General features: G+C 59.6%; 93 protein-coding genes and 1 tRNA gene (1 of these 94 cut by a window edge). 35 read left to right on the forward strand and 59 right to left on the reverse strand.

Annotated features, from left to right (window positions below):
* The 3 genes from ACN0SY_RS00790 to ACN0SY_RS00800 form a co-directional block, all read left to right on the forward strand.
* A protein-coding gene (locus ACN0SY_RS00790) for an AMP-binding protein (protein ID WP_417683855.1) crosses the window boundary here: on the forward strand, positions 1-965 show its 3' portion. 664 nt of this gene lie to the left of the window's left edge; the window shows 965 of its 1,629 coding nt (coding positions 665-1,629); its start codon lies beyond the left edge, outside the window; the stop codon is at positions 963-965.
* 146 nt (positions 966-1,111) lie between these two features.
* Complete coding sequence (locus ACN0SY_RS00795; RefSeq protein ID WP_417683856.1) at positions 1,112-2,296, forward strand: hypothetical protein; 1,185 nt, start codon at positions 1,112-1,114, stop codon at positions 2,294-2,296.
* A gap of 75 nt (positions 2,297-2,371) precedes the next feature.
* Positions 2,372-3,034: a DsbA family oxidoreductase gene (locus tag ACN0SY_RS00800; RefSeq protein ID WP_417683857.1), complete on the forward strand. Its 663-nt coding sequence runs from the start codon at positions 2,372-2,374 to the stop codon at positions 3,032-3,034.
* Between the two features lie 113 nt (positions 3,035-3,147).
* Here ACN0SY_RS00800 and eno read toward each other — a convergent pair whose 3' ends face one another.
* Together eno and kdsA are read right to left on the reverse strand one after the other, a co-directional pair.
* The gene (gene eno, locus ACN0SY_RS00805; RefSeq protein WP_417683858.1) at positions 3,148-4,422 is read right to left on the reverse strand and encodes a phosphopyruvate hydratase; all 1,275 of its coding nucleotides are present in this window, start codon (positions 4,420-4,422) and stop codon (positions 3,148-3,150) included.
* Between the two features lie 150 nt (positions 4,423-4,572).
* A complete protein-coding gene (gene kdsA, locus ACN0SY_RS00810; RefSeq protein WP_417683859.1) occupies positions 4,573-5,415 on the reverse strand; it encodes a 3-deoxy-8-phosphooctulonate synthase in 843 nt (280 codons plus the stop codon).
* A gap of 327 nt (positions 5,416-5,742) precedes the next feature.
* On the opposite strand from kdsA, the gene galU reads away from it, so the two are divergent.
* From galU to ACN0SY_RS00825, 3 genes are all read left to right on the forward strand, one after another.
* Positions 5,743-6,639 carry a UTP--glucose-1-phosphate uridylyltransferase GalU gene (gene galU / locus ACN0SY_RS00815; RefSeq protein ID WP_417683860.1) on the forward strand — a complete coding sequence of 299 codons (897 nt, stop codon included), beginning with the start codon at positions 5,743-5,745 and terminating at the stop codon, positions 6,637-6,639.
* 122 nt (positions 6,640-6,761) lie between these two features.
* Positions 6,762-8,066: a nucleotide sugar dehydrogenase gene (locus tag ACN0SY_RS00820; RefSeq protein WP_417683861.1), complete on the forward strand. Its 1,305-nt coding sequence runs from the start codon at positions 6,762-6,764 to the stop codon at positions 8,064-8,066.
* A 115-nt stretch (positions 8,067-8,181) separates the two neighbouring features.
* On the forward strand, positions 8,182-8,610 hold the full coding sequence (locus tag ACN0SY_RS00825; RefSeq protein WP_417683862.1) for a DUF4864 domain-containing protein: 429 nt from the start codon (positions 8,182-8,184) through the stop codon (positions 8,608-8,610).
* A gap of 20 nt (positions 8,611-8,630) precedes the next feature.
* On the opposite strand, the gene tgt is transcribed toward ACN0SY_RS00825, so the two are convergent.
* The 5 genes from tgt to coaD all read right to left on the reverse strand — a co-directional run bounded on the left by tgt (position 8,631) and on the right by coaD (position 12,681).
* The gene (gene tgt / locus ACN0SY_RS00830) at positions 8,631-9,776 is read right to left on the reverse strand and encodes a tRNA guanosine(34) transglycosylase Tgt (protein WP_417683863.1); all 1,146 of its coding nucleotides are present in this window, start codon (positions 9,774-9,776) and stop codon (positions 8,631-8,633) included.
* A 5-nt stretch (positions 9,777-9,781) separates the two neighbouring features.
* Positions 9,782-10,879 carry a tRNA preQ1(34) S-adenosylmethionine ribosyltransferase-isomerase QueA gene (gene queA / locus ACN0SY_RS00835; protein ID WP_417683864.1) on the reverse strand — a complete coding sequence of 366 codons (1,098 nt, stop codon included), beginning with the start codon at positions 10,877-10,879 and terminating at the stop codon, positions 9,782-9,784.
* A 189-nt stretch (positions 10,880-11,068) separates the two neighbouring features.
* On the reverse strand, positions 11,069-11,542 hold the full coding sequence (locus tag ACN0SY_RS00840) for a peptidylprolyl isomerase (protein ID WP_417683865.1): 474 nt from the start codon (positions 11,540-11,542) through the stop codon (positions 11,069-11,071).
* A gap of 52 nt (positions 11,543-11,594) precedes the next feature.
* Complete coding sequence (locus tag ACN0SY_RS00845) at positions 11,595-12,116, reverse strand: peptidylprolyl isomerase (RefSeq protein WP_417685831.1); 522 nt, start codon at positions 12,114-12,116, stop codon at positions 11,595-11,597.
* 58 nt (positions 12,117-12,174) lie between these two features.
* Entirely contained in the window at positions 12,175-12,681 is a 507-nt protein-coding gene (gene coaD, locus ACN0SY_RS00850; protein WP_417683866.1) for a pantetheine-phosphate adenylyltransferase, read from the reverse strand.
* A gap of 170 nt (positions 12,682-12,851) precedes the next feature.
* On the opposite strand from coaD, the gene ACN0SY_RS00855 reads away from it, so the two are divergent.
* Positions 12,852-13,253 (forward strand): hypothetical protein, encoded by a 402-nt coding sequence (locus tag ACN0SY_RS00855; RefSeq protein ID WP_417683867.1) that lies wholly within the window; start codon positions 12,852-12,854, stop codon positions 13,251-13,253.
* 115 nt (positions 13,254-13,368) lie between these two features.
* Here the strand turns inward: ACN0SY_RS00855 and gyrA are convergent, their stop codons facing one another.
* Positions 13,369-16,101, reverse strand: a complete 2,733-nt coding sequence (gene gyrA, locus ACN0SY_RS00860; RefSeq protein ID WP_417685833.1) for a DNA gyrase subunit A — start codon at positions 16,099-16,101, stop codon at positions 13,369-13,371.
* 300 nt (positions 16,102-16,401) lie between these two features.
* Here gyrA and ACN0SY_RS00865 point away from each other — a divergent pair, with 300 nt between their 5' ends.
* The gene (locus tag ACN0SY_RS00865) at positions 16,402-17,034 is read left to right on the forward strand and encodes a MarC family protein (RefSeq protein WP_417683868.1); all 633 of its coding nucleotides are present in this window, start codon (positions 16,402-16,404) and stop codon (positions 17,032-17,034) included.
* 29 nt (positions 17,035-17,063) lie between these two features.
* Here ACN0SY_RS00865 and ACN0SY_RS00870 read toward each other — a convergent pair whose 3' ends face one another.
* Positions 17,064-17,450, reverse strand: coding sequence for a hypothetical protein (locus tag ACN0SY_RS00870; RefSeq protein WP_417685835.1), 387 nt, complete (start codon positions 17,448-17,450; stop codon positions 17,064-17,066).
* Positions 17,451-17,529: 79 nt separating this feature from the next.
* Positions 17,530-17,901: a winged helix-turn-helix transcriptional regulator gene (locus ACN0SY_RS00875; protein WP_417683869.1), complete on the reverse strand. Its 372-nt coding sequence runs from the start codon at positions 17,899-17,901 to the stop codon at positions 17,530-17,532.
* Positions 17,902-18,018: 117 nt separating this feature from the next.
* On the opposite strand from ACN0SY_RS00875, the gene ACN0SY_RS00880 reads away from it, so the two are divergent.
* Positions 18,019-19,035 carry a zinc-binding alcohol dehydrogenase family protein gene (locus tag ACN0SY_RS00880; RefSeq protein ID WP_417683870.1) on the forward strand — a complete coding sequence of 339 codons (1,017 nt, stop codon included), beginning with the start codon at positions 18,019-18,021 and terminating at the stop codon, positions 19,033-19,035.
* Positions 19,036-19,126: 91 nt separating this feature from the next.
* Here ACN0SY_RS00880 and guaA read toward each other — a convergent pair whose 3' ends face one another.
* Positions 19,127-20,686, reverse strand: coding sequence for a glutamine-hydrolyzing GMP synthase (gene guaA, locus ACN0SY_RS00885; RefSeq protein WP_417683871.1), 1,560 nt, complete (start codon positions 20,684-20,686; stop codon positions 19,127-19,129).
* 272 nt (positions 20,687-20,958) lie between these two features.
* Between guaA and ACN0SY_RS00890 the strand changes: the two genes are divergently transcribed.
* Positions 20,959-22,008 carry a tetratricopeptide repeat protein gene (locus tag ACN0SY_RS00890; protein WP_417683872.1) on the forward strand — a complete coding sequence of 350 codons (1,050 nt, stop codon included), beginning with the start codon at positions 20,959-20,961 and terminating at the stop codon, positions 22,006-22,008.
* Between the two features lie 4 nt (positions 22,009-22,012).
* Here the strand turns inward: ACN0SY_RS00890 and ACN0SY_RS00895 are convergent, their stop codons facing one another.
* Together ACN0SY_RS00895 and guaB are read right to left on the reverse strand one after the other, a co-directional pair.
* On the reverse strand, positions 22,013-23,305 hold the full coding sequence (locus ACN0SY_RS00895) for an RsmB/NOP family class I SAM-dependent RNA methyltransferase (protein ID WP_417683873.1): 1,293 nt from the start codon (positions 23,303-23,305) through the stop codon (positions 22,013-22,015).
* A gap of 27 nt (positions 23,306-23,332) precedes the next feature.
* Positions 23,333-24,835, reverse strand: a complete 1,503-nt coding sequence (gene guaB, locus ACN0SY_RS00900) for an IMP dehydrogenase (RefSeq protein ID WP_417683874.1) — start codon at positions 24,833-24,835, stop codon at positions 23,333-23,335.
* A 262-nt stretch (positions 24,836-25,097) separates the two neighbouring features.
* Between guaB and ACN0SY_RS00905 the strand changes: the two genes are divergently transcribed.
* A complete protein-coding gene (locus ACN0SY_RS00905) occupies positions 25,098-25,745 on the forward strand; it encodes a PEBP family protein (protein WP_417683875.1) in 648 nt (215 codons plus the stop codon).
* A 28-nt stretch (positions 25,746-25,773) separates the two neighbouring features.
* Here ACN0SY_RS00905 and ACN0SY_RS00910 read toward each other — a convergent pair whose 3' ends face one another.
* Together ACN0SY_RS00910 and ACN0SY_RS00915 are read right to left on the reverse strand one after the other, a co-directional pair.
* Positions 25,774-26,493, reverse strand: a complete 720-nt coding sequence (locus ACN0SY_RS00910; RefSeq protein WP_417683876.1) for an RlmE family RNA methyltransferase — start codon at positions 26,491-26,493, stop codon at positions 25,774-25,776.
* The gene (locus tag ACN0SY_RS00915) at positions 26,490-28,262 is read right to left on the reverse strand and encodes a Ppx/GppA phosphatase family protein (protein WP_417683877.1); all 1,773 of its coding nucleotides are present in this window, start codon (positions 28,260-28,262) and stop codon (positions 26,490-26,492) included. Before ACN0SY_RS00915 ends, ACN0SY_RS00910 begins: the two co-directional genes overlap by 4 nt.
* A gap of 353 nt (positions 28,263-28,615) precedes the next feature.
* On the opposite strand from ACN0SY_RS00915, the gene ACN0SY_RS00920 reads away from it, so the two are divergent.
* Positions 28,616-28,689, forward strand: a tRNA-Gln gene (locus ACN0SY_RS00920).
* A 556-nt stretch (positions 28,690-29,245) separates the two neighbouring features.
* Complete coding sequence (locus tag ACN0SY_RS00925) at positions 29,246-29,896, forward strand: response regulator (protein ID WP_417683878.1); 651 nt, start codon at positions 29,246-29,248, stop codon at positions 29,894-29,896.
* Here the strand turns inward: ACN0SY_RS00925 and ACN0SY_RS00930 are convergent.
* Positions 29,893-31,659: an ATP-binding protein gene (locus tag ACN0SY_RS00930; RefSeq protein ID WP_417683879.1), complete on the reverse strand. Its 1,767-nt coding sequence runs from the start codon at positions 31,657-31,659 to the stop codon at positions 29,893-29,895. The genes ACN0SY_RS00925 and ACN0SY_RS00930 overlap by 4 nt on opposite strands.
* Positions 31,649-32,980 carry an MFS transporter gene (locus ACN0SY_RS00935; RefSeq protein ID WP_417683880.1) on the reverse strand — a complete coding sequence of 444 codons (1,332 nt, stop codon included), beginning with the start codon at positions 32,978-32,980 and terminating at the stop codon, positions 31,649-31,651. The genes ACN0SY_RS00930 and ACN0SY_RS00935 overlap by 11 nt, the downstream gene beginning before the upstream one ends.
* A gap of 403 nt (positions 32,981-33,383) precedes the next feature.
* Between ACN0SY_RS00935 and ACN0SY_RS00940 the strand changes: the two genes are divergently transcribed.
* The 3 genes from ACN0SY_RS00940 to ACN0SY_RS00950 all read left to right on the forward strand — a co-directional run bounded on the left by ACN0SY_RS00940 (position 33,384) and on the right by ACN0SY_RS00950 (position 46,515).
* Entirely contained in the window at positions 33,384-43,316 is a 9,933-nt protein-coding gene (locus ACN0SY_RS00940; protein WP_417683881.1) for a tandem-95 repeat protein, read from the forward strand.
* Between the two features lie 115 nt (positions 43,317-43,431).
* Positions 43,432-45,180 (forward strand): type I secretion system permease/ATPase, encoded by a 1,749-nt coding sequence (locus ACN0SY_RS00945; protein ID WP_417683882.1) that lies wholly within the window; start codon positions 43,432-43,434, stop codon positions 45,178-45,180.
* Positions 45,181-45,231: 51 nt separating this feature from the next.
* Complete coding sequence (locus ACN0SY_RS00950) at positions 45,232-46,515, forward strand: HlyD family type I secretion periplasmic adaptor subunit (RefSeq protein ID WP_417683883.1); 1,284 nt, start codon at positions 45,232-45,234, stop codon at positions 46,513-46,515.
* A gap of 78 nt (positions 46,516-46,593) precedes the next feature.
* On the opposite strand, the gene ACN0SY_RS00955 is transcribed toward ACN0SY_RS00950, so the two are convergent.
* The 6 genes from ACN0SY_RS00955 to ACN0SY_RS00980 all read right to left on the reverse strand — a co-directional run bounded on the left by ACN0SY_RS00955 (position 46,594) and on the right by ACN0SY_RS00980 (position 52,213).
* Positions 46,594-47,127, reverse strand: coding sequence for an NADPH-dependent FMN reductase (locus tag ACN0SY_RS00955; protein ID WP_417683884.1), 534 nt, complete (start codon positions 47,125-47,127; stop codon positions 46,594-46,596).
* 16 nt (positions 47,128-47,143) lie between these two features.
* A complete protein-coding gene (locus tag ACN0SY_RS00960) occupies positions 47,144-48,460 on the reverse strand; it encodes a TRAP transporter large permease (RefSeq protein ID WP_417683885.1) in 1,317 nt (438 codons plus the stop codon).
* On the reverse strand, positions 48,457-49,029 hold the full coding sequence (locus tag ACN0SY_RS00965) for a TRAP transporter small permease (protein ID WP_417683886.1): 573 nt from the start codon (positions 49,027-49,029) through the stop codon (positions 48,457-48,459). Before ACN0SY_RS00965 ends, ACN0SY_RS00960 begins: the two co-directional genes overlap by 4 nt.
* 15 nt (positions 49,030-49,044) lie before the next feature.
* Positions 49,045-50,118 (reverse strand): C4-dicarboxylate TRAP transporter substrate-binding protein, encoded by a 1,074-nt coding sequence (locus tag ACN0SY_RS00970; protein ID WP_417683887.1) that lies wholly within the window; start codon positions 50,116-50,118, stop codon positions 49,045-49,047.
* A gap of 126 nt (positions 50,119-50,244) precedes the next feature.
* Positions 50,245-51,387, reverse strand: a complete 1,143-nt coding sequence (locus tag ACN0SY_RS00975; RefSeq protein WP_417683888.1) for a CaiB/BaiF CoA transferase family protein — start codon at positions 51,385-51,387, stop codon at positions 50,245-50,247.
* A gap of 10 nt (positions 51,388-51,397) precedes the next feature.
* Positions 51,398-52,213: a citryl-CoA lyase gene (locus tag ACN0SY_RS00980; protein WP_417683889.1), complete on the reverse strand. Its 816-nt coding sequence runs from the start codon at positions 52,211-52,213 to the stop codon at positions 51,398-51,400.
* A 207-nt stretch (positions 52,214-52,420) separates the two neighbouring features.
* Between ACN0SY_RS00980 and ACN0SY_RS00985 the strand changes: the two genes are divergently transcribed.
* The 4 genes from ACN0SY_RS00985 (at position 52,421) to ACN0SY_RS01000 (ending at position 56,150) form a co-directional block, all read left to right on the forward strand.
* Positions 52,421-53,299 carry an IclR family transcriptional regulator domain-containing protein gene (locus ACN0SY_RS00985; RefSeq protein WP_417683890.1) on the forward strand — a complete coding sequence of 293 codons (879 nt, stop codon included), beginning with the start codon at positions 52,421-52,423 and terminating at the stop codon, positions 53,297-53,299.
* A 27-nt stretch (positions 53,300-53,326) separates the two neighbouring features.
* A complete protein-coding gene (locus ACN0SY_RS00990; protein WP_417683891.1) occupies positions 53,327-54,838 on the forward strand; it encodes an amidohydrolase family protein in 1,512 nt (503 codons plus the stop codon).
* 83 nt (positions 54,839-54,921) lie between these two features.
* Positions 54,922-55,782, forward strand: a complete 861-nt coding sequence (locus tag ACN0SY_RS00995; protein ID WP_417683892.1) for an extradiol ring-cleavage dioxygenase — start codon at positions 54,922-54,924, stop codon at positions 55,780-55,782.
* Positions 55,779-56,150 (forward strand): hypothetical protein, encoded by a 372-nt coding sequence (locus ACN0SY_RS01000; protein WP_417683893.1) that lies wholly within the window; start codon positions 55,779-55,781, stop codon positions 56,148-56,150. The genes ACN0SY_RS00995 and ACN0SY_RS01000 overlap by 4 nt, the downstream gene beginning before the upstream one ends.
* 52 nt (positions 56,151-56,202) lie before the next feature.
* Here the strand turns inward: ACN0SY_RS01000 and ACN0SY_RS01005 are convergent, their stop codons facing one another.
* The 6 genes from ACN0SY_RS01005 to ACN0SY_RS01030 form a co-directional block, all read right to left on the reverse strand.
* A complete protein-coding gene (locus ACN0SY_RS01005; protein WP_417683894.1) occupies positions 56,203-57,798 on the reverse strand; it encodes an MBL fold metallo-hydrolase in 1,596 nt (531 codons plus the stop codon).
* A 252-nt stretch (positions 57,799-58,050) separates the two neighbouring features.
* Positions 58,051-58,995: an ABC transporter substrate-binding protein gene (locus tag ACN0SY_RS01010; protein ID WP_417683895.1), complete on the reverse strand. Its 945-nt coding sequence runs from the start codon at positions 58,993-58,995 to the stop codon at positions 58,051-58,053.
* A 64-nt stretch (positions 58,996-59,059) separates the two neighbouring features.
* Positions 59,060-60,064 (reverse strand): ABC transporter permease, encoded by a 1,005-nt coding sequence (locus ACN0SY_RS01015; RefSeq protein ID WP_417683896.1) that lies wholly within the window; start codon positions 60,062-60,064, stop codon positions 59,060-59,062.
* Positions 60,061-61,587 carry a sugar ABC transporter ATP-binding protein gene (locus tag ACN0SY_RS01020; protein ID WP_417683897.1) on the reverse strand — a complete coding sequence of 509 codons (1,527 nt, stop codon included), beginning with the start codon at positions 61,585-61,587 and terminating at the stop codon, positions 60,061-60,063. The genes ACN0SY_RS01015 and ACN0SY_RS01020 overlap by 4 nt, the downstream gene beginning before the upstream one ends.
* A gap of 32 nt (positions 61,588-61,619) precedes the next feature.
* Positions 61,620-62,369 (reverse strand): SDR family oxidoreductase, encoded by a 750-nt coding sequence (locus ACN0SY_RS01025; RefSeq protein WP_417683898.1) that lies wholly within the window; start codon positions 62,367-62,369, stop codon positions 61,620-61,622.
* A 40-nt stretch (positions 62,370-62,409) separates the two neighbouring features.
* A complete protein-coding gene (locus ACN0SY_RS01030) occupies positions 62,410-63,936 on the reverse strand; it encodes a UxaA family hydrolase (protein WP_417683899.1) in 1,527 nt (508 codons plus the stop codon).
* A gap of 132 nt (positions 63,937-64,068) precedes the next feature.
* Between ACN0SY_RS01030 and ACN0SY_RS01035 the strand changes: the two genes are divergently transcribed.
* Genes ACN0SY_RS01035 through ACN0SY_RS01050 form a run of 4 tightly spaced genes read left to right on the forward strand, consistent with a single transcriptional unit; the run spans position 64,069 to position 67,154 of the window.
* Positions 64,069-64,782: a GntR family transcriptional regulator gene (locus tag ACN0SY_RS01035; protein ID WP_417683900.1), complete on the forward strand. Its 714-nt coding sequence runs from the start codon at positions 64,069-64,071 to the stop codon at positions 64,780-64,782.
* Positions 64,783-64,840: 58 nt separating this feature from the next.
* Positions 64,841-65,896, forward strand: a complete 1,056-nt coding sequence (locus tag ACN0SY_RS01040) for an aldo/keto reductase (RefSeq protein WP_417683901.1) — start codon at positions 64,841-64,843, stop codon at positions 65,894-65,896.
* Positions 65,881-66,312, forward strand: coding sequence for an RbsD/FucU family protein (locus ACN0SY_RS01045; RefSeq protein ID WP_417683902.1), 432 nt, complete (start codon positions 65,881-65,883; stop codon positions 66,310-66,312). Before ACN0SY_RS01040 ends, ACN0SY_RS01045 begins: the two co-directional genes overlap by 16 nt.
* The gene (locus ACN0SY_RS01050) at positions 66,309-67,154 is read left to right on the forward strand and encodes an amidohydrolase family protein (protein WP_417683903.1); all 846 of its coding nucleotides are present in this window, start codon (positions 66,309-66,311) and stop codon (positions 67,152-67,154) included. Before ACN0SY_RS01045 ends, ACN0SY_RS01050 begins: the two co-directional genes overlap by 4 nt.
* A 9-nt stretch (positions 67,155-67,163) precedes the next feature.
* On the opposite strand, the gene ACN0SY_RS01055 is transcribed toward ACN0SY_RS01050, so the two are convergent.
* A complete protein-coding gene (locus ACN0SY_RS01055) occupies positions 67,164-67,862 on the reverse strand; it encodes a GntR family transcriptional regulator (RefSeq protein ID WP_417683904.1) in 699 nt (232 codons plus the stop codon).
* A gap of 278 nt (positions 67,863-68,140) precedes the next feature.
* Here ACN0SY_RS01055 and tcuA point away from each other — a divergent pair, with 278 nt between their 5' ends.
* Both tcuA and tcuB read left to right on the forward strand, forming a co-directional pair.
* The gene (gene tcuA / locus ACN0SY_RS01060; RefSeq protein WP_417683905.1) at positions 68,141-69,535 is read left to right on the forward strand and encodes an FAD-dependent tricarballylate dehydrogenase TcuA; all 1,395 of its coding nucleotides are present in this window, start codon (positions 68,141-68,143) and stop codon (positions 69,533-69,535) included.
* The gene (gene tcuB, locus ACN0SY_RS01065; RefSeq protein ID WP_417683906.1) at positions 69,522-70,652 is read left to right on the forward strand and encodes a tricarballylate utilization 4Fe-4S protein TcuB; all 1,131 of its coding nucleotides are present in this window, start codon (positions 69,522-69,524) and stop codon (positions 70,650-70,652) included. The genes tcuA and tcuB overlap by 14 nt, the downstream gene beginning before the upstream one ends.
* A gap of 80 nt (positions 70,653-70,732) precedes the next feature.
* On the opposite strand, the gene ACN0SY_RS01070 is transcribed toward tcuB, so the two are convergent.
* From ACN0SY_RS01070 to ACN0SY_RS01090, 5 genes are all read right to left on the reverse strand, one after another.
* Positions 70,733-71,455, reverse strand: a complete 723-nt coding sequence (locus tag ACN0SY_RS01070) for an SDR family oxidoreductase (protein ID WP_417683907.1) — start codon at positions 71,453-71,455, stop codon at positions 70,733-70,735.
* Positions 71,456-71,523: 68 nt separating this feature from the next.
* Positions 71,524-72,981, reverse strand: coding sequence for an aldehyde dehydrogenase family protein (locus ACN0SY_RS01075; protein ID WP_417683908.1), 1,458 nt, complete (start codon positions 72,979-72,981; stop codon positions 71,524-71,526).
* Positions 72,982-73,002: 21 nt separating this feature from the next.
* Positions 73,003-75,537 (reverse strand): ATP-binding cassette domain-containing protein, encoded by a 2,535-nt coding sequence (locus tag ACN0SY_RS01080; RefSeq protein WP_417683909.1) that lies wholly within the window; start codon positions 75,535-75,537, stop codon positions 73,003-73,005.
* Complete coding sequence (locus ACN0SY_RS01085; RefSeq protein ID WP_417683910.1) at positions 75,537-76,412, reverse strand: branched-chain amino acid ABC transporter permease; 876 nt, start codon at positions 76,410-76,412, stop codon at positions 75,537-75,539. Before ACN0SY_RS01085 ends, ACN0SY_RS01080 begins: the two co-directional genes overlap by 1 nt.
* Before the next feature lie 90 nt (positions 76,413-76,502).
* Positions 76,503-77,768 (reverse strand): ABC transporter substrate-binding protein, encoded by a 1,266-nt coding sequence (locus ACN0SY_RS01090; protein WP_417683911.1) that lies wholly within the window; start codon positions 77,766-77,768, stop codon positions 76,503-76,505.
* A gap of 186 nt (positions 77,769-77,954) precedes the next feature.
* On the opposite strand from ACN0SY_RS01090, the gene ACN0SY_RS01095 reads away from it, so the two are divergent.
* Positions 77,955-78,932, forward strand: coding sequence for a LysR substrate-binding domain-containing protein (locus ACN0SY_RS01095; RefSeq protein ID WP_417683912.1), 978 nt, complete (start codon positions 77,955-77,957; stop codon positions 78,930-78,932).
* 90 nt (positions 78,933-79,022) lie between these two features.
* Here ACN0SY_RS01095 and ACN0SY_RS01100 read toward each other — a convergent pair whose 3' ends face one another.
* Genes ACN0SY_RS01100 through ACN0SY_RS01110 form a run of 3 tightly spaced genes read right to left on the reverse strand, consistent with a single transcriptional unit; the run spans position 79,023 to position 83,004 of the window.
* Complete coding sequence (locus tag ACN0SY_RS01100) at positions 79,023-79,391, reverse strand: cupin domain-containing protein (protein ID WP_417683913.1); 369 nt, start codon at positions 79,389-79,391, stop codon at positions 79,023-79,025.
* A gap of 28 nt (positions 79,392-79,419) precedes the next feature.
* The gene (locus ACN0SY_RS01105; protein WP_417683914.1) at positions 79,420-81,210 is read right to left on the reverse strand and encodes a thiamine pyrophosphate-binding protein; all 1,791 of its coding nucleotides are present in this window, start codon (positions 81,208-81,210) and stop codon (positions 79,420-79,422) included.
* A 9-nt stretch (positions 81,211-81,219) separates the two neighbouring features.
* Positions 81,220-83,004 carry an FAD-dependent oxidoreductase gene (locus tag ACN0SY_RS01110; protein WP_417683915.1) on the reverse strand — a complete coding sequence of 595 codons (1,785 nt, stop codon included), beginning with the start codon at positions 83,002-83,004 and terminating at the stop codon, positions 81,220-81,222.
* A gap of 410 nt (positions 83,005-83,414) precedes the next feature.
* Here ACN0SY_RS01110 and galE point away from each other — a divergent pair, with 410 nt between their 5' ends.
* Complete coding sequence (gene galE / locus ACN0SY_RS01115) at positions 83,415-84,437, forward strand: UDP-glucose 4-epimerase GalE (RefSeq protein ID WP_417683916.1); 1,023 nt, start codon at positions 83,415-83,417, stop codon at positions 84,435-84,437.
* A 21-nt stretch (positions 84,438-84,458) separates the two neighbouring features.
* On the opposite strand, the gene ACN0SY_RS01120 is transcribed toward galE, so the two are convergent.
* The gene (locus ACN0SY_RS01120; RefSeq protein ID WP_417683917.1) at positions 84,459-85,211 is read right to left on the reverse strand and encodes a TSUP family transporter; all 753 of its coding nucleotides are present in this window, start codon (positions 85,209-85,211) and stop codon (positions 84,459-84,461) included.
* Between the two features lie 255 nt (positions 85,212-85,466).
* Between ACN0SY_RS01120 and znuA the strand changes: the two genes are divergently transcribed.
* Complete coding sequence (znuA, locus tag ACN0SY_RS01125; protein WP_417683918.1) at positions 85,467-86,543, forward strand: zinc ABC transporter substrate-binding protein ZnuA; 1,077 nt, start codon at positions 85,467-85,469, stop codon at positions 86,541-86,543.
* A 75-nt stretch (positions 86,544-86,618) separates the two neighbouring features.
* On the opposite strand, the gene ACN0SY_RS01130 is transcribed toward znuA, so the two are convergent.
* Positions 86,619-88,586, reverse strand: coding sequence for a L,D-transpeptidase family protein (locus ACN0SY_RS01130; protein WP_417683919.1), 1,968 nt, complete (start codon positions 88,584-88,586; stop codon positions 86,619-86,621).
* Between the two features lie 401 nt (positions 88,587-88,987).
* Positions 88,988-89,548 (reverse strand): single-stranded DNA-binding protein, encoded by a 561-nt coding sequence (locus tag ACN0SY_RS01135; RefSeq protein WP_417683920.1) that lies wholly within the window; start codon positions 89,546-89,548, stop codon positions 88,988-88,990.
* Between the two features lie 467 nt (positions 89,549-90,015).
* Between ACN0SY_RS01135 and uvrA the strand changes: the two genes are divergently transcribed.
* From uvrA to ACN0SY_RS01150, 3 genes are all read left to right on the forward strand, one after another.
* Positions 90,016-92,970 carry an excinuclease ABC subunit UvrA gene (gene uvrA / locus ACN0SY_RS01140; protein ID WP_417683921.1) on the forward strand — a complete coding sequence of 985 codons (2,955 nt, stop codon included), beginning with the start codon at positions 90,016-90,018 and terminating at the stop codon, positions 92,968-92,970.
* 219 nt (positions 92,971-93,189) lie between these two features.
* Complete coding sequence (locus tag ACN0SY_RS01145) at positions 93,190-93,339, forward strand: DUF1127 domain-containing protein (protein ID WP_417683922.1); 150 nt, start codon at positions 93,190-93,192, stop codon at positions 93,337-93,339.
* Positions 93,340-93,739: 400 nt separating this feature from the next.
* On the forward strand, positions 93,740-93,889 hold the full coding sequence (locus ACN0SY_RS01150; protein ID WP_417683923.1) for a DUF1127 domain-containing protein: 150 nt from the start codon (positions 93,740-93,742) through the stop codon (positions 93,887-93,889).
* Between the two features lie 141 nt (positions 93,890-94,030).
* Here the strand turns inward: ACN0SY_RS01150 and ACN0SY_RS01155 are convergent, their stop codons facing one another.
* The gene (locus ACN0SY_RS01155; protein ID WP_417683924.1) at positions 94,031-94,660 is read right to left on the reverse strand and encodes a hypothetical protein; all 630 of its coding nucleotides are present in this window, start codon (positions 94,658-94,660) and stop codon (positions 94,031-94,033) included.
* Positions 94,661-94,871: 211 nt separating this feature from the next.
* Here ACN0SY_RS01155 and trmFO point away from each other — a divergent pair, with 211 nt between their 5' ends.
* Entirely contained in the window at positions 94,872-96,290 is a 1,419-nt protein-coding gene (trmFO, locus tag ACN0SY_RS01160) for a methylenetetrahydrofolate--tRNA-(uracil(54)-C(5))-methyltransferase (FADH(2)-oxidizing) TrmFO (protein WP_417683925.1), read from the forward strand.
* A gap of 36 nt (positions 96,291-96,326) precedes the next feature.
* On the opposite strand, the gene ACN0SY_RS01165 is transcribed toward trmFO, so the two are convergent.
* The 5 genes from ACN0SY_RS01165 to yajC all read right to left on the reverse strand — a co-directional run bounded on the left by ACN0SY_RS01165 (position 96,327) and on the right by yajC (position 100,593).
* A complete protein-coding gene (locus tag ACN0SY_RS01165; protein WP_417685837.1) occupies positions 96,327-97,178 on the reverse strand; it encodes a phytoene/squalene synthase family protein in 852 nt (283 codons plus the stop codon).
* A 27-nt stretch (positions 97,179-97,205) separates the two neighbouring features.
* Entirely contained in the window at positions 97,206-97,583 is a 378-nt protein-coding gene (locus tag ACN0SY_RS01170) for an Mth938-like domain-containing protein (RefSeq protein WP_417683926.1), read from the reverse strand.
* Between the two features lie 7 nt (positions 97,584-97,590).
* The gene (gene secF, locus ACN0SY_RS01175) at positions 97,591-98,550 is read right to left on the reverse strand and encodes a protein translocase subunit SecF (protein ID WP_417683927.1); all 960 of its coding nucleotides are present in this window, start codon (positions 98,548-98,550) and stop codon (positions 97,591-97,593) included.
* Positions 98,551-98,565: 15 nt separating this feature from the next.
* Positions 98,566-100,176: a protein translocase subunit SecD gene (secD, locus tag ACN0SY_RS01180; protein ID WP_417683928.1), complete on the reverse strand. Its 1,611-nt coding sequence runs from the start codon at positions 100,174-100,176 to the stop codon at positions 98,566-98,568.
* An 81-nt stretch (positions 100,177-100,257) separates the two neighbouring features.
* The gene (yajC, locus tag ACN0SY_RS01185) at positions 100,258-100,593 is read right to left on the reverse strand and encodes a preprotein translocase subunit YajC (protein ID WP_417683929.1); all 336 of its coding nucleotides are present in this window, start codon (positions 100,591-100,593) and stop codon (positions 100,258-100,260) included.
* Between the two features lie 240 nt (positions 100,594-100,833).
* Here yajC and ACN0SY_RS01190 point away from each other — a divergent pair, with 240 nt between their 5' ends.
* Complete coding sequence (locus ACN0SY_RS01190; protein WP_417683930.1) at positions 100,834-101,697, forward strand: ATP-binding protein; 864 nt, start codon at positions 100,834-100,836, stop codon at positions 101,695-101,697.
* Between the two features lie 70 nt (positions 101,698-101,767).
* Here the strand turns inward: ACN0SY_RS01190 and ACN0SY_RS01195 are convergent, their stop codons facing one another.
* The 11 genes from ACN0SY_RS01195 to nagZ form a co-directional block, all read right to left on the reverse strand.
* Positions 101,768-103,168, reverse strand: coding sequence for a peptidoglycan DD-metalloendopeptidase family protein (locus ACN0SY_RS01195; protein ID WP_417683931.1), 1,401 nt, complete (start codon positions 103,166-103,168; stop codon positions 101,768-101,770).
* A 329-nt stretch (positions 103,169-103,497) separates the two neighbouring features.
* Positions 103,498-104,190, reverse strand: coding sequence for a protein-L-isoaspartate(D-aspartate) O-methyltransferase (locus tag ACN0SY_RS01200; protein ID WP_417683932.1), 693 nt, complete (start codon positions 104,188-104,190; stop codon positions 103,498-103,500).
* A 32-nt stretch (positions 104,191-104,222) separates the two neighbouring features.
* Positions 104,223-104,981, reverse strand: coding sequence for a 5'/3'-nucleotidase SurE (gene surE, locus ACN0SY_RS01205; protein ID WP_417683933.1), 759 nt, complete (start codon positions 104,979-104,981; stop codon positions 104,223-104,225).
* Between the two features lies 1 nt (position 104,982).
* On the reverse strand, positions 104,983-106,263 hold the full coding sequence (gene serS, locus ACN0SY_RS01210) for a serine--tRNA ligase (RefSeq protein WP_417683934.1): 1,281 nt from the start codon (positions 106,261-106,263) through the stop codon (positions 104,983-104,985).
* A gap of 66 nt (positions 106,264-106,329) precedes the next feature.
* A complete protein-coding gene (gene tatC / locus ACN0SY_RS01215) occupies positions 106,330-107,124 on the reverse strand; it encodes a twin-arginine translocase subunit TatC (protein WP_417683935.1) in 795 nt (264 codons plus the stop codon).
* The gene (gene tatB / locus ACN0SY_RS01220) at positions 107,121-107,573 is read right to left on the reverse strand and encodes a Sec-independent protein translocase protein TatB (RefSeq protein WP_417683936.1); all 453 of its coding nucleotides are present in this window, start codon (positions 107,571-107,573) and stop codon (positions 107,121-107,123) included. Before tatB ends, tatC begins: the two co-directional genes overlap by 4 nt.
* A 63-nt stretch (positions 107,574-107,636) precedes the next feature.
* Positions 107,637-107,870, reverse strand: a complete 234-nt coding sequence (locus ACN0SY_RS01225; RefSeq protein ID WP_417683937.1) for a twin-arginine translocase TatA/TatE family subunit — start codon at positions 107,868-107,870, stop codon at positions 107,637-107,639.
* Positions 107,871-107,981: 111 nt separating this feature from the next.
* Positions 107,982-109,124, reverse strand: coding sequence for an ABC transporter ATP-binding protein (locus ACN0SY_RS01230; protein WP_417683938.1), 1,143 nt, complete (start codon positions 109,122-109,124; stop codon positions 107,982-107,984).
* Positions 109,125-109,129: 5 nt separating this feature from the next.
* Positions 109,130-109,834, reverse strand: coding sequence for an SMC-Scp complex subunit ScpB (scpB, locus tag ACN0SY_RS01235; RefSeq protein ID WP_417683939.1), 705 nt, complete (start codon positions 109,832-109,834; stop codon positions 109,130-109,132).
* Positions 109,824-110,633, reverse strand: a complete 810-nt coding sequence (locus tag ACN0SY_RS01240) for a segregation and condensation protein A (RefSeq protein ID WP_417683940.1) — start codon at positions 110,631-110,633, stop codon at positions 109,824-109,826. The genes scpB and ACN0SY_RS01240 overlap by 11 nt, the downstream gene beginning before the upstream one ends.
* Positions 110,634-110,676: 43 nt before the next feature.
* Positions 110,677-111,696, reverse strand: a complete 1,020-nt coding sequence (nagZ, locus tag ACN0SY_RS01245; RefSeq protein ID WP_417683941.1) for a beta-N-acetylhexosaminidase — start codon at positions 111,694-111,696, stop codon at positions 110,677-110,679.
* A gap of 187 nt (positions 111,697-111,883) precedes the next feature.
* Between nagZ and ACN0SY_RS01250 the strand changes: the two genes are divergently transcribed.
* Entirely contained in the window at positions 111,884-112,891 is a 1,008-nt protein-coding gene (locus ACN0SY_RS01250) for an alpha/beta hydrolase (protein WP_417683942.1), read from the forward strand.
* An 89-nt stretch (positions 112,892-112,980) separates the two neighbouring features.
* Here ACN0SY_RS01250 and ACN0SY_RS01255 read toward each other — a convergent pair whose 3' ends face one another.
* Positions 112,981-115,281: an SPOR domain-containing protein gene (locus ACN0SY_RS01255; RefSeq protein WP_417683943.1), complete on the reverse strand. Its 2,301-nt coding sequence runs from the start codon at positions 115,279-115,281 to the stop codon at positions 112,981-112,983.
* Positions 115,282-115,343 lie beyond the last annotated feature (62 nt).

Consider the following 115,343-nt stretch of genomic DNA (forward strand, 5'->3'; position numbering starts at 1 on the left):
TCGCGGCAGCGCGGCTTACATTTGAAAAGACCGGCCTCACGGACGGCGCAAAGCTGCTTGTTCCCTATTCGCTGAGCGGGCTGACCGGATTGGGCGCAGGCCTGATGCCCTGGCTGTTGTCGTCCGGCAGCCTCCATCTTCATCACCCCACCTCCCTTGCGCGGCTCGCAAAACATGCAAATGCGGTCGGGGCAGATTTTGTCCTGACGCCCGGTCCGCTTGCTCCCTCGCTGGACAAGGGCTTGTCGAAGAAGGACACGGTAATCGGCGCGGCATGGAGCATTTCGTCGCCGGCACCGAGCCGCTACAAAGCCAGGCACCGCCTCCTCGACATACATATCGCCGACGAGTTCGTGCTTGTCGCCCAGGAGCGCGCCGACGGCGAAAGCCCGGAGGCTGTCCCTCTGGGAAAGTTCAATGGGTCTAACGGGCACGAAAGCGGACCAGCCCTTTTTGAACTTTCTACCGCGACAGAAGGCGATGGGGCTGAAACGACGCTGCTTGTGAAGGGAGCGGCGTCGCCGGAAGCAGTATGGCGGACCGTTCCGGCCGAAAAGTGCTTTAACCGGAATGGCGAGGGCTTCATCGAGACAGGTATTCGCGTCGAACCTGTCGATGGCGGTGTCGCCGGTTTCGGGATCCCGGGCATCTACGCACCGGGCGGCTATGACCTGGAGACGATCGACAGCCTGTTCATGTCCTATCCTGGCCTGCAGGATGCGGCCGCGTTTCTGGTCGAAGATGATATTCTGGGGTCGAGGCTCTACGCGGCTCTCGTTCCGCAAAGTGGCACTGTTCCTGACGCAAAGGCGTTTTTCGCCTATCTCGATGCGGAGGGGGCAGATCTGGCCCACATTCCGTTCCGTGTCCTCATCCTGCAATCCCTGCCACGTGATCTTGATGGCAACGTAGACCGGGAGCGACTGACACTGCGAACCCAACGTCTGTCGGCTCAGGTTGCCTAGTTTGCCTCCCCGTTGTGGTCGCGCCAGGGGACGGGTTCTTTCCGGGCGCGCCCTCTTCGCGGCACCATTCATGCGTGCTTGTGCTCCCAGGATGCTTCCTGCAGCATGGAGCCGAGTTGATCGTTTCACCCCTAGTCAGTTGCGTCATGGATAGCGAAGCTTCATTTCTATGGCATGGGCCTGTCTGGTTCGCCGGGCGCCCCTTCCCCGGGACCGGCCCGAAGATCCCGGGGCTGACCGGCGATGTCGATCTGGTCGAGACGGCACGTGTCGGCCATGCCCTTGACGCCGAATTGCCAGCTGCAATCGTCATCGATCTTGCCAGCATCTCCGAGAGTGGCCTGGAAGCCGATTTCTGGGATATCCTGCAGGCGGGCGTCGCGAGGCTTGAGACGGACGTCCCGATCATCTTCCTCGCGCAGCCAGGTGAAACCATTCCCGAAGGGGTACGTCCGGACGTGATCGTCGATAAACGGATCCCGGACCTGAGCCTTTTCAATCTGGTCTGCGACACGCAAAGGGCTTTGATGCGTTCCGAAGAAGCCCGGATCCGCCGAAAGACTTTCGGTCGGGTTCCGGGATACGGCTCCGCCGCCCATCACCAAGGTACGAGCGGGCTGCTGGTCATCGGAATGGGGGGGCGTTTTCTCGACCTTCAACGCGCGCAGGATCGGAAGGTAACGCTGGTCGGTGCTTTCGATCAGAACATGGGGGAACTGTTCCTGTCCCAGCGCGGGTTCGATGCCGTCATCCTCGATTCAACCTTGGATGCGAGCCTCGAAAATCTTCGGCAGATCCGGATGGATGCGCGTTATGCATCGATGCCTGTATTGGTCATTGCCGACAACACAGTCGACATCCCCACCTATTTCGAGGCAGGTGCAAGCGATGTCCTCATGCTGCCGATGGAGACGCCGGAACTCAAGTTCCGGCTCGCAACCGCCATCAGGACGGGCAAACGCCGCCGCCTCGCCGACAAGACCCTTGCGGAGAGCCACAAGTGGCTCACGCAGCAGCTTGCACGCGGTGGCGTGACGCAAGATCACTACAGCCGATATCTCGAAATGGCCGAGAATGCCCTTGGCCGACGCGGCCTTGCAGTCTGGGAAATGCGGCTTCTGCCGGAGAATTTCGAGACGCCGGCGATGGCGACCATGCTGGCAACCGATCTCTACGGCACAGTTCTTTCGATTGCTGATGCGACGAGCCGGGAAGAAGACCTGGTTTGTTTCGTCCATGACGTCGGTCCGATCGCAGTCCTGAAGAGCGAGCGTGGCAAGCAGCGTCTTCAGGCGCGCATTAACGCAATTCTAGGCCACACGCGGCTTTGAGGACCCATGGTCTGGATTGTTTGACCGGTTGATCCTAGGTTAGGGATTAAGAATGCGGACCAAGAGGCATCAAAAATGAACGCTGTGAACGAACCAATCGCCATTGATGTCGTGTCGGACGTCATGTGCCCCTGGTGTTTCATAGGCAAACGCCGGCTTGAATCTGCGTTGGCACAGGTAACGGATCTGAATGTCACGGTGCGCTGGCACCCCTATCAGCTTGATCCGACCTTGCCCAAGGAAGGCAAGGACCGGCAACGCTATCTGACCGACAAGTTCGGCGCGGACCGTGCAGTCTCGTTCTACGAGACCATCAAGGCCGCCGGCACGGAGGAAGGCATCAACTTCGCCTTCGACAAGATCGAGCTATCGCCGAACACCCTGGATAGCCACAGGCTGATTCTGTGGTCGCGCGCCGATGATCTCCAGGATGAAGTCGTCGAACGCCTTTTCAAGGCTTATTTCATAGACGGCGAAGACCTGACGAAATCTGAAACACTCGTCCGGATCGCGGAAGACGCCGGAATGCAGTCCGACCTTGTCGAACAATTGCTGGAAACGGACAGCGACCTCGACAAGACACGCAAGCAGATCGACCAAGCGCGCGAAATGGGTGTGTCCGGAGTTCCCTGCTTCATCATCGACGGCCGTTTTGCGATTGCAGGTGCGGAAAAGCCGGAAACACTGGCAGCGGCAATTCGCCATGCGGAGGCGACGCGCACGAACGAGCCTGCGTAACAGCAAAGCTGCGCTGCCCGCTGACGTCTTTTCCGGAGCGTCAGACGGAAACAAAAAGCCCCGCATCATTGATGCGGGGCTTTTCTTTTCAACGCTAACGTAGAACCAGCCGATTAGCCCTTCAGGATCGAGCGGCCAGCGAAATAAGCCTGCGGGCCGAGCTCTTCCTCGATACGGATCAACTGGTTGTACTTTGCAAGCCGGTCCGAACGTGCAAGCGAGCCGGTCTTGATCTGACCGCAGTTGGTCGCAACGGCGAGATCTGCGATGGTTGCATCTTCGGTTTCACCAGAGCGGTGCGACATCACGGCGGTGTAGGACGCCTTGTGGGCGGTTTCGACGGCGTCGAGCGTCTCGGACAGTGTGCCGATCTGATTGACCTTGACGAGAATGGAATTCGCAACGCCCTTCTCGATGCCCTGACGCAGGCGCTTGGAGTTGGTCACGAAGAGGTCGTCGCCAACGAGCTGGCACTTGTTGCCAATGAGGTCGGTCGTGATCTTCCAGCCTTCCCAGTCGTCTTCCGCAAGTCCGTCCTCGATCGAAATGATCGGGTAGCGGTTGACGAGGTCTTCCAGATAGCGGGCCATTTCTTCTGGAGAAAGCGTCTTGCCTTCACCTGCAAGCACGTATTTGCCGTCCTTGAAGAACTCGGTCGAAGCGGCGTCGAGTGCAAGGAACATGTCCTCGCCCGGCCTGTAGCCGGCCTTTTCGATCGCCTTCATGACGAAACCAATGGCCGCGTCGGTCGATTCAAGGTTCGGAGCGAAACCACCCTCGTCACCAACATTGGTGTTGTGCCCTGCGTCCTTCAGCGACTTCTTCAGCGTGTGGAACACTTCTGCACCCATGCGGACGGCTTCCTTCAGCGAGGAAGCGCCAACCGGCATGATCATGAACTCCTGGAAGTCGATCGGATTGTCTGCATGTTCACCGCCGTTGATGATGTTCATCATCGGAACCGGCAGCGTGCGTGCGGAGGTGCCGCCGACATAGCGGTAGAGCGGCAGGCCGGAGGACTGGGCCGCGGCGCGCGCGACGGCCAGAGATACACCGAGGATCGCGTTTGCACCAAGACGGGCCTTGTTCTCGGTACCATCCAGCTCGATCATCGCTTCATCGATCTTGAGCTGGTCTTCGGCATCGAGACCACCGATCGTTTCGAAAATCTCGCCATTGACTGCGTCAACCGCCTGTTGCACGCCCTTGCCCAGGAAACGGTCGCCGCCATCGCGAAGCTCGACGGCTTCGTGAGCACCGGTCGACGCTCCGGAAGGGACGGCGGCACGGCCGAAGGAACCGTCTTCGAGGAAGACATCGACTTCAACGGTCGGGTTGCCACGGCTGTCGAGAATTTCCCGGCCGATGACGTCAAGAATAGCGGTCATGTTTCACTCCATAGAACTGCCGGAGACGGCAAATTGTGGTGCCGGGTGTTCCCAGTCCGGCATTCGACCAATCAGGAGAGGCTGACTGATCTTGATTGACTTCCGAGTGCCCCGGAAACGACAGAGGCCGCCATTGGGCGACCTCGAAATTCAGCTGGCGCGATTGCCTTTAACGACGGCATCAATTGCCTGAAGTTCGGACAACAGCGCTCCAAGATCCTTCAATGCGATCATGTTCGGGCCATCGGAAGGTGCGTTGTCCGGGTCCGGGTGGGTCTCGATGAAGAGCCCACCGACGCCGACAGCAACCGCCGCGCGCGCCAAGACCGATACCATGCGACGATCCCCTCCGCTCGACCCGCCAAGTCCGCCTGGCTGCTGCACGGAATGGGTTGCATCAAAGACCACAGGAGCGCCGGTTTCTGCCATGATCGGCAGCGCGCGCATATCGGAGACGAGGGTGTTGTAACCGAAGCTTGCGCCGCGTTCGGTCAGCAACACATTTGCGTTACCGCTTTCGGTCACCTTGGTGACGACATTTTTCATGTCCCAGGGAGCCAGGAACTGGCCCTTCTTGACGTTGACCACAGCGCCTGTCTTGGCGGCAGCAATGAGCAGATCGGTCTGCCGGCAAAGGAATGCCGGGATCTGGAGGATATCGATGACCTCGGCCACCGGCGCACACTGTTCAGGACCGTGGACATCGGTCAGCACCGGCATCCCGAAGGTTTCCTTGATCTCCGCGAATATCGGAAGTGCCTGCGCCATTCCGACGCCACGCTTGCCGGACAGAGAGGTGCGATTGGCCTTGTCATAGGAGGATTTGTAAACAACCGGGATGCCAAGCCCACCGGCGATTTCCTTCACGGCTGCTGCACATTCCAGCGCGTGGTCTCGGCTTTCCATCTGGCAGGGACCTGCGATCAGGCTGAACGGGGCAGCATTGTCGAAGGCAACAGATCCTGCACGGACGACGGAATTGGGTGAAGACATGAGGGTTCCTCGATGAGAGCCGTGGTGAGGTCGGACATCTGTGTCGGGCCGTTGCATACCCTTTCTAAGGCGTCCTCGCAATATTGGGAGTGGCCGAATCTTCGCGACGCAGGGTCTTTGTTTCCCCTTGGTATTTTTGTATATTGCTTAAGCGGTCACGCGTTAGATTGAATCGTGTGGGCGTTAGCTTCCGTTGTCTTCCGGTTGACATATTCAGGAACCTATCTGGCGCGAATGCGTTCAGTTCCAGGCATCTGAATGGACACGTTTCAAATCGGAGTGAGGCTTTCGTGCCGCGTCGAGGTATCAAAAGGGACTTCAAGTTTTATGCCGAAACCAATCCGCAAAGCCGTCCTTCCAGTCGCAGGGTTGGGAACAAGGTTTCTGCCGGCGACAAAAGCCGTTCCCAAGGAAATGCTGACCATCGTTGATCGGCCGATCATCCAGTACGTGGTTGACGAGGCGCGGGCGGCGGGTATCGAGCACATCGTTTTCGTGACCGGGCGCAACAAGACGGTCATTGCCGACCATTTCGACCGGGCCTACGAACTTGAGGAAACCCTCAAGCGGCGGAACAAGGAAGAAGCGCTGAAGCTGCTTGAAACGTTACGCCCGAACGCCGGGTCCACCAGCTTTACCCGCCAGCAGGAACCCCTTGGTCTTGGTCACGCGATCTGGTGCGCGCGAGACATCATCGGCCCGGAACCGTTCGCCATCCTGTTGCCGGACATGATCATCAAGTCACAGACGAGTTGCCTGAAGCAGATGGTCGACCTTTACAACGATACGGGCGCGAACATCATCGCGGTCGAGGAAGTACCGGAAGACCAGACCCATCAATACGGGATCGTGGAACTCGGCGATCGTATCTCCGACCGGGCATCCAAAATCACGGGGATGGTGGAAAAGCCGGCTCCGGGAACCGCCCCGTCAAATCTCATGATCACCGGTCGCTACATCCTGCAGCCTGAAATCTTTGATCTGCTCTCCCGCCATGAGAAGGGAGCTGGCGGTGAAATCCAGCTGACGGACAGCATGCTCGCCCTGATGGAAGATCAGGATTTCGCATCGCTGCGTTTCGAGGGTCGCAGCTATGACTGCGGGTCCAAGGCAGGCTTCCTTAGCGCCAACATTGCCTATGCTCTGGAAGACACGCAGCTTGCCGAGGAGCTGCTGCCGCTCCTGCACGAAATGATCAAGGTTCCTGCGGCTGCCGCAGAATAGAAGCGGGTTCCGGCGGACAGCTTCAAACAACGACTTGCAATGCCTGTCCGGTTCCGACTACGACAACACCGGGCCGCGAAATCGCGGTCCGGTTTTCTTTTGCCGAAGCATCCAGGACCGCCATGTCAGTTTCCCTTCCCAGCAAGCACCGCATCGCCGTTGTCGGATTGGGATATGTCGGGCTTCCGGTTGCCTGTGCCTTCGCGAGAAGCGGGTTCGATGTCGTCGGCTTCGACATAAAGACCGGCCGTCTTACAGATCTTGAACGCGGCGTGGATCCCACGGGATCGGTAACTCCCGATGAGCTGAAGGCCGCCAAGCTCCATTTCACAGGCTCCGCCCCGGAGATGTCCGACTGCAATATTTTCATCGTTGCCGTCCCAACCCCGGTAGACCAAGCCAAGCGTCCGGACCTGACACCCTTCGTCAAGGCCGCTGAGACTGTCGGGTCGGTCATGAAACGCGGCGCCATCGTCGTATTTGAATCGACGGTCTATCCGGGCGCTACCGAAGATGTCGCCCTACCGGCACTGGAAAAGGCTTCAGGACTGCGCTGCGGGAGCGATTTCGAAGTCGGCTACTCACCGGAACGGATCAACCCAGGCGATACGGAACGAAGCTTCTCCGATATCGTGAAGATCGTTTCTGCAAGTTCCGACGAGGCCTGCGACGTCCTTTGCGACCTCTATGGATCCGTCGTGACCGCCGGCATCCACCGAGCTCCCTCCGTCAAGGTCGCTGAGGCTGCGAAGGTGATCGAGAATACCCAGCGTGACCTCAACATTGCTCTGATGAACGAGCTGGCGGTCCTGTTCCACACAATGGGAATAGACACACGGGACGTGCTTGCCGGGTCTTCGACCAAGTGGAACTTTCTGCCATTCCAGCCGGGTCTCGTTGGCGGTCACTGCATCGGCGTCGACCCTTACTACCTGACGCACAAGGCCAACGAAGTTGGTATGACCCCTCAGGTCATTCTGGCCGGACGCGGCACCAACGAGGCGATGCCAGCGTTTATTGCCGGGAAAATCATCCAGGCCTGCGTCAAGCTCGGCCGCAAGATGCCGCCCAGGATCGCAGTGCTCGGAATCACGTACAAGGCGAACGTGCCCGACACCCGGAATTCGAAAGTCGTCGACCTGATACGTGAGCTCGAGGAATTCGGGGCGCAGGTCGTGATTCATGACCCCCTCGCCGACCCGTCCGAGGTTCAGGAGGAATACGGCCTCTCGCTCTCAACGCTTACTCAAGCGAAAGGCGCCGATGTCGTGGTTCTGGCGGTGCCTCATCATGCGTTCTTCGAGGGCGGCGATGCCTGGTCCTTCATCTCGTCGCTGAAGGGGGACGGACGGTGCCTCGTCGCCGACATTCCCGCGCGGCTGGAACGCAATGCGGTGCCAGATGACCTGGTGCTTTGGAGGCTTTGAACCGGCGCCGATGAAATCAAGACCTCTTGAGGTCTTACGAGGTCAGTCCTGCCATCAATCTCTTTAAACGAATCGAGCGTATAGTAACTGCAGTCCAACGACGGGAGCAGTTCAGATGCGGAACGTTTTCTTTGTGTGTCTTTGGGTTACGATCGGAGGAATTCTGGTCGGGTCGCCGCTGAGTGCGTCGGCAACAAGCCCCTCCTCCGCTTTCCAGTCCATCATCAAGAACCAGATGCAGGCGTTCCGATCCGGGAATGCGGACCAGGCGTTTTCCTTTGCAAGCGGTGATCTCAAGCGCCGTTTCCAGACGCCGTCGGTGTTCATGGAAATGGTCAAACAGGGGTACCAGCCCGTTTACCGGCCCAAGTCGGTCACTTTCGGTTCCTTGCGCGATACCAAATCCGGACCGGTTCAGGAAGTCTACGTGGTCGGCCCCAAGGGCAACACCTGGCTTGCTCTCTACAGTTTCGAGCAGCAAGCAGACGGGACCTGGCTGATCTCGGGCTGTTACCTGACAAAGTCTCCGGGCCTGACGGCCTGACAAAGGCTTACAACGGAAACTCAGAGCGCGGCGATATCGCCGCGCGCCCAGTCTTCCTTGGTCTTTGCGTAGAAATCTTCGAAAGCACCTGCCTCAATCGCGTCGCGCATGCCCTTCATCAGGGTCTGATAGTAGGCGATGTTGTTCCAAGTGAGCAGCATGGCAGCGAGACCTTCACCGCAGCGCACAAGATGATGCAGGTAGGCGCGTGAGTAGCCGGAAGTTGCCTGGCACTCGGCCGCTTCATCGAGCGGACGCGGATCTTCGGCGTGGCGAGCGTTCTTCAGGTTGACCTTGCCGTAGCGGGTATAGGCCAGACCGTGCCGTCCGGCGCGGGTTGGCATGACGCAGTCGAACTGGTCGATGCCACGCTTGACGCTTTCCAGAAGATCGTCCGGCGTGCCGACGCCCATGAGATACCGTGGCTTGTCGACAGGCATGACCGGGGTTGTGACCTCGAGCATCCTCAGCATCACTTCCTGAGGCTCGCCGACAGCAAGTCCGCCGACTGAGTAGCCCTCGAAAGGCATCTTCGCCAATTCCTCGGCAGAACGGATCCGCAGGTCCGGAACATCTCCACCCTGCACGATGCCATAGAGGCCCTGCCCCTTGCCCGGACCGCCCATCGCCTCGAACTGGGTGCGAGAGCGTTCAGCCCACCTGAGCGAGAGCTCCATCGCACGCTGAACTTCCTCGCGTGGCGACGGCAGCTTGATGCACTCATCCAGCTGCATCTGGATATCAGACCCAAGCAAACCCTGGATCTCGACGGACCGTTCCGGGGTCAGATGATACTTCTGTCCGTCGATATGGCTCTGGAACCGGACGCCGTCCTCGTCGAGCTTGCGCAGCTGCGCCAGCGACATGACCTGAAAGCCGCCACTGTCGGTAAGGATCGTGTGCGGCCAGTTCATGAACGTGTGCAGGCCGCCTAGGCGGGCGACGCGTTCGGCCCCGGGACGCAGCATCAGGTGATAGGTGTTCCCAAGAACCACGTCGGCACCGGTTGCCTGGACCTGTTCGGGATACATCGCCTTGACCGTTGCCTGCGTGCCGACCGGCATGAAAGCAGGTGTGTTGACAATGCCATGGGGCGTCGTGATTTCACCCCGGCGTGCCATTCCGTCCGTTTTCAACAGCTTGAAGGAAAAAGGGTTGGCGGACATGTCGTTCATCCTTCTGCCTTCGCGGACACCGCAGGAAACAGCAGTGACGCATCGCCATAGCTGTAGAAGCGGTATTCAGAGGCAATTGCATGGGCATAAGCCCGTTTCATGGTCTCAAGGCCGGAAAAGGCCGAAACCAGCATGAAGAGTGTGGAACGCGGAAGATGGAAGTTCGTCATCAGCGCGTCGATTGTGCGGAACCTGTAGCCGGGAGTAATGAAGATGGAGGTCTCTCCACGGAATGGGGCAAGCCCCTCTGGCCCCTGCGAAGCGCTCTCCAGAATCCGCAACGAGGTGGTTCCCACCGACACGACACGATTGCCACGAGCCTTGACGGCACGAAGCGCCGCCACCGTCTCTTCGGAAATCTCGCCCCACTCGGCATGCATCTTGTGCTCGGCGGTGTCGTCTGCCTTGACCGGCAAAAAGGTACCAGCGCCCACATGCAGCGTCACCCGATGTTGCTCGATGCCGCGGTCGGTAAGGCTCTGGAGCAGCTCCGGTGTGAAATGCAGACCTGCAGTTGGAGCGGCAACCGCTCCTTCGCGATCTGCGAATATCGTCTGGTAGTCCGACTTGTCCTGTTCGTCCTCACCGCGCTGAGCCGAAATGTAGGGCGGCAGCGGAATGTGCCCGACATCCATTATGGCTTGGTCAAGCGCGGGTCCCGCAACGTCGAATACCAGAAGCACTTCGCCTGCATCGCCCTTGTCGGCAACCGTCGCATCCAGGACAGCCGACATGCAGGTGTCGTTCTGGATGCCAAAACGCACGCGGTCACCGATGACGAGCTTCTTGGCCGGACGGACGAAGGCCCACCAGCGGTCTTCTCCTGCGCGTAGATGCAAGGTGGCGCCAATGCGCGCAACCGCATCGCCGCGCGTGCGGGTGCCTTCAAGCTGAGCCGGAATGACTTTCGTGTCGTTAAAGACCAAAGCGTCTCTCGGCTCAAGAAATTCTGCCAATTGGCGAACGCCGACATCCGTCAGTTCCGGGTCGGACGCAGGATTGACGACAAGCATTTTTGCCGCGTCGCGCGGGCGTGCAGGACGCAGCGCAATTCGCTCATTTGGCAGCTCGAAGTCAAAAAGGTCGACACGCATCGGATCGGAAAGCTTTCCTGAGAGAGTGGTGGTGGGGATTTAAGCGTACGTGCTGCACCGTCAAGGTGCCGCTATTAGCTCTTGAAACTATCCGGGTCAACTTGAGCAAGCGCCATTGCAGACGTGTCATGAAAACAGCGCGGAACCAAGGGCTCCGCGCTGCTGTAGTCGAAAAAGTGGCTGTGCCAATCAGGCAGCGTCGGCCGCGACCTTTACCGAGACGATATTGTCCGGGTTCTGGACCGGCTCGCCGCGCTTGATCTTGTCGACGTTGTCCATGCCTTCGACGACTTCACCCCAGACAGTGTACTGACCGTCGAGCCAGGGAGCGTCGTTGAAGCAGATGAAGAACTGGCTGTCGCCGGAGTTCGGGTCCATGGCGCGGGCCATGGAGCAGGTGCCACGCACATGCTTTTCCTTGGAGAACTCGGCCTTCAGCTTCTTGCCGGAACCGCCGGTGCCGGTGCCCTGAGGGCAGCCGGTCTGGGCCATGAAGCCATCGATGACGCGGTGGAACACGATGCCGTCGTAGAAACCTTCACGCACCAGTTCCTTGATACGGGCGACGTGGGTCGGCGCAAGGTCAGGCTTCATTTCGATCACAATCGGGCCCTGGCTGGTTTCCATCAGCAGCGTGTTTTCGGCGTCCTTGATCTCTGCCATGTCTTTCTCCGTTGTTCGGGGCACGGCCCCTGATATCTTGGTGTGAATGGGATCAGCCGGCGTCGGCTGCGACCTGCATCTTGATGATACGGTCCGGATTTGCGGGCGGCTCGCCGCGGGCAATGTTGTCGACGAATTCCATGCCGTCGACGACCTCGCCCCAGACGGTGTACTGGCCGTTGAGCCAGTCGCCGTCGGCAAACATGATGAAGAATTGCGAATTGGCGCTATCAGGATTTGCAGCGCGTGCCATCCCGAGGACGCCGCGCTTGAAGGGCGCATTGCTGAACTCTGCCGAAAGGTCGGGTTCTTCGGAACCGCCCATGCCAGTGCCGGTCGGGTCGCCGGTCTGGGCCATGAAGCCGTCAATGACCCGGTGGAAGACGATGCCGTCGTAAAAACCGTCTCGCGTCAGCTTCTTGATGCGGTCGACATGGTTCGGGGCAAGGTCCGGGCGCAGCTTGATGGTAACGCGGCCATCCTTGAGATCGAGGTAGAGCGTGTTCTCCGGGTCCAGTCCCTGAGCACTGGCAAGTGCCGGTGCGACGAGCATGGAGGCGAGAACCACCAACATGGAAAGCAGACGTGACAATTGGAACTCCATTTTGTCGTGAACGCGATAGGCGGTGACTTCAGTCACCGGATTTCACAATTTCGGCGAGGGGTCCGGCGACCGCCTTGGGAACAAACGCTGCTGCGTTTCCGCCCATTTGCGCGATCTGACGGACAAGCGTGGCGGTGATGTGGCGGCTGGTCGGGGATGCCGGCAAAAACACAGTCTGGATCTCCGGCGCCAGGGTGCCGTTCATCCCGGCCATCTGCATCTCGTAGTCCAGATCCGTACCATCGCGCAGCCCGCGGATCAGGTACTGCGCTCCCTCTGCCCGGGCGACCTCAATCACAAGGTTCGAGAAGGCAACCACGCGAATACGTTCATTTTCGACCGCGCCGAATGCGTCACGCGCGGCGGCGTGGATCAGCTCCACACGCTGCTCGAAACTGAAAAGCGGTTTTTTTCCGGGATGAACCCCGATGGCAACAATGACCTCGTCAGCCAGAGCAAGCGTCTGGCGGAGAATGTCAATATGTCCGTTCGTGACCGGGTCGAAAGACCCCGGATAAAGGGCGATGCGTTTCATGGGGTCTTCCATAGCCCGGCAGGCGATAGACGACAACCCGCAAGTCAAAACCTGATGAATGCTTGAGGTGCGAAAATCACAAACTGTGATGCCTGTCACGGTGCAATGGAACCATTTGCATCATTGTGACTTTACTAAGCAACAGGGCAACGGCCCGCAGGGAGCAACAAATGAGTACATATTCTACTTCTCGTTCTGATGTGTTCTTGCAGACTTTTGGCAAGGACGTCTTTTCCAGCCGTGTTCGCGCGTTTACACCTAACGGTCTGGTTCAGATCGCAGGTGTCATGACTGCCGGAGTGGCTGCCGTCGTAATCGCGGCGCTGGTATCTTTCACGCCATTCGGCGGTGAAGGTGCACAGGCAGAACAATCTGTTCTCGACAAGTCCGACCGGGCCGTCAGCGCCTTGCCGAATGATTGCCGAAACCAGGCTTGGGGTGCATGGTCTGCCGACTGTGCTGCTGCGATCGCCGGTACGGGCTCTGTCCGCAAGATCAACTTCGTCACGGTTGAACGCGCACCGGTTGCACCGAACACAACGGTTCTGGCACGGATCCCCGGTAACGGCTAATCGTTAAGATCCCCTCTCGGGTTTACTCCCCCCAGACGGCAAGACAGCGGCTCAGACAAGTGTCTGGCCGCTGCCGTTGTTTTTGGGCCCTGAAATGGCCGGGGTGTTCTTATCTTCAGGCGTCGTCTGACGGCGTACCCGCATCATCGGAACCGTTGTCCTGCGCAGCGTCATCAGCGCCACCTTCGGCAACATCCCCTGCTTCGGGCTCTACGCCTTCTTCGTCTTCCTCATCGACTTCGCTGATACGCTCCACGGCAACGACATTCTCGTCCTTGGCCGTCTTGAAGACAATCACGCCCTGGGTCGCGCGGCCCGCGATGCGGATACCCTCGATCGGGCACCGAATGAGCTGTCCGCCATCAGTGACGAGCATGATCTGATCGCTGTCCTCCACTGGGAACGAGGCGATCAGTGGTCCATTTCGGTCGTTGACCGCCATGGCCGTGATGCCCTTGCCGCCGCGGCCAGTCACGCGATACTCGAACGACGACGTACGTTTTCCGTATCCGTTTTCCGACAGTGTCAGGATGATCTGCTCGGCAGCACTCATTTCTGCGTAGCGTTCCTGTGACAGCCCGCCGTCAATGACGTCGATACCGTCATCCTCTGCCCCGGGTTCGTCCGTTTCACCGCGAAGCGCCCGAGCCATCTTCAGATAGGCAGTACGTTCTTCCGCCTCGACGTCAATGTGATGAAGGATCTGCATGGAGATGACGTGGTCGTCGTCCGCCAGTCGAATCCCGCGCACACCGACGGAGTTGCGGCCCGCAAAGACGCGCACGTCGTTGACCGGGAACCGGATGCACTGCCCTGCCGCGGTGGTCAGCATGACATCATCATGCTCGGAACAGGTGTCGACACCAACGATGCCGTCACCCTCTTCCAGCTTCATCGCGATCTTGCCGTTGCGGTTGATCTGGACGAAGTCGGACAGTTTGTTCCGCCGCACCGTGCCGCGCACGGTGGAGAACATGACATCGAGGTTTGCCCAGCTTTCCTCATCCTCCGGCAGCGGCATGATCGAGGAAATCTTCTCGCCCTGTTCGAGCGGTAGCATGTTGATCAGGGCCTTGCCACGTGAGGTCGGCCCACCAAGCGGAAGCCGCCAGACTTTCATCTTGTAGGCAATGCCGCGAGAGGAGAAGAACAGCACCGGCGTGTGGGTGTTGGCGACGAACAGACGGGTAACGAAATCCTCGTCCTTCGTCGACATGCCCGAGCGTCCCTTGCCGCCCCGCCGCTGCGCCCGATAGGTCGCAAGCGGAACACGCTTGATATAACCCTCGTGCGACACGGTCACGACCATGTCCTCGCGCTGGATCAGATCCTCCTCGTCGAAGTCCGCTCCGCCCTCGACGATCTCGGTCCGGCGCGGCGTTGCGAACTCTTCCTTGATCTCCAGCATCTCGTTGCGAACGATTTCCTGGATCCTTGCACGCGAGCGGAGAATGTCGAGGTAATCGCTGATCTCGGCGCCGATCTTGTTCAGCTCTTCCTCGATCTCGTCGCGGCCCATTGCCGTCAGACGCTGCAGGCGCAGATCAAGAATGGCGCGTGCCTGTTCTTCGGACAGCTTGTAGGTGCCGTCTTCCTGGACTGTGTGGCGCGGGTCATCGATCAGCCGGATCAGCGCCTCGACGTCGTGCGCCGGCCAGTTGCGCTCCATCAGCTGACGCCGGGCCGTCGCCGGATCGGGAGCCGAACGGATCAGCTTGATGACCTCGTCGATGTTCGCGACCGCAATACCCAGACCCACCAAGATATGGGCACGATCCCGGCACTTCCTGAGAAGGTATCTTGTCCTGCGGCCAATGACTTCCTCGCGGAAGTTCACAAAAGCCTTCAACATGTCCGAGAGGTTCATCTGCTCGGGCTTGCCGCCGTTCAGAGCGACCATGTTGCAGCCGAAGGACGTCTGCAGCTGCGAGAACCGATAAAGCTGATTCAACACGACATCTGGAACCGCGTCGCGCTTGAGTTCGATCACGACGCGCATGCCGGAACGGTCGGACTCGTCTCGAATGTCGGAGATGCCCTCGATACGCTTGTCGCGCACCGCCTCGGCGATCTTCTCGATCATCGAGGATTTGTTCACCTGATACGGGATTTCCGAAACGATCAGCGCGAAGCGGTCCTTGCGGATCTCTTCAACGTCGACCTTGCCGCGCATGACAACGGACCCGCGTCCCGTCTCGAAGGCCGAGCGGATACCTGAGCGCCCCAGGATGATGCCTCCGGTCGGGAAATCCGGGCCGGGAACAATTTCCATCAGCTCTTCCAGCGACATCGCCGGGTTTTCCATGATTGCGATGGCGGCGTCGATCACTTCGCCGAGGTTGTGCGGCGGGATGTTCGTGGCCATGCCGACGGCAATACCGCCAGCCCCGTTGACCAGAAGGTTCGGGAACTTGGCCGGCAGGACGACAGGCTCGGATTCGGAGTTGTCGTAGTTCTCCTGGAAATCGACGGTATCCTTGTCGATGTCATCGAGGAGCTTGTGGGCCACCTTCTCAAGACGGCACTCGGTGTAACGCATTGCCGCGGCCGGATCGCCGTCAACGGAACCGAAGTTGCCCTGCCCGTCGATCAGCGGCAGTCGCAGGGAGAAATCCTGCGCCATGCGCACCAGGGCGTCGTAGATCGCGCTGTCGCCGTGCGGGTGATACTTACCCATGACGTCACCGACGACGCGTGCCGACTTGCGGTAGGGCTTGTTCCACTCGTAGCCGTTCTCGTGCATAGAGAACAGAATGCGCCGGTGCACCGGCTTGAGGCCATCGCGGACGTCCGGAAGCGCACGGCTCACGATCACGCTCATGGCGTAATCGAGGTAGCTGCGCTTCATTTCATCGACAATGGAAATCGGCTTAATATCGGATGGCAAACCGCCGCCGGGTGCACTGTTGTCCTGATCAGCCAAGGAATGAACTCATATCTTTGTTATTGCTTCGTCTTTTATATCCGATTCACGCGCGCCGACCAAATGTGCGCACCAATCGCCATGGAATTAAAGGTTATTGATTTCAATGCCTTGCGAGCGTCATGCACAGGCTGAAAAATTGATTTGATGGAAGGCGGTCACGCGGCACGGGTTTACGGGCTACTATCGGGCAAAATCCAATCCTGACCTAGCCTGGAAGCCACCGTGTTCGACTTCATCATCAATGCCTTTGCGACCCTGTTCGTCACAATCGATCCGGTCGGTCTGGCACCCATGTTCCTTGCGGTCACAGCGGGTCTTTCGACACAGGACAGGCGCCGCGTCGCCATGCGGGCGACCATCACGGCGGCCGCAATTCTGATGCTGTTTTTCGTGGCGGGTCAGTCGATCCTCAACATCCTGGGCATTTCGGTTTCCGCGTTCCGCGTCGCAGGCGGCATCCTGCTGTTCCTCATCGCGGTCGAAATGGTCTTCGGCAAGCGGGCAGCGCGCAAGTCGGAGACGGCGGAAAAGGCGGTTGAAGACCATCCGCCCTCTGATTTCCATGAAGTGGCGATCTTTCCCCTGGCGATACCGCTCATTGCTGGCCCTGCCGCCATTTCCGCGATCATCCTGCTGTCCGGCCAGGCGCCGGACACGGTGGCCTATGCCGGCCTGGCGGGTGTGATCCTGATCATCCTGGGCTCCTGCCTGCTGGCATTCCTGCTGGCGGAGCGGATCGAGCGGCTTTTGGGGGATACCGCGCAGCTGGTGATCACGAGATTGCTCGGCGTTCTGTTGGCGGCACTGTCCATCCAGTTCGTTGCGGACGGGATCCGGGCTTTCATTCTGGTCTGACCCTTGCAGGCTCGAGCGGGCGAATGGCGCTATCGGCTTAGGTCAATTTCAAAGAGCTGCGGCGCGAACCCATGGCGGCTATCGCGAGCACGAATGAAAACCGTCGCAATGTCTTGCGGAATTTCAACACCTCTCAAACTGCGCGTGAAAGGCTGTTCCTCGACATGCGGGTGGGTCAGGACGCGTTCTGCGAGCACCCGACCTGCCGGGTCCAGTACCTGCCAAAGATCCGCATAGTGATCCCAGCCTTCGTCGGAATGTTTCAGGGTGACAGTGAAAGTCCACGTCCCGGCGCTGCGCGTCGCTTCTCCGTGTTCGATACGGACATCCGCAGCGCGGGCGACCTGGCCACCCGCATCAAGTCCAGTGGTGGTGGCTACGAGAACTGCGGCGACAGCCAAACCCGATAGTCTCATCACTCTTCGACCGCTCCTGTGAATTCGCTCCTTTGTGCAGCCTTCACCAGACCGATCGTTTTTTAAAATCACAAGGCCGTCAGTCCGCCGCCGCGGTCAGACCAAATTCCTCGGGCCACAGAGCCTTGTTGGCGTCGCCCCATTCCTTCAGCGCCATGATCACGGGTGCCAAACTGTGCCCGAGCCGGGTCAGGTCGTATTCCACCTTCGGCGGTATGACCGGGTAGACGGTACGCGAGATGAGGCCATCGGCTTCCAGTGCCCTCAACTGATTTGTCAGCATCCGCTGGGTTACACTCGGCAGGCGTTTGCGAATCTCGTTGAACCGCATCTTGCCTTCAAGAAGGTGATACAGAATGACGCCCTTCCACTTGCCATCGATCAGGCTCAAGGTCGCTTCGACCGAACATCCGGGGCTGCACTCGAAGGTGGTATGTTTGGTTTTCGTCATTCAGGTATCTTTTTTTACACTAGGTACGTTTTGGCGACCTATGCGTGCTTTATGTGCGTTCTTGCGTCAGGTTACCATATGCGCCAGATAGCCGGACAGCAAATCTTGGAGATCATCATGCTAGCTGTCGGATACCAGAAATCCCTACCCATCGACGACGCGAAAGCTCTCGTCGATATCGAGCTGCCGGAACCGGTGGCGTCTGGCCACGATATTCTCGTCGAGATCAAGGCTGTGTCGGTCAATCCGGTTGATACGAAAGTGCGTATGCGCGCTGAAGCGGAACCGGGCAGCTACAAGGTCCTGGGTTGGGATGCCGCTGGCGTCGTCGTTGCGACAGGCGATCAGGTCACCCGCTTCAAGGCTGGAGATGAGGTCTTCTATGCGGGAGATCTGACGCGCCAGGGAACGAATGCCCAGCTTCATCTGGTGGATGAGCGGATTGTCGGGAAGAAGCCGGCGTCGTTGACATTCGCGGAAGCCGCCGCCCTGCCCCTGACTGCGATCACGGCTTGGGAAACGCTGTTCGACCGGCTCAAGATCTCGAACGATCCGGTTGCAGGCGCCGCGCCTGCCATCGTCATCATCGGCGGCGCCGGTGGGGTTGGCTCGATCGCGGTCCAGCTTGTCCGGCAGCTCACAGATCTGACGGTCATCGCAACGGCATCCCGGCCGGAAACACGCGAATGGGTCGAAAACCTCGGCGCCCATCACGTTGTAGATCACTCCAAGCCGCTTGCCGCTGAAGTCGCAGCCCTTGGCCTAGGCCAACCGGCGTTTGTCTTCTCGACGACCAATACCGAAGCTCACCTGGCCGAGATCGCCGAGCTCATCGCGCCGCAAGGGCGTTTCGCTTTGATTGATGATCCGAAGTCCCTCGACATCAGTGTTCTCAAGCGCAAGAGTATCTCGGTGCATTGGGAGTTCATGTTCACCCGTTCGATGTTCCAGACGACGGATATCGAGGAACAGCACCGCCTTCTAAGCCGGGTGTCCGAGCTCGTCGACGCAGGAACACTGAAGACCACGCTTGGCGACACCTTCGGCAAGATCAACGCGGAAAACCTGCGCAAGGCCCACGCCTTCATCGAAACCGGCAAGGCTCGCGGCAAGGTCGCTCTGGAAGGCTTTTGAGCGCCTAGCGCAATCGATGCGCCGAATGAGCGCAATTGAAAAAGGCGGGGCATTACGCACCCGCCTTTTAATTTCCGGCATGATGCCGGCATCATTCCCACTCGATCGTGCCCGGGGGCTTCGAGGTGATGTCATAGGTGCACCGGTTGATGCCCTTGACCTCGTTGATGATGCGCGTTGCGGTCTCGCCGAGGAATTCATGCGTGAACGGATAATAGTCCGCGGTCATCCCATCGACTGATGTGACGGCGCGCAGCGCACAGGCATAGTCGTAGGTCCGGCCATCGCCCATGACGCCCACGGTGCGAACAGGCAGAATGGCGACGAACGCCTGCCAAATCTCGTCATAAAGGCCATGCTTGCGGATCTGGTCGATATAGACCGCATCGGCCTTGCGCAGGATGTCCAGTTTCTCGCGCGTGATTTCACCCGGGCAGCGGATCGCGAGGCCGGGCCCCGGGAACGGATGACGACCGATGAAGCTCGCCGGCAGGCCAAGTTCATGGCCGAGGGCCCGGACTTCGTCCTTGAACAATTCGCGCAAGGGTTCGACCAGCTTGAGCCCCATCTTCTCCGGCAAGCCGCCGACATTGTGGTGCGACTTGATGGTCACCGAAGGGCCGCCCGAGAAGCTGACGCTCTCGATCACATCCGGATAAAGGGTACCCTGAGCGAGGAACTCTGCGCCATCGATCTGGTTCGCGTATTTCTGGAACACGTCGATGAACAGCTTGCCGATGATCTTGCGCTTGGTTTCCGGGTCAGAAACGCCTTCCAGGTTCGACAGGAACAGCTTGCTCTCATCCGCATGGATCAACGGAATGTTGTAGTGGTCCCGGAACATGGTGACCACTTCCTCCGCCTCGTTCTGGCGCAGGAGGCCATGATCGACGAAGACGCAGGTCAGCTGGTCGCCGATTGCCTCGTGGATGAGGACCGCAGCGACGGAACTGTCGACACCGCCCGAGAGACCGCAAATCACCTTCTTGTCGCCGACCTGCTCGCGGATCTTGCGGATCGCTTCCTCGCGGTAGGCGCCCATCGTCCAGTCGCCGGTGAAACCGGCGTCGCGGATGAAGTTCTCGTAAAGTGTCTTGCCGTTCGGCGTGTGGTGCACTTCCGGGTGGAACTGCACAGCGTAGAACCGGCGGTCGAGATCGGCCGTGATCGCAAAAGGGGCGCCCGGAGACGTACCGTAGACCTCGAAGCCCGGTGCGATTTCGCTGACGTGGTCGCCGTGGGACATCCACACCTGTTCCTTGCCTTCAAGGAACCAGCCGTTCAGAAGGTTGATGCGGCTATCGCCCGCGGTCACATATGCGCGGCCGAACTCAGCGGTGTGGCTTTCACCCGCTTCAACCTTGCCACCCAGATCCTGCATCATGACTTGCTGGCCGTAACAGATGCCAAGGATCGGCACGCCGAGGTCATAGACGGTCTTCGGTGGGCGCGGCGACCCATCGCGAACAACGGAGTCGGGTCCGCCCGAGAAGATCACGGCTTTCGGAGCGTATTCGGCAAGGAAAGCATCCGTGACATTCTGGTAGGGATGGATTTCGCAGTAGACATTCAACTCTCGAAGGCGCCGCGCAATCAGCTGGGTGACCTGAGAACCGAAGTCGATGATTAGAAGGCGATCATGCTGGGTCATGGGCCAAGCTTCTAACGGCATCGGCCCTTAATTTGAAGGCGATTTTGCATCGATCGCGCTGCATTTTTCATCTTCGCGCGACTTTGCTTTGCCTAGGGCTCCCACGGCCTCACAAATTGCAGAAAAATCGACAGGTGATTTCCTGTGGCCGGGGCAATAATGACAAGGACGTGCTTCGCTGTCACACGGTATCATTGAGCTCGATTCGAAGATGCCCGCGCCTTAAGTGGCAACATGGGTGTTTCCCTTCAAGTTCGCGTGCGGAGAGGACAATGCTGCCAGAGGCCCGACAAGCATTTGAACACGCACTTGAATGCGAACGCCGTGGTGATACAGCCGCCGCCCTTGCCTCATATCTGGATGCCCTCGATCACGCGCCCGATGATCTGGAAATTGCGTTCCGCACGGCGACGACGCTGTTGCGCGAGGGCTATCTCGAGGAGGCTGCGTCTCAACTCAGACGCATTGTTTTCGTGGACCCCGACCATGTGCCTGCACGGGCAAATCTAGGCAACTGCCAGCTGCTTTCCGGCGATCTTGAAAACGCCGAAATGAACTTCCGCTCCGTTCTCGAGGCATCACCCGACAATCGGAACGCCCTTTTCGGGCTGGCGAGCGTCTGTCTGAAGCAGGGAAAATATGATGCGGCCCGGGAACCGGCGGAACGACTAATGCAGCTCCTACCGGACAATGCCCCGGTATTGACGCTGTTTGCACAGGCGTGTTCGCGGGACCCGCAGTCCTCGCGCGCAGCCGCTGCCTTTCGCCAAGCATTGGCCATCGACCCAGCTTACCTGCCCGCGATCACGGGTCTGGCCGAGTTGTCGATCAAGCGCAAGAAATTCGATGACGCGGTTCGCTATTCAGACACCGGGCTGAACCTCGAACCCAGCAACGTCGAGCTTATCCGTTTCAAGGCGATTGCTCTGGAAGGCCTTGGCCGGTTTGCCGAGGCACGCGGCGTTCTGGAGAAAGCACTCAGCTTTGCGCCAGCCAATATCCGCGGCAGCGTCCTGGTAACCCTGAGCGCACTTTGCCGGAAAATGGACGAGCCGAAAACTGCGCTCATTCACGCAGAGCAAGCCTGGTCACGAGACCTTGCGTCCAAGGATTTCGGCAACGCGGTCGGTGCTTGCCTGAAAGCGCTCGGCCTTGCGAATGAAGCACGTATTGTCCTGACGGCCGTTGCCCGACATGAAACGATACCCGCCGCCATCGTGGAGAAAGTCCAGTCGCTTGCGCTGGACTATCGCAAGGCGCCGCTCAAGTCGCCTGAGGAAACCGTGGAGGTGCCTGACGACGACCTGGAAAGTGACGGCTGATCTCTCAGCCGTCCTTCCTCAGGATTGCAAGGAAAAACCCGTCTGTCTGGGTCGTTGCCGGCGTCAGTGTGACGTCGCCGCGTTGCGTGACGTAAGCAGGCATTGGTGCGTCGCCGAACCTGACCTTCCACTCTTCCAGGGCAGAGACGGGTGAAAAGTCCGAGCGCTCTGCCAGAAAGCGGTCAATCTGCTCTCCATTTTCGGCTGGCAGAATGGAACAGGTGGCGTAAACCAATCGCCCGCCTGGCTTCACGTAGCGAGCGGCTGATTCAAGGACCTTGGTCTGTTCCTGAAGCCTGTCTTCCAGTGCCTTTTCGGTCAATTTCCACTTGGAATCCGGGCGCCGCCGCCAAACACCGGTCCCGGTGCAAGGAGCATCGACGAAGACGAGATCCATACCGCCTTCCAGGTCATCCAGCTTGGAGGATGCCGGATCACGGACCTGAATGTTGTGGGCCCCTGCCCTCTTTATCCGGTCATGGATCGGAGCAAGGCGCAGCCGATCGGCATCATAGGCGTAGATCTGGCCCTTGTTCTGCATCGATGCCGCCAGGGCCAGGGTCTTGCCGCCGCCGCCAGCACACAAGTCCAGAACCTGGTCACCGGGCTTGGCACCTGCAAGCTGCGCGGCAACCTGGCTGGCCTCGTCCTGCAGTTCGAACCAGCCCTTCTGATAGCCTTCTTCTGCCTGCACATGGGGCATGCGAGCGGCACCGGGTTTTGCCGCTATCCGCAGTGCAGTGCCCGTAATGCTTGTGGCGACAGCGCCGGTGTGCGCGAGGCGCTTCAGCAGCTTGTCCCTATCGGACTTCAGCGTGTTGGTGCGTAGATCAATCGGAGCGCGTTCACCAAGCGCCTGACCTTCGGCAACGGCATTCTCGCCGAATGCCTGTTGGAACGCGGGCCAGAGCCACTCCGGAACGTCAGCTGCCTTATTGCCGGACAAAGAGACGGCCTCGAAACCATTGAGCGCGGCAGTCTCCTGCTCGCTCAGGCCTTCGGGGGCGTGCCGGTCGTTTTCGAGCACCTCGGTCAGGCGCTCCAGACCCTGTTGCCAGCCAGCGGTATAGGTGGCCAGAACGAGCGCACGCGGAGAAGCGTCACCCATCCGTTCGGCAAGACTGAGCTTGTGGCGAAGGGCATCGAACACAAGGTTCCCGATCACCGTCCGGTCACCGGAGCCGGCGAAGCGATGCGCTGTCCCCCAATCCCGGAGTGCAAGTTGTACGGGACGATGGCGGGTTTCCACCTCGGTCAGAACTTCAATTGCTGCAGCGAGGCGCCCGCCATCTTTCATCCAATTAACTCCGGTTGCCGATACGGCTTAAAGGTTCGAGGGGTAGTTCGGGCTTTCGCGCGTGATGGTCACATCATGAGCGTGACTTTCGCGCAGGCCTGCGCCGGAAATCCGAACGAAACGGGCACGTTCCTGGAAGTCAGGGATCGTCTTGCCACCGACATAACCCATCGCTGCGCGCAGGCCACCGGCAAGCTGGTGCAGGACGCTGGACAGCGGGCCCTTGTAGGGAACCTGGCCTTCGATGCCTTCCGGAACCAGCTTCAGCGTGTCACGCACTTCCGCCTGGAAGTAGCGGTCCGCCGAGCCGCGCGCCATTGCTCCGACCGAGCCCATGCCGCGGTAGGACTTGTAGGAGCGTCCCTGGTGCAGATAGACCTCACCAGGGCTTTCTTCGGTTCCGGCGAGAAGCGAGCCGACCATGACGGTCGACGCGCCCGCCGCAATTGCCTTGGCCAGATCGCCTGAGAACTTGATGCCGCCGTCGGCAACGACCGGGATGTCCTGCTTGTTCGCCTCGGCCACACAGTCGAGAATGGCGGACAGCTGCGGAACGCCCACACCGGCGACGATACGGGTGGTGCAGATCGAGCCCGGCCCGATACCGACCTTGACCGCATCGGCACCTGCATCGATCAGCGCCTTGGTCGCATCGGCTGTTGCCACGTTGCCGGCCAGGACCTGAACGGAATTGGACAAATCCTTGACCTTGGAGACCATTTCGATGACGCGGGCGGAGTGACCATGAGCGGTGTCGACGACAACGAGATCGACACCAGCGTCGACGAGACGCTCGGCCCGGGCCATACCCTCATCGCCGACACTGGTCGCGGCAGCTACTCGCAGGCGTCCCTGGTCATCCTTGGAGGCGTTCGGGTTAAGCTTGGCCTTTTCCATGTCCTTGACGGTGATCAGGCCGATGCAGTTTTCGTCCTTGTCGACGACCAGGAGCTTTTCGATCCGGTGCTGGTGAAGGAGCTTCTTGGCCTCTTCCTGGCTGACATTGTCGTTGACCGTGATCAGATTTTCCCGCGTCATCAATTCATAGACGCGCTGTTCCGGATTTGAGGCAAACCGCACATCGCGGTTGGTCAGGATACCGACAAGACGGCCGGTGATGTGGCCTCCGGCACCGCCGTTCTCGACGACCGGAACGCCGGAAATGCCGTAGCGTTCCATCAGGTCGAGGGCATCCTTGAGGGTCGCATCCGGGCCGATGACCAACGGATTGACGACCATGCCGGATTCGAACTTCTTGACCATCCGGACTTCTTCGGCCTGCTGGTCGAGGGACAGGTTCCGGTGGATGACGCCGATACCACCGGCCTGGGCCATGGCAATGGCGAGGCGACCCTCGGTCACCGTATCCATGGCGGAGGACAGGATCGGCAGGTTGAGCTCGAGATTGCGCGTCACCCGGGAGCGCAGATCGGTCTGTGCCGGCATGACCTCGGAGTGACCGGGGATCAGCAGGACGTCATCGAAAGTGAGCGCTTCGGCTCCGGTCGACGGAACATAGAATGAGGCCATGGCCAATTCCCCTCAAGACTTTAAAATAGGCTACGACGGACACAAGATCCTAGGTTCCTGTGTCCTGCGAGTCGCTTCGGCGATGCCGGAGAAGTTGGCGCGGGTCAATAACATGCAGGTGACATGAAGGAAAGCCCGGCGATGAAATTTATCAAGCGCCGAAGCCTTTTTTTGAGCGACGATGTCGGTCTGTGTCACAGGCCACATCCGGCGCCTTCGAACGGGGCTATCCATGGCGGCATCACAATTGAAGGAAGTCCGTATGCGCATCTTGTCCTTGACCCTTTCCGTCCTTGCGATCTCCGCACACACAAGCGCCGTTGAGGCCGAGACGCTGAAGGCCGATGTGTGGGCAGACAATTGGTTCAAGTTCTATCTCAACGAGGCGCCCGTGGCTGAGGACCGCGTCCCGATCACGACGGAGCGTTCGTTTAACGAGGAACGCTTCACTTTTGAGGCGGAGCCGCCTTACGCTCTCAACTTCATCGTCAAGGACTTCAAGCAAGACGATACAGGACTGGAGTACATCGGGAGTCGAAAGCAGCAAATGGGTGACGGAGGTTTCATCGCGCAGTTCAAGGATCCCTCCGGAAACCTTATCGCAACGACTGACCAGGCATGGCGCTGCCTGGTGGTTCATGAAGCGCCGACGTCCAAGTCCTGCGAACGCGAACGTAACCCGGTTGCCGGCAAGGGGCCTTGCCGATTTTCTGCTTCCAAGGAACCGTCCGGCTGGACAAGGCTGGACTTTGACGACAGTTCCTGGCCGTTCGCCCATGAATACTCCGAGCGGGACGTTCGCCCCAAGGATGGCCACGACAAGGTTAGATGGGACCGAAAGGCCAAATTGATCTGGGGGCCGGACCTGGAAACCAACAACACGCTCCTGTGCCGCCTGGTCGTCCGATAAGGCATACATTCCCAGGGATGAGCGAAGCCTATTCCTCTTCGCCGTCCCTATCCTCCGGACGCCCTCGAAAGCCCTTGGCGATCACATAGAGCTCCGGGCTTTCCTTGCGGCTCGCCGGCGGCTTGACGTGAGCCACCGACTTGAAATCACGCTTCAGCTCGTTGAGGAGCGCGTTCTCGGTGCCGCCTCGGAACACCTTCGCCAGGAATGTGCCCCCGGGAACGAGGTTCCTTTGAGCAAAGTCGATGGCGACTTCGAAGAGATGGGTCGTGCGCAGGTGATCCGTCTGGCGGTGGCCGGTCGTCGGCGCGGCCATGTCGGAGAGGACCACATCCGGACGGTGTCCGCCAAGCGCTTCCATCAGCGCATCAGGGGCATCGTCGTCGAGGAAATCCTTCTGCAGGAAGATCGCGCCGGGAACATGGTCCATCTCGAGATAGTCGATCCCGACCACCTTTGGCGCATCCTGGCTGCTCTGGACCCGGGCGGCGGCCACCTGGCACCATCCGCCGGGAGCGGCACCAAGGTCGACCACGCGGTAACCCGGTTTCAGGATCTTGTGCTTCTCGTCGATCTCTATCAGCTTGTAGGCTGCACGCGAGCGATAGCCGTCTGCCTTTGCACGGCGGACATAGGGGTCGTTCAACTGCCGTTGCAGCCAGCGGGTGGACGATTCACGGCGGCCGGCGGCGGTTTTCACCCGCACCTTCAGCCCGCGATCTCCTGTTCCCTTGCTCCTGCGCGTCATCTCTTGCCTCTGTAGCGGCCGCTACGGCCATTCGTACGCCGGGACCAGACACCGTCCGCGGCCATCAGTTCAGTCAGAATACCTTCACGAAGTCCCCTGTCTGCAACGCGAAGCCGCGAGCAGGTCCATCGACGGCGAATGGCCTCGAGGATCGCGCAGCCGGCAAGGACAAGGTCCGCGCGGTCCGCACCTATGCAGGGGTTCTCAACGCGCTCCTCGTAAGGCATTTCGCGCAGGCGATCAATCATTGAACCGACCTGGGTGTCTTCCAGCCAGGTTCCGTCAACACGCCTGCGGTCATATTTCTTCAATCCAAGATGCACGCCCGCCAGTGTCGTTACGGTCCCCGACGTGCCGAGCATGTGCATGCCGCCGGACGACATTGCCTTTGTCAATTCGGGTCCAAGATCCGATTTTTCAAGCATCTGAGACACGTCCTCGACCATGGCCTCGAATATGTCCGGCGTCACATGGACCCCGCCGTGACGCTCAGCCAGATTGACAACGCCCACGGGAAGGGACGTCCAGGCCCTGACGAAACGGGTCAGCGCAAAGCCACGCGCTCCGCATCGATTGCGCAGATCGAGCCAGACAATTTCTGAAGATCCGCCGCCGATATCGAAGAGGATCACACCGTCGGCCTGCTGATCGACGAGGGATACGCAGCCGGCAACGGCGAGACGAGCCTCGGTTTCCCGGTTGACGACTTCGAGCGCCAGGCCGGTTTCCTTGCGTACGCGCTCGATGAATTCATCACCGTTTTCCGCCGTGCGGCACGCTTCGGTCGCGATCAGCCGAGAACGCTGGACGCCGCGTTCTGCAAGCTTGCGATGGCAATTCGCCAGAGCATCGATCGCGCGTTCCATGGCCGGCTCGCCGAGCCGCTTGTTCGCGCCGACGCCTTCGCCAAGGCGAACGATACGCGAATAGGCATCGACAACGCGAAAACCCCGTTCTTCCGGCCTTGCGATCAACAGTCGGCAATTGTTGGTGCCAAGATCAAGTGCCGCGTAGAGCTTCTGATCTTCCCGGTCCCGGTTATCGGCGTCCGTTTGATTGCGTCGACGCGAATGACCTGCACGCGAAAGGTTGGCAGCCCTGGTCTCCGACTGACGTGCGTCTCGGGACCTCGATGCCGGACTGTTATCGTGGGTCGCGGGACTAATGCCGCTGGTTTCAGTGCCCCCTGCTGAAACCTGCCCCTGGTTGGAACCGGATGGGCCGCCAACTCCAATTGACCCTGCCTCGCCAGTGTCAACTGCCTTGCCGACCTCGCCTGTTGTTCCCCTCAGGTCCTTGACCACACCAGGGTGTTTGCGTCCGCGTCGCCGCTTCTTGCGAGTGCGACCGGGTGTGGGCAGGGTTGCGGCATCGCAGTTGCCGGATGCTCCGGGCATACGCGTTGTCTCAGCCGTTGCCTTTGCGTCGGATTTTTGGGCTGGATCGGCAGAAATTGATGAAACCACGGCCGTTTCAGCCGCGCCTGAAGGCTGGCGTTCCAGCCGCTCTCCTTGACCGGATCGTTTGCCTTTTCGCCGCGCCTTGCCGCCTTCACCCTGCCGGACTGCCGTCCCCTCACCCCCGGTCGAATGATCGGCCGGACCCGGAGCAGCATCGTCCGAACGCGCATGGCCTTCGGACGAACCGGTTGCAACACTGACGGCGGGCGGATTTGTCCCTGCCGGTTGTTGCCGTGCGTTGCCGTTCCTGCGCTTGCGGCGACGCCTGGATGCGGGTCTTTTTCTGCGCGCTTGACCCTTGGCGGACATTTCAGCGGACTCTCGCCCTGCAGCGGGCGGTTCCTGACCTGAGTCTGTCACTTTATTACCTTTCGCAGCAGACCGCGCTTCCGGAAGGAAGCTGCGAGCTGCAAATCATTTTCGTTGGGATGACTGTATCAGGTCGGCGGGCGCAGGCATAGCGTTGGCAGTCAATTCTGACTTGGCTAAATTCTGCAAGGATCAGGACCATGTTGAAAACATGCAGAAAAAGTTTGAGCCGCCTGTTGCATCGCGCAGCGAAATGGATGTATACGCCTTTCCAGCGGCGGGGCCTCAGCCCTGCACCGGCAGTTCCTGCCACCGCTCCTGCGCAAAGGCTCTCTGCCGACCGGCGCATTTGCTGGGGAATAGGTTAACGGTAGACCCGCGGACTCTGACTCCGTTAGTCCTGGTTCGAATCCAGGTTCCCCAGCCAATCTTCTTCCGAAATTGACTGAAATCCGGCGATTGCCTTACGGCAGGCAGTCCAGTGACCCGATCCTAGCGCGCACCTGCGGTGCAGACATACCCGCAACTTCACGCGGCATCTGATTTCACGGTAAATTTGCGATCAATGCGTAGGGAGATCGTCACCTTTTGCAGGCCCGTCGATCCCTTTCCCGCCCGAATGCAGGACGTTCGTGGCATCGACTTGAAAACCCAAGACGACGCTGTCCGCCCGAGCAGCGATTGAGACAAAGCTTCATGGTGCAAGCGAAGGACACGTCACTTGTTTTTCTCAATGACTATGTCCTCCACTCAACAGCCGTATTTGCCGTTGCCCAGACCGCCAGGTGATTACAAACAATTTTTACGCGCACATCTCACAATCACACCTTGATAAATACGCAACAAAGTCTATCAGCAGTAATTTTTCTCCTTCTCATTCCTCTTGGAATAACTGCACTTCAAACGTTTTTGGTGCACTTTACACCTCGCCCGTCTATAGAATGTCTGGAAGCCATACCTCCTGTTATTGTCGGGCACTCTGAATGGGAAATAAATTTGCTCTCGTTGATGACCACCAAATGGTTCTCGACGGCCTTGCAAGTCTGATCGGCGCCGAGATGCCTGACGCCGAAATCATGGTTTGGGCTGATCCTCACTTGTTTCTTGAAACCCTCAGCGCTCAGAGGGATTACACTCTGGTCATCTCGGATCTTTTCCTGAACAAGATGAACGGACTTGCGCTGAGCTCCGCCATCCGGGGGCGCATGTCGAACCTGCCAGTGCTGCTGATTTCCGGCCATGAGGAAACCCTCCCGACAGAAACGATCATTGCATCAGGCGCGATGGGCTTCGTGTCCAAGAAAGACGGAAATCAGACTCTAATTGCAGCTATCCATGCAGCCCTTGCAGGGAAGTTTTTCCTGCAAGGTGAGGCGCTTGAGCGCAATGCCTTGGACATGAGCGAATGCATGGTTCGGCCCGATGGCGACGAGTTCAGGTATCCCGCACTGACCGCAAGGCAGCTTGAAATTCTGAAGTTGATCGCCGGAGGCGCCGCCAATCGGGAAATCGCAAGCACTCTGGCCATCAGTGAGAACACCGTGAAGAGCCACATCAAGGTTCTGTTTTCCGAGCTGAACGTCAACAAACGCGCTGCTTGTGTGCGCCAAGCCAGGGTCTATGGGCTGATCTAGCCCGCCCTACCGTTTTTCGTTGCCCGGCCATCGTCCTGAAGGGTGGTTTCAAGGATTTTTCGCAAACGCGTCGGCTCCACCGGCTTTCTGAGAAACATGACGCCGGGGGGCAACCTCATGTCTTCCTCACCACCCAAATCGCCACTCATGAGCAAGGCCGGCGTGTCGTCATTGACTTCTTCACGCAGGGCTTGAATCAGTGCCAGCCCGCTTTCGCCCCCACCCAGCCGCTTGTCCACCACCAGAAGAGCAGGATCGGACAGGTTTTCGCCGAGCAGGGTAAGCGCCTCGGCCGGATTTGTTGCGGAAATGACCTGGCACCCCCAGCTGGTCAACAGGTTGCCCATCCCAAGCAGCACTGACGGCTGATCGTCGACCAGAACAATCAGCGGCGCCCCTGAAAGCACGGCAGGCGCATCGGGCAGATCCGGCGGGTTGTGGCCCGATACCCGTGTTGCCTGAAGGGAAAAAGCAAAGCTGCTTCCTCTTCCTCGTTCCGAAACGAGTGAAACCTCGAAACCCAGCAATTCGGACAAGCGACGAACTATCGACAAACCAAGGCCGAAACCGGATGCATTTTCGATTCCCCGGTCCTGCAGCTGCACGTATTCTTCGAACACCGTTTGCTGCTTTTCGACCGGAATTCCCGGTCCGTTGTCGGCGACTTCGATCCTCGCCTGACTGCCCGAAAGCCGGACTGTCAGGGAAACATCCCCCCCGGCTTGAGTATATTTGATCGCGTTGGACAAAAGGTTGCGCACGACCCGCATCAGCAGCACGGGATCGGTGACCACCTCGACGTCGTCGAGGTCTGTGCGCAATGAAATAGACTTTGCCGTGGTCAGAGCATCGAATTCCGCCGCCACGGCCTCAAACGCGGGTTTCAATCGCAGGTTCTTGAACTCGGGCACGACAGAGCCACTGTCCAGACGATTGATTTCAACGAGCCCCTGCAACATCTCGACCTGACCGCGCCAGCTGTTCTCGATCCGGCCGAGCAACTCCAGGGCTTCCGGGTCGGTCAGCTTGTCCCTCAGGAGATGAAGGAAATAGCCTTGCGCATGGAGCGGCTGGGAGAGGTCGTGACTGGTGGCGGCCAGAAAACGGGTCTTTTCTTCGTGGATTTTCTGGATGGTATCCTTCTCGGCCACGATTTCTGTCATCAACGCTTTCGTGGTTGTGGCGCTTGCAGCCTCCCGGCTGTTGTTCTCTGAGCGTGCGCTGGTGATAAGGCCAAAGGCGAAATAGACGAAAGTGCCGACGCCAACGGCACGATACGGCCAATCCGATGTTGCCAGGACGAAGGCGCCGAAGGGAAGAAGGCTGCAGATCGCAAGGGCAATGAAGGCAGGCCGATAGACCGCACCAGGCAACATGCCACCTAGCGTGATGCTGAAGACGATCAAGGTGCTGATGAAAACTCTGAAATCAGACACTGGATCAAACAGATAGGTCGCGTGCGCGCACCATAGAAAACCAGTCACGCAGGTGACGGCGACATGACCGCGCAGGAACCGTTCAGCATTTGCCTCGGTAATGCCCGAGCGCGCGGCTTGTGAATTGTAAAGGTAGGTCACCATCACCATGGCACTGGCAGAAGCGAACCAGACCGCAGCTTCAGTGGCAAGGTCCTGAAAGAACATCATGACCGCGATGTTCGCGACGATGATCTCAACGAACAGGCATGACATCACCGATCCGGACTTCAGCTGACGTGCCTGAGCCACGCGGAACAGGCGATGATCAGACCCGTTATGCCGCATCTGCATGGGGTTCCGGCGCGGCATCAAAATGCGATGCCGGTTGTGGGATCATCGCACGCTGCAGGTACACCGCAGCTGCGATCCGCAGCACGATGGGCAGCCCGGCGAAGAAGGCCAGCAGGGTCATCAGCTGCATCTCCCCGTTCGCACCCTCGCGCTGAAACGCAACGAGGTCGAGCACCGGGAACGCTAGCGCCATCGGAATGACGAAAGTCAGCTTTGAAACCGCATTCTTAAAGGCAAGAAAGAGGCCGGCTTGAGCGCCTGTCTCTCGCTCCTTCTCCCAGACGATATCGGCTAGCATCGAGGTCGGCATTATTGCGTCGCATCCGAAAACGGCACCGACCAACGCAAAAACCGCCACCGCTCCAAGCACCGATCCGGGCCCCAGGACAAATGCGCCCAAAAGAGCTGCTGCACACAAGAGAATGGAAACCTGCCACGTCTGCTTCTTTCCGATCTTTCTGGAAAGCATAATCCAGACGGGGATGAGCAGTGCGGTGGAGACGAAAAGCAGGAGCACCAGCGGCGCGACGAGGTCGGGTCTGGCGATCACGTGAGTGACAAAGAGAACCGCAAGGGCCGCGGTGAGCGCGTTTGCGGACTGGACGATGACGAATGCCATCACAAGCGAACGGAACTCCCGTTGCCCCAGGACAAGGCGTACCATCTCGAAGAATCCCGTTCTCCGGCTGATCGGAGCGCGGGGCCGCTCCGGGACAAAGATCAGGAACAGGATCAAGCTGACAAGGCATAGAGCAGCCACAACCGACGCTATGACTGCCAAGGCATTGGGGATCGCGAGCCCAAAGGCGACCGGCAAGGTTGCCGCGATTATGGCTCCCGATACCTGGAAGACCGCTTTTGATCCGGCCACCATGGAGCGCTCGTGAACGTCCGGGGAGATCTCGAGGCCGATCGAAGAATACGGTATGTCCAGAACCGTGACGCACAGAAAAAACAGGAAGCACGCGAAGGCCAGATAGGGCATGCCCGCCGTTTCCGGAGGGACCAGCAGGAGCCAGACCGCTCCAGCGAAACAGGGAGTTCCTATGACGATCCATGGTTTGCGCGGACCGAACCGGCTCTGCGTCCTGTCGGTCATGAAGCCAATCAGCGGATCAGAGACAACATCAAAGAGCCGTCCGAGCGCAACAACCAGTCCGACAGCGGTAAAACCAAGCCCCATCTGAGTTGCGTAGAAGGTAGGGATATACATGACCAGGGCGAGGCCGCTCATGGCGATCGGCGTTGTCATGATGCCGAAACAGAAGAGTTGCCAGTACCCAAGTGTCCCTGGTTTGCGCGTCTGCCCTTTCAAGTCTCCCCCCACATACTTGATTGAATTATCTGAATAAACGGAAAGACGCTGAAGCGATAGACAAGAAATTGCAATTGGCAAAGTGTTACGGGCGCACACGATGAAATTTACCAATATTTGAAGCGATTGGATTGACGTCAGCCAAATCGTTCCGAACCACCCGAACGGGTGATTGTGACAAAATACCTATATGCTTAGGAATATTTCTAAGAAAATTTTATTTACTAAATGGGGGGCAATATTCAGTTTGGGGGCAAGCTGATCCGCATCCAACGGATTTGCCATATTTGCTTGTAGCAATATTGAATATCTCATGCGGCATTTCGGTTTCGCGAGAGCAATTCTTTGTGTCTACTGTATTCCCCTTACTGGATTGCGCGTCCCACACGCTGGGGACCGCGTCATGTCTGACAACAACATTCTCGTAAACGGTGATTTCGAACAGACCTCCGCTGAAACGGCGGTCAACTCAGTTGATCATGGCAACTGGTTCACGGCCGATGCCATTGACGGTTGGGAGGCCTCGGAAGGCCGCATCGAAATCCAGAACAATCCCAGCCTCCACAATTCGGCGCTCAAAGACGATACGGGCATCCTTTCGTCCGGCGCGGTGCTGGAACTCGACAGCTATGACTATTCCAGCCGCTGCTGGCGCGGAAAACGCGACAACGCGGATAGCACTGTCACGCAGACCTTCACGCTCGATGAGGCAAGCCAATTCGATTTCGGCTTCAGCTACGCCGCGCGCGGCAATACCTGCACCAGCGACTTTTCCGTAACCATCACGGATGAGGCTGGCGAGGTCGTGTTCTTCCAGGAATTTTCCAACAGCGAGGACAATCTTTCCGTTAGCTGGCAGCGTTTTTCCGCTGAACTCGAGCTCGACGCCGGGTCCTATGCGCTCTCCTTCTCCTCAGCCGAATACGCTGACAGGGATACGATAGGCGCATTGATCGACAACGTAAGCCTCGTTGATGCGGCTCCCTCGGCGGTGAACGACGCCTACACTCTCGACCTCGGCGAAACAGAGATCCTCGAGGTGGCGGCCGTCATCGGCACCGAAACCGAAACGCAAACGCTGTTGGATGAAGATTTCTCCGGTGCGCGATACTTGAAGAAACTGGAAACGGTCGAGAAGAGCAATCTGGCCGCGGTCGATGGGGCTGCCTTTTCAAACGCCTGCGCCGATGGTGTTCTGCTCTTCAAGGCTGTGGATGCATCGTCCCTCGACCCCAATAGTGCCAGCCTGTCTTTCACCGTCGAAACAGAAGCAAATTGGTGGGCAAGCTTCGAGGCTGCGGGCAACCGAAATGGCGATTCCGTGCGCGTTGAAGTCAGCATCGACGGCGGCGAGTTCACCCTGCTTGATCTGTTTTCCATTCCGGCATCCGAGGAAAATCTGTCCGGTCAGGGCCAGACATTTGTCGGTAGCCTGACGGGGCAAACCTTTGGCTCCAACGCGACGGCACTTTCCTATTCCCTTCCCGATGCCAACGAGAGCATCCAGCTGCGTTTCATCACGGAAATCTCGGGTTGGGGGGAAGCGCTCAAGTTCGACGACGTTCTGATCGAAGGCGAACGCACGGTCGAAACCGGTTACGAGAGCGGTCTTCTGGCGAATGATGCCGATGGGAACGGCGAGCCGCTCGAGATTGTCTCTGCCGAAGGCGTTGACCTGTTCGACTACACCTCGGAAGAGGTTACGGCGCTTGCGGAGGATTTCGACGAGGCCGGGCGCAGGCTCGAAGGGCTGGATACAGTCGCCGAAAGCAATCTGAGAGGAAAAGACGGAGTTGCGCAGGCGACCCACCGGAACGACGGCAAACTTGAGTTTGCCGAAGTCGACATCTCAGATCTCGAGGGGGAAACCTTCTCGTTTTCGCTCAATGCGGAGCTGCTGCGTTGTCAGGCCTTTGAGTCTTACGGCTGGGCCCGGGATTTTGTCACCGTCGAAGCCCGGTTTGATGATGGGTCCTATCAGGTCATTGACGTATTCGACGTGGCATGGCGGGACGGCGAACAGGTTTTCGTTGGCCGCGAGAGCGGTCAGGAAGTCCCCGTAGCAGACGGGTTCGTTGACCTTTCCTATGATCTGTCAACACTGGCGGGCGATGCTGCAACCGCGCAAGTCCGGCTGACCACCAATGTCACCTCCCATGGCGAAATCTTCGAGGTCGACGACGTATCCCTTGTTGGCACTCGGTCGGTTCGTTCAGGTGAAGGTATTGCGACCCTCACCCTGGAAAGTGGCGCTATCGTTACGATCAAGTCCGACGGCAGTTTTTCCTATAACGCCAACGGCCAGTTCGCCTATCTGGCAGAGGGTGAAACAACCAGCGACAGCTTCAGCTACACGGTACAGGACGCCAGCGGCAATACGGATACGGCAACCGTTACAATCAACCTTGTCGGCACCAACGAACAGCCGCAGATTGTGTCTGCCGATGCCACCGGCGGTGTTGCGGAACTTGCGGACAACAGCGCTGGCGAAACGGTTGCTATCCTCAGTGATACTGGAACCATCGAGTTTACCGATGTCGACCTGATCGATACGCACACGGTGTCGGTTTCTTCTCCGGCCATGGCCACGGACAGCCAGGGTGGACTGGTGGCGGCGCGTGGCGTTCTGACCGCCGTCATCGTCGATGATTTGCCGGCTGATGGTGCCGGACAGGTAACCTGGACATTTGCAATCAGTGACGGTGCCGTGGACGACCTTGCGGAAGGCCAGACACTGACGCAGGTCTACACTGTGACGGTCGATGATGGGAAAGGAGGTACTGCCTCCGAGGACGTCACCATCACTATCACCGGCACGAACGACAGCCCGGTCGTCACCACCGCGACGGGAGAGAACGAAGGCGCTGTCGTCGAAGCGGGCAACGAGGACGACGGTGGGATTGTCGCGGGAATTCCCTCTGCAACGGGAACCCTCACCTCCTCAGATGTCGACCAGAGTGCGACCGCCTCGTGGTCCGGCGATGCCGCCGGCGATTATGGCTCCTTCGCAATCGATCCGGCTACCGGGGAATGGACCTACACCCTGGATCAGGCCGCGGCTGATGAACTCGATGAAGGCGACACGGTCTTCGAGACGTTCACCGCGACCGTCACCGATGACTTCGGTGCAACCGCGACACAGGTCGTGACCATCTCCGTCACCGGCACCAACGACAGCCCGGTTATTGATGTCGCTGGATCGGATCTGACGAGTATCCTTGCAGAGGACTCCTCAGACACTCTCAATGACACTGGTGCGATCGTCTTTTCCGATGTGGATGTCACCAACACCCAGAGTGCCGCAACATCCCTTCTGTCAACAACCGGCAACCCCGGCGGGATAGATGCGCCAACGGCGCTTGGGTTCCTTTCCCTGTCAGAGCTTGCAAGCAGCGAAACTGTCACCAACGGTTCGGTGACATGGACGTTCAGCGCCGACAATGCGTTGTTCGACCATTTGGGTTGTGACGAGGAACTGACCTTTACCTATGAGGTAACGGTCACGGATGTGAACGGCGCAACGGACACGGTTCCAGTCACGGTGACCGTGACCGGTACCAATGACCTGCCGCAGGTCAGCGGGGCTGTCGACGGCGGCGTGAGCGATGAGGATGCTGCAACGGTCACGATCGATCTTCTGTCTCATGCAAGCGATGCCGAAGGCGGCAACCTGGGCGTTGCCAATGTGGTTGTCACGTCCTCCGACGGGCGCTCTGTCACGGCGTCCGTGGACGCCTCCACTGGTAAGTTGACGATCGATCCGGGACAATTCAACGATCTGACCGCTAATGACAGCGCAACGTTGAGCGTGACCTATGACGTGATCGAGGAAGACCGCGGATATGGCGGCACTTCAGGTGCTGAAACCATGGACAACGCCGGCACATTCTTCATTGCCGACAACGACACCGGCACAATGACGCGCATCAAGCGAACGGCTTCCATCGTCAATGAACATCAAGCCTTTGCTGCGGCAGGTGTCACGAACGGGTCATTGATCATCTTCGATGGCAACAGTACCGGGGCTGGTATCAGTACGCGGGTGATCTTGGACGGGGTCGTTTCCTATCCCGGCACGACCGGTGTTTCGACGGATGGATACTCCGGCAGCACGGGCAGCGATCCAACAGGTCAGGATCGCTATGTCTTCTTCACGGGTGACATGGGCAACGTCGACATCACCGTGGTGATCCCGATGCAGGACGCGGTCTGTGGCGACAGCACGCACATCTACGTCCTGAGTGATGTCAACCAGGGCGGCGGCATCCCCTATACCAACCCGCAAATCGGCGGCCTTGAATTTGTCGCCGCACCGGTTGGCGTGGCCGCAACGGCGGAGCTGGTCATCAACGGCGTCAATGATGCACCCGAGGTGGCCGCAGTCCTGACAAGCGCCGTGGCGGAAGACGATGCGGCCTTCGGCATCGACATGCTGGCGGGGGCCACGGATGACGACACTGGCGAGACCGCAACCCTGAGCGTTCAAAATGTCACCGGCCTTCAAGCGGGTGTGACCATTTCCGGCACGACGATCTTCGTCGATCCAAGCAATGCCGCCTTCCAGTATCTGGGCGTTGGTGACAGCGAGGTCATCACTGTCAGCTACGAAGTGGTGGATGCACAGGGCGCCATTGCAGCCCAGTCGGCGACCATCACAGTTACCGGAACGAATGACGTCCCGGTCGCAGTCGCCGATCTCAATGCCGCGGACGTTCTGGTCGAGCAGGGCTTCGGAATTGCCGGAGACGATACAGCAACTGGAAACGTCCTGAGCAACGACAGCGACGTCGATACCAGCGATGTTCTCTCCGTCGTCGCTTTGTCTGACGGAACCACGACGGTGACGCCGGTCAACCCCGGAGACAGCCTGACGCTGACCGGAACCTACGGAACACTGCAGATTTCGAGCGACGGAACATGGAACTACCTGCTCGACGACGCGGATACAGACACGGATGCGCTCGGCGAGGGCGAGACAGGCCTCGAGGTCTTCACCTACACCATCTCCGACGGAAATGGTGGCCTCGATACCGCGACCCTGACCCTGGAAATCAGCGGCTCCGGCGACAACGTCCCTCCTGTCGCCAATGACGATGATCTCACGGTCGTAGAGGATACGCCGGCAATACTGGATCTTCTTGCGAACGACACGGACGGCAACAATGTGCCGGTCGTGACACAGTCTCTGTCAGTGGTATCCATCAACGGACAGGCAGCAACGGTCGGCGCAACGATTGCCACCGATAATGGCACAATCACCATCGGCACAGGCGGGGTGGTCAACTATATCCCGAACGCAAACTTCAACGGAATCGACAGCTTCTTTTACGTTGCCAGCGATGGTCTTGAAGACAGTGGCGCGGCAACCGTCACGCTGGATGTCACGGCGGTCAATGACGCACCGACGGCGGTCGATGATACCGTCTCGGGAGACGAAGACACGGCCATCAGTGGCAACGTTCTATCCAATGACAGCGATATTGATGGCGATAGCCTCACCGTCACAGCCGGAACCTTTGCCACCTCCGACGGCGGAAGCGTGACAATCGCCGCCAACGGTGACTTCATCTATACGCCGGCCGCAGATTTTTCCGGCGCGGCGACATTCGACTATACCGTCACCGACGGAAACGGGGGCGCTACGACAGCGACCGTCATGGTCGATGTGGCTGCGGTTGCAGATGCACCCGCGATCCAGGTCCCAAGTGGCGGTGAGCTCCAGAGCGAGGTCCTGGTCAATACCTACACCAATTCGTCCCAATACCGTTCCGAGGTTGTAAGCCTTGCGGATGGCGGACATGTGGTGACCTGGAGTTCTTCCGGTCAGGACGGATCGGGTTGGGGGATCTATGCACAACGCTTTGGGTCGGATGGGGCGGCCATTGGTTCGGAATTCCGCGTCAATACCTTCACGAATTCCACCCAGTTTTACCCTAGCGCGACGCATCTTGGAGATGGCGGCTTCGTGATTGTCTGGTCTTCCTACGGACAGGATGGCAGCAGCTATGGGGTGTTCGGCCAACGTTTTGATGCCACCGGCAATCCGGTTGGCGCCGAGTTCCAGGTCAACACCTATGTCAACAGCACGCAATATCTGCCGAGCGTTGCATCGCTTGCCGACGGCGGGTTCGTCGTCAACTGGAATTCATCCGGCCAGGATGGCTCAAGCTATGGGATCTTCGCACAGCGATATGATGTCGACGGAGACAAGGTTGGCGGCGAGTTCCAGGTCAATACCTACTCGAACGGCTACCAGTTCAGTAATGGTGATGTGAGCAAGAACGTTGCGGGCCTTGCTGACGGCGGCTTTGTGATTTCCTGGCATGACAATGGCGGACGCGACGGATCCGGATATGCAGTCTTCGCCCAACAATATGATGCAAGCGGAAACGCCGTCGGCGGAGAATTCCAGGTCAATACCTACTCGACCAATACGCAATATCTATCCAACGTGGCGGGACTGTCCGATGGCGGCTATGTCATCACATGGAGTTCTGCCGGTCAGGATGGCAGCGGCTACGGGATCTTCGCACAACGATACGATTCCGCCGGAAACACGGTCGGTTCCGAGTTCCAGGTCAACACCACATCGGTCAACGATCAGTACTCCGGGACGGTAGCCGGTTTGGCGACCGGCGGCTTCGTTGTGGTCTGGGATAGCTATCTCGCCGACGGTTCCGGATTTGGCGTTCTGGCGCAGGAGTTTGACGCTTCCGGCAACAAGGTAGGCGATGAAGTCCTGATCAACACGACGACGACAAACGACCAAAGGTTCTCCAGCGTTTCAGCGCGTCCCGACGGTGGATACGTGGTCACATGGTCGGATTCCAATGCCGATGGTTCGGGATGGAGCGTTTTCGTACGCGGGTCTGAAGGCAGCGGAGCATCGGGCGACGAAGATGCAGATATCGCGCTCGACATTTCTGCTTCGCTGACGGACACCGACGGGTCCGAAACTCTGTCCGATGTGGTCATATCAGGCGTGCCGGAAGGAGCAACGCTGTCGGCGGGCACCGACAACAACGACGGCACCTGGACCTTGAGCGTGCCCCAGCTGAACGGCCTCACCCTGAGAACCGCTGAAAACTGGAGCGGATCGTTTGATCTGGCCGTCACGGTATCTTCTATCGAAAGCTCAAACGGAGACATCGCAACGACCACCGAAACGTTCACGCTGACGGTAAACGCGGTCAACGACGAGCCAGTCGCCAACGATGATGGTGGTTTCGTGGCTCAGGAGGATGTGCCGCTGACGATTGCAGCGGATGACCTGCTGGCGAACGATACAGATATCGATATCACGACCGACGGACAGGTCCTCTCCATTGCCTCCGTTGGCAACGCAGTCAACGGATCCGTTTCACTAGATGGCAACGGCGATGTGGTCTTCACATCCGCGGCGAATTTCTCCGGCGAGGCTCAATTCGACTATACAGTTTCCGATGGAAACGGCGGCACCTCGACGGCAACCGTCACGGTCGATGTGGACGCGGTTGCAGATGCACCCGCGATCCAGGTCCCAAGTGGCGGTGAGTTCCAGGGCGAGGTCCAGGCCAATACCTATACCAATTCGACCCAATACCTTTCAGAGGTCGCAAGCCTTGCGGATGGCGGACATGTGGTCACCTGGGGTTCCTACATTCAAGATGGCTCGATCTACGGCATTTATGCGCAGCGGTTTGACGCCGATGGGTCCCCGATTGGCGCTGAGTTCCGCGTCAATTCCTACACCAGCAACAGTCAGCTTTATCCTAGTACGACAGGTATGGACGAAGGCGGTTTCGTAATCGTCTGGTCATCAGACTTGCAGGACGGCTCGGGCTACGGGGTATTCGGACAACGGTATGATGCTGCTGGCGATCCCTCAGGCTCGGAATTCCGGATCAATACATACACCAACAACACTCAGTACTTGCCGAATGTGGCGTCACTGGCTGATGGCGGGTTCGTGGTCAACTGGGTTTCAAACGGTCAGGATGGATCCTCCTATGGCGTCTTTGCGCAACGCTATGATGCCGATGGAAATGCGGTCGGGAGCGAGTTCCGGGTCAACTCGACCACAGCCGGCAATCAGTTCACCGATGGACATTTGACCAAGAACATAGCCGGTCTTGCGGACGGGGGTTTTGTCATAACCTGGCAGGACAACAACGGTCTCGATGGTTCGGGCTACGCCATTCTTGCCCAGCAATACGATGCCGGTGGCGCTGCTGTCGGCGGCCAGTTCCAGGTGAACAGCTATGGCTCCGGTCAGCAGCTCTATTCCAATGTGGCCGCTCTGGATGACGGAGGCTATGTAATCACCTGGTCCTCCTCCGAACAGGACGGCAATGGCTACGGGGTTTTCGGCCAACGTTACGATGCTGACGGAAACCCGGTTGGATCGGAGTTCCAGGTCAACACCTTCACACAAGGCAACCAGTATTTTGGCGGCGCAACAGGTCTTGCGAATGGCGGATTTGTCGTCGTTTGGGACAGCTATCTGGCTGACGGATCCGGATTTGGCATCGTCGCAAGAGAATTCGACCAAAATGGAGTCGCAGTTGGCGACGAGTTCCTGATCAACAGCACCACCAACGCCGATCAGCGCTACTCCTCGATCGACGCGCGTCCGGACGGTGGCTACGTCATCACCTGGAGCGACGCCAGCAACGATGGCTCCGGTTGGGGCGTCTTTGTACGCGCAGTCGAAGGGGCTGGTGCCTTGGGCGATGAGGACACTGATATTGCCCTTGAGATATCCGTGACGCTTGCCGATACGGATGGTTCGGAAACCCATTCCGACGTGACCGTTTCCGGCGTTCCCAACGGGGCAATCCTTTCAGCTGGAACGAACAACAATGACGGGACCTGGACATTGTCACCGGCGGACCTATCCGGCCTGACAATCAGGCCTCCGCAGGATTTCAACGGGACATTCGATCTGACTGTCTCAGCGAGTTCCACTGAAGGTTCGACCGGCGAAACGGCGACCACCTCCGAAACCTTTACGGTGACGGTCGATCCCGTCAATGATGCCCCGGCCGGCAATGACGATATCGGGATCGCCGCCCAGGAAGACCAGTCTTTGACCATTGCTGCTGGAGATCTCCTCGGCAATGACACGGATGCGGATATCGCCACCGATGGCCAGAGCCTGTCGATCGTTTCGGTCTCCAATGCTGTGAACGGCACGGTTGCCCTTGATGGCAACGGCGATGTGGTTTTCACGCCCGCCGAAAACTACTTCGGTGAAGCGTCGTTCGAGTACACGGTCTCTGACGGAAATGGCGGCAGCTCGACGGCCACAGCAACCATCGATGTGGCTCCGGTCAACGACGCCCCGATCATCAACGTGGCTACATCCAGTTTAACGGACGAGGTGACCCCTGGCTTCAAGCTTTCCGGGAGCTTCGATGCCAACGACTTCCTTGCAGCGTTTGATTCAACCAGCGGAACTGCGTCGATTGTCACCGTCAACGGACTGGAAGCGCTTCGGGTTCAGGTAAATTCTGATAATCAGCGCAACCCACACACGATCATGGAGATTGTCGAGGCAGGTGTCCTGCGTGCGGATGACAAGGTCACTCTCAGTGTCGAAGGTCAGGTGACTCGCACCGGCAGCGATCAGGACGTCTTTTTCGGTCTGACCGATGGCACCGGCCAGGTCTCCTACTTCAGCGTCAATGGCAATGCCGGGCGACTTTATGTCGGCGAACTGAAAACCGATGCGCAGCCAGGCGACTCCATTCAAAACGGGGGGATCGAAACCAACCTGCTGGGTCTCAGCGGCGGACAGAACAATACCTTCCGGCTTGAAATCGTGCTGGACGGAGAAAACGACACGATCACAGTCTTCTCCAGCAACGGCACACTTCTGGGCACCTTCGACGGATATAGTGCTGCGGGAAATCCACCCGATCAAACCAATCCTCTCGATCCGTCCCTTGGATTGAGCCTGTTCCTGGCAAGCGACAATGCGTCCGAGACCAATTACTTTGTTGGCCTCGACTACGAGATGGAGGTCTCGCGGTCCGGAGCGATCGAGTTCGACGACATTGATCTCACCGACACTCATAGTGCGTCCGTGACCGGCGTCACCGTGACTGGTGATGTCTCCGTTCTGGACGATCTGGATGCCTTCAACTTCCTCGAGCTACAGCCGATAGACCAGACCTCTGATACCGTGGACTGGACCTTCGACCTGTCGGAAGCCAGCCGGTACGGAATTGCAGAGGGCCTGGCTGACGGCGAGAGCATCGTCTTCAACTATGAAGTGGAGATTGCAGACGATCAGGGCGGACATGACGATGCGATCGTGACGATCACATTGAACAGTGACGGCCTGTTCGTCTGACAGATCCATCCCACGCAGACCCCTTGTCTGTATCTGCTCCGAGAAGGCTGGCGGAGACGTCAGCCCTCTCCCTCCAGGTCAAATCCCCAGTGTCAGCCACGGACCTATCGAAGTCATGTCGTCATCGACCTTGAATTCCTCAATAAGGCAGGATGAGCGGGACAACCCGGTCAGCTCCGGCTTTCGGCCGGTCTATTCCGCGTTCTGGTTTGTCGCTGCAATAAGCCTGGTCATCAACCTGCTCATGTTGACGGGCCCCTTGTTCATGCTGCAGGTCTACGATCGGGTTCTTGCCAGTGGCTCGGTCCCGACACTGCTCGTGATCGGCTCCCTGGCAGTCGTTCTCTATGCCCTCTACGGATTGCTTGAGGGTGTACGCAGCAGATTGCTGGTTCGCCTTGGGCAGCGCGTCGATGCGCGGCTGTCCGGGACTGTCTACAGCGTCTCCAATGCCCTCCCCGTCGCCATGGGACGAAGGGCGGCCAACCTGCGCCCGGTCCAGGATCTGGATACCGTGCGCCAATTCATGGCAGGTCCGGGACCAGGCGCAATCTTCGACGTTCCCTGGCTGCCTCTCTATCTCGGCATCGTCTTCCTGTTTCACCCGGTTCTGGGATGGCTTGGTCTGGGAGGCGCCTGTCTCATCCTAATTCTGATAATTCTGAACGAGATTACATCGCGTGCACCCGCAGAGGACGCTGCGCGTCATGCAGGCCGCAGAGCTTCGCTTGTCGAAATCGGCAAGCGCAATTCCGAAGTGGTCAGGGCGATGGGCATGCAGGAGGCATTGACCTCCATCTGGGATTCGCAAAACGGAGACTACTTACGAACCCAGCAAAGGGCTGCCGACCGAACGGGCACTTTTGCCACGGCCATCAAGACCATCCGTTTTGTTCTTCAATCGGCGCTATTGGGTGTCGGCGCCTGGTTGGCGATCAAGCAGGAAATCACGCCCGGTGTCATGATTGCATCCTCAATCATGGCGTCGCGAGCGCTGTCGCCAATCGAGCAGGCCGTTTCCCAGTGGCGGGGTTTTGTCGCCAGCCGTCAGGCCCTGAAACGCTTGAAGGAAGTCATGAGCGGCGCTTCCCAAGACGCTGACATGATGGATCTACCCCTGCCTGAGGACAAGATATCCATCGATGAGGTATTTTGTTCTCTTCTGGGTGAAACCGTTCCATTCCTCCAGAATATCTCGTTCGAACTCAAGGCCGGAGATGGACTTGGCGTGATCGGCCCCTCGGGCTCCGGAAAGTCGACCCTCGCTCGTGCGATCGTCGGTTGTGTTGCTCCCCTCAAGGGCTCCATTCGATTTGACGGGGCGGAGCTCGCCCAGTGGCCGGGTGAAAAGCGCGGGAACTTCATCGGTTATCTTCCGCAGGACATCCAGCTTTTCGACGGAACGATCGCGGAGAACATTGCCCGCTTTCGCGCTGATGCATCACCGGATCTGATCATCGAGGCTGCCAGGCTGGCCAATGTGCACGATCTGATCGTCGGTTTTCCAGAAGGATACAACACGGTCATCGGCCGGAGCGGGCGACTGCTATCGGGTGGTCAGCTGCAACGTATAGCCCTTGCCAGGGCACTCTACGGCAATCCGTTCCTTGTGGTGCTCGATGAACCGAATTCGAACCTTGACGCTGAGAGCGAAGGTGCCCTTTCCGGGACAATCAAGTCCCTGCGCGAAAATGGCTCGATTGTCGTCGTGATTGCTCACCGACCAAGCGCAATTGCGACCGTCGACAAGATCCTTTGCCTGAAGGACGGAAAGATGGCCGCCTTCGGACCGAAGGAGGAAGTCCTCAATCAGGTCGTCAAGCCTGTGCCGCAAAGACGCCAGACGGCTGCATCGGGGAACTAGATGATCGATCCAACCAAAGCCACTGCATGCCAGCCTTCAAGGCCGGGGAACGTGGATGAATTGCTATCGAGAACGGTGCGCAATCATCTTCTCTTTGCCCTTCTGGTGATCCTTGCGATTGTCGCCGGCATTGGCGGTTGGGCTGCATCGACCCAAATTTCCGGAGCTGTCGTCTCGTCCGGAACGGTCGTGGTCGAAAGCAACACCAAACTCGTTCAGCATCGAGAAGGCGGCATCGTTCGCGATATTCTCGTGAAAAACGGCGACGTGGTTCAGGCCGGAGACCGGCTCATCAGCCTGGACGACACGGTGACACGCGCAAACCTGAGTGTGGTGATGAACCAACTGACGGATCTGACAGCTCAAGAACTGCGTCTTGCCGCCGAAAGAGATGACCTTGAAACCATTGAATGGCCTCACGACCGTCTATCTGCCTTGGGCGATGTGGAACGGGGTCAACAACTTTTGCTCGAAGCCCGTCGGAACTCAAAGGAAAGCCGGAAAGATCAACTGCATGAGCAGATACGGCAGTTTTCCCTGCAGACGGAAGGTCTTGAGGCGCAGGTGAATGCCAAGGCATCGGAAATCGAGCTGATCGAGGAAGAGCTGACAGACCTTGGAACGCTACTGGGCAAGCAGCTTGTTCCCAAAAGCCGGGTTACGGCGCTGAAGCGCGAAAAGGCCCGGTTGCAAGGTGAGTACGGCGCACTGCTTGCTCAGATTGCCAAGACCAAGGAAGAAATCAGCGAACGTCAGATCCAGATCCTTCAGATCGAAGAAACCTATCGGGCGGAAGTTCTGGAAAGTCTGCAGGAGGTGCGTTCGCGCATTGCCCAATTGGCAGAACAGAGGATCACCGCCGAGGATGAACTCACTCGTGTTGACATCCTGGCACCTCGTAACGGCTTCGTGCACCAACTTGCCGTCCACACGATAGGCGGGGTCATTGCCCCTGGCGAAACCGTTCTGCAAATCGTGCCGCAGGAAGACAAACTGATTGTCGAAGCTAAGGTTCGACCGGTCGATATCGATCAGATGATACAGGGACAGGTGGTCCGCATCCGCTTCCCCAGCTTCGATCAGCGGACAACCCCCGAGTTGACCGGGCAGCTGCTGACAATATCCGCGGACCTTAATTTCGATGACAAGACCGGTGCCAGCTACTATGTCGCCCGGCTCGTGATCGAAGAGAGCGAATTGTCGAAGCTCGGCGCCAAGGCACTGGTCCCGGGAATGCCTGTGGAAGCGTTCTTCAAGACAGATGAGCGAACGATCCTCAGCTACCTGGTCAAACCCATCCGCGACCAGATAGCCCATGCCTTGAGAGAACGCTAAGTTGAGGCGTCTGCTTCGTCCGTAAACAGAACTGGACCAAGGAAGCTTGCCTGTTCCGTTTTAGGAGACTAGGCGCGCTCAGCCACGGATGTCGGCCACGAATGCAAGCAAGGTGGTTTCCGCGAAATCGAGGACCTGCGCGTCGTTGAAGATCCCGTCGGATACCTTCTGCCCCGAATGGGGGACGACGATTTCCTGGCTCGGAAACACTTTTGCCAACATGCCGTTCAGCACATACTTCAGATGTGCCTGGGCGCGCACGCCGCCCAAAGCTCCCCCGGACACGGTGATCACCGAGCAGGGCTTGTCCTTGAACGCCGACGCGTAGGCCGGACGCGATGCCCAGTCGATTGCGTTCTTGAGAACGCCCGGGATGCTGTAGTTGTATTCCGGGGTGACGAATACGACGCCGTCTGCTGTCGTGACCTGATCAATGAACGCGGCAACCGCTGCATCATTCACGATGTCTGCGTTGTAATGGGGAAGTGTTCCCGGATCAGCCGTCACGCAACTGATCGCTCCTCCCTCAAGGCGTCCCTTGAGGGCATTTATGAGCGCACGAGACGACGAGGCAGAGCGAAGGCTGCCGGGAATGAACAGAAGCTTGGTCATTCATGAAACTCCGAATTTACAGCCGCGCGAGCCACGTGGCGATCGGGGGGAACGCTATGATCAGCGCGAGCGACACAAGCATCGCGAGGACGAAGGGAAAGGCGCCCTGAAAGATTTCCCCGACCTTCAGGTCCGGGTCGTCCATGGCCGACTTGATGATGTAGACCGACAGGCCGAAGGGCGGGGTCAACAATCCGACTTCGACGGCAACAACCGTCAAGACCCCGAACCAGATCAGGTCAAAGCCAGCGGCCGATGCAATCGGCAATGCGATCGGCAGAAGGATCAGCATGATCGATATGGAGTCGATCAGGCAGCCCAGTGCGATGATCAGAAGGATATAGAACAGCAGGAAACCATAGGGACCGACCGGCCCGGTCAGGAACAGCTCCGCAAGTTCCCGAGGTACTCCTGACATGGCCAGCATGCGACTGAAGAAGGTCGCTGCGAGGATCAGGAACAGGACCGAAACCGTGATCTGGCCGGTTTCGACCAGAAGCGACCAGAAGCTGCGAGGGTCGAGCGAGCGCCGTGCGAGGGCAATAACAAGAGCGCCAAAGGCCCCTGCTGCGCCTGCTTCGGTCGGGTTCAGGAAGCCGCCGTAGAGGCCGCCGAGAACAATCAGGATCAGAGAAATGATCGGTACCGACTTGCGCAGGATCGCCAATCCATTGATGGGTTCATCCTGTTCTTCCACGTCGTCCTCTCGCTGAAAGACGAACCCCTTGTTCGAGCGGGCAAGCAGCAGGATGGTAACGCAGAAGGCCAATGCCAGGAGGATGCCCGGTCCGATGCCGGCCAGGAACATGCGCCCGACGGATTCCTCGGCCAGCACCGCATAGACGATCATGAGGAGTGATGGCGGGATCAACATGCCGAGGACCGAGGACCCGGCGACCACGCCGGTCGCAAATTTCTTGGTGTAGCCGTGGCGCGTCATTTCCGGAACGGCGACCCGGCTGAAAACTGTGGCGGATGCGATGGAGATCCCGGTAATCGAGGCAAAGACGGCATTTGCGAAAACGGTTGCGATTCCAAGGCCGGCCGCGACACGTCGCAAGAGTTGCTGGAAGACGTCGAAAGTGTCCTTGCCGACCTTCGAGATCGTTACCAGAAGTCCCATAAGCACGAAGAGCGGAACGACCGCAAAGAGATATTCGCGCAGGGAGTCGTTGGCGACGGCCGCCATCATGCGCAAGGAAACGACATCATTGCGGATTGCCGCGACCCCGATGAAGGAGACCGACAGCATGCCGATCCCGATGGGCATGCCGAGATAGATGAGTACGATGAGCCCGAGGACGGCGAGCGACCCGATTTCGACCGGTGTCATTGTGAATTCCTGGGTCTTGCGGCGGAGCGGAGGTCGCCGGCGGCGCGGAAGATGAACTCGAGTGCGGCAACGGTCATGCCGATCAGGATGAGAGCCCGGAACGGCCAGGTCGGCAGGGTCGCAATACCGGTTACCCCGATGTATTCGCCTGCGCTCCAGTCCTTGTTGAGGATCCGGATGCTGGCCCAGGCTATGCCGCCGATGACGGATGCGCCGACAAGGTTGAAGGCAGCCGACAGGATCGCGCCGGTGCGCGGCCATTTGCGGCGGAAGCCAACATAGAAAATCTCGGTGCGAGCAAGGCGATCTGCACGAACGGTCGAAGCCAACTGAAGGCATACGATCATGACCAACAGCAGCGCACCCAGTTCCGATACCAGCGGCAGGGATGCTCCCATTGCATTTCGGGCAATGATGTCGGCGCAGATGATCACCATCAAGACGCAGATTAGGCCCGTTCCCAATACTGCGAGACCGTCCACGACGATACGCCAGGCGCGCAGCAGAGTGTTATCGGAACGCCCCCCTTTCGGGGGAGCGTTCGCCACGTTGTCAGCAAGATCGGACATTGCAGATCGGCCCGCTTACTTGTCCCAGTCGCGGATCGGCGTTTCGCCGCGAGCGCGCAGACCGTCCATGTAGGCTGACAGGAAGGCACGAGCCGGCTGGCCCTGCTTTTCCAGTTCATCCGCCCACTCGCCAGCGAGATCCGGAAGCTTGCTAACCCAGGCTTCGCGCTGTTCCTGCGGCATCTCGATGATCTGGACGGGGGTCTCCTGACTAGCACCGAGTTCGACCATCTTGTTGAGTGCAAACTCATGGCGCTCGACAAGATCCTTGCCGTGAGCCTCGGTGTAGTACTCGCCCGCTTCGATCATGGCCTGCTGGACTTCCTCGGGAAGACCGTCCCAGCTGTCGCGGTTGATCGCCACGGCCCCAGAGAAGGCGACGCCTGCGTCAAAGCGATTGATGTAGGGAGCGACTTCGTAGATTTTCGTCGGCAGAGCGCCAAGTGCAAGTGACAGAACACCATCGGAAACACCGGTCTGGATGTCGGTGTAGAAGGTCGTCAGAGCACCATCGACCGCATTTGCACCTGTACCGCGAAGCCATGTGCCGAGGACACCCGGCGCCGAGAGCTTCATGCCGTCGACGTCATCGATGCCGGCCAGCGGCTTCTTGGTGTAGATGTCGTACATGTCCGTGCTGGTCAGGCCGAGCACTTTCAGATTGTACTGTTCCCACTCTTTCTTGAAAGCCTCATTGTTTTCAAGAAGGTCGGCCATCACTTCGAGCTGTGCGGGCGGGTTGGCGGTGGCAAACGGCGCATAGCTCGATGCCTGGCTCAACGGCAGCTTGGCCGCTTCCAGGAACGAGAAGACCCAACCGATGTCGGTAATGCCTTCCTCGACAGACGACAGCGTCGCGTTGGCCTTGTAGAGCTGGCCGCCGAAGGCCTCGTTCCACTCGATCCGATAGTTGCCCTTTTCGGCAAGGATTTCATCGGTTCGAGCCATGAAGTGCGACTTGATCATGCCGATCCACGGAATGACCGTCGGATGGCTGGACGCAACCGTCAGGTTGATGGTTTCCTGGGCATTCGCCGGTGCGGAAAATGCAACCATGCCGGCGGTCATCAGTCCGATTAGAAGTCTCATATTTTCCTCCCTTTTAACTGCAGTTCTATCGCCTCGCCGTTCCTTTCCATGCAGGCCCATTGCCTACAGCCGATAAATCGGAACGGCTGTCCATCTGAGCCCGGGCGCATGGACCGAGCCGGCCGATCAGCCTGCCTTGCGGCGTGCAAGTTCGGTGCGAATTTCATCTCCGTGCTGGTCGAGCGTCGGCGGCGGTATGATTTCCGTATCCGGCTCGCCATCGAAGGAATAGGGAGCGCGTACGGTGGTTGTTTCGCCCCTTTCCGGATGTGCGGTCTTCACACCGATGCCGAGATGAACGGCCTGCGGATCCTCAAGTGCTTCGTTGGAATCATAGGCGGGCGAATGCGGCACCTCGCAAGCCAGCAGCTTTTCGCACCACTCGTCCCGGGTGCGGGTCTTGAAGATTGGCGTGAAAATCTCGATCAGCTCATCCTGGTGCTGGATCCGCTCCAGACGTTCAGCGAAACGCGGATCATCGTTGAGCTGCTGCTGACCGGTGGCTTCGAGCAGGCCTTCCCAGAACTTGGTCGGCGAGGACATATGGATCGCAACCCAGGCGCCGTCCTTGCATTCGAAGGTATAGCTCTGCGAGACGACCGGGCGCGACAGCGGCCCCATGATTTCGCCGACAGCGTAATAGTGGGTGAAGCTGTCGAGATTGAAGTGGCACATGGCCTCAAGCATGGAAATGTCCAGCCGGCGCCCCTTCCCTGTCTTGCTCCGCTCCATCAGCGCGGCAAGGATACCCATGGCGGCGTACTGGCCAGTGATCGCATCGGCGATGGCCGGCCCGATCACGCGCGGATTGGTCGGCGGGGTCAGGAGACGCAGGTAGCCGCTTGCTGCTTGGGCAACAGTATCGAAGGCCGGGCGGTCACGGGACGGGCCCGACGTGCCGAAGCCTGAAATCGCACAGTAGATGAGGTCCGGGCGCACCTTGCGCAGGTCATCCTCACCAACGCCCAGCTTCTCGGCCACACCCGGACGGAAATTCTGGATGAAGACGTCCGCAGTCGAGACCAGATCCAGAAGCGTGTTCAGGTCGTCCTTGCTCTTGGTGTCGAGAGCAATCGAGCGCTTGTTGCGGTTGTAGGTCTGGTAGTGAGGCGAATAGAGACCGCCCTTGAAGGCCCGGAACGGATCACCCGTCCCCGGGCGTTCGACCTTGATGACGTCTGCGCCGAGATCGGCCAGATGCAGGCCGGCTGCTGGGCCTGTGATGTAGGTGCCGAGCTCGACAACCCGAATATCCTTCAGGATTTTCATGATTGGATCCTCACGCCGTCTTCTTCGTGTTCGACGCTGAAGTTTCCTTCCCGTCGTATGAAATCGCCAGGTCGGCCTTGTGGGACATGATAAAGCCGATGGAGCGAAGGGATTCCTCGTAAAGATGTGCCGCCAGACCTGCAGTGCGGGCGAGCAGCGGTACGGCCTTCAGCGCCTCGAGTGGCCAGCCGGCATCGAGAATGGTTGCCGGGATCGCACCGGAAACGTTGATTGGAAGCGGCCGGTTTATGATCTGCGGCGCATGCTTGGCCAAGAGCCTCAGCGTCTCGACATATTTTCCGCTGAGACCAAGTTCGTCGCAGATGTCCAGCAGCCTGTTCGCACGCGGATCACCGTCGCTATGCTGGGGGTGTCCAAGACCGGGCACCTTCTTGCGTGCTGCCTTCAGCACTTCAAGATGCGCGATGACAGCGGCTTCCAGATCTCCGCCACGTTCTTCGGCATCCGATTGGATTTCAGCGAGGAAACGTCCAGCACTTTCGGAGCTTCCGGCAACGACACTTCCCATTCCGAGAAGACCTGCTGCCATGGCGCCCTGCCATGCGTCCGGTCCGGCAGCCAGGGTCATGCGGGCCGCCTGAACGCTCGGCACCAGACCATGTTCGGCGATCGAAACAAGACACGCATCCATCATGGCGCGCTGTGACTGGCTCGGGCGATCCCCCAGGACCAATAGCCAGAAATAGTCCGTGAAATCGATCTTGCCGATCAGATCGTCGCAAAGGTCATTGCCGCGCACCGTGATGCTGTCCGCATCCGAAGTTGCAATGGCTGTGAACGCCTGATCCTGCTTCCCAATTCGCATATCGACCTCGTTTTTCGGTGTGCGAAAATATTTCCTATTGCCGAAAAGTTAAACAGCATTTACTTTGCAGTCAAGTGGATTTCAGCTGGGCCTGCTACAGATGCACGACGAGTGCCGCGCCAGAATGCGCGCAACGGGTCGAAATCCAACAAACGAGATACGAGCCGGCAGAGGACTTCCAACGTCGGTAAAGTCGGAAAGGCATTTATGAAAACCGATCGGACAACAACTGAAGGAGCGGTCAATTCGAGGAACGCGGCAGCCGCCGCGCCGGTCGGAATTGCTTCCGATGACGAAAGGCGGCCTGCCGAATTTGTCGAAGCACTCGCGAAGGGAATTGCAGTGCTGGAGTGCTTTGATGCAAGCCACGCTGAAATGACGCTCAGCGAGATCGCGCGCCGCGTCGGGCTGTCTCCCGCAGCTGCCCGGCGCAGCCTCATTACCCTTCAGGCCCTTGGCTATATCGGACAGAAGAGCAAGCGGTTTCACCTGACGCCGAAGATCATGACCCTCGGGTCTGCATTCTATTTTTCCGCCCGTATCGACGAGGTTCTGCTGCCTGACCTTCGAGAGCTGGTCGAACGCTTCGGCGATGCCTCATCCGTCGGCACCCTCGACGGTCACGATGTCATCTACATCGCCCACTATTCGGTTCAGCGCGCACGCCGCGCCGCAGCGGTCGTCGGGGCCCGCTACTCCGCCAGTTCCACGTCCCTTGGCCGTGTCCTGCTCGCGGGTTTGTCGGATGATGCCCTCAAGAGATACATCGACACGTTCAAGGCCGAACCACTCACCTCCCGGACCATTACCGATCCGCAGGAGCTTCACCGCGAAGTCCTGAAAGTTCGCGAGAACGGCTATTCGACGACAGTGGATCAGCTCGACTACGGCATCACGGCCCTCGCCGTGCCGATCCGCGATCCCGACGGCAAGACAATCGCTGCGCTGAACACCTCCGGCTACACAGGCCTTGTGACCCCTGAGAGCCTCGTTGCCGAGCGCCTGCCGGAACTTCGCGCTGCCGCATCCCGGATTTCGCACGCGATCTCGCGCTACCCAATCCTTCAATCGATCATTGGAACCTGAAGACAGACAGAACGACTGGAGACTTCAATGTGCAGACTTTGCAATCCGAAAACACCTGAATTGCCCTGCCCGACCCGCCGGGACTTCATGAAGGCAAGCGCCGTTGCCGGCGCCGCTGCCACCACGAGCCTGGCCATGGGCGGTGCTGTCTCGGCGCAGGAAACTAGTGCAGGCACCCTGCCGGAAGGCCTGGGCCAGCCCGGCCGCCGGATCCTGATCAAGGGTGGCGCAGTCCTGTCCATGGATGACAAGGTCGGCAACTTTGCGGCCGGAGACGTCCTGATCGAAGGGACTAAGATAGTCGAAGTCGGCGCCAACATCGATGCTGGCGACGCAGTCGTCGTTGATGCGGCCGGAAAGATCGTGATGCCCGGTTTCGTCGATACGCACCATCATCAGTTCGAGACGGCGCTGCGCAGCCAGCTGGCCGACGGCATCCTGATCAATGACGGACGGCCCGGAAACGAGTCGAACTACTACGAGACCATCCTGCAGAAGTTCTCCATGGTCTACCGGCCGGAGGACGTCTACATCAACGAGCTGTTCGGCTCGATCGCCCAGCTGGATGCCGGTGTGACCACGGTCATGGACGTCAGCCAGATCCACCATTCGCCGGAACACTCCGACGCAGCGATCGAGGGTCTGCGGGATGCCGGGCGCCGTTCCGTCTTCGGTTACTTCGAGGGTTGGGGCGACCGCGCCAAGTACCCGCAGGATGCCGCGCGCATCAAGCAACAGTACTTCTCCTCCGACGACCAGCTGATGACCATGGTCATGGGCGGTGAAATCTATCTGCCCGGCTATGAGGAATCGTGGAAGATCGGCCGCGAACTGGGACTGCCGATCGCACTCCATGTCGTGGGAACCTTCGGCATGCAGGAAACCTTCGACAAGCTCGGGGCGGATGGCATGTTCGGCTCGGACAACATCTTCATCCACATGACCGGAATGTCGGAAAACGGCTGGAAATATGCTGCCGACGCCGGGGCGCATATTTCCCTGGCGGTGCCTATCGAAATGCACATGCGTCATGGCACTCCCCCGATCCAGCAGGCGATCGATCTTGGCATGAGCACGTCGCTTTCCACCGACGTCGAATGCACGATGACCGCGGACTTCTTCACCCAGATGCGCAGTCTCGTGACCTTGCAGCGCATGTTCGTCAACGAAAAGGCGCTCGCCGGTCAGGACTACCCTGACCTGATGCCGTCGATCGATGCCATCAAGATGGCAACCCTGGGCGGCGCCGAAGGCCTGAAACTCGACGGCAAGATCGGGTCACTGACACCTGGCAAGGAAGCCGACATCCTCCTTCTGGACGCCGAGGCGATCAACGTCGCACCGCTGAACAACGTTCCGGGAGCTGTCGTCACGCTGATGGAGCGCAACAATGTCGACACGGTCTTTGTTGCCGGCCAGGTCAAGAAGTGGAAGGGCGAACTGCTCGGCTTCGACGTGAAGCGCCTGCGCCAGGAACTGGAATCGAGCCGTGACTACCTGTTCGAGGCAGCCGGGATCGAGCGGAACCTTTTCGCATAACATCGAAATTCCCGGCCGGGCAGCCAATCCCGGCCGGGCCAAACAACCCGGGGCCACCCGCCCCGAAGGCAATGGAGGACGCCTTGGCACAACTCGTCGCCACATTGGCATCGACACACCACCCGTTTTATCTCAAGGCCACAACGATGCCGCCGGAGCAGCAGATGCCCCAGGCACCGGAATGGAAGCGAAAGGTCGAGGCTTATCGGGAGACACTTGCCCGCACCAAGCCGGACATTCTGGTCATGGTCGGTTCAGACCATTTCCATCAGATCTTCCTGGACAATTGCCCGCAATTTCTGATCGGCAAGGCCGAGCGTTACGACGCGACCTTCTACAACGAGGAACGCGAGTTCGGCATTCCGAAATACGTGCTTGAAGGCGACGAGGACATGTCGCGGTTCATGCATCGCTCGCTCATGGATCAGAGTTTCGACTTTGCGTTCTCAAACGAACTGAAGATCGACCATTCCATCATCTGCCCGATCATCACGGTTCGACCGGAAAACGATCTGCCTGTGGTACCGATCTACACCAATATCTTCGCGCCGCCGCTGCATTCGCCCAAGCGCTTCTACGATCTGGGCCGAGCAATCCGAAAGGCAATCGACGACTATCCGTCCGACAAGCGGGTTGCCGCGATTGGCACGGGTCACCTGTCGCTGGAACTCGGCGGACCACGCCAGTTCATGGAAACCGGGCCGGATCCGGAGTTCGACCGCAAGGCGATCGAATGGTTGCGCACGGGCGACATCGACGCGATCCTTGAAAACGTCACCCACGAGAGCATGGCCGGAAACGGCAATGCCACCCACGGTTTCCTGAACTTCATCCTGATGCTTGGGGTCGCAGGGCCAGAGGCCGCGGACTACGTCGACAACCTCGACCTCTTCCACACCATGGAAGCCTATCTGACATGGTATCCGAAGGAGCAGGCGGCATGAGCAAATACTACGTCAACAAGTTCCTGTTCACGGTGGATCGGGATCCCGAATATCTGAAGCGCTACACCGAGGACCCACGGTCCTTCGTGGCCACGTGGGAACAGTCGATCGGACCGAAGCTGTTGGGCAACGAGGGCGAGGCCTCAACGGTTCACAGTTTCACCGCGGCAGAACGGGAAGCCCTCATCAACCACGACTACGTGGCACTGTTTGAAATGGGAGCCCACTTCTTCCTGAACCTGACACTCTTCATCGGGATCTACGACGAGCCCTATCTCGAAAAGCATGGGCCCCTGTCATTCCAGCGCGAGTTTGCAGCCAAGCTGCAGCATTGGAAGGGCAAGGACTACCCGAGCGTCGAAACCTGAAAAGAGGGCCTGCCGGGAATTGTCCCGGCGGGCCTTTTCCGTCCCGATCCCGTCAGGGCGTCTCGGCTTCGAGAACCCGACGCAGCTTTCGGATCAGAACGCCGCGTGAGCGTTCGTCGGTTGCAGCCCTTAGCTGGTCGTTGATATCCAGGATCAGTTTGGTCACATCGTTGTGCCAGTCGAGGTGGGCGACCTGCTCCGGGCTGAGGCGCGGCTTGATGCCCTCGGTCTGGATCACCGCACCTTCTTCCGTCAATTCGTAGGTTGAATCGAGCACCGGTGTGATCACCGTCTGCGGGTCAACCAGGCGTCCGGCACTTTCTGCCAATTCGATGATGGCATTCTCTTCACCGTGAACCAGAAACAGCCCCTTGCGAACCGGCAGGCGGGCCTTGATCCAGTCGATCAGCTCGGTGCGATCCGCATGGCCGGAGTACTGGTCGATGGAGCGGATGCGTGCCCGGACGGCAATGTCCTCTCCCTGGATGCGCACGTTCTGCGCGCCCTCAAGCAGGAACCGGCCAAGTGTTCCCTTGGCCTGATAGCCGACGATCAGAACAGTTGCCTCCTCGCGCCATAGCCAGTTCTTGAGCCGGTGACGGATACGGCCAGCCTCGCACATGCCGCTGGCGGCGATCACGATATGGAAATCCCGAACCCGGTCGAGTGCCTTGCTCTGCTCCACGCTTTCGCTGAAGTGCAGGTTGTGCGCCTCAAGGCTCTGCAGGAAGGTTGCGCCGCGTTCCAGCTCGCGGGCGTGATGGGCAAAGACCCTCGTTGCGCGGGTCGCCAGCGGGCTGTCCAGATAGACCGGAATGCGCGGTAGCTCGCCCTCGGTCATCAGTTGACCGAGATCGCTAAGCAGCTCCTGGGCGCGTTCAACAGCAAAGGAGGGGATGATCAGCGCTCCGCTCGGCTTGATGGCGTCGCGAACTTCGCGTGACAGTATCTGGCGACGAAGCGCAGGCTTCACATCGTCCCTGTCGCGGTCGCCGTAGGTGGACTCGCAGACGAGATAGTCTACATCCGTCGGGCCTTCCGGATCCGGATGCAACAGTTTGAAGTCGGGACCAATGTCACCGGAAAACAAAAAGCGTTGTACCTGCCCCTCTGCCCGTTGCACCTCTAGTTCAAGGGAAGCCGAGCCCAGCATGTGGCCGGCATTCCAAAACCGTCCACGCGCGCCATCAAGGACCTTGAACCAGCGCCCGTATCTTTCCGGTTTCAGCTGTTCCAACGTCCGGCGGACGTCGATCTCGTCATAGATTGGCGTTACCGGCCGGCGGCTGCGCTTCGCCGCGCGGCGGTTGAACTGGCGCACCTCGATTTCCTGAATGTGCGCGCTGTCGAGCAACATGATCTCGGCAAGGTCCGCCGTGGCGTGGGTCAGATGAATGCTCCCGGAAAAGCCATGCTTGACCAGCTTGGGCAGAAGTCCGGAGTGATCGATATGGGCGTGGGTCAGGACAACGGCGTCGATCTGGCGTGGTTCGAAAGGAAACGGCCGGTAGTTCAGCTCCTTCTCCGTCTTTGAGCCCTGGAACATGCCGCAGTCGATCAGGATCACGCCTGCGTCGGTTTCCAGCCGGAAGCAGGAACCGGTAACTGCTCCAGCTGCACCGTGAAAACTGATCCTCGGATTTCTCATTGTGTCCTCGCCGGGCTCGCTCTTGACGTTTCCACCGGCGTGCAAGGACCGGTGCCATTCCTTTGTCAGTACCGGCAGAAGCTCCCAACCGGTATGCGAAATGTCAAATGGTTACGGCAACTTGCCCCATCGCCGCCGCATCATCGCCTTCGGACCCCAGGCACGACAGGGATGGATACCCCGGAGCCGGACAAAAGAAGACCGGCCTCCATGACGAAGGCCGGCCGAGATGATCGTTCTGAAAACGGTCGATCAGTCGTAGAGAACAGCAGTGATTTTCGGATCGTCGATGTTGCTCTTGTCGTAGTAGTAGAAGCCGGTGTCGATATGGCTTTCGACCTTTTCGCCCTTGGAGGCGGCAAGAGCGGCCTTCACGGTTTCATAGCCGATGCCAACAGGGTTCTGGGTGATCGCTCCAGCCATGACGCCGCTGCGGATTGCATCCTTCTGTGCCTTGCCGGAGTCGTATCCGATGACAACCACTTCGCCGCGACCCATTTCGGTGACGCCATTGACGACACCAAGCGCGGAGCCTTCGTTGGCACCAAAGATACCCTTGAGATCCGGGTTCGCGGTCAGGATCGCCTTGGTCAGTTCTGTCGACTTCAGGTGGTCACCGCCGCCGTACTGAACCGTGACGACTTCGATGCCGGAGTGATTGGCCTTGATCTGGTTGACGAAACCGTCAACACGGTCGATGCCGGTCCGGCTGGTCTGGTCGTGGGCAACAACAGCCACCTTGCCGGAACCACCGATCAGCTCGGCCATCTTGTCGGCTGCAAGTGCTGCCGCTGCGAGATTATCCGTCGATGCGGTTGCGACCGGGATCTCGCTGTCAACGCCACTATCGAAGGCGATGATCGGAATACCCTTGTCGTTTGCTTCGCGAAGCAGCGGGATCGCGGCCTGACTGTCGAGTGCGGCGAAACCGATGGCCGTCGGGTTCTTGGCAAGGGCAGCCGCCAGCATGTCGATCTGCCGATCGACCATGGTTTCATTGTCCGGGCCTTCGAACGTGATCGTTACGCCGAGCTCAGCGGCAGCCTGATCCGCGCCGGCCTTCACTGCCTGCCAGAACTGGTGCTGGAAGCCCTTGGAGATGAGCGGGATATAAACCTCGTCAGCGGAGGCAATGTTTCCGGACAGCATCAACGCCATTGCGCTGGCTGCACCAATAAGTCCACGTCTTGTCAGCATATTCCTCTCCTGTCGTTGGCCCATCAGGGCAGTTGCCGGGGCTTCATGCCCTTCTTGGATGGATTCAGGCCTTCCTTTTGCGAACCATGTCCGCATAGACGGCCAGAATGATGATCGCGCCCGTAACAACGGTCTGCCATTCCTGCGCCACCGACAGGACGCGCAGTCCGTTGGTGAGGACGGCCATTATCAAGGCGCCGATGAGTGTACCGAGGATCGTGCCGCGGCCGCCGGACAGCGATGTTCCGCCGATCACAACGGCCGCGATGGCTTCGAGTTCATATCCGAGACCGAGCGCAGGCTGGGCGGAGTTGAGACGAGAGGCGATCAGGATGCCGGCAATGCCGCAGATCGAGCCGGCAAGCGCATAGACGGCCATCTTCCAGCGGTCGGTATTGACGCCGGACAGGCGAACGGCTTCCTCGTTCGAACCAAGCGCAAAAGTGTAGCGGCCCAGGACCGTGCGGCCGAGGATATAGGCAGCGGCCAGCGCTACGAGAAACAGGATAAGAACCCCGTTCGGGATCGGCAGAGCCGGAATGATTTCACCGATCAACGAACCACGCGATATCTGGTCGAACCCCGGCGTGTCGTTGAAGTAGATCGGACGGGTGCCCGAGATGACCAAAGACAGGCCCTTGAGGATCAGCATCATTCCCAGCGTCGCGATGAAGGGTGGAATTTTCATCTTGGCGATGAAAGTGCCCGAGCACAGCCCGCAGAGCGCTCCGGTCGCAATGGCAGCAACAACTCCAACCGGCAGTGGCATGCCCATGTTGGTCAGGACCACGCCGGCAATCACCGCGCAGAAGGTCATCATGGTGCCGACTGACAGGTCGATCCCCCCGGTGATGATCACCAGCGTCGCCGCCACCGCCAGAACGCCGTTGACCGAGGTCGCCTGCAGGATGGCGATCATGTTCGAGGTCTGCATGAAGTTGGACGAAGCTATCGAAAAGCCGACCAACAGCAGGATCAGACTGGCGAAAGCCAACAGCTTCTGGTGCGCGCCAGACTCGGCAAGCCGGGAAAGAAGGCTCGGTGTCGGCGTCGGTGTCGCGATGGTCATTGAACGGTCCTCTCCGGCTGCATCACCGGCGCACGCAGTGTCGCCAGATGCATAATGTCTTCTTGCGTGGTTGCCTCACCGCCCGGCAGGACCCCGGTCAGCCGTCCTTCGCACATCACGGCAATACGATGACTGAGGCGCATGATTTCCGGAAGTTCGGAAGAAATCACGATGATTGCCCTGCCCTCCGCGGCCAGCTCCTTCAGGAGTTTGTAGATTTCGGACTTCGCCCCGACGTCGATGCCGCGGGTCGGTTCATCGAAAATGAGGATGTCGCAGTCGCGGTAGAGCCATTTGGCGATGACCACCTTCTGCTGGTTTCCGCCTGACAGGAGCCGGACTTCCTGCCGGTCCGAAGGCGTGCGGATGCCGAGTTTCTGGATATAGTCCTGGGCGGTTCGGCGCATGCCGTCTTCGTCCAACCGGCCAGCTGCACCAGAAAACCGGTCAAGACTGGCGAGGCAAACGTTGGTTCGCACATCCATGCCGGTTGCCAGTCCGAAATGCTTGCGGTCCTCCGACAGGTAGCCAATTCCCGCTTTGACCGCATCGGCCGGTTGACGGATTGAACAGGGTTTTCCGTGAACCCGAATTTCGCCTGCGTCTCGCGGATCAGCACCGAAGATCGCGCGTGCGACTTCCGTCCGCCCTGCACCCATCAGCCCGGCAAACCCTAGAATTTCTCCCTTCTTCACCGAGAAGCTGACTTCGCGGATCTCGCGCCCCCGTGAAAGCCCTCGGACTTCCAGAAGCGTTTCCGCGTGTTCCAGGTCCGGGATGTCGACCGGTTCGGAATTGACCTCCCGTCCGACCATCATGGAAATGATCTTCGAGACCGGAGTGTCCGCAGCGCCGACAGTTCCGACATAGGCCCCGTCCCGCATGACGGTTACCCGGTCCGCGATCTGTTTCAGCTCGTCCATCTTGTGGCTGATGTAGATGATGCCGACCCCATCTGCCTTTAGCTGGCGAATGATCTGGAACAGCTCCGCTATTTCGGCGTCATTGAGCGCTGCAGTCGGTTCGTCCATGATCAGGATGCGCGAGCGATATGACAGCGCCTTTGCGATCTCCACCATCTGCTGCTTTGCAATGGTCAGCTCACCGACCACGGTGCGCGGGTCGAGCTTCAGGTTCATGGAGGCGAATATGTCCGCAGCCTGACGGTTCAACGCTCCTTCGTCGAGCCGCCCAAAACTCTTGCGCGGTTCCCGGCCGATAAAGATGTTCTGAGCGACCGTCAGGTCGTTCATCAGGCTGAGTTCCTGATGAATGATCCCGATGCCCAGATCCTGGGCCTTGCGCGGACCGTCAATATCGACCTCGTCGCCCATGATTTCGAGGCGCCCCTCGTCCTTGGCATAGATGCCGGAAAGGATCTTCATCAGGGTCGACTTGCCGGCGCCGTTCTCGCCCATCAGAGCGTGAACTTCACCACCATCGAGGTCAAATCTGACTGACTTGAGCGCGTGTACCCCGGGGAACCGTTTCTCGATCCCCTCCATGGTAACCAGTCTTGTCATCCTGCAGTCCTCCCAAACCGCGATACGGGGGCCTAGATCGTGACACCCCCGTCGACCAGCATGGCCTGCCCGGTCACGTAGCTGCTCTCGTCGCTGAGCAGGTAGACGACCATGGGTGTCATGTCGTCGACCGATGCAAGCCGCCCCATAGGCTGGCGGGCGATGAAGTTCTTTTCCGCTTCGACCGGATCCGGCGCCGAGGCGATCCGGCCGCGCAGCGAAGGCGTATCGACGGTACCCGGGCAAAGGGCATTGCAGCGGATTCCCTTGCCGACAAAGTCGGCGGCAATCCCCTTGGTCAGGCCGAGCACGGCTGCCTTGGTGGTTCCATAGGCCGTGCGCATGGGGAAGCCCTTGATCGACGAGGCCATGGAGGACATGTTGAGGATTGCTGCGGTCCCGGTCGCCTCCGCCCTCCGTATCATGCCGGGCAGAAAGGCCTGGGTCATCCGGTACATGGACGTGACGTTCAGTTCGAAACTGAAGGCCCAGTCCTCCTCCGTAATATCGAGGACTGTCCCGTTGTGAACAAAGCCGGCGCAATTAAAGAGACCGTCGAGGTCTGCGACTTTCGACGCTAGGGCATCGATTGCGGCACGATCGCGGACATCCAGCTTGTGGACCTCGATGCCGTCCGCCTCGGATGGCAGGGTGTCGAGTGTATCCTCGTTGATATCGACGGCAATGACCTTGGCCCCCTCGCGGGCACAGGCGATAGCACTTGCACGGCCCATACCCTGGCCGGCAGCCGATATCAGAATTGTCTTTCCTTCAAGACGCACAGTGTCCTCCCGAGATATGTGCGATGGAATGCAGGCCGGATTACATCACCGCCCCAATCTGCCAGGGCACGAATTCGACCCCGCCAAAACCAAGCTCTTCGCTTTTCGACAATTCGCCCGACGCCACGGCGATGATCTTCTCGAAAATCTCCTGCCCCTTGTCCTCGAGAGAGACGCCTTCGGAGACAATGTCGCCGCAGTTGATGTCCATGTCGTCCGACATGCGGCCGTACATCTCTGAATTGGTCGCAAGCTTGATGCATGGCGTTGGCATGAAGCCGGATACGGATCCGCGTCCCGTGGTGAAGACGATGATGTTCGAGCCCGAGGCAATCTGCCCGGTGACCGAACACGGATCGAAACCCGGGCTGTCCATGAAGACGAAGCCTTTCGTCGTGATCGGCTCGCCAAACTTGTAGACCTCGGACAGGGGTGCGGAGCCCCCCTTTGCCGTTGCTCCCAGCGACTTCTCAAGAATGGTGGTCAGACCGCCACGCTTGTTGCCGGGCGACGGATTGTTGTCCATTTCGCCGCCATTGCGCGCGGTATAGTCCTCCCACCAGCGCACGCGTTCGATCAGGCGCTCGCCGACGTCCACCGAAACGGCGCGCCGCGTCAAAAGATGCTCGGCACCATAGATTTCAGAGGTTTCCGACAGGATTGTCGTGCCGCCATGACGAACGAGAAGATCAGAGGCAATACCGAGCGCCGGATTTGCGGTGATGCCCGAATATCCGTCCGAGCCACCGCATTGCATGCCGACCATGATTTCGGACACCGGTGCGGGCGAGCGCGTCGCCGTGTTCGCCAGCTCGGCCAGCTCGCGAAGCTCCTTCAGTCCGACCTCGATGGTCTTCCTGGTACCGCCGGTTTGCTGGATGGTCATGTAGCGCAGATTGCCGTCCGGGCGGATCTTGCGACCGCCGACAAGATCTGAAATCTGCATGACCTCGCAGCCAAGGCCGATCAATAGGATTGCAGCGAAGTTCGGATGCTGCGCATAGCCGGACAGCGTCCGGAACAGCGTGGCATAGCCCTCGTCCTTGGCAGACATGCCGCAACCCGTACCGTGAACAATCGGAACGATGCCGTCGACATTCGGAAATTCTTTCAGAAGGCCACTGCGTTCGGCTGCCTCGGCGATGAACTTGGCCACCGAACCCGAGCAGTTCACCGACGTCAGGATGCCAATGTAATTGCGGGTTCCGACCTTGCCGTCAGCCCGCACATAACCCTGGAAGGTTCTTTGCTCGGCGATCGGTTCGAGTGGAACACTCGCCTCCGCGTGACCATAGTCACGGGTATGCTCACCCATGCCAAGATTGTGCACATGGACATGTTCACCCGGCGCGATGTTCTGCTTTGCCTGACCGATGATCTGGCCGTAACGCACCACCATTTCGCCCTGTAGGATCGGACGGCGCGCGATCTTGTGACCGCGCATGATCTGCCCTGGGAGCTCAGCGTCAACGAAAGCTGCCGTGTCACCTGCATTCAGATCCTGAAGCGCGACAACCACGTTGTCGTCAGCATGAAGCAGGATAGCGTTGGCGTGGGTTTTCAGCACGAATAGTCCTCCCTCCTCGCCATCCTCCGGTCACCTTCAAGTGGCCGGTCCGGGTGTCAAGCTTTAATCAATCGTTAGCTTGACACTCAAACTGTGTCAACTAACATGTTAGCATTCAATTTTGAGACGGACATGACACTTGCTGAAGACGGCAGCCGCGAAGAATACGCCCTGGCCGACATCACGAAGATGAGCGGTTCGCTCGCAAACAGGGTCTACGAGGCTCTGCGCGAGGCGATTCTGCAGATGCATCTGCCACCGGGAACGATGTTGAAAAAACAGGTCATCTGCGACCAGCTCGGCGTTTCCCGCTCGCCCGTGACAGAGGCCATCACCAAGCTGGCCGGAGAAGGTCTCGTTGAGGTGGTTCCGCAGTCCGGCTCGCGGGTGACGAAGTTTTCGATGTCGGAAATTCGGGAAGGCGCCTTCCTGCGCGAAGCCATCGAACTTGCAGCAGTCGCCAAGGTTGCCGCCGAGCGAAGCGAAGCGCAGATGGCCGAACTGAACCGGAACCTCCGCCTGCAGGCCATGTTTCTGGAAGAAGGTGACGAAATCGGCTTCTATCACGAAGACGAGCGGATGCATGAAGCCATCCTCGATTACACCGGCTATCCGAAGCTCAATGTTCTTGCCTCGACCGGCTGGATCCAGGTCAACCGCGCAAGACTTTTGCTACTGCCCATGCAGGGCCGCGCCAAGCAGACCCATGTCGAACACACCGCCATCATCGAAGCGATCCGAAACAGGGATCCGGACGCAGCCCGCGATGCGATGAAACATCACCTGCGTGACCTCGTGGCCCGGCTCGAACCTCTGGCCAGAGAACGGCCGGACCTGTTCGACTGAGCGAATTCCAGGGCGCCAGCAGGGTGAACCCGTCAAGAGATTTCCAGGGAGGGGAAACGTGAGGGCATCAGACACGCAGCCGTTGAACGACCGCAGCGACCAAACCATCGAGCTTACGCGCATGGGGTTCGGCGGCGCTCCGCTCGGCAACCTTTATCGGAAGGTGCCAGATGAGGACGCCCAGGCAGCACTGCAAACCGCGTACGATCTCGGCATTCGCTATTTCGACACGGCGCCCCAGTATGGCCTCGGGCGTTCAGAGGAACGGTTCGGCGCGGCGCTGGCCCGTTTCGGCCGCGACAACGTCGTCCTGTCCACGAAAATCGGACGGCTCTTGCTCGATTGCGCGCCGGATGAGGTCACGCCCGAAGCCTTTGTCGATGTTCCCCAAAAACGGATCGTCTTCGATTACAGCTATGATGGCGTCATGCGCAGTTACGAAGACAGCCGGAAACGTCTGGGTGTCCGGAATGCGGATATCCTCTTCGTCCATGACGTCTGCGCCTTCTCGCAAGGCTCTCAGGAAATGAGCGACCAGCGGGTCCGCGAACTGTTCGACCTTGGCGGCTACAGGGCCCTGAACGAGTTGAAGGCCGCCGGAGAAATCCGAGCCATAGGCGCCGGCGTCAATGAATGGCAAGTTTGCGAAAGGCTGCTCGGCCTTGGTGATTTCGACTGCTTCCTGCTCGCTGGCCGCTACACGTTGCTGGAACAGGACGCGCTGGAGAGTTTCCTGCCGCTTTGTGAAGAACGGGACGTCGGTATCATCCTCGGCGGCCCGTATAATTCCGGCATCCTGGCAACCGGTGCCGTGGAAGGCGCGAAGTACAATTACGCCGATGCTCCTGCCGACATTCTCGAACGTGTCCGAAAGATCGAGACCGTCTGCGATGCACATGGCGTGCGATTGATCGCGGCAGCCCTGCAGTTCGTTCTCGGTCATCCTTGCGTCAAGACCGTGATCCCCGGCGCTGTGAATGCGGCGGAAGTGCGCGCCAATGTCGAACTCCTGGCCACGGCCATCCCTTCAGGGTTTTGGAGCGACCTCAGGAGCGAAGGCCTCATCCGTCCGGATGCACCCCTGCCCAAGGAGGACACATGCTACGCGGCCTGAACCCCATCCTGTCGCCCGATCTGCTGCATGCCCTCAGGTCCATGGGTCATGGCGACGACATCGTGATCGCAGATGCCAACTTCCCTGGCACGAGCAACGGAAAACGGACTGTTCGCCTCGACGGCATTTCTGCGACGGACGTCCTGCAGGCGGTTCTGGAAGTCATGCCGCTGGACAGTTTTGTCCCCGACCCGGCGTTGACCATGCAGGTCGTCGGCAATGCCGCTGCAATTCCACCGGTCGTGGCCGAATTCCAGAAAATCGTGAATGCAACAGCGGATCATCCCGCCGGTCTCGCGTCGCTGGAACGCCATGCATTCTATGAACGTGCGCGTCAGGCTTTCGTCATCGTGCAAACCGGAGAGACCCGGCTTTACGGCAACATCATCGTCAAGAAGGGTGTGGTCGGTCCATGAGTGGGTGCGGCGAACGCATTGATGCGCACCAGCACTTCTGGCAGCTTTCACGTGGAGATTACGGCTGGCTGACTCCGGAGCTCGGACCTATCTACCGAGACTTCATGCCGGCGGATCTCACTCCGTTGCTGGGCCGGAACAAGGTCGCCGGCACGATTTTGGTGCAGGCCGCCCCGACAGTGGCCGAGACCCGGTTCATGCTCGACCTTGCCGAGGCGAACAATTTTATCAAGGGTGTCGTCGGCTGGACCGATTTCGATGCCGAAGATGCGCCCGACCGGATCGACGAACTGGCGCGCCACCCGAAACTGATCGGCTTGCGCCCCATGATCCAGGACATCGCGCAGGACGATTGGTTGCTGTCCGATCATATCGTGCGCGCTCTTGATGCGATGGTCGACAATGAGCTCGTTTTCGACGCACTCACCCTGCCCCGTCACCTGCCACACCTGCGTGTCCTACTGGAGCGAAATCCAGATCTCCGCGTTGTCATCGACCATGGCTCCAAGCCAGAGATCCGCAATCGGATGATCGACCCGTGGAAGAACGAAATGGATATGATCGCGCGCGAGACAAGCGCGTGGTGCAAGATCTCCGGTCTGGTGACGGAAGCTGAGCCGGATTGGACGATCGATGATCTCAGGCCCTACGTCGATCACCTGCTGGCTGCGTTCGAACCGGATCGCCTGATCTGGGGGAGCGACTGGCCGGTCTGCACCTTGGCTTCCTCATATGACCGCTGGGTCGACACCTGCGAGACCCTGCTTGATGGTCTGAACGCAGATCAGAAGGACAAGATCTGGCGGCGCAATGCCCTGACCGCCTATGGTCTCGACGATTGAGCTACGCGCTCAGCCCTCCTGAAGATCCTTCTTGAAGATCATTTCAAGGCGCGCCTGCATGGCATTCTCGATATGACGACGGGCAGCGGCCTCTGCCTTGTCTGCGTCGCGCGCCTCGATCCCCTCGACAATCGCCCTGTGCTCAAGAGTGGCCGCTTGCGTGCGCCCATCGACGGAGAATGTCGTATCGGGAAGAAGGGCCAGAGAGTCGTTCAATTCCTCAAGCATGCGCGACAGGTAGCTGTTATGGGCAGCTTCATAGATCGCCTCATGAAAGACCATGTTCGCCTTGGCCCGAGCGCCGGCCCCGCCGGATACGTTTGAGAATGCGTCGGAGGCGAAGCCAAGCGCAGCAAGGTCGGACGGCGACGCGTTCTGGGCGGCAAAGCGAGCCGCGGCCCCTTCCAGCACCGCGCGCAGCGAATAGAGCTCCATCACTTGCGAGCGGGTGAGCTCCTTGACCGTCCATCCTCCCTTCGCACTTTCAACGAGACCACGGGCAAAGAGACGGGCGAAGGCTTCGCGAACCGGGGTACGACTGACGCCGAGTTCACGCGCGGTCTCGTCCTCACGCATGCGCGTACCGGGTTTGAGGTCGCCGGAACGCATCCGCTCTAGCAGGATCTTGTAGACCTTGCTGCCGCGGGAATTGTCACCCCGCCCCCGTTCAACCGGCGTCTTGTCGCTGCCGTCTTCTGACAAATTCATGCTCCCAGTGTTCCGCCCAGTGGCTTCCCCCGCAGGGCTTTTGCGCGCGCCGACCTTTGCGGAGACGCGTCCATCAACCTGCAATCCCGCCCCTCTCCCGTCAGCGCCCACTAGTAGCCGCCCTTGCAACCGGAGCGCCAGCAGGAATTCGCATTTTCAATTTAGTATACTATTGTATCCTAGATAATGAAGATGTACGAAGACATCCATTCGCCGGCGCATTCCCGTGCACCGGCCGACAGATGACATCACCAGACGACAGACCGGGAGAGACTGTCATGACGGAAACGATCCAGACGGATGTGCTGGTAATCGGAGGCGGTAACGCGGCGCTTTGCGCGGCCATAGCGGCGCGGCGCAAGGGATCGAACGTTCTGGTGCTCGAGGGCGCTCCGAAGTTCTACCGGGGCGGCAACACCCGCCACACCCGCAACATGCGCTGCGCCCACGACACGGCGACCGACACCCTGACCGGCCCTTACACGGAAGAAGAATTCTGGGACGATCTGCTGCGCGTGACGGAGGGCAATACGGACGAGCCTCTTGCCAGGCACATGATTGCAAAGTCCAAGGAAATGCTGACCTGGATCACCGAACAGGGTGTCCGGTTCCAGCCCTCGCTCGGCGGCACGCTCAGCCTCGGGCGAACCAATTCCTTCTTCCTTGGCGGCGGTCGCGCCATGCTGAATGCGCTGTATCTGACGGCGGAAAAGCTCGGCGTCGAAGTCCGCTACGATGCTCCAGTCACGTCGCTGGACATCGAAGACGGTAACTTCAGGGCGGCGATTGCACGCATCGACGGCAAGGACATTCGGGTCGAGGCAAAGTCACTCGTCGCGGCAGCCGGTGGTTTCGAGGCCAATATCGATTGGCTCAAGGAAGGCTGGGGGCCGCCGGCGGAAAACTTCCTTATTCGCGGAACCCCCTACAATCGCGGCGACGTCCTGAAGATGCTGCTGGCAAACGGCGTCGAATCCATCGGCGACCCGACCCAGTGCCATGCGGTGGCCATCGATGCGCGGGCACCGAAATTCGACGGCGGCATTATCACTCGCCTCGACTGCGTGGTATTCGGCATCGTCGTCAACAAGAACGCCGTGCGCTTCTATGACGAGGGCGAGGATTTCTGGCCCAAGCGCTACGCCATCTGGGGCCGACTGGTCGCTGCCCAGCCGGACCAGATCTCCTATATCATCTTCGACGCCAAATCCCTGAAGAAGTTCATGCCTTCGCTGTTTCCGCCCATCAAGGCGGACACCATCGCAGAGCTTGCGGTCAAACTTGAGCTGCCGGTCGAGCAGCTTGAACGCACCGTCGGAGACTTCAACGCAGCGGTTCAACCCGGCACTTTCGATCACACCGTCTTCGACGATTGCCGGACAAAGGGGCTCGAGATCGAAAAGACCCACTGGGCGACAAAGCTGGAAGATCCGCCTTACTACGCCTACCCCGTTCGGCCCGGGATCACCTTCACCTATCTGGGAACGCGGGTCGACAAGGATGCCCGGATGCAGATGGCAACGGGTGGCGGTGCGAGCAACATGTTCGCGGCCGGCGAGATCATGGCCGGCAATGTGCTCGGCAAGGGATATGCCGCCGGCATCGGCATGACCATCGGCAGTGTCTTCGGAAAAATTGCAGGCGAAGGAGCGGCAACCCATGCAGGTCATTGAACAACACGCGACCGACCATCTTGCCGAGGCCGAACGGCTGATGACGGTCTGCAACTCCTGCCGCTACTGTGAAGGCCTGTGCGCGGTCTTCCCGGCAATGGAACTGCGCCGGAGTTTCGCCGACGGGGACCTGAACTACTTGGCCAACCTCTGCCATTCCTGCGGTGGTTGCTACCAGGACTGCCAGTTCTCGCCGCCCCATGAGTTCGACGTCAATGTGCCGGCGACGCTTTCACGGGTAAGGACGGACAGCTATCGGCAGTACGCCTGGCCCAGGGCGTTCCAGCCTATGTTCGATCGCAACGGCCTTGCCATTACCCTGGTAGCCGCCCTGTCGGTCGCCAGCTTCATCCTCGGCTTTGCCCTTTGGCATGATCCGGGCGTTTTGACCTCCGCAACGGGCAACTTTTACAAGCTGATGCCCCATAATGTCATGGCAGGTCTCTTCGGTTCCGTTGCACTCTATGCGGCACTGGCCATCACCATGGGGTTCGTCAACTTCTGGAAAGATATCGGCGCAGGCAGCATTTCAGCGGGGTCCGGTACTTCCATCTGGCAGGCAATCAAGGATGCAGGCTCGCTGCGCTATCTCGATGGCGGCGGGGTCGGCTGTTACAACGAGGATGAAAAGCCGACCGACAACCGGCGTTTCCATCACCACCTGACCTTCTACGGATTCGTCCTCTGCTTTGCGGCGACGACCACCGGAACCATCTACCACTATGCGCTCGACTGGCCCGCACCCTACGGTCTGTTGTCACTGCCCAAACTGTTCGGCATTCCCGGCGGCATTGGCCTTGTCATCGGCCCTATCGGCCTGATGAAGGCAAAGCTGGCAAGGGATCCCGGGATGGTGGACAGGAGCAAGTTCGGTATGGAAACCGCGTTCCTTGCCATGCTCTTCGCCACGGGCCTGACAGGTCTCCTGCTGATGGCACTGAGGGAGACGCCTGCGATGGGCCTGACGCTTGCCCTCCATCTCGGCGTTGTCTTCGCCCTGTTCCTGACCATGCCATATGGCAAGTTCGTCCATGGCTTCTATCGCTTCGGTGCCCTGGTCCTTTACGCCACCGAACGCAAGCTGGACAAACCGGCGACAGTCCGAAAGGCTGCGTAAGACAAGCCAGACCTGATACGGTCAAACAAAATGCCCGGCTCGATGGCCGGGCATTTTTCGTTTCATCTCTTGCAACCAGGTCAGATCATGCCGCCATTCGGCTGGATGATCTGGCCGAGAACCCAGGAGGATTTGTCGGATGCGAGGAAGGCCACCACCTCGGCGATTTCCTCGGGCTGACCGACCCGGCCGAGCGGGCTCATGCCGGCGGAGCGCTTGATCGCCTCTTCGTTCTTGCCCGAACGGAAGAGATCCGTATCCACCGGCCCCGGAGCAACCGCGTTGACCCGGACACCACGGCCCGCCAATTCCTTGGACATGGACCGGACCAGGCACTCGACGGCCGCCTTGGTCGCACTGTAGGGACCGACGCCGGGGACCGCGTTGCGCACGAGCGATGTGGTCGTCGCGATGATCGTGCCATTGTCGGCAACCTGGCGAGCCGCTTCGGCCAGGATGTTGAACGCGCCAACGATGTTCACCTCGACCAGCTTGCGGAAGTTTTCCGGGTCGAACTGCGCCATAGGTCCGGGGGGAACGTTGATGCCCGCATTTGCGACGACACAGGTCGGCGCAGCGCCGAAATCGGACGCTACATCGGCAAACACCTTTGCGACATCAGAAGGAGTGCAAACGTCAGCCTTATAGGACTTGATCGTGGTTCCGGGAGCCGCCTCGACTGCAGTCGGCTCGCTGGAGACATAGGTCAGGGCGACGTCGAAGCCATCCTGGTTCAGTTTTTTCACGCAGGCAGCACCGATGCCGCGGGAGCCGCCGAATACGATGGCGATCTTCTTGCTCATGTCGTTTCCTCAGGTGTTGGACCCGGCGTCCGCCGGGCATGCCGGTTTGATAGGTCAGGAAAGGCCGGTCAGATCGTCGAGATCGTGACGATCCGTTCCTCGGTCATTTCGTGAATTGCGTAACGCGGTCCTTCGCGGCCAAAGCCGCTGTCCTTGGATCCGCCGTAAGGCATCATGTCGACGCGTGAACTCGACGTCTCGTTGATGTGGACCCCACCGACTTCCAGGTGCACGGCCATGTTTAATGCCTGCGTTAGCTGATTGGTGAAGATGCCCGTGGCTAGGCCGAACGGAGTTGCATTGACCCGTGCGACCGCCTCGTCGAGCGTGCGGAAGGACATGATGCAAACGACCGGCCCGAAGATCTCGCAGGCCCCGACCTTCATGTCTGGCGAGACATTCGCAAGGAGAGTCGGCGCCATCACAGCCCCCTCGCGTGTTCCGCCTGCGAGCAAGTGTGCGCCCTGGGCAACAGCGTCGTTCACCCAGGCCTCGACCCGTTTGGCTTCCTTTTCGGCAATCATCGGACCGACAACCGTGTCGTCACGCGAAGGATCACCGAATGGAAGAGCACGTACACGATCTTTCATTTGCGCGATTACATTGGCCACGATTTCTTCCTGCACGAGAAGGATTTGAACCGATGTGCAGACCTGACCTGCCTTGCGGTACCCCGCGTTGACGATCTTGGGCAACGCCCGATCCAGATCGGCATCTGCGCAAAGGACCGTGAAGGCGATCGAGCCGAGTTCCATCTGCGTCCGGCGCAGGCCTGCCGCCATCTGGATGCTCCGACCGACCTCGGTGCTGCCGGTAAAGGCAAAGAAGCGAACCCGATCGTCCTCGAGCAAGGCGCGGGCGACGTCGCCGCCCCCCTGGACGAGCGAGAGGAAACCGCGCGGCATGCCCGCTTCGACCAGGACTTCCACCAGCTTGAGCGCTGTCAGCGGCGTGTTGCTCGAGGGCTTCAGGATCACGGCATTTCCGGCAGCAAAGGCCGGGCCGACCTTGTGGGTCACCGTGTTGAGCGGAGAGTTGAACGGCGTAATCGCTGCGACAATTCCAAGCGGAACACGAAGCGTGAAGGCCAGTCGTCCGGCCTGGTTCGGTGCGCCTGCAAGCGGGATCACGTCGCCGGCCAAGCGCCGGGCCTCTTCGGCGGACAATCGCAAGGTCTGGATGCAGCGGCTGACCTCTCCGCTCGCATCCGATGCCGTGAACCCGGCCTCGGCCTGCATCACCGCAACGAAGTCGTGACGCATTCGCTCGACCAGAACCGCTGCGCGGTCGAGAACCACGCCGCGTTCGTATGGCGTCGGAGCCCCTTTTGCAAAAGCCTCCTGTGCCGCATCAATTACACGCGCAACCTGGCTATTGCTCGCGCTGGGCACGCGGGCAATCGGTTTCAAGGTATATTTGTTCAGGAGGTCGAAGACCTCGCCCTCGCCTGCTTCCCACGCTCCGTCGACCAGCAAGGGATAGGCCTTTGCGAGAACTGGCTCGACGATGTCATTGGTGTCGGTCACGGTGCCGTCCTTTCCGGGTTCTCAGAGCCAGAGAATCTGTTTGCGGTAGTCGATATCGGTCAGCAACGCCTCTGCCGGCCCCTCGTGGAAGACAGCGCCGCGTTCAAGTGCAAACACCCGATCGGAGAGCGCCAAGACCAGATCGAGGTTGTGTTCCACAATCAGGATCGGCACTTCCTGCCGGAGTTTGTCGAAGATCCGGAACAGCTCTTCCACGATTGCAGGGGCGAGTCCCTCGAAAGGCTCGTCGAGCAAGAGAAGCTGAACATTTCCGGAGAGAGCCCGGGCCACCGCCAGCATCTGCTGCTCACCTCCAGACAGGAAATCTGCCGGAGTGTCGTACCGCTCTTTAAGACGCGGGAACATTTGCAGGATCCGTTCCTCGCTCCACACAACGCCGGTTTGACCGTCGGTGGCACGGGCAAGACGGCCGAGGGCGAGGTTCTCAGCAACGCTCATGCCGGAGAAGATGCCTCTTCCCTGGGGCACATAGCCAACGCCTGCACGGGCGATATCGGGTGCTGATACGCCGACCAGCTCGTTGCCGTCAAAGCGTATGCTTCCGCTCTTGGGCGGGACCAACCCGGCAAGGCTCTTGAGGAGCGTTGACTTGCCGGCACCGTTGCGCCCGAGGAGCGCAACGATCTCGCCCTTGCGGATGTTCAGGGAAGCATCGTTGAGGATGTGGCTCTTGCCGTAGTAGGTGTTGATCTTGTCGATCACCAGCAACGGTTCGGCGTCCGTATCCCGGGCAGCGGTTCGTCCGGTCACGGCCGGCGTTCCCGTGCCGGTGTAGATCTCCTGGACGTGCTTGTCGGCCCGTACAGCTTCGGGACCGCCGCTCATGAGAACGGTTCCCTGGTTCATCACCGTCACCTCATGGGAGAAGGACAGGACCCGATCGAGATCGTGTTCGACGATCAGAACCGGAATGTTCTCCGCCATCCGGGTCACCAACCGCGACACGCGCTCGCGTTCGGCGGCAGCAAGTCCTGCCAGCGGCTCATCCAGCAAGATGATCTGGGGCTTGGAGGCCAGCGCGATGCCAAGGTCGACCAAACGCTGTCCGCCGTAGGACAGGTCTCCGCCCTTGATGTCCTCAATCCCTTCAAGGCCGAGGAACTTCATCAACTCCGCGGTGTGCTCGTGCACATCCTCAAAGGTGTCAATGTCACGCCAGATATTGTAGCGGCACGGATGCTTGGCCTGGACGGAAAGACGCAGATTTTCATAGATCGACGCACCTTCGAAAAGGTTGGTGATCTGGAACGAGCGCGCGAGCCCCATCTCCGCTATCTTGTTGGCCGGAAGACCGCCAATTTCCTCACCGTTCAGCCGGACCGAGCCCTTGTCGGGGGTATACATCCCCGAAATCAGGTTGAAGGTGGTCGTCTTGCCAGCACCGTTCGGGCCGATCAGGGCATGGATCTGGCCGCTGTCGACATTCAGATCCACGCCGTCGACAGCCTTGTAGCCACCAAAGTTCTTATCAATCTTGCTGACTTGCAGGACCGGCCCCTGCTTCGGCGCCGGGCGAAGAAACTCGGGCAGCGGCAAGCCATCATAGATCTTGCGCCGGCTCATCGCGGCCGTTTCCGCAGGCTCCGGACGGAACCGCTTCCTGATCTGTCCCCAGATCCCGACGATGCCGCCCGGCGAGTAGAGAACAAAGCCGACGAACACGAGACCGAACCAGAACAGCCAGTTGCCAGTCCAGATCGAGAAAAGCTCACGGAATATGATGTAAAAGACCACACCGATTGCTGGCCCGAGGATGTTGTTCATGCCGCCGATGACGACCATGGCCAGCAATTCGCCAGAGAGCGCGATCGACGTCGATTCTGCAGTGACGATGTAGTGCTCAAAGCCGGACAAGGACCCGGCCAGACCGGTGATCATCGCGGACAGAACGAAGGAAATCAGCTTGTAGCGCTGGATGTCATAGCCCTGGAACGTCGCCCGTTCCTGGTTTTCCCGGATCGCGACCAGCACGTGGCCAAGCGGCGAGCGCAGGAAACGGACCATGGCAAACAGCACCAGGGCACCGACGACTGCAACAAAACAGTAGTAGTTGACCGAGTTGTCCAGATCGATCCCGAGAATGGAGCCCCGCTGAAGTCCGGCCAGACCGTCTTCACCTCCGGTGACATCCGTCCAGCGGAACGCAATCGTGTAGCTCAATGCCACGAGCGCCAAGGTCAGCAGGGCGAAGTAGACGCCGCGCCGGCGCAGGATCAGGAAACCGATGACCATCGCCATCGCTCCGACGAAGGCGATGGAAAACAGCGTTGGCATGATGATCTGGCCCGGAAACCAATTCAGCTGTGCCAGACCGGCGGCATAGGCCCCTACGCCAAACCACATGGAATGGCCGAAAGAATGCAGTCCCGTGTAGCCGACCAGAAGGTTCAGGCCGATCGCGGCGATAGCGAGGATAACGACCACGGAGGCCGTATTCACGGTCAGGCCGATGAGCGGCATTGCGATCGGCAGAAGGACCAGCGCGGCCGCGCCTATCAGAAATGGCTGGTATTTTTGCAGAAGTGTCGTTTTCATTATTCAAATTTCTCGATGCGCTCGCCCAGAAGACCGCGGGGGCGGAACATGAGCACCAGGAACATCAGGACATAAGCGGAAGCAGGACCTGCGGGCGGGTAGAAGTGGATGGTGATGCCTCGCACCACGCCGACAAGAAGCGCTGCCAGAACCACGCCCCAGAAGCTGCCAAGGCCGCCGATGACAACGATGACGAAGGCAACGGGGAGGATTTCAGCGCCCATTGCCGGGTGTACGATGGTAATCGGCGCGAACAGCGCTCCACCCAGAGCGGCAAGAACCACGCCCAGCATGACAACGGTGGTCATGTATGGCTGAAGACGGATCCCGAGTGCAGCAACCATATCAGGCTGCTGGATCCCGGCCCGTACGACGCGCCCGAAGGACGTCCGGTTCAGGAGGAACCAGATACCGGTCAACACCACGACAACGACTGCCAGCATCGTCAGGCGGTATTTCGAGAAGTAGAAGTCGCCCAGCACGACCGGCCCGCGGATGGCATTCGGCAATGACATCGGCAGGGGAGCTGCACCCCAGATCATGCGGATTGCCTGCTCGGCAACCATCGCCAGCCCGAACGTCACCAAAAGACTGAGGATCGGGTCCTCGCGGTAGAACCTGCGAAGGATGAAGCGCTCAAAGACGATTCCGATCAGGCCGACCAGCACCGGGGAAATGGCGGCGGCCGGGGCAAAACCGACGTAGTTCGCGATTGTCACGGTCACATAGGCACCAAGCGCGTAGAACGCGCCATGGGCCAGGTTGACCACGCCGCCAACGCTGAAAATCAGGGAAAGTCCCAGAGCCAGCAGCAAGTAATATCCACCGAGCACGAGGCCATTGACCACTTGCTCGAGCAAGAAGACGATCTGCATGTTTGTTCCAGTAGTCGAAGCGCGCTGCCGCGAAAGCGGCAGCGCCAGAAAATGTGGCGCGCCGTCGGCGCGCTTGCCGGAGCTGTGCCCTTAGAGCTTGCAGCCACCTGCCTCGACGGTCGGGAAGATCGATTCCAGATCTTCGTCCGGTCCGGGAACCGGCTGACCAAGAACGATCATGTCATGCTCATTTGCAGCATTGCCATCGACCGAGAAGGCAAAGGCTTCCTGGATGAGCTGGTGGTCGCCCTTGCGGAAGTAGCCTTCGCGATTCTTGAGCAGATCGAACTTGGCACCGGATTCCAGGTACTGGATCAGGTCCGGAGTTCCCGTCGACTGGGTTTCACCAAGTGCCTTGGCCATGATGTTCATGGCAACGAAGGAGATCCAGGAATGGTTTTCCGGCAGCTTGCCATAGGATTCCTGGAAGGCGGAGACATAAGCCTGCGAACCTGCAGTCTGCAGCGTGTCGTACCACGGTGTCGGCCAGGTGCCGGACAGGTTGCCAACGCCGGCCGCCCAGGCATCTGCCGTATTGAGGTTGAAGCCGACGGTCGGGAACGGCAGGCCAAATTCGGCATACTGTTTGACGAAGTTGGTGACCTGGTTGCCTGCGAGGTTCAGACACACAACATCCGGCTGTGTCTGGCGCACCTTCAGAAGGAAGGGACTGAAGTCCGTAACATCCGTCGCCACGAGCTCGTCTGTCACAAGGGTCGCATTGTTGCCATCGAAGAACGTCTTGGCGGCCGACAGAAGATCATGACCAAAGACGTAGTCAGCGGTCAGCGTCATGAACCGCTTGCCATCGACCATGCCTTCGCGCTTCAACGCCCCACCGACAGCATTGACCATCACCGTATTCGGGATGTCGCAGCAGAACATGTACTCGCTGCAGTTCTTGCCGCGCAGAACGTCGGAGCGCGGGCCGACGGCGATGAAGAGCTTCTTGTTGCGTTCTGCGACCTGCGAGATTGCCAATGCCGAAGCCGAGCTGATTTCACCGATCAGGAAGTCGACATTGTCCTGTTCGATCATGCGCTGCGCCTTAGTGGTCGCAGTGTCCGGGTTGATCGAATCTTCTGAAATCAGTTCGAGGGTCTTGCCGTTGACGCCACCGGCAGAGTTGATCTGCTCGACGGCAAGCTGAATGCCCAAGGTCGCATATTCGCCCAGAACGCCGAGGAAGCCGGTCTTCGGCGTCAGATGGCCGATCTTGATAACGTCTGCAGCGCGCAGAACGGATGGCATTGCGAGCATTGAGCCGGCCGCTACGCCCGCCGCCCCGAATTTCAGCGCGGAGCGACGTGACACCATCAGATCGGATGACGCCCCCTTGTGATTGCGATCAGTCATTGTATTTCCTCCCGACTTACACGACTGCCAGTGAAATCATTTCTTATGACTTGGACGGGCTGCTTATGACGAGCACCGCCAGTTATGATCGCAATACTATGGAGTGCCTGTTTTTAGCGGAAATACTAAATAGATCGACGCGCTATAAGCTGGACTTATGATCAAAACTGCGCTCTCATCGCCAACATGCTCGATACACGTCAACTTCGCTATTTCGTCCAGATCGTTGAAAGCGGCAGCCTGTCCAAGGCTTCCCGGCAGCTCCTGATTGCCCAACCGGCCCTGAGCCAGCAATTGGCCAAGCTGGAGGACGAGGTCGGACGCCCGCTGCTGCACCGTTCGTCCAAGGGCGTTACCCCAACCGAGAACGGTCTGGCCCTCTATCACCACGCGCGTTTCATGCTGCGCCAACTCGATCAGGCCCTGTCGATCGCACGTGCCGATACCGGCGCAATCCAGGGCATGGTGTCGGTAGGCCTTCCGGCCACGACCGTGTCGGCGCTGGGCCTCAATCTCGTACGGAAGGTGCGCGAGCGCTATCCGAGCATCCTGCTCAACGTTGTTGAGGGCATGAGCGGGCATATCGGCCACCTCATGCGCCTTGGACAACTCGATCTTGCAGTGCTTTTTTCCAGCGACATCTCACCGGAACTGACCGTCGAACCACTGCTGATCGAAGAACTTTTTGTCCTCATTCCGGAACACAGTGATCTTGTTCCCCAAGACCGGACATCGATCACGATAGCCGAGGCATCAGCGATCCCGCTGATCCTGCCGACCGGCTCACACGGTCTACGTCAGAGAATCGCGGCGGAATTCGAAAACCGGGGCCTGAGCACCAATGTGGTAGCGGAGATTGATTCCCTGTCGCTGCTGATGAATTGCGTCTTCGAGGGGATCGGCGCCACCATCAAGCCAATGGGGGCAGTGATGCAGGAGGGAGCGCGCGGTCGTAATTGGCGCTGCCTTCCGATTTCCGATGCCCGTTTCCGCCGCCGGAATTTTCTCTATTCGCTGTCGCCGGACCGGCTGACGGCAGCGGCTGCAGTCGTTGCGCGAGAAGTCAAGGAAACCGCCCAGGAGCTGGTCGACGGCCGTGAGTGGGAAGGCTTTGAGGACAATTCTGTCCTGAAGACGCTTGAAGCGTCCAGCGTCATGATCTGATCGCGAGCGCTTGCGAGCTTCAAGAGATAAAGAAAGGAGCAGGGTTTCCCCTGTCCCAGTTCAGCTGCATCCTGTTGCCTTGCGGTGGCCCTACTCGTCGGTCAACGGGGTCGTTACGACGATGAAGGTCAGATCCCCTAGCCCCGAATTCTGGATCGAATGCCAGGTACCCGGCGGCAGGAAGATCACATCGTGTTTGCGCACAACGTGTCTTTCGTCGCCGATCTCCATCAGGCCTTCGCCATCAAGGACGTGATAGACCTGCTCCTGCCTCTTGTGGACGTGCCGTTCCACATAGGCCATCGGCTGGTAGGTCGAGATCCGGTAGTCGAGCTGTTTCGAGCCCGTTGTATCCGGATGGACCAGAGCCTTGGAAAGTGCGCTGCCAAAGTGCCCCGGAAATTGCTGCCAGGGCTCTTCTGCAATGTTTCGAATGACGCCTTCACCCTTGGTGGTCATGTCCGTTTCCTCTCAGATGTCTTGTCAATCAGGCCGGGTCGCCCGGTTTCCATGCCTTGCCGAAGACCGGCTGCTTCGGAACGATTGGCGGCAATTCCCAGGCCCCGGTCGCTGGCGGGCGAATATCTGCGTCCACATGCACGTCGATAAGGGCGGGCCGATTTGAAGCGATTGCCTGCTCCAGAACGCCGGCAAAATCCTGCGACTTTGTCACCGTGTAGCCGTCGACGCCTGCAGCGCGGGCCCATGCTGCGAAGTCGGGATTGTAAGGCTCGTGGTTCGGTCCCTGGTAGAATGCGGTACCGTATTCGCGGCCATCGAAATAGGCGTACTGAAGATCGCGGATAGCGCCCCAGGCGAAGTTGTTCCAGACCACCCAAACCACAGGAATATTGTACTCGACCGCCGTGCAGAGCACGTGCGGGACCATGGTGAAGCCACCATCGCCGCAGACGGAGATGACCGGACGGTCGGGCGCTGCCAGCTTCGCGCCGAGCGCCGAACTCGGACCGAAGCCCATGCCGGAGTAGCCCCAGGTGTTCAACATCGTCTGCGGGCGCCGGGACTCCCAGAACTGCATGAACCAATTGTGATGAATGCCGGAATCCAGCGTGATGATGCCGTCGTCCGGCAACACCTTTCGGCAGTCGGCAACGATGCGTTCCGGCCGGATCGGCGTGCTGTGAAGTTCGAACCCCGGCTGCACGAATTTCAGCCACTCTGATTTCCAGCCAGCAATCTGGGCATGCCAGCCCTCCAGCCGTGGGCCTGCACCGACATTCCGCCGATCCAGTTCAGCCAGGATCTGTCGCAGGAACGCCTTTGCATCGGCAAGGATGCCCATATCCGGCGGGTAATTGCGCCCGATTTCCGCGTGGTCCACGTCGACATGAATGAGTTTCGTCTCGGGGAAGTTCCAGGAATACCCGGGCATCCAGGACGATGCCGAGCGGTCATCGAAACGGGCCCCGATGGCAAGCACCAGATCGGAGTGCCGTCCGGCCTGGTTCGACTGATAAGCGCCATTGCGACCGATGAAACCGAGCGATAGGTCGGAGCGCATGTCAATGCAGCCCATGCCGTTCGGGGAACTGACGACCGGTATGGACAGGCGTTCGGCAAGCGACACAAGTTCCTCTGCCGCCTCGGACAAGGTGACCCCGTGGCCGATGAAGAGAACCGGTCGCTCGGCGGCAAGCAGCCAGTCCGTCGCCTTGGTCACGTCGGCATCGCTGGCCCCGCTGCGCCGGCTGTTAAACCCGGCCCAGGCGGTTTCCTCCTGAACCTCGGCCTCTTCAACAAAGAGGTTGTAGGGCACGTCCAGATTGACAGGACCCGGACGTCCCGTGGTCATGGTCTGCGCGGCCTGGCGCATCGCGAGCGGCAGCATTTCGACGCGTGTCGGCTGGAACGATCGCTTCACGACAGGCTTGATGACATTGTTGAAATCAGCCTGGTGGTGCTGGTTCAGTTCCTGAAAAGGGCCGCGATTGAACTGCGACGTGGGGACGTTCGCGGTGATCGAAAAAACCGCGGAACTGTCGGTCTGCGCAACCGCCAGCCCCATGATGAGGTTCGCCGAGCCCGGACCGGTCGATGTCAGCGTTGCAGCGGGTTTGTGGCTGACCCGGAAGAAACCGTCAGCCATGTGGGCGGCCGTCTGTTCGTGCCGCGGAGAGACCAGCTTGACCTCGTCCTTCACGTCATAGAGCGAGTCGAGCAGCCCCACGTTGCCATGCCCGCAGATCCCGAACACATATGGGATCTTTTCCTTGACCAGGAATTCGGCGATGAGATCGCCGCCTTTACGCTTTGCCATTATACCTGCCTAGACTGTTTCCTGAGGTGTCTTGATGCGGCTCTCTGTGTCTGGAGCCGTATCCTCTGAAGGTGTTTCGATCCCGGCCAGATGCCTTCCGGCAGTCCAGCCGAAAGTCATTGCCTGCCCGAGCTGGGCTCCGGCTCCGGGGTATTGTCCGCCGAACGCGGACTGCATGTCGTTGCCGCAGACATAAAGCCCCGCGATCGCGATTCCGTCTGCGTCGACGGCCTGGGCGTTTCGGTTTGCAAGTAGCCCACGACTGATTCCAAGCGGGGTCGGCCAGACCGCCATCGCATAGAACGGACCATGCTGGATCGGGCCGATACAGGGATTGGAAGGGATCGCCGGATCGCCGTTGCTGCGATCGTAGATCGTCTCGCCCTTGCCGAAGTCCTCGTCCACACCAGTCTCGGCGAACCGGTTATACCGGGCGACTGTCTGCTCAAGTGCGGCTGCCGGGACGCCGATATGTGCTGCGAGTTCCGCCAGGCTTCGCCCCTCCATCAGGTAGCCGCTTTTGACGTATCTTTTCAGCGAGGGCGTTCGCGGGCGGATCAATCCGAGGCCGTATTTGGCAATGAACCCTCTGTCTACGACCAGCCATGCTGGGACCGCACTCTGCTCTGCCGTAGTCGCGGCATACATGTTCCGAACGAATTCGTGGTATGACACCGCCTCGTTGGTGAAACGCTTGCCCAGACTGTTCACGGCGATCAGACCCGGCTTGGAGCGATCAAGGACGATGTGAGGATAGACGGCTGTTGTCCCATCCTTGCGCGTTGCGACGGAACTTGGAAACCAGAGTGCATTGTCCTTACCCGAGGGACCGAGGGCAGCTCCCGCTTCGAGTCCCAGATCGATGGTTCGGCCGATACAGCCCGGGCCGGCCGGCGTATGGTTTGGGACCGGATGCAGAAGATGTTCTGCCCGCTTTCCCGGGCTTGCCGGAAAACCGCCACCGGCCAGGACGATGCCCCGCGCCGCCTCCAGTGCGATCGTCTTTCCGGCGTGCTGCACAACCACCCCACTCACCCGCCCGTTCCGGCGAACGAGCCGCTGCGTCTGTGCCTCTGTCACGACCTCACCGCCGTTGTCCTTCAGGGCTTTCCAGAGCGTCGCCACCAGCGCATTCCCCAAGACCAACCGACGGCCCCGTTTCGATCGCAAGCGATCCACTGCGTAACGAAACACGAGTTTCGCTCCGAGAAGAAACCCACCCGGATCGCGATCGGCCCTGATCAGTCGCGCGGCCTCGGCACGGGTGACCATCATTCCTCCAAGAACCATCAGTTCCGGAATGGGCCAGGCAAGACGCTCGAAATCGGAGCCGAGATCGCCGCCGTCGAAAGCCATGGGCTCAAGCGCCCGTCCGCCGGGTGCAGCGCCCGGGTGATCCTGGCGGTAGTCGGGCGCGGACATGAAGGGCCGGAAGCGCAGGCCTGCCCGCTGCTCAAGATCCCGCAGCATGTCTGGTGCCTTTGCGAGAAAAACGCGCCAGTTGCGCGGATCCACATCTTCTCCAACGAGACTGCCGAGATAAGTGGCCGCGGCCCTATCATCTCCAGAAACACCGCACTGGCGCATGAGATGGTTGTCAGGCACCCAAACGGTGCCGGAGGATCGTGCGCTCGTGCCACCGACAACAGCCTGATGCTCGAGAACGATGACCCGTAAACCCTCAAGCGCAGCCGTTACGGCGGCTGTCAGGCCGCCGACACCGCTTCCCAGGACGACCACATCCGCCTCCCAGACGGCATCGGGCCGCGAGTTTAGGTCATGTTGCCGTTCCACCTTACTCAGCGCCTCCCGTAGCCGGTGCATCTCGTCAGTCACCCCTAACCTCAGGGGTGACCCGCCCAATCGGCCTGGACAAATTCGTTTTGCGCCTTCGGCATGCGAAATGATCTCGATGGGCGATATGGTTGGAGATGGCCGAGCCGCCGGTTGCCTCTTGCCTCATGGACTGACCAACCGGGAGAACCTTAAACTCCTGAGAAATTTGCGAAAAATAGGAAATATCGAAGACCCTATAAGCAGCGCCTATAGCAACCCGAGAGGTCCTCTCCTCTCCGAGCAGTTCTCGCAGCAAGTGAGGTAGCCGACGCCGCTTGGACCTGAGCACTGGGGAGAGAAAAATCCCGCAGTGGTCGATTTCGTGCTAGGCAGGCGCAATTGAATTCCATTCGTTCTACGGACCGACCATGACAATTCTGATTACCGGCGGCGCGGGCTATATCGGATCCCATTGCTGCGTTACGTTTCTGGAAGCGGGGCACGATGTCGTAGTAGTCGACAACCTTGCAAATTCCAGCGAGGAAAGCCTCAAACGCGTTGAGCGGATCACTGGCAGGACCGTTCCCTTCGAGCCTGTAGACATACGCGACCAGCAGGAACTTGAGCGCGTTCTACGGCAATACGAATGTACCGGTGCCGTTCACTTTGCCGGCGCGAAGATTGTCGGAGAATCGATCACCAATCCGCTTTCCTATTACGACAACAATGTCGTCGGCACCCAGCGACTGCTGAGCGCCATGGACAAGCTTGAAATCCGGAACGTCATATTCTCGTCGTCCGCAAACGTGTATGGGCCACCGTCCATGCTTCCGGTCACCGAAAGCCATCCCACCGGCCCACTTTCTCCCTATGGCCGTACGAAGGCCATCGTCGAGACTATGTTGAGCGATCTTGCAGCCAGCAATCCGGCCTGGCGAATTGCGATGTTGCGCTATTTCAATCCGGTAGGCGCACATGAAAGCGGGCTGATCGGGGAAGATCCGCAAGACGTTCCAACAAACCTGATGCCCTATATTGCACAGGTGGCGGTCGGCCGGCGCGAGCAGCTAACGGTCTATGGCAATGACTACGAGACACGGGACGGAACGGGCGTCAGGGATTACATCCACGTGGTCGATCTGGTCGAGGGGCACCTCAAGGCGTACGAGGCCCTCAAGGCGCTACCGGATGATCGCAATTGCTTCACCGTCAATCTGGGCACCGGAACCGGTTACTCGGTACTGGAAATGGTTCGCGCATTCGAACGCGCCTCGAACAAGGAAATTCCTTATACGATCGCCCCTCGCAGAGATGGTGACGTCGCCGAATGCTACGCCGACACCGAACTCGCCGCCCGCACGATCGATTGGCGCGCCAAGCGGGACCTGACCGCCATGTGTCACGATACCTGGAATTGGATCTGCAAAAACCCGCGCGGCTACGGCGAGTGACGCCAGACGCCTGGTAGCGCCTCAGAACAGCAGAACCTCAACGAGAATCTTCAGCGCGATCACCACCAGCAGGAGCAGGATCAGCTTGTCGAAGGTTTCCCGGGAAACCTTCGTCGCCAACCAGCTGCCGACCGGCATCACCGCGAAAATTGCGCCGGTCGCCGCCAACCCAAGCAGGAACCGATCGAAGGTCAACAGTCCAACGGCCGCCATGCGCTCGATCTGGGTCGTCGACATGATCGCAAAAAACAGCGAGATCGTCGCGATAAACGTGCTGCGCGGCAGCTTCAGTGCATTCAGGAAGGTCAACGATGCAGGGGCGGAAATGCCTGTCGCGCCCTGCAGGATCCCCCCAAGAACACCTATGGGGCCTGCAAGCTTCAATGCGGGTCCATAGGACAATGCCCAGTCGGCGTTCAACAGACGGAAGCCGACATAGCCCAGAACCACGCAGGACATGCCGATCAGCAGGATATCCGACGGCAAGCCGGCCAACAGATACGTGCCTACAATGGCGCCTAACGCTCCACCGCCTGCGAACAGCGCGGAAAACGGCGCCGGCATCAGCGACTTGCGGAACCGCCACCCCTGCCAGACATTGGTCAGAAGATTGGGCGTCACGAACACTGCTACCGCAAACTGCACATCAACGATTGCAGCGAGAACCGGCACGCCGATCACTGGCGCACCAGCGCCTGTTGCCCCCTTCAGTAGTCCTCCAAGTGCGCAGGCCATAAGGGCATAGGCGACAAGAGCAAGATCGAACTCGGGCAAGGAATTGTTCCATTTGGAAAACCGAAAACCCAAAAGTCGGGTTTCGGAAATGCGGCAATAGCGGACTGGTTACGGTCTTTTCGATCAAGTGACCAGATCCATTTTCGAAAAACACCGTCAATCCAAGCGATTGTGAAGACATGACGCACGCCGGGCCCGCAGCTGGTCCGGACTTTCAGATATCGGGCGCTTGCGTTTCCGAAAAAGTGACGTTACATAGTTACACGTTATGTAATAACATTCATGGAGCTTCCCTTGTTCTTTCCGTCTCTCGGCCGGCGAAAATCACCGATTGGTGTTGTGATCGGCGCTGGCCTCATCGCCGTCTTTTCTCCCGCAGTCATCGGCGCTGCCGCGGTAGCAGCACCGAATGTGGTCACCACCATCAAGCCGGTGCATTCGATCGTTGCTGCGGTCATGGACGGAGTGGCAACGCCGGAACTCCTGATCGATGGCGCCGCCTCACCCCACAGTTTTGCCCTAAAGCCTTCCCAGGCTTTCAAGCTTCAGGGCGCAGATCTGGTCTTCTGGATCGGGGAAAGTTTGGAAACATCATTGGCGAAGCCCATGGCATCCTTGCCCGCAACCGCTCGTGTGATCGAGCTTGCTGATACGCCAGGCCTGGAGCTACTGCCCTTCCGTGAACTCTCAGAGTTCGGTGAAGACGATCATGACCACGAAGGCGAGGAAGACCACGCAGATCACGCTGCCGACGAAAACGGCACACATGAGCACGAACATGATGACGACCACGCTCATGATCAGGAGCGGGAAAGTGCCGCCGGACATGACGGACATGACCACCACGGCTCATTCGATCCGCATCTTTGGCTCGATCCCGACAACGCCGTCGTCATGGCAATGGCAATCTCGGAGGCACTTTCGAAGGCAGACCCCGGCAACGCGGCGACCTACGCGGAAAATGCCCAGGGGTTCCGTGAGCGCGTAGAAAAGTTGGCGGCAGACGTCGACAGCCAGCTCGCCGGCGTTCGCGGCAAACCCTTCGTCGTCTTCCACGACGCCTACCATTATTTCGAAAAGAAGTTTGATATCCCGGCCGCGGGTGCAATCTCCATCAATCCGGAAAGCCCTTCGAGCGCCGAGCATGTTCGGGAGATCCGCGAGACCATCACGGAAAAGGGCGTGGTCTGTGTCTTTTCCGAACCGCAATTCGAGCCCAAGTTGATCCAGGTGGTAACAGAAGGGACACAGGTCCGCTCCGGGGTCCTGGACCCTCTCGGAACTGCCTACGCAAACGGCCCCGAGCTTTACGAAAGCCTGATCAAGGGTGCTGCCGACGCCATAACATCGTGCCTTGCCTCCAACGGCTAAGCGGCTGTTGACCTGAAATGAAAAAGGCCGCCCGAACGGGCGGCCTTTCTATATCTGCGCTGCAAAGTCGCGGTCCTAGCCACGAGCCTCGTCGGTCGACTCGAGCGCCTTCAGCAGATAACGGTCGCGATCGTAGACGTCGGAATAGTAGGCAATCGTGCCGTCAAGCTCCGGCCATGCGGTAAAATAGGACACATAGACCGGGATATCACCCGAGACGCGTTCCTGCTCGTTCTTGCCCTGTGCAATTCGTCCGCTGACATAGTCCTTGGATTTGCCGAGAACCGCGGCGGCCATTGCCTTGGGGTCATGGAGACGTACACATCCATGGCTGAAGGCACGCTCATCCTTGTTGAAGAGGCTCTTGGCCGGCGTGTCATGCATGTAGATGTGATGCTTGTTCGGGAACAGGATCTTGACCTCGCCAAGCGCATTGCTCTTGCCGGGATACTGGCGAACATTGACGGAAGACTGCTTGGAGGCAACCGAGTACCAGTCCACCGAGGCAGAGGAAATCTGCTTGCCGCTGGCTGTCGTGACCTCATAGCCGGCCCGGTCCAGATAACTGGGGTCCTTGGAAAGTTTCGGCATCATTTCGTTGACGATGATCGAATAGGGAACACCCCAGTAGGGGTTGTATTCGACGATCTCGATCTTGTCGTAGAAGAAGTTGGTCTGGTTCGACTTCTTGCCGACGACGACGCGCATGGAAAGCGGCTCGCTACCGGGCTCGGTGTAGGTCGCCGTGAAGGCGGCCTGATTGATGAAGACCTTGCGCTCGCCAAGCTCTTCGGGAAGCCAGCGGCTACGCTCCATGGCGAGTTTGACCTTGGCGATCTTCGCCTCGTTGGTCACACCGACCATTGCCTTGATGGAATTCTTGCCGACGATCCCGTCCGCGGAAAGACCATTCTCCTTCTGAAACGCCTTCACCAGCGCGACCAGTTCCGGAGTATAGGCCTCTTCGCCCGAATAAGCGTCGAGGGTGGCCGCATGGGCTTCCTTCAGCGCCGCGGAGCCTTTCTTTGCGATGGCTGCAACGACGTTCTTCATTTCCGGGTCGGAGTTGCCGGGCTTCAGGAAGGTACCTGGAGCGATAACGATCCTGTCCTCATCCTTGTCCTCAGCTTCGAGGCGGGCGAGTTCCTCCTTCAACGCCCTAAAGTGCGCTCCCTGGGGCTGGTGGGCTTCAAGGGCCTGCGAGACGTCGGCGGCCTTGACCAGGTCTTCCATAGCGGCAACCAGATCGGGCGTATGCCGCGGCAGATCATGGTATTCGGAGATCCGGTTCGGATCTACACGGCCACGTTCGGCGTCCAGCACATAGGTGAGCACCGCGGCGGAAAGCTGCATTTCAAACGCCATCAGGGCGGTATCGCGGTCCTTGCCGGCCAATCCGGAAACAGCAGGCAGGCCGACCAGGTAGTCGGATCCATCCAGGCCATAGTCGCCGGCGGCGGCAAGCGTGCGCCGTGCTGCGCCCGCGGCGGCGGTCGGGCGACCATCCTTGATCCAGACGAAATCGGGATGTTCGCGGTAGAATGCGAGCAACGCTTCACCGACTTCCGGGAGCGCCTTTACTTCCAGATCGCTGAGTACCGGACGCGCTTCGTCGAAAGCAGACAGGATCACAGGCGAACGATTGCTGTCGGCGGCCGAAGCATCCGGCGTGCCGGCATCGACGGCCGGCGTCTCGACAGCAGCGGTCTTCACCTTTGAAAGGCTCGCCAAGGACACGGTTGCCATCGTGTCGGGCTTGTAAGTGAAATAGCGTGGCGAGGAGACACGAATCTTCGCTGCCTTCTTACGGTTCAGATCCTCCTGGGCACGCATTTCGCGAAGACGCGCGCCCTCAGGATTGAAGAGGCGCTGGAATAGGCCCTGGGCCTGTGCCTCGACGGAGACTGCCGGCATGACCGCCGTGCCGATCCCAAGAACCAATGCGCTTGAAAGAAGCGCATGCTGCAGGCGCTGCGAGCGCGTTCTGCTTCTTTGATCCGCGCTTGCCTCAAATGCCGAAACTGTCACGCCGCATCGTGCCATTTTGCTCATTTCCGTCATGCCTTAAAATTCCGACGTTCCTGTCGTCGATGCCCCGTCGCGACCTGAACCGTGTGTCATATTGGAGAAACCGGCCTGCCCGCACCCGGCCCTCAATCCAAATTCCGATGATGTTCCCGGCACATAGGAGTTTCTGCCACAGGCATGAAACGTCCCCGGGCGCCAAACCCGCATCTTCGTCCGGATTCGACTGCACGTAATGATACTAACCAAGGATGGCCTCATGGTTAAGGGGCATCCTGTTCACACCGCATTTCGCCGACGTCGCGTGACCTGAAAGCCGCACCTGACTTGTGCCAGGCAAGACGCCAATCCCCGTTCATCAGAAAGGCCGGCCACTGATGTGACCGGCCTTCAAATGCCTCACTTCGGATTTTAGCAGATCAGAATGGAATCTCGTCGTCCATCGATCCGGCGCCGCCGCCCTGTGGGCCGCCGTATCCACCGCCCGAAGACGAGCCACCGCCATAACCGCCGCCTGAGCCACCACCATAGCTGCCGCCGCCACCGTAACCGCCGCCGCCGGAGGACTCGCCGCCGTAACCACCGCCGCTTTCACCGCCGCCGAAGCTGCCGCCGCCACCGCCTTCACCGCGCCCGTCGAGCATGGTCAGGGTGGAGTTGAAGCCCTGCAGGACGACTTCGGTCGAATATTGATCCTGGCCCTGCTGGTTCTGCCACTTGCGCGTTTGCAGCTGACCTTCGATGTAGACCTTGGCGCCCTTGCGAAGATACTGCTCGGCAACCTTGCACAGGCCCTCGTTGAAAATCACGACACGGTGCCATTCGGTCTTTTCACGGCGCTCGCCGGTTCCCCTGTCGCGCCAGGTTTCCGATGTCGCAATCCGAAGGTTGGCAATCGGACGGCCGTCCTGGGTGCGCCGGATTTCAGGGTCCGCTCCCAGGTTGCCTATCAGAATGACCTTGTTGACGCTGCCCGCCATGACGCAAACTCCTTGATATCTGCCCTGTGCGGAGCGCTCGGAGAACCGGCAGCCCGACAGCACGGGTGTTTTGCATAGTTGTCGCGACCCTATCCGTTTCACGCAAGCGCTGCGGGCCGATTTCTTGAACGTGGCGTCCTTTTCCACAATGTGCTGGCCGGAAATGCGGCTCAGGACTGTCAGTAGACTGACAGACCGCTCATCATTGCCGCTTGCCAAGCCGCATATGTTCTATTTATGTTCCTATAGAAATTCAACGTCGCAACACGAAGAAATTCCGCCTTTGATCCGGATTTCATCCGGGGCCGTACTGGCACTGGCCGGCAGGATTGCTATATGCCTGCTGACCAGGGTGCCCGACGGCGCAAACCACAGGACTTCAGCGTCCGGAACCAACGACAGATCATGACGTTCCGGAACCATGAGCAGGTCTTTGCCTGCACAGACTTTTCAGGAACCGTGACCGCATGACCAAGGACGCCAAGACCGGCACCGCACTCATCGACCCGACGAAAACATTGTCCGTGCGCGGCGCGCGCGAGCACAATCTCAAGAACGTCGACCTCGATCTGCCACGCAACAAGCTCATCGTCATGACGGGCCTGTCCGGTTCGGGCAAATCTTCCCTCGCCTTCGATACGATCTACGCAGAGGGCCAGCGGCGCTATGTCGAGAGCCTGTCGGCCTATGCGCGCCAGTTCCTGGAGATGATGCAGAAGCCGGATGTCGACCAGATCGACGGCCTGTCTCCGGCGATTTCGATCGAACAGAAGACGACCTCGCGCAATCCGCGCTCGACGGTCGGAACGGTCACCGAGATCTACGACTACATGCGCCTTCTGTTCGCGCGCGTCGGCATTCCGTATTCGCCTGCAACCGGGCTCCCGATCGAAAGCCAGACCGTAAGCCAGATGGTTGACCGGATCATGGAACTGGAAGAAGGCACAAGGCTCTATTTGCTTGCGCCCATCGTGCGCGGCCGCAAGGGCGAGTACCGCAAGGAACTGGCCGAACTGATGAAGAAGGGCTTCCAGCGGGTCAAGATCAACGGCGAATTCCACGAGATTTCCGAAGCGCCGGCTCTGGACAAGAAATACAAGCACGACATCGATGTGGTCGTGGACCGGATTGTCGTGCGCGATGATATCGCGAGCCGCCTTGCTGACTCGCTCGAGACGGCGCTTTCCCTTGCTGATGGTTTGGCGATTGCTGAATTCGCCGACAAGCCGAAAGACCCGCCGGCCAAGGGCGCTGTTCTTCAGAACCAGAACGAAACCCACGAGCGGATCGTCTTTTCGGAAAAATTCGCCTGTCCGGTTTCCGGCTTCACCATTTCCGAGGTCGAGCCGCGCCTGTTTTCGTTCAACAATCCGTTCGGCGCCTGCCCATCTTGCGACGGTCTGGGGACCACGCTGGCGTTCGAGGCCGATCTTGTCGTGCCCGATCAAAGCCTGTCGATGCGTGAAGGCGCCATCCTGCCGTGGGCGAAAACCGGATCCACGTCGCCCTATTACAACCAGACCCTGGAAGCGCTTGCCCGCCACTACGGCATCTCCATGTCGACGCCCTGGCGCGATTTGCCCGAAGAGGCCCGCAGCGGTATCCTGCATGGCACCGGCAAGACACAGATAGATTTCATCTACGACGATGGCGTTCGCAGCTACAAGACGGCCAAGCCCTTCGAAGGCGTGATCGGCAACATCGAGCGCCGCTGGCGCGAAACCGAATCCAATTGGGTGCGCGAGGAACTAGAGCGGTTCCAGTCCGATCACCCCTGCCCGGCCTGCCAGGGCTACCGGCTCAAGCCCGAGGCGCTGGCCGTAAAGATCAACCATCGCCATATCGGCCAGATCACCGAACTGTCCATTCGCGACGCCGGAGCCTGGTTCGATTCACTGCCCGCCCACCTGTCACAGAAACAGGAAGAAATTGCGGGTCGTATCCTCAAGGAAATTCGGGAACGGTTGAAGTTCCTGAACGATGTCGGCCTCGACTATCTCAGCATGTCGCGTTCATCCGGAACCCTGTCGGGCGGCGAAAGCCAGCGCATTCGCCTGGCATCCCAGATCGGCTCCGGTCTGACGGGGGTTCTGTATGTTCTGGACGAACCCTCGATCGGCCTTCACCAGCGCGACAACGCACGGCTTATCGGCACGCTCAAGCATCTTCGCGACCTCGGCAACACGGTCATCGTGGTCGAACACGATGAGGATGCCGTACTGGCAGCCGACCATGTCGTCGATGTCGGCCCCGGTGCCGGTGTTCATGGCGGCGAGATCATCGCCTCGGGGACGCCTGCCGAGGTCATGGCCAATCCGAACTCCCTGACCGGTCAGTATCTATCGGGCAAGATGATGATCCCGCTGCCGCAGGAACGGCGCAAGATCAACAAGCGGCGCAAGCTGAAGGTCGTCGGCGCCAGAGGAAACAACCTCAAGGACGTCAACGTCGACGTGCCGCTCGGTACCTTCACCTGCGTGACCGGTGTGTCGGGCGGGGGCAAGTCCACATTCCTGATCGACACGCTCTACAAGACAGCCGCGCGGCGCCTCAACGGTGCTCGCGAGAACCCTGCCCCGCATGACCGGATCGAAGGGCTGGAGCATCTCGACAAGGTCATCGACATCGATCAGTCGCCGATCGGCCGAACACCGCGATCCAATCCCGCGACCTATACCGGCGCCTTCACCCCGATCCGGGAATGGTTCGCGGGCCTGCCGGAGGCCAAGGCTCGCGGATACCAGGCAGGCCGCTTCTCGTTCAACGTCAAGGGCGGGCGCTGTGAGGCATGTCAGGGCGACGGTGTCATCAAGATCGAAATGCACTTCCTGCCTGACGTTTACGTCACATGCGATGTCTGCAAGGGCAAACGCTACAATCGCGAGACGCTGGAGGTGCTGTTCAAGGGCAAGTCGATTGCCGACGTGCTCGACATGACGGTGGAGGAAGCCGCCGGGTTCTTTTCCGCCGTGCCTTCCGTCCGCGACAAGATGGAAACCCTGGCACGCGTCGGGCTTGGCTATATAAAGGTGGGACAGCAGGCCACAACCCTGTCCGGCGGCGAGGCACAGCGCGTTAAACTGGCCAAGGAACTGTCCCGCCGCTCCACGGGCCGGACCCTCTATATTCTCGATGAGCCGACAACCGGTTTGCACTTCCATGATGTCGCGAAGCTTCTCGAGGTGCTCCACGAACTGGTCGACCAGGGCAACAGCATGTTGGTGATCGAGCACAACCTGGAAGTCATCAAGACGGCAGATTGGGTGATCGATCTTGGACCCGAAGGTGGCGACGGCGGTGGAACGATCGTTGCCGAGGGGCGTCCGGAGGACATTGCTGCGGTCGAAGGCAGTTACACCGGCCAGTTCCTTACCGAACTGCTAGATCGCAGGCCACATCGGGCAACAGACGCCGCAGAATAATCATGCGCTGCAACATAGACGAGAGCTTCCTCCGTCATATTGCAGCGCATCGCGCGAAAGTCCCAGTTTTCCAACCATTTGCTGCATTGCACTCAGCGCATGACTGGCATGCGCATAATGCGCTTCTTTTATTTCCGACTGCGAATTATATATCTCTCAACAGATTGATGACGCGGCGCACAAACGAATTTGTTGCGACGCGAATAAGGGAAAAGAAAAATGATCGACACTGTCGTCCGCAAGTACAACAACTGGGTTCAGTACCGCCGCACCGTTGACGAGCTGTCTCGTCTTTCCCGCCGCGAACTGAGCGACCTCGGCATCTCCCGCAACGACATCAAGTTCGTTGCCCGCCGCGCCGCGGTCTAAGTTGAAGAGTTCGCGTCCCAACGAGCTACCTCCTCCCAAGCTCCGGGACGTGTGACAAAGACGGGGCATCCTCCTCCCAGCTCCGTCAGGTCAAAACGTCGCCCACCAGCACCTCCTCCCGCTGGTGGGCGTTCGTTTTTTCAGGGTCCGATTTCGCGGGCCCTTTTTTGTTTCCCAAACTACCTTTCCAGATCTCCGGACGCATGGCGGTGTCGCGCTCACGATGCCGCATCGGTTAACGCAAGATGAATTGCAATAAAGACCTGCGATTTTTGCATCGCAGCACTGCAGTTCGCCGTCTACCTAACCGAAATTACATCGCCTAACTTAGGGTCATCAAGACGAACGGGCCAGACGCCGATCCGCGGTGCCATGGCCACCAGATATAAGAGGCCTAGCCATGATCGATGCAGTTGTCCGCAAGTACCAGAACTGGAAACGTTTCCGCACCACCTATGATGAGCTGTCTCAGCTGAGCAACCGGGAACTCTCCGACCTCGGCATGAGCCGCGACGATATCGTCCGCCACGCTCGTGCGGCAATCCGCTAACAATCAATTAGCCGGTTTCGACCCTCCTCCCACGAAACCGGCAATCGCGCTCCGCCATACGCGCGGAGTGAAAAGACGCCCACCGGATCTCCTCCCACCGGTGGGCGTTTTTATTTGCTTCACTGCCATCACCTGGAAGCTTCAACCAGCCCGGCGCTGCATCCAGACCGAAAGCTCGCTGATCACGGGCGGCTTACCATTGGAGTGGGGCCAGGAGTCGATCGCGTAGACCGCGCCGGTCGTCTTCTCTCGCACGGTCGCGGTCGCATGCGGATACCGCCCATCGAGGAAGAAGCCTCGGGCGACAGGCGAAGCCACCACGTGATGCTTTAGGTATCCGCTGCGCTCGGCAACGAGCAGGAGGGAGTTGGTATTCGTGGATTCGTCGATGCAATCCATCTGCCCGCGTACCCCGGCATTTTGCATGTCGAAACCACCGACATCATTGCCCGACCCGACGCGGCCCGCGACGCGCTTTTCCTGCCACACGACCGCACTGGCGATCGCCATTCGCTCCTCTTTCGGCGACCCGGCGCCTGCTGCAAGGATACGCTTCAGCTTTGCCATATCTGCTTGGGAGAAATCGACCGGTGTTTTGTAGGCACAGCCGAAACCGTGGCAAACGTAGATGCGGTTGGCTGTGGGGGCGACACCTTCATTGCCGTCGTACCAGCCTTGCGCGTCGCCGTTCGCCTGCCCCGCGCAACCTGCGAGGCCCGCGGCCACGAGTAGAAGTGCTGCCCGGCCGGAAACGATCATCCGTGCAAGCATTTGTCCCCATCTCCCCCAGTTTCACTGCCCGATGGTCCTGGTTTGCGAGTCGGGCACGAATTCCGCAACGTCATTGTGAAACATGACATTGCGGCTGACGAGGCAAAAATGTAATCAGGGCGCAGAAAACGCAGAACGCCAGGTCCGCAGTGATCACGCCCAGTACGGCGCTGCATTGCGCCGCAGATGAGCTCCCGAAGGAACGAAGACCATGAAACCCATCCACGTCATTGGCGGCGGCCTTGCAGGTTCCGAAGCAGCCTGGCAGATCGCACGACGCGGCATTCCGGTCGTGCTCCACGAGATGCGTCCTGTCCGCAAGACTGATGCTCACAAGGGCGAAGGCCTCGCCGAACTTGTCTGTTCCAACTCTTTCCGCTCCGACGACAGCGAGCAAAACGCCGTCGGCCTGCTGCATCATGAGCTGCGTCGCGCCGGCTCCCTCATCATGTCATGCGGGGACGCCAACCAGGTTCCTGCCGGCAGTGCACTGGCGGTCGATCGCGACGGTTTCTCCGATGCCGTGACCAAGGCACTGGAAGACCACCCGCTGATCGAGATCCGGCGCGAGGAGATTGCCGGCCTGCCACCTGAGGACTGGGACAGCGTCATCGTTGCAACCGGGCCGCTGACGTCGCCAGCCCTGTCGGAAGCTGTCCTGGAACGCTGCGGAGAGGATGCACTTGCCTTCTTCGACGCGATCGCGCCCATCGTGCATTTCGACAGCGTTGACCTGACAAAGGCCTGGTTCCAGTCGCGCTACGACAAGGTCGGGCCGGGAGGCACCGGCAAGGACTACCTCAACTGCCCGATGGACAAGGAACAATATGACGCCTTCATCGATGCACTGATCGCCGGCGACACGACCGACTTCAAGGAATGGGAAGAAAACACCCCCTACTTCGACGGCTGCCTGCCGATCGAGGTCATGGCCGCCCGTGGCCGCGAGACCCTGCGGCACGGCCCGATGAAGCCCATGGGCCTGACCAACGCGCATAATCCGGATGTCAAAGCCTATGCGGTGGTCCAGCTCCGTCAGGACAATGCGCTCGGCACGCTTTACAATATGGTCGGCTTCCAGACCAAGCTGAAGTACGGCGCGCAGGGCGACATCTTCAAGATGATTCCGGGCCTCGAGAACGCCCAGTTCGCGCGCCTCGGCGGGCTGCACCGTAACACCTTCCTGAATTCGCCGAAGGTGCTGGACGGATCGCTCCGGCTCAAGGCGGAACCGCGCCTGCGCTTTGCGGGCCAGATCACCGGCTGCGAAGGCTACGTGGAATCGGCCAGCGTCGGCTGCATGACCGGCATTTTCGCCGCGATGGAACGGCTCGGCCGGCCCATTGTCACTCCGCCGGAAACGACCGCAATGGGCGCGCTGATCGCTCATATCACCGGGGGTCATATCGCCCGCGACGACGGCGCCGGCAAACCCAGCTCGTTCCAGCCGATGAACGTCAATTTCGGACTGTTTCCCCCGGTCGAGGCGCCGAAGGTCGATGCGGACGGCAAGCGGATCAAGGGCAAGGACAAGACCCGCGCGAAGAAATTGGCAATGACCACGCGGGCAAAGGCCGACTTCGAAGGCTGGATTTCCGGGTTGGAACCTGCAGAACAAGCGGCGGAGTAATCTCCGCCGCGCAGAGCTAACGCCGGATGAAATACTTCAGAGAGCGACGCCCGACTTGCGCGCGGCGCGCCAAAGGATCCATTGCCGCCTGAGCTGCGACAGCTCAACCGGGGATCTGAAGGGATCGAATCCCGGTTTTTCCATGCGTTTCAGGAAAGGTTCGACCAGCGCCAGCGGCAGGAACGCCGGGGCGATGTGGGACGGGATCTCGGCTACCCTGGCCCGGACACGGCCCAGATGGTGGCGGACATGCTCGCGCATTTCCCCAAGCGCGGATCCAAGCTCCGGCGTCATCTGCCCCTTCAGAACGGTTGCGGTGTCAACGCCGTGACGGGACAGGACATCGGCGGGCAGATACGTCTGGCCGCGGCCCGCATGCCAGGGCAGCGCCCGCAGCAAACCGCAGATGCCATAAGCCACGCCGGCATGACCTGCGATTTCGGCGGTGTCCGTTTCCTCGCCCCTGTTCAATACGAGGCAACCCAGCTGGATCAGGGCTGATGCGGTCTCGCCGCAATAGCCTTCCAGATCGTTCAGGCTCGGCATCGGATCATTGTAGAGATCGAAAACCCGTGCATCGATCATCGCAGTCAACGGCGCGCGCGGTAGCCGATAGGTCTCGATGGTTTCGGCGAGAGCCGCCGCAACCGGGTTCGCATTGGCCGATCCGTGTGCGGTTCCTTCCAGGAAATCCCGCCACCACTGCAGGCGCACCTCTCCCGGAAGCGGATCGCTGACCAGCTCGCGAACACGGGCGATCTCGACATTGAACGCATAGAGCGCCAGCACGCCCCTTCTCGTTTCCTCCTTGGCAAAGAGGCTCGAAAGATAGCGATCGCGGTCCTGATCGTAGACCAGCTGTCCGGCATGATCGAAGTTTGTGTTCATGTCAGCCATATGGCGCGGACGCTGTCCCTAGTCCACCGCAAGCAAGGCGGTGGCGACTGCACGCTCTTCGGACAGCATCACATTGAAGGTGCGCACGGCAGCACCCGTCGACATGCTGTCGGAAATGATGCCAGCCTCGCGAAACGCCTGCTTGAGGTCTGCCGGTAGCGGCCTGAGGTCGACACCAGTCCCCACGAGAAGAACCTCGATGTCAGTGGTTTCCTGAAGTACGCGCTCGAAAGCCTCAATACTCAGATCGTCAAATGTGAGCGGGTCCCAGCCATAGATCCCGGACGGAACGCACAGGAGCGAGCCCCTGTGCGACATGTTTGCGAACCGGAAGCCGCCATTGCCATAGGCATCGATCGGCGCCCGGCCCGGAAAATGTGCGTCCCTGATCTGCATCGCTGTCTCAGGTGGCCGGAGCCGGATCGGCGTCGCCGTCAGCTTCCTCTTCGTCTCCGCCCGATGACTTTCCGTCACTGCGAAGGTTCAGAAAGATCAGCAAGGGAGCCGCCAGGAAGATCGACGAATAGGTTCCGATCACGATGCCAAAGATCATGGCGAGCGTGAAGGAGCGAATGACTTCACCGCCGAAAATCCAAAGCGAGAAAAGTGCAAGCAGCGTGGTCAGGGAGGTCAGCGTCGTACGCGACAGGGTCTCGTTGATCGATCGGTCGAGTACGTCGGTCAGAGCCATCTTCTTGTAGCGGCGCAAGTTCTCGCGGATGCGGTCGTAGACGACCACGGTATCGTTCAGCGAATAACCGATGATCGTGAGAACCGCGGCAATTGACGACAGTGAGAAGTCGAGCTGCAGGATCACGAAAAGGCCGATGGTTACGATGACATCGTTTGCCGTCGTCAGGATCGCGCCGACGGCGAACTGCCACTCGAAGCGGAACCAGATGTAGAACAGGATCGCAATGAGCGAGGCAATCACGGCGATGACCCCTGCACGGGCCAATTCGCCCGAGACGCGCGGGCCGACGATCTCGACTCGGCGGAACTCTACATTGTTGTCCTCGAATGCGGCGCGAACCTTGCCGATCACGGCCTGCTGGGCGAGTTCACCGCCCGGCTGTTCCTCGATGCGGATCAGAACTTCCTCGGGCGAACCGAATTCCTGCACCTGGACGTCGCCAAGGTTCAGCGCCCCCAGCTCGCTACGGATCGAGCCGATATCGGCGGGACCATCGGTCTTCATCTCGATGACCGTACCGCCCTTGAAATCGATACCGTAGTTCAGGCCGACGACCGCAAACAGCGCAATCGAGGCAATACCGAGAAGGATCGCCAGCGGGAAGCTGATCTTTCTCAGCCACATGAAGCGGAATTTGGTGTCATCCGGAACAAGTCGGAGCAATGCCATTTATTCGTCTCCGGATCAGATAGGCAGTTTCGACGGCCGGCGGCGGCGGACCCATAGGGCGACCAGCAGGCGGCTGAAAGTGAAGGCCGAGAAGACCGTTGTGAAGATGCCGACGGCAAGCGTGACGGCAAAACCGCGAACCGGACCTGATCCAAGCTGGAACAGGATCAGGGCAGCAATAAGCGTGGTCACGTTGGCATCAAGGATGGTACCGAGTGCGCGGCTGTAGCCTGCATCGATGGCCGAGATCGCCGACCGCCCTGCTCTCGCCTCCTCACGGATACGTTCGAAGATCAGCACGTTGGCGTCCACCGCCATACCGATGGTGAGCACGATGCCCGCGATCCCCGGCAGCGTGAGCGTCGCTTGCAGAAGGGTGAGTGCACCAAAGATGAGACAGATGTTCACCGCAAGAGCAAGATCCGCGATCAAACCGAACTTTCCGTAGGCGAGGATCATGAAGATCACGACGGCAGCGGCGGCAATGATAGATGCAAGCTGCCCTGCCTCGATCGAATCCGCACCAAGGCCCGGTCCGATTGAGCGCTCCTCGATGACCGTCAGCTTGGCAGGCAAGGCGCCGGCGCGCAGCAGAACGGCAAGGTCGTTGGCGCCGTCAACGGTGAAGTTGCCGGAAATCTGGCCCGAGCCGCCTGTGATAGGTTCGCGAATGACAGGCGCCGAGATCACTTCGTCATCAAGAACGATGGCGAACGGACGGCCCACGCTCTGCTGGGTTACAACGGAAAACTTGCGCGCACCGGAAGTGTTGAAGCGGAAATTCACCACCGGTTCGTTGGTACGCTGGTCGAAGCTGACCTGTGCATCGACAAGGTCTTCACCGCTGAGGAGCGGCGTCTCTTCCAGCAGGTAGGGAATTGGCGGATCGTCGACCGACATTGCCACGACGGTTCCGACCGGAGGACGGGACTGCATCGCCTGCTCGCCGCTCATGGACGTATCGACCATGTGGAAGGTCAGCTGGGCGGTCTGCCCAACAAGATCCTTCAGGCGTTCCGGGTCGCTTTCGCCCGGAGCTTCCACGAGAATACGGTCTGCGCCCTGGCGCTGGATGTTCGGCTCGGTGGTGCCGAGCTCGTCAACGCGGCGGCGGATGACCTCGATCGACTGCTCGACGATCGACTGCATCCGCTGGGCAAGGCCTTCCTCGGTATAGGTGAAACGTACCAGGCCGTCGTCGGAGACGGTCAGTTCGAACTCATTGACCTGCTGGCCGCCGAAAACGGAATTGACCAAAGGCGTCTGCAGCTCGGACAGGCGTTCACGCGCTTCCTCCAGCCGGTCCATGTCGCGAATGCGGACTTGCGCGGAATCGCCCTGAACCCCGAGCCCGGTGTAGCCGATCCGAGGCTGCTCGCGCAGCTGTGCACGCACATCGCCGACAAGGGTTTTCAAGCGTTTCTGGACATAGTCCTGCTTGTCCACCTCATAGAGCAGATAAGCACCGCCCTGCAGGTCGAGGCCAAGCACCATCTTGTTCTGCGGCAGGATATCCGGCCAGGCTTCGAGGGTCTTGGTCGAGAAGAAGTTCGGCAGTGTGGTCAACACACCGGCAATGACCACGAGGGCGATCAGAACGATCTTCCAGCGGGCGAAATATAGCATGACGACAGCCTGTCTAGAAAAACCGGGCCAGACCGTTGTGCCGGCCCGGTACAGGATTTGAGGATAAGGGTACCAGGACCCTTATGCGCCTTCCTTGGCCGGTTCGGACTTGGCACGCACTTCCTGGACCATCGAACGTACGATGCGAACCTTCACGCCTTCTGCCAGTTCGACCAGCAGCTCGGCGTCGTCAACGACCTTGGCCACTTTGCCGATCAGGCCGCCGGTGGTGACGATGGTGTCGCCGCGGCGCAGGTTGGCAACCATTTCCTGGTGCTGCTTCATGCGCTGGCGCTGCGGGCGAATGATGAGGAAGTACATGATCGCGAAGATCAGCACGAACGGCAGAATGGACATCAGGAAGTCCGGTCCCAGCGGGCTGCCGGCAGCTTGCGCGTAAGCGGGCGTGATAAACATCAATTTCTCCTTGAGGGTCGTCCTTCGACGAGGACAGCAACTGCAAGCCTCGCGAAAAACGCCTAATTCCGGTGGCCGGACTATACTGTCGATGCCGCGCTTTTCAAGTAATCCAAGCACAATCAGGCGTACCGCTTTGCGAATAAGCGACGTTTTCCAGATGGATTGGCCGTGCTAGGTCTCGGAGCAACAACAACTGGCCCCTCAGGTGGGGCCGAGCGTGAAGGTTTTAAAGAGCATATGTCCGAGCTTTCGATCCTTTCCGAGAAACTCGATTCCCTGATCGCCCTTATTGCCCGTGCCGTTCCTGCAGAACCCAAAGCACCGGATTTCGACAATGCAGAAGCCTTCGTCTGGAACCCAGATCCGGGCGAGCTTCTGCCCGTGGCCAGGGTCAACCGCGTCGATCTTGCCCTGCTTTGTTCAATTGCTCGCGTGCGTGACCTGCTGATGGACAATACGCGCCGTTTCGCGAAGGGACTTCCTGCCAACAACGCCCTGCTGTGGGGCGCACGAGGCATGGGCAAGTCGTCCCTCGTCAAGGCTGCTCAGGCGGCCGTGAACGCGGAGCTCGGCAATACGGATCTGAAGCTGATCGAAATCCACCGGGAAGACATCGACTCCCTGCCCGCCCTGATGAAGCTTATCGACGGCAGCGGCAAGCGCTTCATCATCTTCTGCGACGACCTCAGCTTCGACCATGACGATACCTCCTACAAATCCCTCAAGGCAGTCCTTGAAGGCGGCATCGAGGGACGGCCGGAGAATGTCATCTTCTACGCAACGTCCAACCGCCGCCACCTTCTGCCGCGCGACATGATGGAGAACGAGCGCTCCACCGCCATCAACCCGTCGGAGGCGGTAGAGGAAAAGGTCTCCCTGTCCGATCGTTTCGGCCTCTGGCTCGGCTTCCACAAGTGCAGCCAGGACGACTATCTGGAGATGGTCAATGGCTACGCTGCTCACTACAAACTCGGCGTCGAAGCGGAGGCCTTGCGTGCCCAGGCGCTGGAATGGGCAACGACCCGCGGCAGCCGTTCGGGCCGCGTCGCCTTCCAGTTCATTCAGGATCTCGCTGGACAACTGGGCCGGACACTCGACTGACGCACGAAAAAGCCCCGGACAATCATCCGGGGCTTTCATGAAGTGTCTATCTTGCTCTGCCGGACTGCGATCAGCTCTTGGGCAGGTAACGCAGTGGATCGACCGGTTTGTTGCCCTTGCGCAGTTCGAAGTGAACCTGCGGCTGGGAAACGGATCCCGTCGCACCGGCATTGGCGATCACGTCGCCACGAGTGACCTTGTCCCCGCGCTTGACGTTCAACTGGGAATTATGCGCGTAGGCTGACACCCAGCCGTCCTCGTGGCGCACGAGGATCAGGTTGCCGTATCCCTTAAGCTCATTGCCGGAATAGATGACCGTGCCGTCGCTAGCCGCCTTGACTGGCGTGCCTTCCGGCACGGCCAGATTGACGCCGTCATTGCGCGTTCCGCCCGGCTTGGCGCCGAAATCGGAAATGATCCGGCCACGGACCGGCCAGCGGAAGCTCGGCCCCTCGGCGGCATCCGCCGGCTCTGCACTGGCAACAACCTGCGGGCGCTGGATTGGCTCGGTCGGGCGCGCCTCCCGTTCGACCGGAGCGGTCGGGGCAGCAAGCGCGACCCGCTGGGTCGTCTCACGGCGCGACGGAGCGGCAGACGGCGCTGGCACCGAGCCGCTGACCGATGCAACAGGCGTAGGCTGAGGCGCCGGAGCCGCGACACGACGGGACGCGGGCTTGGATTTGGGGGCAGTTGCAACACGGATCGGCTCGGCATCGCTTGCAACGTTGCCGGTGCGGACCTGAGCAAAGCTGGGCTGCTGATAGGGCTTGCGATCCGGCAGCGGCGTCGATCCGCTCAGGCTTTCCGCAGGACGGACCGAGCCGGTCACGATCTCCGGCTCGCTGCGAACCTGAGTAAGCCGTACGGGCTTGCCTTCACTTGCTGTCTGGCTGGCGACGCCGTTGCGATCTGAGTAGACGTAGGTCGGAATAACGATCATCTGTCCGGGACGAACCTGGTTCGGATCCTCGATGCCGTTTACGGCCACGATCGCCTCGACGGGGACACCATAGCGGCGGGAAAGACTGTTGACCGTATCGCCGGAGCGAACCGGAATACGCGTCCCGCCTGCCGAGCTCCAACCGCGCCAGTTTGAACCACCTGAAACAGGCACCTCGGGCGCAGGCGCGGTTGCGACGGGAACCGGGTTTGAGCGGACCGGCGTCGCATTGGGAAGATCCTGCCGCGAGACGACAGGCGCCGCACGGCGCGGGGTGATAGAACCGGTGGTTACCGGTTCGGACGATGCCGAAGGAAGCCCCGCGGCAGTCCCGCCCGGACCCTGCATGATATCCTGGTAGCTGGGCTGCTTGCCGCCACCTGCAAGGATGGACCTCTGGTTGTCGGTTCCGCCGGTATAGATCGGCGCCTCACCGAAGCGCTCGACGGCAGAGCTGCACCCTGCCAGAACACCGGCGGTCAGAGATACAAGAGCGACCCGGGAAACCAGGGTGCTGCGGAGGGAACGCATCCGCTTGTTCATCGTCTTACTCAACCAGATACTAGTGTGACCAACATGGTTAAGATTAGAAACGAGTAAGGTTTACAAAGAACTAAGACGCGGACTTAAATCGGCGACGCGGATGATGGCCTGAACATGCCAGGCATTGGACGGCTTTTTTGAACGACGCGTCTTTGCCAACAACGTCGGGAATTCTCGTCGTTTGTCCGGCAGAATATCGGTCTTATCGCAATTCAGTGCATTGATCCGGCCATGCGAAGGTCAGATCTGGTTCAGCCGTTACGCAAGTCGGCATCCCCGTATGAGCACCGGGCGATCGCCTGCCCCAACGGGCCACCTTACAGGATCGATGCCTTTCCGGACGTCAGTGCAATCATGCGCACGGGCTCAAGCTCCTCAACGTGGAGGCCGTCTCCGTCCCGCGTGATCCGGGTCAGTTGCTGAACATTGCCCATATCGCCCACCGGCGCGATGAGAATACCGTCCGGCGCGAGCTGGTTGAGAAGAGCCTCAGGAACAGCGTTCACGGCGCCGGTCAGGATAATCCGGTCGAATGGGGCACGCGCTTTCAATCCGTCAAGGCCATCGCCCTCATGGACACGTACATTCGACAGCTTGAGAGCCGCAGTGCGCTGAGCTGCAAGGGTTGCAAGCGTCCTGTATCGGTCGATGCTGTCAACCGATCCTGCGACATGAGCGAGAATTGCCGCCTGATATCCCGACCCGGTTCCGATCTCAAGAACCTTGTGCCTTGCCTCGACCCGGAGCGCCTGAACGATCCGCGCCACAAATGATGGCGCAAGAACGACCTGCCCGCACTCGATCGGCAGGATCGAATCCTCGTAGGCAAACTGGTGATGAACCGCAGCAAGAAACAGACGGCGCGGCACCCGCTCGACCGCGGAAAGCACTGCACGATCACCGATACCCTGACCGCGCAGGGACAGGATCAGCTGCGCCCTGGCCTGCGCCTCGTCCGTATCGACCGCACGGGCATCTTCCGGCAGTTTCAGCGAGGACATGGCACTCATGCTGGACAGACCCTAACTCGACCAGGAACGACTCAGGCCAGTTCTCCGGCCAACTGCTGAACCATATCATGGGCGGTCAGATCGATCCGCAACGGAGTGACCGAAATGAAACCGTCTCGCACAGCATGAAGATCGCTGTTGTCGAGGATCGACTGGCCGCGGTCCTGGAAACCGAGCCAATAGTAAGGATAGCCACGACCGTCACGGCGCTCGGAAATCGTCAGCCCCGACTGTTCGTGATGGCCCTGCACGGTGACTTTCGTACCCTTCACATCCTGCGGATCACAGGCCGGGAAGTTGACGTTCAAAAGCGTATGTGGCGGCATCGGGAAATCGAGCAGCTTGCGGAACAGCTCCGGAGCATGTGCCTCCGCGGTGCCGTAGTTGGGCTCCGACCCGACATCCCAATTATAGGCCTGGGAGACAGCGATCGAGCGAATGCCGAGGATGGATCCCTCCATGGCACCAGCAACCGTGCCCGAGTAAGTGACATCCTCAGCAAGGTTCTGGCCCTTGTTGATACCAGACAGGATGAGGTCCGGCATACCCGGCAACACCTTGCGAACGCCCATGATAACGCAGTCGGTCGGCGTGCCGCGCAGCGCGAACTGATGCTCGGAAATTCGCCGCAGACGCAAGGGATCACTCAAGGTCAGGGAATGAGCGACACCGCTCTGGTCGGTTTCCGGCGCGATCACCCAGACATCATCGGACAGCGTCCGGGCAATGCGCTCGAGCGCTGCCAGTCCCGGCGAGTGAATGCCGTCATCATTGGTGATCAGGATACGCATGTCAGCCGATCTTCTCCAAACCGTTCATGTAGGGGCGCAGAACCTCGGGCACCGTGATCGAACCATCGGCATTCTGGTAGTTCTCCAGCACGGCAATCAAGGCACGGCCGACCGCAATGCCCGACCCGTTCAGCGTATGAACATGGGCAAGCTGCTTCTCGCCGGCAAGGCGATAGCGGGCATTCATGCGGCGCGCCTGGAAATCGCCACAGACGGAACAGGACGAAATCTCGCGATAGGTATCCTGCCCCGGCAGCCAGACCTCGATGTCGTAGGTCTTGCGCGCACCGAAGCCCATGTCGCCGGTGCAGAGCGTCATGACCCGGTAATGCAGGCCAAGCTTCTTGAGAACGTTTTCCGCACAACCCAGCATCCGCTCCAGTTCTGCGAGCGAATCGTCCGGTTTGGTGACCGAAACCAGCTCACACTTGGAGAACTGGTGCTGGCGCAGCATGCCTCGGGTATCGCGCCCGGCAGAGCCTGCTTCGGAACGGAAGCAGTAGGTAAGCGCCGTTACGCGCAGCGGCAGAGCCTCTTCGGCAACGATCTCGCCGGCGACCAAGTTGGTCAGCGGCACTTCCGCTGTCGGGATGAGGTAGTGGTCGCCACTGGTCTTGAAGAGGTCTTCCTCGAACTTTGGCAGCTGACCCGTTCCGTAAAGCGCGGTGTTGTGTACCAGAAGCGGCGGCGACACTTCCATGTAGCCGTGCTCCTGCGTATGCACGTCAATCATGAACTGTCCGAGCGCACGTTCAAGACGCGCAAGCTGGCCCTTCAGGACAACGAAGCGCGAACCGGACAGCTTGGCAGCGGTGGCAAAGTCGAGGCCCGCTTCGGCGCCTTCCAGTTCGAAATGCTCCTTCGGTGCATGATTGAACGAAAAGACGGGCTTCTCGCCGACGACACGCAACACGACATTGCCGGCCTCGTCGTCACCATCGGGCACATCGTCCAGAGGAAGATTCGGAATGACGGACAATGCAGCTTCGAGCGCGGCGACGAGCTCGCGCTCCTTTGCCTCGCCCTCCTGGATGAAAGACTTGATCCCGGCGACCTCGTCCTTGAGGGACTGGGCCAACGCCGCATCCTTGGCGGCCATCGCCTTGCCGATTTCCTTGGACGCGGCATTGCGCCGTTCCTGAGCTTCCTGAAGCTTGCTGATGTGAGATCGGCGGGCGTCATCCAGAGCGATGAGCTTAGCGGCAGAAGCCTCGTATCCGCGGCGCGCAAGCGCCTTGTCAAAGGCTTCGCTGTTTTCCCTGATCCATTTGATATCGAACATCGTGCTTCCCGGGCAACGCTTGAGAACTTCTCGGCTCAAGCGCTACGCAGGTGGCAGGCAGGCCGCTCAGGCCTCTTCAGCCTCGCGTTCTGCTTCCCGATCTGCGCGTTTGCGCTCGATGAGCCGAACAGAAATGATGGAGACTTCGTAGAGAAGCAGCGTCGGCAGCGCAAGACCGATCTGCGAGATCGGATCCGGAGGCGTCAGAATTGCGGCAGCAGCAAAGGCTCCGACGATTGCGTACTTGCGCTTTTCCCGCAGGCCCTGTGACGAGACAAAGCCGACTCGGCCCATGAGCGTCAGGATGACCGGCAGCTGGAACACAAGGCCGAAGGCGAAGATCAGGATCATGATCAGACCAAGATATTCGCTGACCTTGGCAAGGTGCTGGATCGCGACCTTGCCTTCACCGCCGACCTGTTCCATCGACAGGAAGAAGCCCATGGCCATCGGCATGACGAGGAAATAGACCAGGCACGCTCCAATCGCGAAAAGGATTGGCGTTGCGACCAGGAATGGCAGGAACGCGCCCTTTTCCTCCTTGTAGAGGCCCGGAGCGACAAACATGTATATCTGCGATGCCACGACCGGGAATGCCAGGAAAAGCGCACCGAACAGCGCGAGCTTCAGCTGGGTGAAGAACCATTCCTGAGGTGCGGTAAAGATCATCTGCACGGCACCTGGATCGGGCGCAGCACGCAGATACGGAACCGTCAGGATGTTGTAGATATCCGTGGCAAAGTAGAAGCACACGATGAACATCACGATGATCGCGATCACCGATCGCATGAGCCGTTGACGCAGCTCGATGAGATGTTCGATCAAGGGCGCCTTGGACGCGTCGATATCTTCCTGGCTCATGCCTTGGTATCTTCCCGTGCAGTCTCTGCGGCCGCACTTGCCGCGGGCTCGGTCTTTGCCGTCCCGGCTGACGTCTCAGCAGAGCTTGCCGCTGCTGCGTCATCACCGGAAACCTTTCCGGCTTCTGCCGGTTCAGCCTTCGCGGCGGGCGGCGCAGGCGTCGTTGTCTTCTGCGCCACCTTGTCGGTCTCGATCGACTTCTTCAGATCCCCGAGGGGATTGAAATTGCCGACCTCCTCGACCTGTTTCTTCATGTCCGCGATGTCAGCCTGCTTTTCAGCTTCGCGGATCGCATCGTTGAACGTTGACTGGAACTCGCGCGACATACGGCGCAGCTTGCCGATGGTCTGTCCAAGGCCCCGGAGCATGCGCGGCAAGTCTTTGGGACCTACGACGATGATCGCAACACAGGCGATCACCAACAGTTCGGTCCATCCGATATCGAACATCTAAAGTCCAGACCGGTTGGTTACATGAAGATGGAACGGCATTACGAGAATGCCTGATGAAAATCAGCTGGCTTTGGACTGATTTTCGGTCTTTTCAGCAGAGACGCTTTCCGCCGGCTGATGATCGATCGTCTTGGGAGCTTCGTTTGCAGGAGCGGAGTCGTCATCCGCCATACCCTTCTTGAAGCTTTTGATCCCCTTGGCGACGTCGCCCATCAATTCGGAGATCTTGCCACGCCCAAACAGCAGAACAACGATCACCGCCACGATGAGGATCTGCCAAACACTAATGCCCATTACGCCAAACTCCCAGTTTCGATGCCTCTCGGCGGGGTCACTATTACAAAAAACACCAAGCCCCCGCAATACGATCGGCTATGCAACCAATTACGGAGATTGCCGATACCCTTAATGTGCGTTCTCGGCGTCGAAGATCAAGACATCCTGCGGATCCGTGTCGAGCGCGACGTCCATTCCGGCCTCCAGCCCGCTGCCCGGACGGATACGCGCATGCAATGCCTGATTGAGGCCTTCGACAATAATCGTCAGAAGATCCATCTCGCCGACGAATCGCCTGTTGGAAATGCGGCCGATTGCAGGCTTTGCATCAGCTACCTCCGGAAGCAGTCCATGCGGGCGAATACAAACGGAAAGCCTTGATCCGACCGGCCAATCTCCGGACGGGAGCATGCCGATAGCAGTTTCGATGCCCGCAGAGGTGACGATACCCTCCAGCTCATTCAGCTCGGAAAAGAATTTTGCCGCAAAGACATCTGCCGGGTTGCTGTAGAGCTCAGCGGAAGTGCCATGCTGGACCAGCCTACCCCGCCGCATGAGAGCGATCTTGTCGCCCATTCTCATGGCTTCTTCCGGGTCATGCGTCACGATGATGCAGGTAGCCCTGGTCTCGCGCAAAATGGTCATTGTCTCGTCGCGCACATTGTCGCGTAAGCGCCGGTCCAGACCGGAGAATGGTTCGTCCATCAGAAGAACCGAAGGACGCGGCGCGATCGCCCTCGCCAGCGCGACGCGCTGCTGCTCACCACCAGACAATGCGTGCGGGTAGTCCTGGGCATAGCCGTTGAGGCCCACACGCTCGAGCAGCGCCAATGCCTCTCGCTCCGCGGTCTGCCGGTCCAGGTCGCGCAAGCCAAACACGACGTTGTCGAGGATACTCATGTGTGGAAACAGGGCATAGTCCTGGAACATCAGGCCGACGCCACGCTTTTCAGGCGGAACGAACCCTTTCGGCCCGGAGACTTCGCGCCCGTTTATCAGCACCCGTCCTGAAAGCTGCTGCTCCACGCCGGCGGCGATCCGCATCAACGTGGTCTTGCCGCAGCCCGAATGGCCAAGCAGGCACAAGACCTCGCCCGGCGCGACTTCGAGTGACAGGTCGGACACGGACACATTGCCGTCGTAGGCATGGCTAACGTTCTCGAACACCAGTCCGGCAGCAATCGTTGCCCGGGCGGTGCCACGCGCACCCCAGCGTGGCTCAAGTTCGGTAAAGCCGGGTCCGGTCTTCGTTCTTGCGTTCAATACCGTCATCCCGCTCAGGTATCCGGGTCAAAATCGTCGCCATCAAACAGGGAGCCGTCTTCCAACGGATCTTCGTCTTCTCCCAGTTCTTCGTCGTCGTTGGGCGTCGGCACAAGGAACGACGCGGGGATGGCACTATCGAGCATGCCCGCGCCCTTCAACTCTTCCAGTCCCGGCAGATCACGGATCTGGTCAAGGGCGAAATGCGCCAGAAACTCCTCGGTGGTCCCGTATGTGACCGGCCTCCCCGGCGTCCTGCGCCGACCACGCATCCGGATCCAGCCTGTCTCCATCAGGACGTCCAACGTTCCCTTCGACGTCGACACGCCGCGAATTTCCTCGATCTCCGCTCGTGTGACCGGCTGGTGATAGGCAATGATTGCGAGCGTTTCAAGCGCTGCACGCGAGAGCTTGCGTTCTTCTTCCCGGTTACGGTGCATAAGGAAGGAAAGGTCTTCCGCAGTCCGGAAGGCCCACTTGCCGGCAACACGTACAAGATTGACGCCCCGCGCCTCATAGGTTCGCTGCAGTGTCTGAAGCAGCGATACGACATGCGTGCCGACGGGCAAGCGTTCTTCCAGCTCAAGCTCGGAGAGCGGCTCGGCCGACGCGAACAGCAATGCCTCCACCATGCGAAGGCCGTCGCGGTCATTCTCTGCGCGCCTGTGCGCATCGTCCTCGGTCAGGCTGCCGGACAACAGGTCGCCTTCATGTTCCATCGTCTTCTCCTTGCGGCAATGCACGGATATAGACCGGTGCAAAGGGCTCGCTCTGGCGGATTTCCACCTGTCCCTCGCGCACCATCTCCAGGCTGGCCGAGAAGGTGCTTGCAACGACCGTCGCCCAGTCCTCCTGATCGTACAGGTAGTCCTTGAGGTAGCTGTTGATCGGCGCCCACTCGCCGACGCGTCCGACCAGACGGGCGAGCAACTCCCTCGCCTCCTGGAGCGACCAGACGTTGCGGCGCAAAACCCGGACTGATGTGACGGAATTCCTCTGACGCTGCGTGGCATAGGCTGTCAGCAATTCGTAGAGCGTTGCCGACCAGACACTCCGGCGCTCAACGGAGGTTGTCTCCGGCATGCCCCTTGCGAAGAAATCCTGCCCCAGACGCGGCCGCGCCATCAACTTCGAGGCCGCCTCGCGCATGGCCTCGAGCCGTTGCAGGCGGAACGCAAGTGCGGCAGCCAGTTCCTCGCCGGTGGGCTCGTCCTCGTCCTTCTGTTCCGGCAGTAGGAGCCGTGACTTAAGATAGGCAAGCCATGCGGCCATCACGAGATAATCGGCAGCTAGTTCCAGCCGCATGCGCCGGGCTTCGGCGACGAACCCCAGATACTGCTCAACAAGTGCCAGAATCGAGATGCGCGCCAAATCCACCTTCTGTGTGCGTGCGAGCGTCAAAAGAAGATCGAGCGGACCTTCGAAGCCGTCGACGTCGACAACGAGCTGCGGGTCCGACGAAGCGCGCTCCACATCCATGGTGGAGGATAACAGATCCTGATCGTCACCCGCTGCCATTGCCGCTCGTCTTAATCCTCACACTTGGCCACAAAAGCCTGCTTCACGCCATCGCGTCGCCAAGCAGAATTCGGAACTCTGTCCGTGCTGCCTCGACGTCGAAGTTCGGATCCGGGTCGCGAAGTGCGGCGAGCGCCTGCGCGCACCGCAATTCCGTCATTCCCCCGATCTGTGGGGCGACTTCAGCAACAGCGTTCATCTGCTCAAGTTCACCGTTACAGTGAAGCACAAGATCGCAACCGGCAGCAAAGGTTGCGGCACATCTTTCGCGCATATCCCCACCAAGCGCCTTCATCGAGATATCGTCGCTCATCAGGCAGCCTGAGAAACCCATCCTGCCTCGAATGACCAAATCAATGATCTCGCGGCTCTGGGTCGCCGGGCGCGTGGCATCGATCTCGGTAAAGAGGATGTGTGCGGTCATTGCCAGAGGGTAGCCGTTCAGGTCACGGAACGGTGCGAAGTCTGTCGCATCCAGCTCGGCGACAGTAGACGTTACCTTTGGCAATTCCAGGTGGCTGTCGACAGTGGCGCGGCCATGCCCCGGCAGGTGCTTGAGTACCGGAAGGACGCCGCCGGCGAGCAATCCCTCGCAGGTCTCCCTTCCGAGCGACGCAATCGCCTTCGGGTCCGCTCCATAAGCCCGGTCGCCAATGGCATCGGCGGTTTCGGGGAACTCGACGTCAAGCAAGGGAAGGCAATTGACCGTAATGCCAAGTGCGCGAAGATCATGGGCAATCAGCCGGGCGCCAAGACGTGCAGCGGAACACCCTCGTGTCGGATCATTGCGATAAAGATCGCCGAAAACCCGCTGCGGCGGGTATTTTGGCCAATGCGGCGGGCGCAGGCGCTGGACCCGTCCGCCCTCCTGGTCGATCAACACCGGAGCATCGATGCGTTCTACAGCATCACGAAACTGCTGAACCAGTGCAGCAACCTGAACCGGTGTTTCGCAATTGCGCCGGAAAAGGATCAATCCCCAGGGGTTTTCACGCTGGAGAAAATCGATTTCAGCGTCCGTCAGGACCGTGCCGGGACACCCGGTTATAAATGCCTTTGCCATGACAAGGCCTTAACTTCGCGTTGCGAGGCGGTCAAGCACAAGCGGATGGCCAAAGGCGCTGCAAGGAGCGCTCGCAGCTCGATAGGCTGTTGCGTGCGCGCCCCCGCATCGCTCATAACGGGACCAGCCAAAGTTCGGCTGCGACCTTTCCGGTGGCAGCAATGATCCAGAAAAGAGCGGAAATACCATGCGCACGCGCTCCGACATACCCGTGGGTACCTTGCACAGACTGACGGTTCCCTCCGATTGCCTGAAGGGCAATCTGCTCGGCGATCCGTCCGACCGCGAGGTCGTGGTCTATACCCCATACGGACACGACGGATCAGGCCTGCCGCTGCTCGTCGACCTTGTCGGCTACACCTCGGGCGGGCCGGCGCATGTCGCCTGGAAGAATTTTGGCGAAAACGTCCCCGAACGGCTCGACCGCCTGATCCATGAGGGGACCCTGCCCCCGGTTGCTGTTGCCTTGCCCGACTGTTTCACGCAGCTCGGCGGCAACCAGTATATCGACAGTGCGGCCATGGGCGCCTGGGCCAGCTTCCTGACCAAGGAAATGCTGCCTGCCGTCGAGACCCGCTTCGGCTGTGGGGGCGATGGAAGGCGCGCCTGCTTCGGCAAGTCGTCGGGCGGGTATGGCTCGCTCGTTCATGCCATGCTGTATCCGGACGTCTGGGCAGCCGCAGCCTGCCATTCCGGCGACATGGCATTCGAACTTTGCTACCTGCCTGAAATGCCGAGCGCTCTCAGGGCAATCCAGCGGAAAGGTTCCATCGGCGCGTTCATCGACGACTTTCTTTCCGGTCCGAAGTTTCCCGGCAGCGCACTGCATGACCTGATGACCTTCGCGATGGCCGCAACCTACGACCCGGATCCGTCGGCACCTTACGGCGTCCGACTACCGGTCGATCCGGAGACTTGCGAAATCATCGAGGATCGTTGGGCGAATTGGCTGCAGTGGGATCCGGTCGTCATGGCAGACCAGCACATGGCCGCCCTTGGCTCGTTGAAGGGCCTTTGGATCGATTGCGGAACAGCCGATCAGTACAACCTGCTTTACGGCGCGAGGCGGATGACCAGGAAACTTACCGGAGCCAATGTCGCCCACGTCTACGAGGAATTTGACGACAACCACTCGTCGATTGATTACCGGCTCGACAAAAGCCTGCCATTCCTCGCAAAGGCACTGGCGAACTAGCTTAGCAGAGGCGATACCTGCCGCAGAAAGTGAAAGGCCGCACCGGGACACCCGGTACGGCCTTTTTCAATTCGCACTGTCTGCTGCCGTCAGTTACGGCGGACGAAACAGTCGCCGCCGGCGGCCTGCAATCCTTCACAAAGACTGATGGCGTCTTCGCGTGAAGTCATTGGAATGCGCGCACGATAGAAGGTTCCCCGGTCGGGAATTTCGGCTGCGACGATCACCGCATCGCGGCCTCCGAGAACCTGCGGGAAGCGGCGTTGAAGGCCGCTGTAGGCATCACGGGCTGCGTCGGCCGAACGCTGAGACGTCACCTGGACCACATAGGTACCGGCAGGGATCGTGCCTGAAGTGCTCGGGACCGGTGCAGCAGCAACAGGGGTTGCAGCGACCGGTGCTGCTGCAACGGGGGCGGCCTGCGTCGCGGGTGCCGGATTGCTGAGATCAAGCGGACCTCCGGTGGTAACGGCCCGAGGTGCGGCGGCGGTACGGACCGAGCCATCGGGCTTCTTCTTCGGCAAGACAGACGGAACATTTGCCGGCTGCTCCGGCAGTGCTGTTTCCGACTCCGCAACAATTGCAGGCGTTTGAAGGACGGGTTCAGACACTGCAGGGGTTTCATCTGCAGGCGGGGTTACCTCCGGAGCTGCGACCGCTGGAGCGGCAGGCTCGGGCGTCAGCGCAATCGGGGCCGTGGGCGAAGATGCCTGCGGCGTAACAGCGGGCGCCGTTTCATTGGTCGGCGCGACAGGACGTGTGGTCACCTGGCGCGGTTCCGCCGGCGATGAAGCAGGCTGGTCGGATTCAGGCACGATGGTCCCGTCCGGACGCACAACCAGGGTGCGGACTTTCTTGGGCGCACCGGGAACGAGAGGATCAGTTCCGGTTGCACCTTCCGGCGCAGGCGGCAACTCTGCCGGTGCGGTTCTTTCCGGCAGGACCAGACGTTCGCGCGACGTATCGGAAGTGTTTCCCACCCGGTCATAAATCAGCTTGGAACTGGATTGGTCCGGCTGCTCGGGAGATGATTCCGGATAAACCTTCAACGGGCCTTCGAGACCTGCGATCAGCGGCGGCGGCCCATCGGGAATGGATATGGAATTGCCATCCGTGAACAGGAAGACGCCTCCTCCCGCGATCGCAACCGCCAGAACGGCCGCGGCGACATAGAGCCCCTTGCGTGACCCGGTCGAATGCGGCGCCGCAGCTGCTTCCTCGCGCGGATGAGGCGGAAGAACACCGGAGCCTGCAAGGGTCGGATCACTTTCCTGCATCGCACGTGCAACGGCCTCGAGATCATAACCACCCGGCGGCGGTGGCGTCTCATCATCCGGCACGTCTGGAACCGCGGCTGCAGCAGCCGGCCAGGCCATGTCGTCGATGTCATCGGCGGCCGATGCGGTCGCCGTTCCACGAAGTTCTCCGCTGAACCGCTGCGGTGTTACTTCTGCAAAAAGGCTATCGAAATCGTCCTGTGCCGCGACTGGCGCAGGCGCCTCGGCCTGCGGCTGCGGGGTCAGTGAGGCAAACAGGTCGTCATCGTCGTTTTGGTCCGGCTCCGCTTGATCGGTCACATCAGGGGCTCGCCGGTCTTCATGGACAAAGCCGGTCTGAGCGACTGCGACGCCGTCATGGCCGTGGCTTGCGCCGTCATCAGGCTCGGAGAACTCGTCTTCCTGATATTGGGGGGCGGTCGAATGTGAACTGAAAATGTTGCCAATCGCAGAGGCAGGCCCGCCACGTGTATGGACATCGAAATCGGAAACTGATGGCTGAACCTGTGTCGCTTCTGTCGTCCGGTATCGATCAGGCTCAAACGATGCACGGAAGACGCCCTGAAGTTCGTCTTCCAACTCGGCTGTCAGATTGGCCTCGAGGTCGAGTGCGACACCGCTGTCGAGTCGGCTTTCCGGTATATCCAGGCCGAGATCCTCTTCAACTTCGGGAGCAGGTTCCGCAGCGAAGGGCTCGTCTTCGGCAGGAGCGACACGGTATGAGTTCGCATCATCATAGGCATCAAACTGCCGCGGCGCACCAGCCTCAGGCAGGCGCAGCGCATTTTCCAGTTCGTCTTCGAGACTCTTGGTGGTCGAGGACTGATTGAATGCCGGCTCCACGGATGGAGCCTGTGTTTCAAAGCGCGGCTCGACACGGCTAAAAGATGAGGCCGGCGCGGCCGGTTCCTCTAGCGCCACATCATCGAGTCCTGCGAAATAATCAGTGCGTCCAACCCGGCCCGCTGCTGCATCCTGATCAGGCTGACGGTTCCGATTTACGATCCGCGCCAGTTCGACGAGCGGATCTTCCGCGGGAGAATCGATCCCGTTGTCGGTGGCCGGCGTCCCGGGCAGCGGGTGTGTTGACGGATAGTCTTTTTCGTTTGCCATGGGCGATATGCAATCCGGCCGCAGTCTGTGGGCCCACCGGCAAGCCGGCAGGCACTACCATT

Source organism: Roseibium sp. (genome assembly GCF_048261595.1).
In the GTDB taxonomy this organism is placed as follows: domain Bacteria; phylum Pseudomonadota; class Alphaproteobacteria; order Rhizobiales; family Stappiaceae; genus Roseibium.

What these genes read in the sequence shown, in the direction of transcription:
- ACN0SY_RS01195 (WP_417683931.1), bottom strand. Translation starts at nt 103,168, where the DNA reads ATGCGTTCCCTCCGCAGCACCCTGGTTTCCCGGGTCGCTCTTGTATCT.
- ACN0SY_RS01035 (WP_417683900.1), top strand. Translation starts at nt 64,069, where the DNA reads ATGACACTTGCTGAAGACGGCAGCCGCGAAGAATACGCCCTGGCCGAC.
- queA (WP_417683864.1), bottom strand. Translation starts at nt 10,879, where the DNA reads ATGCGTGTCGACCTTTTTGACTTCGAGCTGCCAAATGAGCGAATTGCG.
- ACN0SY_RS00800 (WP_417683857.1), top strand. Translation starts at nt 2,372, where the DNA reads ATGAACGCTGTGAACGAACCAATCGCCATTGATGTCGTGTCGGACGTC.
- ACN0SY_RS01085 (WP_417683910.1), bottom strand. Translation starts at nt 76,412, where the DNA reads ATGCAGATCGTCTTCTTGCTCGAGCAAGTGGTCAATGGCCTCGTGCTC.
- uvrA (WP_417683921.1), top strand. Translation starts at nt 90,016, where the DNA reads ATGACCAAGGACGCCAAGACCGGCACCGCACTCATCGACCCGACGAAA.
- ACN0SY_RS00795 (WP_417683856.1), top strand. Translation starts at nt 1,112, where the DNA reads ATGGATAGCGAAGCTTCATTTCTATGGCATGGGCCTGTCTGGTTCGCC.
- tatB (WP_417683936.1), bottom strand. Translation starts at nt 107,573, where the DNA reads ATGTTCGATATCGGATGGACCGAACTGTTGGTGATCGCCTGTGTTGCG.
- ACN0SY_RS00825 (WP_417683862.1), top strand. Translation starts at nt 8,182, where the DNA reads ATGCGGAACGTTTTCTTTGTGTGTCTTTGGGTTACGATCGGAGGAATT.
- kdsA (WP_417683859.1), bottom strand. Translation starts at nt 5,415, where the DNA reads ATGTCTTCACCCAATTCCGTCGTCCGTGCAGGATCTGTTGCCTTCGAC.
- ACN0SY_RS00890 (WP_417683872.1), top strand. Translation starts at nt 20,959, where the DNA reads ATGCTGCCAGAGGCCCGACAAGCATTTGAACACGCACTTGAATGCGAA.
- galU (WP_417683860.1), top strand. Translation starts at nt 5,743, where the DNA reads ATGCCGAAACCAATCCGCAAAGCCGTCCTTCCAGTCGCAGGGTTGGGA.
- ACN0SY_RS00820 (WP_417683861.1), top strand. Translation starts at nt 6,762, where the DNA reads ATGTCAGTTTCCCTTCCCAGCAAGCACCGCATCGCCGTTGTCGGATTG.
- tatC (WP_417683935.1), bottom strand. Translation starts at nt 107,124, where the DNA reads ATGAGCCAGGAAGATATCGACGCGTCCAAGGCGCCCTTGATCGAACAT.
- ACN0SY_RS01050 (WP_417683903.1), top strand. Translation starts at nt 66,309, where the DNA reads ATGAGTGGGTGCGGCGAACGCATTGATGCGCACCAGCACTTCTGGCAG.
- galE (WP_417683916.1), top strand. Translation starts at nt 83,415, where the DNA reads ATGACAATTCTGATTACCGGCGGCGCGGGCTATATCGGATCCCATTGC.
- secD (WP_417683928.1), bottom strand. Translation starts at nt 100,176, where the DNA reads ATGCTATATTTCGCCCGCTGGAAGATCGTTCTGATCGCCCTCGTGGTC.
- ACN0SY_RS01010 (WP_417683895.1), bottom strand. Translation starts at nt 58,995, where the DNA reads ATGCTGACAAGACGTGGACTTATTGGTGCAGCCAGCGCAATGGCGTTG.
- serS (WP_417683934.1), bottom strand. Translation starts at nt 106,263, where the DNA reads ATGTTCGATATCAAATGGATCAGGGAAAACAGCGAAGCCTTTGACAAG.
- ACN0SY_RS00845 (WP_417685831.1), bottom strand. Translation starts at nt 12,116, where the DNA reads ATGTTGGTGGTTCTCGCCTCCATGCTCGTCGCACCGGCACTTGCCAGT.
- ACN0SY_RS00990 (WP_417683891.1), top strand. Translation starts at nt 53,327, where the DNA reads ATGTGCAGACTTTGCAATCCGAAAACACCTGAATTGCCCTGCCCGACC.
- ACN0SY_RS01165 (WP_417685837.1), bottom strand. Translation starts at nt 97,178, where the DNA reads ATGAACACAAACTTCGATCATGCCGGACAGCTGGTCTACGATCAGGAC.
- ACN0SY_RS00965 (WP_417683886.1), bottom strand. Translation starts at nt 49,029, where the DNA reads ATGTCCGATCTTGCTGACAACGTGGCGAACGCTCCCCCGAAAGGGGGG.
- ACN0SY_RS00840 (WP_417683865.1), bottom strand. Translation starts at nt 11,542, where the DNA reads ATGGCAGAGATCAAGGACGCCGAAAACACGCTGCTGATGGAAACCAGC.
- ACN0SY_RS01170 (WP_417683926.1), bottom strand. Translation starts at nt 97,583, where the DNA reads ATGCAGATCAGGGACGCACATTTTCCGGGCCGGGCGCCGATCGATGCC.
- ACN0SY_RS00895 (WP_417683873.1), bottom strand. Translation starts at nt 23,305, where the DNA reads ATGAAAGATGGCGGGCGCCTCGCTGCAGCAATTGAAGTTCTGACCGAG.
- scpB (WP_417683939.1), bottom strand. Translation starts at nt 109,834, where the DNA reads ATGGAACATGAAGGCGACCTGTTGTCCGGCAGCCTGACCGAGGACGAT.
- guaB (WP_417683874.1), bottom strand. Translation starts at nt 24,835, where the DNA reads ATGGCCTCATTCTATGTTCCGTCGACCGGAGCCGAAGCGCTCACTTTC.
- ACN0SY_RS00880 (WP_417683870.1), top strand. Translation starts at nt 18,019, where the DNA reads ATGCTAGCTGTCGGATACCAGAAATCCCTACCCATCGACGACGCGAAA.
- ACN0SY_RS00940 (WP_417683881.1), top strand. Translation starts at nt 33,384, where the DNA reads ATGTCTGACAACAACATTCTCGTAAACGGTGATTTCGAACAGACCTCC.
- ACN0SY_RS01080 (WP_417683909.1), bottom strand. Translation starts at nt 75,537, where the DNA reads ATGAAAACGACACTTCTGCAAAAATACCAGCCATTTCTGATAGGCGCG.
- ACN0SY_RS01240 (WP_417683940.1), bottom strand. Translation starts at nt 110,633, where the DNA reads ATGGCAGCGGGTGACGATCAGGATCTGTTATCCTCCACCATGGATGTG.
- ACN0SY_RS01090 (WP_417683911.1), bottom strand. Translation starts at nt 77,768, where the DNA reads ATGACTGATCGCAATCACAAGGGGGCGTCATCCGATCTGATGGTGTCA.
- ACN0SY_RS01155 (WP_417683924.1), bottom strand. Translation starts at nt 94,660, where the DNA reads ATGCTTGCACGGATGATCGTTTCCGGCCGGGCAGCACTTCTACTCGTG.
- eno (WP_417683858.1), bottom strand. Translation starts at nt 4,422, where the DNA reads ATGACCGCTATTCTTGACGTCATCGGCCGGGAAATTCTCGACAGCCGT.
- ACN0SY_RS00975 (WP_417683888.1), bottom strand. Translation starts at nt 51,387, where the DNA reads ATGAAAATCCTGAAGGATATTCGGGTTGTCGAGCTCGGCACCTACATC.
- ACN0SY_RS01045 (WP_417683902.1), top strand. Translation starts at nt 65,881, where the DNA reads ATGCTACGCGGCCTGAACCCCATCCTGTCGCCCGATCTGCTGCATGCC.
- nagZ (WP_417683941.1), bottom strand. Translation starts at nt 111,696, where the DNA reads ATGGCAAAGGCATTTATAACCGGGTGTCCCGGCACGGTCCTGACGGAC.
- tcuB (WP_417683906.1), top strand. Translation starts at nt 69,522, where the DNA reads ATGCAGGTCATTGAACAACACGCGACCGACCATCTTGCCGAGGCCGAA.
- ACN0SY_RS01020 (WP_417683897.1), bottom strand. Translation starts at nt 61,587, where the DNA reads ATGACAAGACTGGTTACCATGGAGGGGATCGAGAAACGGTTCCCCGGG.
- ACN0SY_RS01225 (WP_417683937.1), bottom strand. Translation starts at nt 107,870, where the DNA reads ATGGGCATTAGTGTTTGGCAGATCCTCATCGTGGCGGTGATCGTTGTT.
- ACN0SY_RS01150 (WP_417683923.1), top strand. Translation starts at nt 93,740, where the DNA reads ATGATCGATGCAGTTGTCCGCAAGTACCAGAACTGGAAACGTTTCCGC.
- ACN0SY_RS01015 (WP_417683896.1), bottom strand. Translation starts at nt 60,064, where the DNA reads ATGACCATCGCGACACCGACGCCGACACCGAGCCTTCTTTCCCGGCTT.
- ACN0SY_RS00875 (WP_417683869.1), bottom strand. Translation starts at nt 17,901, where the DNA reads ATGACGAAAACCAAACATACCACCTTCGAGTGCAGCCCCGGATGTTCG.
- ACN0SY_RS01105 (WP_417683914.1), bottom strand. Translation starts at nt 81,210, where the DNA reads ATGGCAAAGCGTAAAGGCGGCGATCTCATCGCCGAATTCCTGGTCAAG.
- ACN0SY_RS00945 (WP_417683882.1), top strand. Translation starts at nt 43,432, where the DNA reads ATGTCGTCATCGACCTTGAATTCCTCAATAAGGCAGGATGAGCGGGAC.
- tcuA (WP_417683905.1), top strand. Translation starts at nt 68,141, where the DNA reads ATGACGGAAACGATCCAGACGGATGTGCTGGTAATCGGAGGCGGTAAC.
- ACN0SY_RS01145 (WP_417683922.1), top strand. Translation starts at nt 93,190, where the DNA reads ATGATCGACACTGTCGTCCGCAAGTACAACAACTGGGTTCAGTACCGC.
- guaA (WP_417683871.1), bottom strand. Translation starts at nt 20,686, where the DNA reads ATGACCCAGCATGATCGCCTTCTAATCATCGACTTCGGTTCTCAGGTC.
- ACN0SY_RS00855 (WP_417683867.1), top strand. Translation starts at nt 12,852, where the DNA reads ATGAGTACATATTCTACTTCTCGTTCTGATGTGTTCTTGCAGACTTTT.
- ACN0SY_RS01000 (WP_417683893.1), top strand. Translation starts at nt 55,779, where the DNA reads ATGAGCAAATACTACGTCAACAAGTTCCTGTTCACGGTGGATCGGGAT.
- ACN0SY_RS00955 (WP_417683884.1), bottom strand. Translation starts at nt 47,127, where the DNA reads ATGACCAAGCTTCTGTTCATTCCCGGCAGCCTTCGCTCTGCCTCGTCG.
- ACN0SY_RS00905 (WP_417683875.1), top strand. Translation starts at nt 25,098, where the DNA reads ATGCGCATCTTGTCCTTGACCCTTTCCGTCCTTGCGATCTCCGCACAC.
- ACN0SY_RS00925 (WP_417683878.1), top strand. Translation starts at nt 29,246, where the DNA reads ATGGGAAATAAATTTGCTCTCGTTGATGACCACCAAATGGTTCTCGAC.
- ACN0SY_RS00970 (WP_417683887.1), bottom strand. Translation starts at nt 50,118, where the DNA reads ATGAGACTTCTAATCGGACTGATGACCGCCGGCATGGTTGCATTTTCC.
- ACN0SY_RS00910 (WP_417683876.1), bottom strand. Translation starts at nt 26,493, where the DNA reads ATGACGCGCAGGAGCAAGGGAACAGGAGATCGCGGGCTGAAGGTGCGG.
- ACN0SY_RS00870 (WP_417685835.1), bottom strand. Translation starts at nt 17,450, where the DNA reads ATGAGACTATCGGGTTTGGCTGTCGCCGCAGTTCTCGTAGCCACCACC.
- surE (WP_417683933.1), bottom strand. Translation starts at nt 104,981, where the DNA reads ATGCGTATCCTGATCACCAATGATGACGGCATTCACTCGCCGGGACTG.
- secF (WP_417683927.1), bottom strand. Translation starts at nt 98,550, where the DNA reads ATGGCATTGCTCCGACTTGTTCCGGATGACACCAAATTCCGCTTCATG.
- ACN0SY_RS01095 (WP_417683912.1), top strand. Translation starts at nt 77,955, where the DNA reads ATGCTCGATACACGTCAACTTCGCTATTTCGTCCAGATCGTTGAAAGC.
- ACN0SY_RS01200 (WP_417683932.1), bottom strand. Translation starts at nt 104,190, where the DNA reads ATGAGTGCCATGTCCTCGCTGAAACTGCCGGAAGATGCCCGTGCGGTC.
- ACN0SY_RS00985 (WP_417683890.1), top strand. Translation starts at nt 52,421, where the DNA reads ATGAAAACCGATCGGACAACAACTGAAGGAGCGGTCAATTCGAGGAAC.
- ACN0SY_RS01070 (WP_417683907.1), bottom strand. Translation starts at nt 71,455, where the DNA reads ATGAGCAAGAAGATCGCCATCGTATTCGGCGGCTCCCGCGGCATCGGT.
- ACN0SY_RS01130 (WP_417683919.1), bottom strand. Translation starts at nt 88,586, where the DNA reads ATGGCACGATGCGGCGTGACAGTTTCGGCATTTGAGGCAAGCGCGGAT.
- ACN0SY_RS01055 (WP_417683904.1), bottom strand. Translation starts at nt 67,862, where the DNA reads ATGAATTTGTCAGAAGACGGCAGCGACAAGACGCCGGTTGAACGGGGG.
- ACN0SY_RS00930 (WP_417683879.1), bottom strand. Translation starts at nt 31,659, where the DNA reads ATGCGGCATAACGGGTCTGATCATCGCCTGTTCCGCGTGGCTCAGGCA.
- ACN0SY_RS01005 (WP_417683894.1), bottom strand. Translation starts at nt 57,798, where the DNA reads ATGAGAAATCCGAGGATCAGTTTTCACGGTGCAGCTGGAGCAGTTACC.
- ACN0SY_RS01190 (WP_417683930.1), top strand. Translation starts at nt 100,834, where the DNA reads ATGTCCGAGCTTTCGATCCTTTCCGAGAAACTCGATTCCCTGATCGCC.
- yajC (WP_417683929.1), bottom strand. Translation starts at nt 100,593, where the DNA reads ATGTTTATCACGCCCGCTTACGCGCAAGCTGCCGGCAGCCCGCTGGGA.
- coaD (WP_417683866.1), bottom strand. Translation starts at nt 12,681, where the DNA reads ATGAAACGCATCGCCCTTTATCCGGGGTCTTTCGACCCGGTCACGAAC.
- ACN0SY_RS00980 (WP_417683889.1), bottom strand. Translation starts at nt 52,213, where the DNA reads ATGCGAATTGGGAAGCAGGATCAGGCGTTCACAGCCATTGCAACTTCG.
- ACN0SY_RS01230 (WP_417683938.1), bottom strand. Translation starts at nt 109,124, where the DNA reads ATGACGGTATTGAACGCAAGAACGAAGACCGGACCCGGCTTTACCGAA.
- ACN0SY_RS01255 (WP_417683943.1), bottom strand. Translation starts at nt 115,281, where the DNA reads ATGGCAAACGAAAAAGACTATCCGTCAACACACCCGCTGCCCGGGACG.
- tgt (WP_417683863.1), bottom strand. Translation starts at nt 9,776, where the DNA reads ATGTCCGCCAACCCTTTTTCCTTCAAGCTGTTGAAAACGGACGGAATG.
- ACN0SY_RS01250 (WP_417683942.1), top strand. Translation starts at nt 111,884, where the DNA reads ATGCGCACGCGCTCCGACATACCCGTGGGTACCTTGCACAGACTGACG.
- ACN0SY_RS00960 (WP_417683885.1), bottom strand. Translation starts at nt 48,460, where the DNA reads ATGACACCGGTCGAAATCGGGTCGCTCGCCGTCCTCGGGCTCATCGTA.
- ACN0SY_RS01100 (WP_417683913.1), bottom strand. Translation starts at nt 79,391, where the DNA reads ATGACCACCAAGGGTGAAGGCGTCATTCGAAACATTGCAGAAGAGCCC.
- ACN0SY_RS01135 (WP_417683920.1), bottom strand. Translation starts at nt 89,548, where the DNA reads ATGGCGGGCAGCGTCAACAAGGTCATTCTGATAGGCAACCTGGGAGCG.
- ACN0SY_RS00915 (WP_417683877.1), bottom strand. Translation starts at nt 28,262, where the DNA reads ATGTCCGCCAAGGGTCAAGCGCGCAGAAAAAGACCCGCATCCAGGCGT.
- trmFO (WP_417683925.1), top strand. Translation starts at nt 94,872, where the DNA reads ATGAAACCCATCCACGTCATTGGCGGCGGCCTTGCAGGTTCCGAAGCA.
- gyrA (WP_417685833.1), bottom strand. Translation starts at nt 16,101, where the DNA reads ATGAAGCGCAGCTACCTCGATTACGCCATGAGCGTGATCGTGAGCCGT.